Origin of the sequence: Thermococcus sp. 21S7, assembly GCF_012027615.1 — an archaeon.
GTDB lineage: Archaea > Methanobacteriota_B > Thermococci > Thermococcales > Thermococcaceae > Thermococcus.
In genome coordinates, this window is record NZ_SNUT01000003.1 from 1 (window position 1) to 109,975 (window position 109,975).

General features: G+C 55.5%; 115 protein-coding genes, 3 tRNA genes and 2 pseudogenes (1 of these 120 cut by a window edge). 53 read left to right on the plus strand and 67 right to left on the minus strand.

Translation table 11 applies throughout. From position 1 onward, the window contains the following. Positions 1–186 (plus strand): zinc ribbon domain-containing protein (locus E3E51_RS05675; protein ID WP_167912190.1); only part of this gene is annotated, 186 nt, incomplete at its 5' end. A 29-nt stretch (positions 187–215) separates the two neighbouring features. After that, on the plus strand, positions 216–596 hold the full coding sequence (locus tag E3E51_RS05680; RefSeq protein ID WP_346765952.1) for a PIN domain-containing protein: 381 nt from the start codon (positions 216–218) through the stop codon (positions 594–596). Here E3E51_RS05680 and E3E51_RS05685 read toward each other — a convergent pair whose 3' ends face one another. Then, entirely contained in the window at positions 597–1,601 is a 1,005-nt protein-coding gene (locus E3E51_RS05685) for a phosphorylating glyceraldehyde-3-phosphate dehydrogenase (protein ID WP_167912191.1), read from the minus strand. 157 nt (positions 1,602–1,758) lie between these two features. Here E3E51_RS05685 and E3E51_RS05690 point away from each other — a divergent pair, with 157 nt between their 5' ends. Then, positions 1,759–2,517 (plus strand): molybdopterin-binding protein, encoded by a 759-nt coding sequence (locus tag E3E51_RS05690; RefSeq protein ID WP_167912403.1) that lies wholly within the window; start codon positions 1,759–1,761, stop codon positions 2,515–2,517. Between the two features lie 65 nt (positions 2,518–2,582). Next, entirely contained in the window at positions 2,583–3,410 is an 828-nt protein-coding gene (locus E3E51_RS05695) for a translation initiation factor IF-2B subunit alpha (RefSeq protein WP_167912192.1), read from the plus strand. A gap of 39 nt (positions 3,411–3,449) precedes the next feature. On the opposite strand, the gene E3E51_RS05700 is transcribed toward E3E51_RS05695, so the two are convergent. Continuing rightward, positions 3,450–7,436, minus strand: coding sequence for a DNRLRE domain-containing protein (locus E3E51_RS05700; protein ID WP_240924274.1), 3,987 nt, complete (start codon positions 7,434–7,436; stop codon positions 3,450–3,452). A gap of 138 nt (positions 7,437–7,574) precedes the next feature. Here E3E51_RS05700 and E3E51_RS05705 point away from each other — a divergent pair, with 138 nt between their 5' ends. Beyond that, positions 7,575–8,090, plus strand: coding sequence for a cob(I)yrinic acid a,c-diamide adenosyltransferase (locus E3E51_RS05705; protein ID WP_167912404.1), 516 nt, complete (start codon positions 7,575–7,577; stop codon positions 8,088–8,090). Here E3E51_RS05705 and E3E51_RS05710 read toward each other — a convergent pair. From E3E51_RS05710 to E3E51_RS05740, 7 genes are all read right to left on the minus strand, one after another. After that, a complete protein-coding gene (locus E3E51_RS05710; protein ID WP_167912194.1) occupies positions 8,083–9,312 on the minus strand; it encodes an MFS transporter in 1,230 nt (409 codons plus the stop codon). The genes E3E51_RS05705 and E3E51_RS05710 overlap by 8 nt on opposite strands. Continuing rightward, complete coding sequence (locus E3E51_RS05715; RefSeq protein WP_167912195.1) at positions 9,309–10,556, minus strand: MFS transporter; 1,248 nt, start codon at positions 10,554–10,556, stop codon at positions 9,309–9,311. The genes E3E51_RS05710 and E3E51_RS05715 overlap by 4 nt, the downstream gene beginning before the upstream one ends. 63 nt (positions 10,557–10,619) lie before the next feature. Then, entirely contained in the window at positions 10,620–11,273 is a 654-nt protein-coding gene (locus E3E51_RS05720; protein WP_167912196.1) for a DUF4097 family beta strand repeat-containing protein, read from the minus strand. Beyond that, the gene (locus tag E3E51_RS05725) at positions 11,270–11,407 is read right to left on the minus strand and encodes a hypothetical protein (protein WP_167912197.1); all 138 of its coding nucleotides are present in this window, start codon (positions 11,405–11,407) and stop codon (positions 11,270–11,272) included. Before E3E51_RS05725 ends, E3E51_RS05720 begins: the two co-directional genes overlap by 4 nt. Positions 11,408–11,412: 5 nt before the next feature. Beyond that, a complete protein-coding gene (locus E3E51_RS05730) occupies positions 11,413–12,714 on the minus strand; it encodes a hypothetical protein (protein WP_167912198.1) in 1,302 nt (433 codons plus the stop codon). Next, positions 12,711–13,121 (minus strand): metalloregulator ArsR/SmtB family transcription factor, encoded by a 411-nt coding sequence (locus tag E3E51_RS05735; RefSeq protein ID WP_167912199.1) that lies wholly within the window; start codon positions 13,119–13,121, stop codon positions 12,711–12,713. The genes E3E51_RS05730 and E3E51_RS05735 overlap by 4 nt, the downstream gene beginning before the upstream one ends. Positions 13,122–13,267: 146 nt before the next feature. Continuing rightward, on the minus strand, positions 13,268–13,756 hold the full coding sequence (locus tag E3E51_RS05740) for a PadR family transcriptional regulator (RefSeq protein WP_167912405.1): 489 nt from the start codon (positions 13,754–13,756) through the stop codon (positions 13,268–13,270). A 116-nt stretch (positions 13,757–13,872) separates the two neighbouring features. On the opposite strand from E3E51_RS05740, the gene E3E51_RS05745 reads away from it, so the two are divergent. The 4 genes from E3E51_RS05745 (at position 13,873) to E3E51_RS05760 (ending at position 20,410) form a co-directional block, all read left to right on the plus strand. After that, positions 13,873–17,937 carry an MMPL family transporter gene (locus E3E51_RS05745; RefSeq protein ID WP_167912200.1) on the plus strand — a complete coding sequence of 1,355 codons (4,065 nt, stop codon included), beginning with the start codon at positions 13,873–13,875 and terminating at the stop codon, positions 17,935–17,937. Between the two features lie 85 nt (positions 17,938–18,022). Next, complete coding sequence (locus E3E51_RS05750) at positions 18,023–18,901, plus strand: AEC family transporter (protein ID WP_167912201.1); 879 nt, start codon at positions 18,023–18,025, stop codon at positions 18,899–18,901. A 61-nt stretch (positions 18,902–18,962) separates the two neighbouring features. Beyond that, a complete protein-coding gene (locus tag E3E51_RS05755; RefSeq protein ID WP_167912202.1) occupies positions 18,963–19,343 on the plus strand; it encodes a hypothetical protein in 381 nt (126 codons plus the stop codon). Between the two features lie 47 nt (positions 19,344–19,390). Then, positions 19,391–20,410, plus strand: coding sequence for a M42 family metallopeptidase (locus E3E51_RS05760; RefSeq protein ID WP_167912203.1), 1,020 nt, complete (start codon positions 19,391–19,393; stop codon positions 20,408–20,410). Between the two features lie 47 nt (positions 20,411–20,457). Here the strand turns inward: E3E51_RS05760 and E3E51_RS05765 are convergent, their stop codons facing one another. The 8 genes from E3E51_RS05765 to serK all read right to left on the minus strand — a co-directional run bounded on the left by E3E51_RS05765 (position 20,458) and on the right by serK (position 28,472). After that, positions 20,458–22,830, minus strand: a complete 2,373-nt coding sequence (locus tag E3E51_RS05765; RefSeq protein ID WP_167912204.1) for an ABC transporter substrate-binding protein — start codon at positions 22,828–22,830, stop codon at positions 20,458–20,460. A 101-nt stretch (positions 22,831–22,931) separates the two neighbouring features. After that, entirely contained in the window at positions 22,932–23,936 is a 1,005-nt protein-coding gene (locus E3E51_RS05770; protein WP_167912205.1) for an SPFH domain-containing protein, read from the minus strand. A gap of 1 nt (position 23,937) precedes the next feature. Next, complete coding sequence (locus E3E51_RS05775; protein ID WP_088180334.1) at positions 23,938–24,432, minus strand: hypothetical protein; 495 nt, start codon at positions 24,430–24,432, stop codon at positions 23,938–23,940. A 10-nt stretch (positions 24,433–24,442) separates the two neighbouring features. Beyond that, positions 24,443–25,336: a hypothetical protein gene (locus E3E51_RS05780; RefSeq protein ID WP_167912206.1), complete on the minus strand. Its 894-nt coding sequence runs from the start codon at positions 25,334–25,336 to the stop codon at positions 24,443–24,445. Between the two features lie 5 nt (positions 25,337–25,341). Next, a complete protein-coding gene (locus tag E3E51_RS05785) occupies positions 25,342–26,358 on the minus strand; it encodes a hypothetical protein (RefSeq protein WP_167912207.1) in 1,017 nt (338 codons plus the stop codon). 81 nt (positions 26,359–26,439) lie between these two features. After that, positions 26,440–27,093 (minus strand): HAD family hydrolase, encoded by a 654-nt coding sequence (locus tag E3E51_RS05790; protein WP_167912406.1) that lies wholly within the window; start codon positions 27,091–27,093, stop codon positions 26,440–26,442. 44 nt (positions 27,094–27,137) lie between these two features. Further along, positions 27,138–27,590, minus strand: a complete 453-nt coding sequence (locus E3E51_RS05795) for a DUF835 domain-containing protein (RefSeq protein WP_346765948.1) — start codon at positions 27,588–27,590, stop codon at positions 27,138–27,140. Positions 27,591–27,743: 153 nt separating this feature from the next. Continuing rightward, the gene (gene serK / locus E3E51_RS05800; RefSeq protein ID WP_167912208.1) at positions 27,744–28,472 is read right to left on the minus strand and encodes an L-serine kinase SerK; all 729 of its coding nucleotides are present in this window, start codon (positions 28,470–28,472) and stop codon (positions 27,744–27,746) included. Between the two features lie 95 nt (positions 28,473–28,567). Here serK and E3E51_RS05805 point away from each other — a divergent pair, with 95 nt between their 5' ends. The 4 genes from E3E51_RS05805 (at position 28,568) to trm10 (ending at position 31,617) form a co-directional block, all read left to right on the plus strand. After that, entirely contained in the window at positions 28,568–29,713 is a 1,146-nt protein-coding gene (locus tag E3E51_RS05805) for a DUF763 domain-containing protein (RefSeq protein ID WP_167912209.1), read from the plus strand. A gap of 36 nt (positions 29,714–29,749) precedes the next feature. Beyond that, positions 29,750–29,953 carry a hypothetical protein gene (locus tag E3E51_RS05810; protein ID WP_206204505.1) on the plus strand — a complete coding sequence of 68 codons (204 nt, stop codon included), beginning with the start codon at positions 29,750–29,752 and terminating at the stop codon, positions 29,951–29,953. Positions 29,954–30,072: 119 nt separating this feature from the next. Further along, a tRNA-Glu gene (locus E3E51_RS05815) sits at positions 30,073–30,150 on the plus strand. 354 nt (positions 30,151–30,504) lie between these two features. Continuing rightward, positions 30,505–31,617: a tRNA (guanine(9)-/adenine(9)-N1)-methyltransferase gene (trm10, locus tag E3E51_RS05820; RefSeq protein WP_167912408.1), complete on the plus strand. Its 1,113-nt coding sequence runs from the start codon at positions 30,505–30,507 to the stop codon at positions 31,615–31,617. 2 nt (positions 31,618–31,619) lie between these two features. Here the strand turns inward: trm10 and E3E51_RS05825 are convergent, their stop codons facing one another. The 14 genes from E3E51_RS05825 to E3E51_RS05890 form a co-directional block, all read right to left on the minus strand. Further along, the gene (locus E3E51_RS05825; protein WP_167912210.1) at positions 31,620–32,186 is read right to left on the minus strand and encodes a hypothetical protein; all 567 of its coding nucleotides are present in this window, start codon (positions 32,184–32,186) and stop codon (positions 31,620–31,622) included. 86 nt (positions 32,187–32,272) lie between these two features. Next, a complete protein-coding gene (locus E3E51_RS05830; RefSeq protein WP_167912409.1) occupies positions 32,273–34,945 on the minus strand; it encodes a valine--tRNA ligase in 2,673 nt (890 codons plus the stop codon). 220 nt (positions 34,946–35,165) lie between these two features. After that, positions 35,166–36,284: an MFS transporter gene (locus E3E51_RS05835; RefSeq protein WP_346765949.1), complete on the minus strand. Its 1,119-nt coding sequence runs from the start codon at positions 36,282–36,284 to the stop codon at positions 35,166–35,168. Positions 36,285–36,377: 93 nt separating this feature from the next. Beyond that, entirely contained in the window at positions 36,378–37,124 is a 747-nt protein-coding gene (locus tag E3E51_RS05840; RefSeq protein WP_167912211.1) for a class I SAM-dependent methyltransferase, read from the minus strand. Positions 37,125–37,173: 49 nt separating this feature from the next. Beyond that, the gene (locus E3E51_RS05845) at positions 37,174–38,130 is read right to left on the minus strand and encodes a hypothetical protein (RefSeq protein WP_167912212.1); all 957 of its coding nucleotides are present in this window, start codon (positions 38,128–38,130) and stop codon (positions 37,174–37,176) included. After that, positions 38,127–39,389 carry a DUF58 domain-containing protein gene (locus tag E3E51_RS05850; RefSeq protein ID WP_167912213.1) on the minus strand — a complete coding sequence of 421 codons (1,263 nt, stop codon included), beginning with the start codon at positions 39,387–39,389 and terminating at the stop codon, positions 38,127–38,129. Before E3E51_RS05850 ends, E3E51_RS05845 begins: the two co-directional genes overlap by 4 nt. Further along, positions 39,389–40,363 (minus strand): MoxR family ATPase, encoded by a 975-nt coding sequence (locus E3E51_RS05855; RefSeq protein WP_167912214.1) that lies wholly within the window; start codon positions 40,361–40,363, stop codon positions 39,389–39,391. The genes E3E51_RS05850 and E3E51_RS05855 overlap by 1 nt, the downstream gene beginning before the upstream one ends. Next, positions 40,360–41,397, minus strand: a complete 1,038-nt coding sequence (locus E3E51_RS05860; RefSeq protein ID WP_167912215.1) for a hypothetical protein — start codon at positions 41,395–41,397, stop codon at positions 40,360–40,362. Before E3E51_RS05860 ends, E3E51_RS05855 begins: the two co-directional genes overlap by 4 nt. Beyond that, on the minus strand, positions 41,384–44,905 hold the full coding sequence (locus E3E51_RS05865) for a transglutaminase domain-containing protein (RefSeq protein WP_167912216.1): 3,522 nt from the start codon (positions 44,903–44,905) through the stop codon (positions 41,384–41,386). The genes E3E51_RS05860 and E3E51_RS05865 overlap by 14 nt, the downstream gene beginning before the upstream one ends. Positions 44,906–44,988: 83 nt before the next feature. Continuing rightward, positions 44,989–45,957 (minus strand): aminotransferase class I/II-fold pyridoxal phosphate-dependent enzyme, encoded by a 969-nt coding sequence (locus E3E51_RS05870; protein WP_167912217.1) that lies wholly within the window; start codon positions 45,955–45,957, stop codon positions 44,989–44,991. A gap of 137 nt (positions 45,958–46,094) precedes the next feature. After that, positions 46,095–46,670, minus strand: coding sequence for a hypothetical protein (locus tag E3E51_RS05875; protein ID WP_167912218.1), 576 nt, complete (start codon positions 46,668–46,670; stop codon positions 46,095–46,097). A 316-nt stretch (positions 46,671–46,986) separates the two neighbouring features. Then, positions 46,987–47,739 carry a hypothetical protein gene (locus E3E51_RS05880; protein WP_167912219.1) on the minus strand — a complete coding sequence of 251 codons (753 nt, stop codon included), beginning with the start codon at positions 47,737–47,739 and terminating at the stop codon, positions 46,987–46,989. 10 nt (positions 47,740–47,749) lie between these two features. Continuing rightward, complete coding sequence (gene cbiB / locus E3E51_RS05885) at positions 47,750–48,631, minus strand: adenosylcobinamide-phosphate synthase CbiB (RefSeq protein WP_167912220.1); 882 nt, start codon at positions 48,629–48,631, stop codon at positions 47,750–47,752. Next, entirely contained in the window at positions 48,619–49,365 is a 747-nt protein-coding gene (locus E3E51_RS05890) for a uracil-DNA glycosylase family protein (RefSeq protein ID WP_167912221.1), read from the minus strand. Before E3E51_RS05890 ends, cbiB begins: the two co-directional genes overlap by 13 nt. Before the next feature lie 43 nt (positions 49,366–49,408). Here E3E51_RS05890 and E3E51_RS05895 point away from each other — a divergent pair, with 43 nt between their 5' ends. From E3E51_RS05895 to E3E51_RS05930, 8 genes are read left to right on the plus strand one after another with little or no spacing between them, the layout of a single operon-like run. Continuing rightward, entirely contained in the window at positions 49,409–49,660 is a 252-nt protein-coding gene (locus tag E3E51_RS05895) for a hypothetical protein (protein WP_167912411.1), read from the plus strand. 59 nt (positions 49,661–49,719) lie between these two features. After that, positions 49,720–50,133, plus strand: coding sequence for an alpha-ribazole phosphatase CobZ (gene cobZ / locus E3E51_RS05900; protein WP_167912222.1), 414 nt, complete (start codon positions 49,720–49,722; stop codon positions 50,131–50,133). Beyond that, positions 50,133–50,390, plus strand: coding sequence for a hypothetical protein (locus tag E3E51_RS05905; protein WP_167912223.1), 258 nt, complete (start codon positions 50,133–50,135; stop codon positions 50,388–50,390). The genes cobZ and E3E51_RS05905 overlap by 1 nt, the downstream gene beginning before the upstream one ends. Then, entirely contained in the window at positions 50,387–51,082 is a 696-nt protein-coding gene (gene cobS / locus E3E51_RS05910; protein WP_167912224.1) for an adenosylcobinamide-GDP ribazoletransferase, read from the plus strand. Before E3E51_RS05905 ends, cobS begins: the two co-directional genes overlap by 4 nt. Before the next feature lie 33 nt (positions 51,083–51,115). Next, complete coding sequence (locus E3E51_RS05915) at positions 51,116–51,325, plus strand: DUF2281 domain-containing protein (RefSeq protein WP_167912225.1); 210 nt, start codon at positions 51,116–51,118, stop codon at positions 51,323–51,325. Further along, complete coding sequence (locus E3E51_RS05920) at positions 51,312–51,692, plus strand: PIN domain-containing protein (protein ID WP_167912226.1); 381 nt, start codon at positions 51,312–51,314, stop codon at positions 51,690–51,692. The genes E3E51_RS05915 and E3E51_RS05920 overlap by 14 nt, the downstream gene beginning before the upstream one ends. A gap of 15 nt (positions 51,693–51,707) precedes the next feature. Beyond that, entirely contained in the window at positions 51,708–52,247 is a 540-nt protein-coding gene (locus E3E51_RS05925; RefSeq protein WP_167912227.1) for an NTP transferase domain-containing protein, read from the plus strand. Continuing rightward, entirely contained in the window at positions 52,244–52,456 is a 213-nt protein-coding gene (locus E3E51_RS05930; RefSeq protein WP_167912228.1) for a hypothetical protein, read from the plus strand. Before E3E51_RS05925 ends, E3E51_RS05930 begins: the two co-directional genes overlap by 4 nt. A 1-nt stretch (position 52,457) precedes the next feature. Here the strand turns inward: E3E51_RS05930 and E3E51_RS05935 are convergent, their stop codons facing one another. The 3 genes from E3E51_RS05935 to E3E51_RS05945 are packed head-to-tail and all read right to left on the minus strand — an operon-like array spanning position 52,458 to position 55,944. Next, positions 52,458–53,525, minus strand: coding sequence for a hypothetical protein (locus E3E51_RS05935; protein WP_167912229.1), 1,068 nt, complete (start codon positions 53,523–53,525; stop codon positions 52,458–52,460). Next, the gene (locus E3E51_RS05940; RefSeq protein WP_346765950.1) at positions 53,522–54,445 is read right to left on the minus strand and encodes a DUF4855 domain-containing protein; all 924 of its coding nucleotides are present in this window, start codon (positions 54,443–54,445) and stop codon (positions 53,522–53,524) included. Before E3E51_RS05940 ends, E3E51_RS05935 begins: the two co-directional genes overlap by 4 nt. 5 nt (positions 54,446–54,450) lie before the next feature. Next, positions 54,451–55,944 (minus strand): cobyric acid synthase, encoded by a 1,494-nt coding sequence (locus tag E3E51_RS05945; protein ID WP_167912230.1) that lies wholly within the window; start codon positions 55,942–55,944, stop codon positions 54,451–54,453. A 68-nt stretch (positions 55,945–56,012) separates the two neighbouring features. Between E3E51_RS05945 and cobT the strand changes: the two genes are divergently transcribed. Further along, on the plus strand, positions 56,013–57,023 hold the full coding sequence (cobT, locus tag E3E51_RS05950; RefSeq protein ID WP_167912413.1) for a nicotinate mononucleotide-dependent phosphoribosyltransferase CobT: 1,011 nt from the start codon (positions 56,013–56,015) through the stop codon (positions 57,021–57,023). On the opposite strand, the gene E3E51_RS05955 is transcribed toward cobT, so the two are convergent. From E3E51_RS05955 to E3E51_RS05965, 3 genes are read right to left on the minus strand one after another with little or no spacing between them, the layout of a single operon-like run. Next, the gene (locus tag E3E51_RS05955) at positions 56,998–57,462 is read right to left on the minus strand and encodes a type II toxin-antitoxin system VapC family toxin (protein ID WP_167912231.1); all 465 of its coding nucleotides are present in this window, start codon (positions 57,460–57,462) and stop codon (positions 56,998–57,000) included. The two genes, cobT and E3E51_RS05955, sit on opposite strands and share 26 nt — an antisense overlap. Continuing rightward, the gene (locus E3E51_RS05960) at positions 57,452–57,658 is read right to left on the minus strand and encodes a hypothetical protein (protein WP_167912232.1); all 207 of its coding nucleotides are present in this window, start codon (positions 57,656–57,658) and stop codon (positions 57,452–57,454) included. Before E3E51_RS05960 ends, E3E51_RS05955 begins: the two co-directional genes overlap by 11 nt. A gap of 29 nt (positions 57,659–57,687) precedes the next feature. Then, entirely contained in the window at positions 57,688–58,281 is a 594-nt protein-coding gene (locus tag E3E51_RS05965; protein ID WP_167912233.1) for an adenosylcobinamide amidohydrolase, read from the minus strand. Between the two features lie 101 nt (positions 58,282–58,382). Here E3E51_RS05965 and E3E51_RS05970 point away from each other — a divergent pair, with 101 nt between their 5' ends. The 4 genes from E3E51_RS05970 to glp are packed head-to-tail and all read left to right on the plus strand — an operon-like array spanning position 58,383 to position 60,731. Continuing rightward, the gene (locus E3E51_RS05970; protein ID WP_167912234.1) at positions 58,383–58,898 is read left to right on the plus strand and encodes a MogA/MoaB family molybdenum cofactor biosynthesis protein; all 516 of its coding nucleotides are present in this window, start codon (positions 58,383–58,385) and stop codon (positions 58,896–58,898) included. Between the two features lie 32 nt (positions 58,899–58,930). Next, positions 58,931–59,083: a hypothetical protein gene (locus tag E3E51_RS05975; protein ID WP_167912235.1), complete on the plus strand. Its 153-nt coding sequence runs from the start codon at positions 58,931–58,933 to the stop codon at positions 59,081–59,083. Next, entirely contained in the window at positions 59,080–59,538 is a 459-nt protein-coding gene (locus tag E3E51_RS05980) for a PIN domain-containing protein (protein WP_167912236.1), read from the plus strand. Before E3E51_RS05975 ends, E3E51_RS05980 begins: the two co-directional genes overlap by 4 nt. A gap of 2 nt (positions 59,539–59,540) precedes the next feature. After that, positions 59,541–60,731: a gephyrin-like molybdotransferase Glp gene (gene glp, locus E3E51_RS05985; RefSeq protein ID WP_167912237.1), complete on the plus strand. Its 1,191-nt coding sequence runs from the start codon at positions 59,541–59,543 to the stop codon at positions 60,729–60,731. An 8-nt stretch (positions 60,732–60,739) separates the two neighbouring features. Here glp and E3E51_RS05990 read toward each other — a convergent pair whose 3' ends face one another. The 3 genes from E3E51_RS05990 to E3E51_RS06000 all read right to left on the minus strand — a co-directional run bounded on the left by E3E51_RS05990 (position 60,740) and on the right by E3E51_RS06000 (position 63,508). Further along, positions 60,740–60,967: a hypothetical protein gene (locus E3E51_RS05990; RefSeq protein ID WP_167912238.1), complete on the minus strand. Its 228-nt coding sequence runs from the start codon at positions 60,965–60,967 to the stop codon at positions 60,740–60,742. A gap of 381 nt (positions 60,968–61,348) precedes the next feature. Further along, the gene (locus E3E51_RS05995; RefSeq protein ID WP_240924267.1) at positions 61,349–62,443 is read right to left on the minus strand and encodes a DUF835 domain-containing protein; all 1,095 of its coding nucleotides are present in this window, start codon (positions 62,441–62,443) and stop codon (positions 61,349–61,351) included. 6 nt (positions 62,444–62,449) lie between these two features. Beyond that, positions 62,450–63,508, minus strand: coding sequence for a hypothetical protein (locus E3E51_RS06000; RefSeq protein ID WP_167912239.1), 1,059 nt, complete (start codon positions 63,506–63,508; stop codon positions 62,450–62,452). Positions 63,509–63,625: 117 nt separating this feature from the next. On the opposite strand from E3E51_RS06000, the gene E3E51_RS06005 reads away from it, so the two are divergent. Together E3E51_RS06005 and E3E51_RS06010 are read left to right on the plus strand one after the other, a co-directional pair. After that, positions 63,626–64,909 (plus strand): class I adenylate-forming enzyme family protein, encoded by a 1,284-nt coding sequence (locus E3E51_RS06005; RefSeq protein WP_167912240.1) that lies wholly within the window; start codon positions 63,626–63,628, stop codon positions 64,907–64,909. 83 nt (positions 64,910–64,992) lie between these two features. Beyond that, a complete protein-coding gene (locus E3E51_RS06010) occupies positions 64,993–66,243 on the plus strand; it encodes an HD domain-containing protein (RefSeq protein ID WP_167912415.1) in 1,251 nt (416 codons plus the stop codon). Here E3E51_RS06010 and E3E51_RS06015 read toward each other — a convergent pair. Continuing rightward, a complete protein-coding gene (locus E3E51_RS06015) occupies positions 66,236–67,192 on the minus strand; it encodes a transcriptional regulator (RefSeq protein WP_167912241.1) in 957 nt (318 codons plus the stop codon). The two genes, E3E51_RS06010 and E3E51_RS06015, sit on opposite strands and share 8 nt — an antisense overlap. Positions 67,193–67,236: 44 nt before the next feature. On the opposite strand from E3E51_RS06015, the gene E3E51_RS06020 reads away from it, so the two are divergent. The 3 genes and pseudogenes from E3E51_RS06020 to E3E51_RS06030 form a co-directional block, all read left to right on the plus strand. Then, the gene (locus tag E3E51_RS06020) at positions 67,237–67,767 is read left to right on the plus strand and encodes a GNAT family protein (RefSeq protein ID WP_167912242.1); all 531 of its coding nucleotides are present in this window, start codon (positions 67,237–67,239) and stop codon (positions 67,765–67,767) included. Positions 67,768–67,799: 32 nt separating this feature from the next. Continuing rightward, complete coding sequence (tiaS, locus tag E3E51_RS06025) at positions 67,800–69,089, plus strand: tRNA(Ile2) 2-agmatinylcytidine synthetase TiaS (protein ID WP_167912243.1); 1,290 nt, start codon at positions 67,800–67,802, stop codon at positions 69,087–69,089. A 157-nt stretch (positions 69,090–69,246) separates the two neighbouring features. Further along, positions 69,247–69,747 (plus strand): annotated as a pseudogene (locus tag E3E51_RS06030) (AAA family ATPase); the annotation flags it as partial. Between the two features lie 346 nt (positions 69,748–70,093). On the opposite strand, the gene E3E51_RS06035 reads toward E3E51_RS06030, so the two are convergent. The 3 genes from E3E51_RS06035 to E3E51_RS06045 are packed head-to-tail and all read right to left on the minus strand — an operon-like array spanning position 70,094 to position 71,814. Beyond that, on the minus strand, positions 70,094–70,546 hold the full coding sequence (locus tag E3E51_RS06035; protein WP_167912244.1) for a PIN domain-containing protein: 453 nt from the start codon (positions 70,544–70,546) through the stop codon (positions 70,094–70,096). Beyond that, the gene (locus tag E3E51_RS06040; RefSeq protein ID WP_167912245.1) at positions 70,530–70,763 is read right to left on the minus strand and encodes a hypothetical protein; all 234 of its coding nucleotides are present in this window, start codon (positions 70,761–70,763) and stop codon (positions 70,530–70,532) included. The genes E3E51_RS06035 and E3E51_RS06040 overlap by 17 nt, the downstream gene beginning before the upstream one ends. 40 nt (positions 70,764–70,803) lie before the next feature. Next, the gene (locus tag E3E51_RS06045; RefSeq protein WP_167912246.1) at positions 70,804–71,814 is read right to left on the minus strand and encodes a deoxyhypusine synthase; all 1,011 of its coding nucleotides are present in this window, start codon (positions 71,812–71,814) and stop codon (positions 70,804–70,806) included. 71 nt (positions 71,815–71,885) lie between these two features. Here E3E51_RS06045 and E3E51_RS06050 point away from each other — a divergent pair, with 71 nt between their 5' ends. Genes E3E51_RS06050 through E3E51_RS06075 form a run of 6 tightly spaced genes read left to right on the plus strand, consistent with a single transcriptional unit; the run spans position 71,886 to position 75,910 of the window. After that, positions 71,886–72,692 (plus strand): SDR family oxidoreductase, encoded by an 807-nt coding sequence (locus E3E51_RS06050; RefSeq protein WP_167912247.1) that lies wholly within the window; start codon positions 71,886–71,888, stop codon positions 72,690–72,692. A 23-nt stretch (positions 72,693–72,715) separates the two neighbouring features. Beyond that, positions 72,716–73,342, plus strand: a complete 627-nt coding sequence (locus tag E3E51_RS06055; RefSeq protein ID WP_167912248.1) for an isochorismatase family protein — start codon at positions 72,716–72,718, stop codon at positions 73,340–73,342. Further along, positions 73,330–74,154 (plus strand): NAD(P)/FAD-dependent oxidoreductase, encoded by an 825-nt coding sequence (locus E3E51_RS06060; protein WP_167912249.1) that lies wholly within the window; start codon positions 73,330–73,332, stop codon positions 74,152–74,154. Before E3E51_RS06055 ends, E3E51_RS06060 begins: the two co-directional genes overlap by 13 nt. Next, positions 74,138–75,085, plus strand: coding sequence for a radical SAM protein (locus E3E51_RS06065; protein ID WP_167912250.1), 948 nt, complete (start codon positions 74,138–74,140; stop codon positions 75,083–75,085). Before E3E51_RS06060 ends, E3E51_RS06065 begins: the two co-directional genes overlap by 17 nt. Before the next feature lie 44 nt (positions 75,086–75,129). Next, positions 75,130–75,543: a nucleotidyltransferase domain-containing protein gene (locus E3E51_RS06070; RefSeq protein WP_167912251.1), complete on the plus strand. Its 414-nt coding sequence runs from the start codon at positions 75,130–75,132 to the stop codon at positions 75,541–75,543. Further along, positions 75,512–75,910 (plus strand): DUF86 domain-containing protein, encoded by a 399-nt coding sequence (locus tag E3E51_RS06075; RefSeq protein WP_167912252.1) that lies wholly within the window; start codon positions 75,512–75,514, stop codon positions 75,908–75,910. The genes E3E51_RS06070 and E3E51_RS06075 overlap by 32 nt, the downstream gene beginning before the upstream one ends. A 2-nt stretch (positions 75,911–75,912) precedes the next feature. Here the strand turns inward: E3E51_RS06075 and E3E51_RS06080 are convergent, their stop codons facing one another. The 4 genes from E3E51_RS06080 to thsB all read right to left on the minus strand — a co-directional run bounded on the left by E3E51_RS06080 (position 75,913) and on the right by thsB (position 81,089). Continuing rightward, the gene (locus E3E51_RS06080) at positions 75,913–77,055 is read right to left on the minus strand and encodes an amidohydrolase (protein WP_167912416.1); all 1,143 of its coding nucleotides are present in this window, start codon (positions 77,053–77,055) and stop codon (positions 75,913–75,915) included. Positions 77,056–77,385: 330 nt separating this feature from the next. Further along, positions 77,386–78,321 carry a zinc metalloprotease HtpX gene (locus tag E3E51_RS06085; RefSeq protein WP_167912253.1) on the minus strand — a complete coding sequence of 312 codons (936 nt, stop codon included), beginning with the start codon at positions 78,319–78,321 and terminating at the stop codon, positions 77,386–77,388. A gap of 131 nt (positions 78,322–78,452) precedes the next feature. Next, complete coding sequence (locus tag E3E51_RS06090; RefSeq protein ID WP_167912254.1) at positions 78,453–79,331, minus strand: zinc metalloprotease HtpX; 879 nt, start codon at positions 79,329–79,331, stop codon at positions 78,453–78,455. 102 nt (positions 79,332–79,433) lie between these two features. After that, entirely contained in the window at positions 79,434–81,089 is a 1,656-nt protein-coding gene (gene thsB, locus E3E51_RS06095; RefSeq protein ID WP_167912255.1) for a thermosome subunit beta, read from the minus strand. A gap of 177 nt (positions 81,090–81,266) precedes the next feature. Between thsB and E3E51_RS06100 the strand changes: the two genes are divergently transcribed. After that, complete coding sequence (locus tag E3E51_RS06100) at positions 81,267–81,935, plus strand: Kae1-associated kinase Bud32 (protein WP_167912256.1); 669 nt, start codon at positions 81,267–81,269, stop codon at positions 81,933–81,935. A gap of 127 nt (positions 81,936–82,062) precedes the next feature. Here the strand turns inward: E3E51_RS06100 and E3E51_RS06105 are convergent, their stop codons facing one another. From E3E51_RS06105 to E3E51_RS06115, 3 genes are all read right to left on the minus strand, one after another. Further along, on the minus strand, positions 82,063–83,325 hold the full coding sequence (locus tag E3E51_RS06105) for a methyl-accepting chemotaxis protein (protein ID WP_346765953.1): 1,263 nt from the start codon (positions 83,323–83,325) through the stop codon (positions 82,063–82,065). Between the two features lie 103 nt (positions 83,326–83,428). Further along, entirely contained in the window at positions 83,429–85,162 is a 1,734-nt protein-coding gene (locus E3E51_RS06110; protein ID WP_167912257.1) for an endonuclease MutS2, read from the minus strand. Between the two features lie 34 nt (positions 85,163–85,196). Further along, positions 85,197–85,580 (minus strand): DUF2095 family protein, encoded by a 384-nt coding sequence (locus E3E51_RS06115; RefSeq protein ID WP_167912418.1) that lies wholly within the window; start codon positions 85,578–85,580, stop codon positions 85,197–85,199. Between the two features lie 60 nt (positions 85,581–85,640). Between E3E51_RS06115 and E3E51_RS06120 the strand changes: the two genes are divergently transcribed. The 3 genes from E3E51_RS06120 (at position 85,641) to E3E51_RS06130 (ending at position 88,061) form a co-directional block, all read left to right on the plus strand. Next, positions 85,641–86,105, plus strand: a complete 465-nt coding sequence (locus E3E51_RS06120) for a DUF123 domain-containing protein (protein ID WP_167912258.1) — start codon at positions 85,641–85,643, stop codon at positions 86,103–86,105. Continuing rightward, positions 86,080–86,841 carry a geranylgeranylglyceryl/heptaprenylglyceryl phosphate synthase gene (locus E3E51_RS06125; protein ID WP_167912419.1) on the plus strand — a complete coding sequence of 254 codons (762 nt, stop codon included), beginning with the start codon at positions 86,080–86,082 and terminating at the stop codon, positions 86,839–86,841. The genes E3E51_RS06120 and E3E51_RS06125 overlap by 26 nt, the downstream gene beginning before the upstream one ends. A gap of 110 nt (positions 86,842–86,951) precedes the next feature. Then, positions 86,952–88,061, plus strand: coding sequence for a hypothetical protein (locus tag E3E51_RS06130; RefSeq protein WP_167912259.1), 1,110 nt, complete (start codon positions 86,952–86,954; stop codon positions 88,059–88,061). Positions 88,062–88,091: 30 nt separating this feature from the next. Here E3E51_RS06130 and E3E51_RS06135 read toward each other — a convergent pair whose 3' ends face one another. Then, positions 88,092–88,337 (minus strand): hypothetical protein, encoded by a 246-nt coding sequence (locus E3E51_RS06135; protein WP_167912420.1) that lies wholly within the window; start codon positions 88,335–88,337, stop codon positions 88,092–88,094. 151 nt (positions 88,338–88,488) lie between these two features. On the opposite strand from E3E51_RS06135, the gene E3E51_RS06140 reads away from it, so the two are divergent. Continuing rightward, entirely contained in the window at positions 88,489–89,331 is an 843-nt protein-coding gene (locus tag E3E51_RS06140; RefSeq protein WP_167912421.1) for a M55 family metallopeptidase, read from the plus strand. Positions 89,332–89,465: 134 nt separating this feature from the next. After that, positions 89,466–90,620 (plus strand): transglutaminase-like domain-containing protein, encoded by a 1,155-nt coding sequence (locus E3E51_RS06145; protein WP_167912260.1) that lies wholly within the window; start codon positions 89,466–89,468, stop codon positions 90,618–90,620. A 14-nt stretch (positions 90,621–90,634) separates the two neighbouring features. Here E3E51_RS06145 and E3E51_RS06150 read toward each other — a convergent pair whose 3' ends face one another. From E3E51_RS06150 to E3E51_RS06165, 4 genes are all read right to left on the minus strand, one after another. Then, complete coding sequence (locus tag E3E51_RS06150) at positions 90,635–91,816, minus strand: RNA-guided endonuclease TnpB family protein (protein ID WP_167912422.1); 1,182 nt, start codon at positions 91,814–91,816, stop codon at positions 90,635–90,637. Further along, positions 91,806–91,982, minus strand: a complete 177-nt coding sequence (locus E3E51_RS06155) for a hypothetical protein (RefSeq protein ID WP_167912187.1) — start codon at positions 91,980–91,982, stop codon at positions 91,806–91,808. Before E3E51_RS06155 ends, E3E51_RS06150 begins: the two co-directional genes overlap by 11 nt. A gap of 82 nt (positions 91,983–92,064) precedes the next feature. Further along, on the minus strand, positions 92,065–93,285 hold the full coding sequence (locus tag E3E51_RS06160) for a DEAD/DEAH box helicase (protein ID WP_167912261.1): 1,221 nt from the start codon (positions 93,283–93,285) through the stop codon (positions 92,065–92,067). Between the two features lie 69 nt (positions 93,286–93,354). Further along, positions 93,355–93,432, minus strand: a tRNA-Lys gene (locus tag E3E51_RS06165). 127 nt (positions 93,433–93,559) lie between these two features. Between E3E51_RS06165 and E3E51_RS06170 the strand changes: the two genes are divergently transcribed. The 5 genes and pseudogenes from E3E51_RS06170 (at position 93,560) to E3E51_RS06190 (ending at position 97,538) form a co-directional block, all read left to right on the plus strand. Next, positions 93,560–94,306 carry a DUF835 domain-containing protein gene (locus E3E51_RS06170; RefSeq protein ID WP_167912262.1) on the plus strand — a complete coding sequence of 249 codons (747 nt, stop codon included), beginning with the start codon at positions 93,560–93,562 and terminating at the stop codon, positions 94,304–94,306. Positions 94,307–94,354: 48 nt separating this feature from the next. After that, positions 94,355–94,442 (plus strand) — tRNA-Leu (locus tag E3E51_RS06175). Between the two features lie 351 nt (positions 94,443–94,793). Then, a pseudogene (locus tag E3E51_RS06180) lies at positions 94,794–95,183 on the plus strand (helix-turn-helix domain-containing protein); the annotation flags it as partial. 260 nt (positions 95,184–95,443) lie between these two features. After that, complete coding sequence (locus E3E51_RS06185) at positions 95,444–97,345, plus strand: aldehyde ferredoxin oxidoreductase family protein (protein WP_167912263.1); 1,902 nt, start codon at positions 95,444–95,446, stop codon at positions 97,343–97,345. 40 nt (positions 97,346–97,385) lie between these two features. After that, positions 97,386–97,538 carry a hypothetical protein gene (locus E3E51_RS06190; RefSeq protein WP_167912264.1) on the plus strand — a complete coding sequence of 51 codons (153 nt, stop codon included), beginning with the start codon at positions 97,386–97,388 and terminating at the stop codon, positions 97,536–97,538. Here the strand turns inward: E3E51_RS06190 and E3E51_RS06195 are convergent. Both E3E51_RS06195 and E3E51_RS06200 read right to left on the minus strand, forming a co-directional pair. Further along, positions 97,521–98,765, minus strand: coding sequence for an ATP-binding protein (locus E3E51_RS06195; protein WP_240924268.1), 1,245 nt, complete (start codon positions 98,763–98,765; stop codon positions 97,521–97,523). The two genes, E3E51_RS06190 and E3E51_RS06195, sit on opposite strands and share 18 nt — an antisense overlap. Positions 98,766–98,793: 28 nt before the next feature. Continuing rightward, complete coding sequence (locus E3E51_RS06200; RefSeq protein WP_167912265.1) at positions 98,794–99,633, minus strand: class I SAM-dependent methyltransferase family protein; 840 nt, start codon at positions 99,631–99,633, stop codon at positions 98,794–98,796. 127 nt (positions 99,634–99,760) lie between these two features. Here E3E51_RS06200 and E3E51_RS06205 point away from each other — a divergent pair, with 127 nt between their 5' ends. Together E3E51_RS06205 and cas4 are read left to right on the plus strand one after the other, a co-directional pair. Further along, positions 99,761–100,096 (plus strand): hypothetical protein, encoded by a 336-nt coding sequence (locus tag E3E51_RS06205; protein WP_167912424.1) that lies wholly within the window; start codon positions 99,761–99,763, stop codon positions 100,094–100,096. Between the two features lie 177 nt (positions 100,097–100,273). Beyond that, entirely contained in the window at positions 100,274–100,912 is a 639-nt protein-coding gene (gene cas4, locus E3E51_RS06210; RefSeq protein WP_167912266.1) for a CRISPR-associated protein Cas4, read from the plus strand. 62 nt (positions 100,913–100,974) lie between these two features. Here cas4 and E3E51_RS06215 read toward each other — a convergent pair whose 3' ends face one another. Continuing rightward, positions 100,975–101,880, minus strand: a complete 906-nt coding sequence (locus E3E51_RS06215; protein ID WP_167912267.1) for an MBL fold metallo-hydrolase — start codon at positions 101,878–101,880, stop codon at positions 100,975–100,977. Positions 101,881–101,995: 115 nt separating this feature from the next. Continuing rightward, positions 101,996–102,175 carry a hypothetical protein gene (locus tag E3E51_RS06220; protein WP_167912268.1) on the minus strand — a complete coding sequence of 60 codons (180 nt, stop codon included), beginning with the start codon at positions 102,173–102,175 and terminating at the stop codon, positions 101,996–101,998. A 186-nt stretch (positions 102,176–102,361) separates the two neighbouring features. Here E3E51_RS06220 and E3E51_RS06225 point away from each other — a divergent pair, with 186 nt between their 5' ends. Both E3E51_RS06225 and E3E51_RS06230 read left to right on the plus strand, forming a co-directional pair. After that, a complete protein-coding gene (locus tag E3E51_RS06225; protein ID WP_167912269.1) occupies positions 102,362–103,669 on the plus strand; it encodes a 2,3-diphosphoglycerate synthetase in 1,308 nt (435 codons plus the stop codon). Next, positions 103,666–104,553, plus strand: a complete 888-nt coding sequence (locus tag E3E51_RS06230) for a 2-phosphoglycerate kinase (protein ID WP_167912270.1) — start codon at positions 103,666–103,668, stop codon at positions 104,551–104,553. Before E3E51_RS06225 ends, E3E51_RS06230 begins: the two co-directional genes overlap by 4 nt. On the opposite strand, the gene E3E51_RS06235 is transcribed toward E3E51_RS06230, so the two are convergent. The 3 genes from E3E51_RS06235 to E3E51_RS06245 are packed head-to-tail and all read right to left on the minus strand — an operon-like array spanning position 104,519 to position 107,304. After that, positions 104,519–106,054 carry a metallophosphoesterase gene (locus E3E51_RS06235; RefSeq protein ID WP_206204515.1) on the minus strand — a complete coding sequence of 512 codons (1,536 nt, stop codon included), beginning with the start codon at positions 106,052–106,054 and terminating at the stop codon, positions 104,519–104,521. The genes E3E51_RS06230 and E3E51_RS06235 overlap by 35 nt on opposite strands. 5 nt (positions 106,055–106,059) lie before the next feature. Beyond that, positions 106,060–106,467 carry a CBS domain-containing protein gene (locus E3E51_RS06240; RefSeq protein ID WP_167912271.1) on the minus strand — a complete coding sequence of 136 codons (408 nt, stop codon included), beginning with the start codon at positions 106,465–106,467 and terminating at the stop codon, positions 106,060–106,062. A 45-nt stretch (positions 106,468–106,512) separates the two neighbouring features. Continuing rightward, complete coding sequence (locus tag E3E51_RS06245; RefSeq protein ID WP_167912426.1) at positions 106,513–107,304, minus strand: class II glutamine amidotransferase; 792 nt, start codon at positions 107,302–107,304, stop codon at positions 106,513–106,515. An 84-nt stretch (positions 107,305–107,388) separates the two neighbouring features. Between E3E51_RS06245 and E3E51_RS06250 the strand changes: the two genes are divergently transcribed. Continuing rightward, positions 107,389–108,261 (plus strand): type I restriction endonuclease, encoded by an 873-nt coding sequence (locus tag E3E51_RS06250; protein WP_167912272.1) that lies wholly within the window; start codon positions 107,389–107,391, stop codon positions 108,259–108,261. Here the strand turns inward: E3E51_RS06250 and E3E51_RS06255 are convergent. The 4 genes from E3E51_RS06255 to E3E51_RS06270 form a co-directional block, all read right to left on the minus strand. Next, positions 108,258–109,250: an AIR synthase family protein gene (locus E3E51_RS06255; RefSeq protein ID WP_167912273.1), complete on the minus strand. Its 993-nt coding sequence runs from the start codon at positions 109,248–109,250 to the stop codon at positions 108,258–108,260. The two genes, E3E51_RS06250 and E3E51_RS06255, sit on opposite strands and share 4 nt — an antisense overlap. Before the next feature lies 1 nt (position 109,251). Next, the gene (locus E3E51_RS06260) at positions 109,252–109,449 is read right to left on the minus strand and encodes a hypothetical protein (RefSeq protein WP_167912274.1); all 198 of its coding nucleotides are present in this window, start codon (positions 109,447–109,449) and stop codon (positions 109,252–109,254) included. 2 nt (positions 109,450–109,451) lie between these two features. Beyond that, positions 109,452–109,748, minus strand: coding sequence for a winged helix-turn-helix domain-containing protein (locus E3E51_RS06265; RefSeq protein ID WP_167912275.1), 297 nt, complete (start codon positions 109,746–109,748; stop codon positions 109,452–109,454). A 76-nt stretch (positions 109,749–109,824) separates the two neighbouring features. Continuing rightward, positions 109,825–109,975: the 3' portion of a hypothetical protein gene (locus E3E51_RS06270; protein ID WP_167912188.1), read on the minus strand. Its footprint extends 32 nt past the window's final position; 151 of the gene's 183 nt are visible here — the last part of the coding sequence; its start codon lies off the right edge, out of view; its stop codon occupies positions 109,825–109,827.

Genomic DNA, 109,975 nt, shown 5'->3' on the forward strand with positions numbered 1-109,975 from the left:
AGGGTTGTGAAGTGTTCGAATTGTGGGTTTGAGGCTGATAGAGATGTGGTTGGCTCTTGGAATGTTCGTTTGAGAGCCTTGAAGATGTGGGGAGTCACCGTTCCCCCCGAAAGCCCCACGATGAAGACGGGAGTGGGGAAGGTTGTCCGCTACGATTGGTTCACAAGTTCCAAAAGTAGCGGATAACCAGAACGGTCATAGACACGAACGTCCTCATCTGTGATACCTTTGAAGACACGGAGTTCCACAAAAAGGCTGAGGAAATACTTGAATCCCTTGACAGATGGTACGTTCCCGCGATAGTCGTGCAGGAGTACGTATGGTTCTTCAAAAACAGCGGCTTCTCGGCGGGGGAGGCGCTCAAAGCCCTGAAGGGGTACACGGAAGACCCAAGGTTTAAGGGCCTGAGTGAAGACCCGGGGATAATCAAAAGCGCCCTGAACTTCGTGGTGACTGAAAAGCTTTCGCTATCGCGTTTCAACGATGCGGTAATTCTCCTCCACGCGCTGGAGAAGGGAACGCTCGTTACCTTCGACGCCAAGCTGAGAAAGCTGGCAAAAAGAAGGGGGATAAATGTTCTCCCGGAGGAGCTCTAATCACTTCAAAATCCCCAAACTCCTGTTCGTCTTCTTTATGCTCTCCCACTTCTCGGCCATCTCGAACATCGCCCTTATCGCGTCGATGTTCTCCGGAACGACGTCGCTCTCCTGGTGAACCGCCTGGATGTAGAAGAGCCTGTTTCCGCGAACGCTGATGCTCTCCTTCCAGACCGCTATCTCGTAGAGGTTGTTCCACTCGCGGTGCAGGTCGCGGGCGAACTCTATGAGCTGGGCCGTGCTGTCGAAGCCCTTCTCCTTCTCGAAGAGGAGAACGCGCGTGGTGTTCTCGAATATATCAACGACGTCCTTGGCCCCGACCGGCTTCTTCAGCTCGACCATGATGCTGTGGACGTGCATGAGCGTCGTCGGGACGACAAAGGCGCTCGTCTCGATGTTGATGGGAATGACGGTCTGGACGTCCGGCCCGTGGTGTGAAGGAACCGTAACGCTCGGGGTTATGGCGTTGACCGGGCCGCGCTTGGCGTCGTTCGGGTCAGCCGCGCGGCGAATCATGACGGCGTAAACGTAGTCGATGTACTCCCCAATCGCGCTGAGCGTCCTTGTTAGGCCCGTCGTGTTGCAGGAGACGACGCGGACGTAGTCCTTTCCGAGGGCATTCTCGTAGTTGGCCTGGGCCACGAAGGAGACCTCCGCGACGTTCACCTTCTCGCCGCCCTGGAAAATCGCCTTAACGCCGGCCTTCTCGTAAAGCTCCTTGTTCTTCGCTCCCATCCCTCCAGGAGTTGCATCAACAATGACGTCAACCTCGTTGAGGAGGTCGTTCAGCGTTCCGGCAACCTCGAAGCCGGCCTTCTCGAACCTCGGCAGAAACTCCTCGCTGGCGGCGTAGACCGGGATTCCCAGTTCCTTCGCGCGGTACGCTTCAAAGTCCGGCTTCGTCTTGGTGACGCCTGTGAGCTTCATATCGTCCTGCCTCATGACCGCGTAGGCGACGCGCTTTCCTATCGTTCCGTAACCGTTAATCCCAACCTTCACCTTCATGCTACCACCGGAGAATTTTACCGTGATAAAATACTTAAACGTTGTTTTCACTCCTGGTGAAAACTGCCGTCGCAGGGGTCTGATTTTTACATTTTTGTGCAAAGGACTTCCGCTGGGGTTATAAGTCAGTCTGCCGGAAAGTCTACCGGTGGTTGTGATGTTCGCCGAGATACTGACGATTGGCGATGAACTGCTCACTGGCAACACCGTGGACAGCAACTCGTCCTTTATCGCCCAGAGGCTCACCGAGAAGGGCTACTGGGTGAGGAGAAAGACAACCGTTGGCGACGACGTTGAGGAAATCAAGACTGCCGTTCGGGAAATCATCGCGAGAAAACCGGAGATTCTGGTCATCTCCGGCGGCCTCGGCCCGACCCACGACGACGTTACGATGCTCGCCGTTGCAGAGGCCCTGGAGAAAAATTTTGTCCTCTGTGAACCCTGCCTGGAGAGGATTAAAGCCTTCTACCGCGAGCTCTACGAGAGGGGCCTGATAGACGACCCCGAGCTCAACGAGGGGAGGAAGAAGATGGCATATCTTCCTGAAGGGGCCACCCCTCTGGAAAACACCGAGGGGGCGGCGCCAGGAGCGTACATCGAGCACGAGGGGGTCAGGATATTCGTCCTTCCGGGGATGCCGCGCGAGATGAAGGCAATGCTTGAGCGGGAAGTCCTCCCCCGCCTCGGCGAGAGGAAGTTCATCCAGAGGAAGCTGCTGGCTGAGATAACCGACGAGAGCAAGCTGGCGCCGATTCTCATCGAGGCCCTCAAAAGGTTCCGCGTGAGGATACACTCATCGCCGAAGGGCTTCGGCAGGTACATCGGCATCATAATCTTCGGCGAGAGCGAGGATGAGATAGAGAGGGCCAAGGCTTTCATGGAGGAGCGGGGGGTTCGCTTCGAGGAGGGCTGGTAGCGAAACGCTGATAAGGGAAAAGGCGAATTAACCGCGTTCCGGGCCAATAACGCAAGGTGTTGCCCATGCTTCCTGCAGAGGTTCGTTCAATCATTGAGGAGATGAGGGCTGAGAGAATCAGGGGCGCCAGCTGGCTCGCCAGGAGGGGCGCCGAGGCGTACATCCTCCTCTCCGAACTGCTTGAGGGGGAAGAGCTTGAGAGCGCCCTGAGGGAGATGAAGAGGGAAATCCCTGCCGTCAACGGTACGATGGCTTCTCTCTACAACCTCGCGAGGTTCATCCCGATAACCGGAGACCCCAACGTGGTGAGAACGAAGGCCGAGGAGTTCATCAGGCTCGGGGAGGAAGCGAAGCGCGAGATAGGCAACATCGGGAGCGAGCTGATAGACGAAAACGAAGTTGTAATCACGCACTCGTTCTCCTCGGCCGTTCTTGAGGTATTCAAAGCCGCACGAAGGAAGGGCAAGCACTTCAGGGTCATCCTGACGGAGAGCGTGCCCGACTATGAGGGAATAGCCCTCGCGAGGGAGCTTGACTCCATCGGGATTCCCTTCGAGGTGATAACGGACGCACAGCTGGGTCTTTTCGCTAAGAAGGCTACCCTCGCGCTGGTCGGGGCAGACAACGTTACGCGCGATGGAGCGGTGGTCAACAAGTCCGGGACTTATCTCCTCGCCCTCTCCTGTCACGACAGCGGCGTTCCCTTCTACGTCGCCGCCGAGAGCTTCAAGCTCCATCCGAGCCTGAGTTCCGGTGAGGTTGAAATCGTTGAGAGGCCCTACGTAAGGCAGGGCTACCGGGTGAGGAACTTCCTCTTCGACGTTACGCCCTGGCGGTACATCAGAGGAATCATAACTGAGTTTGGAATTCTGGTGCCCCCGAAGGAAATCTGAAGGCCGACGCGAAAAATCAGAAAGGGAAGAAAAGAAGGTTCACTCCTGGTGAGCCAGCCAGAGAAGGACGCCTTTGATAAACGGCCAGTTGCTCGCAATGTACTTGAAGTGGTAGCTGTCGCTTAACCCCCTGCTCGAACCGTAGGCAACTATTCTGCCGGTTCCCAGGTCAACTGCGGCCGCGACGATCGGGTTGCTTCCTTTCTCAAGGATAACGTTTCCACCGGCGTCAACGGAGTATGCTGTACCGTAGGCTTTTATGAGCCAGACTGCGTTTCCGCTCAGGGCCAGGGTCTCACCGTTGTAGTAAATCGTCCAGTCCTCCGGGACAAACTTCATGGCGGGATGGTCCTTGTTGTAGATTCCAATAAACGGATAGTAGGGTCTTCCGCTGTTTCTGTCGTTGTCCATAAGTTCGTCTGGATTGAAGGTTATTCCATAATCACCGACTATCTCGTTGAAGTTATTAACGTTGGCGTACTTGTACCATTCGCCCGCTATCAGCAGACCACCGCCGTTCTCGACGTACTTTTTAATCGCGGCAATCTCCTGGGCAGTGTAGTCAGTCTTGGGATCAAGCAGCACAACGACCGTGTATCCCCTGAGCAGGTCGTAGGTAATCGGGGAGTCATAGTTAAAGGCAACCTGCCAGCCAAGCTCGTTCTGTATTTTGTTGACGAGATAGCTGATCTCGTTTTTCTCAACGTAGTACTGTCCATGGGAGGCATCTATGAGCACGGATACCTCATTTGAAGGCGTTGGAACGACTATTTGAACGCTTCCGTTGGATTCCTCTGCCGCCCTCAGGGCATCCTGAAGCACGGGGTTCCAGCCTTCAAGTCTTTCTGTGAGCTCTTTATAGAGAACGAAGGCCTCTCTAGCATGCCTGAATATTGGGTAGACCTTGAACCTGTACCGCGCGAAGTTGAAAATATCCTCCGGAACTTGGGAAAGGTGCTCGCGGTATTCCTCCATCCCTTCCCTTATCTCATCGATAGGGACATTGCCGAGGCTGACGTTGTAGCGTTTCAGTTCCGTGGTCAGGTTGGTAAAGTTGGCGTAGAGTCCTTCCAGGTAGGGGGTTCTCTTATGGAGATAGAGGGAGTAGTACAGGGAGATGCTGTAGAACGTTGAGATCGCCGTTGGGCTTTCCACAGTTTCAGTGCTTTCAAAGGTCACTACCACCTGTGTGGGGTCTTTCTTGAGCACGACTACCAGATGGCCGTCTGTGATGTAATAGTAGCCGATTTCGTCGTCAGTGGCATTTTCGTGGAGTGTTACGTTTTCCCCGTCCTTGACCACTCCGACACCGGTCACTCTGTCCCCCTGGAGGGGAATGACAAAGACTGCGGTGCCATCAGCCTCCATAGCGATGTCGATGGTTAACCTGGTTGTGGTTGTTCTGACCACCTGTCTCGCGTTTATGCGGTAGGTGGATTCTCCAACGAGTTCGGATGCATAGCCTATCATGGTCGTCTTCCAGTATGCCAGCAGTGAGGGCTTCCCTGGATTGAAGCCGGTGGCATCGATGAAAACGTTCTTGCCGGGTGTTGAAAACGCGTAGGATTCCCCATCTAGCTCCACAATGAGGGTTCCGTTCTCCGAGGAAACGTTGGCGTTTCCAATGACCGCAACGGTAACGTTCTCAAAGTTTTTAATCTTCAGTGGAATCGAGTATGTAACGTTGAGGTACGGTCTGTTGCTTGGATTCTCCCTGGATGCGATCCAGGCTATGTTGTCCATACTCTCGTTGGTCATCCTGAGGGCGACGCTGACGGTTCTGTCCCCCGATGCCTCATCCCTTACATAGTCAGTGACGTTCCAGCAGTACCATTCGCCGCTCCTCTCCATGACAGTCACGTTGATTGAATCACCGAGCTTGGGCGGCTCACTGGGTTTCTGCTCCTCGCTCCATGAATCATCCACAGCGTATACTCCAACTTCCATCGGAGATTTGACGTAGAACGCATAGACGCAGAGTTTTGCGGAAGTGACGTTGGCGATTTCGGGTATGGAGTTCAGGTCAAACTTCATGTACGCCCGTTCCATTGAGAACAGGGAACTGTTGCCGACCGCAAGCTCGTAGCGGGTGTTTTGGTAGATGTAATAGTTCCTCCAGCTGAAGTCAGTGCCTTTGTAGTAGTAGCTGTACGCATCCGCCGTGGGTTCGATGGTGCTCTTCCCGGTCGGGGAGATTCCGTACTGGGCATACACCCTCTGACCCACTTCACCAACGATGACGCCGCCATACCGTAGGGTTGCGTTTACCGTGTAGTTGCCGTAGCGCGGTGCCTTCCAGGGGATGGTGAGTCTGAGCTCCTCACCGCTCTCTAGGACGATGCTGTCGTTTGAGTAGAGCGGTTCGCCGTTGACGAGAACCGTGAAGTTCACGGTCTTTGCCGCCGAGTAGTTGTTGAACAGCGTGAAGTTGAACTCCACGGGCTCGTCCACCAGCACAACTTTCGGAATTCCATGGGACTTAAGGCCAACGCCGTAGTGGACTTCAACGTCCCTAGATTCCGTGTCAAAGAGTTCTCCATCTCTGTTCATTAAGGTGACGTTTATCGTGTAATCTCCCGGCTCAGAGGGGCTCCATTCGACGGGGATGCTCCTAATCTCGTTTCCGCCGAGAGTCAGGTTCTCCAAGCAGAGCACATCGCCGTTGACTGCAATCCTAAGTGTCACGTTCGTCGAGACTTCATAGTTGTTTCTGACGGTTACGTTGATAAGTCCCTCCCCCACGTAGTGGCGCGGCACTTCGAGGCTGACTATCTCTGGAATCTTCAAGGAAAGATCCTCCTCGCCCCTAGGCTCTATCTTAAACTCGCCGTAGGAATAGTAAACGACACCGACTATGTAGTTGAAGACCTCTCCGTTCTGGGCACTGTAGTGGTACATTAGATCATCTACCCTCACAGGACCGCTTCCATCGTCAACCTGCCATTCTCCGTAGCCGAGGTCAGGGTTCGTGACAGTGGCATTCTCAACCATGACGAGCACGCTCTCCCACTGCTCCTGGGCAACTTCACCGGTGTGGAGAACAACCGGTTCTGGAGTTTCAAGGGGGACACCCTCCGCTCTGATTATTGATGACACATGGTCAATCTCGGTCAAACCATAACTCTCAGCGACTTCTCCGGTAACTTTTACTTTATCCCCCACTGAGACTGGAGTTCCGTCATCGTATTTTGGCTCACGGGTGTAGGTGAAAACGAATATTCCCCTCCACGGCCCGGTGCCGTTTTGGATAAAGAACCCATATAAATCCCGGCCTCTGGATGTCCAGTGAGCTATCCCAGTCACAATCCCCGCGGTTGTAACTTCCCGTCCAACGTAGGCAGACTTGTCCCCATCCGTCGTGTTGCTCTGAATCTCCCGTATCGGGGTCACGGGAGGCACGTAGTAGTCAATCTCCAGGCAGGGGTAATTGTCGTACCTGCTTTCTCTTGAGTTGAAGTAGATATAATCCCTGGTGTCAACGTGGCTGAGGTTGGAGTGGAGATAAAAGCTTACAACGCCGTCCGACTCGAACTGTTCCCTGACGAAGTTCGTGACATCCCATGTGAAGTTGGCATCCGCATCCCCATCTGGCAGCGAGATGATCGTCCAGTTTAGAGGGCCGGTGGTTTCAGTGGGTTGGTTGTCCCACCTCAAAGTGGCGTCACTCCAGCTGTCGTTAAGAACACCGTAGACTGAAACGTTGTGGGAGAGGTCCCCATAGTGGCTGTAAGCATGAAGTTTTAAAACCGCCCTGACTATCACCGCATCTTCCGGGAGCTCCGAGAGATTGAACTTGAGATATGGACGCTCCTCTTTTCCGTTGTATGTCCCAACCCTGAGACGGTAGTTCCGACTGTCAACGTACCCTCCTTCGTCTATCCATGTGTCCTCCGAAGCGTAGATTCTGATACCCTGCACCGATGTCCCTTCGGGATTCGGAGATGCAGAAACTGCCGGCTTTATTGCCCACGCGGGTATCAAGCTTAGGAGCAAAATCAGGGTCACTATTAACGCCCGCCTTTTCATAGAGACCACCTAAAAAAGAAGGGTATTCGTGTATAAATAAGTTTTCCACGAAGCGTTTGTTTCAGTTATCGCCCGGAGTGTTCACAAGCGGCCATAAAGGCTAAAAAGCGCGCGGATACAATTAAAAAGGTGGTCAAAATGTCCATCACTACAAAAACAGGGGATAAGGGCATAACCGGTCTCTTCACCGGCGACCGTGTGGCAAAGTTCTCGCCGATCATGGAGGCAAACGGAAACATAGACGAGCTCGACAGTCTCCTGGGGGAGGCCAAGCATTACGTGCCTGATGAAATGGCGGAGATTCTCGAAAGGGTACAGGTTCAACTCTACGACCTGATGGCGGAGATAGCGAGCAAAGGAAAGTACGCGAAGGTCGGGGAGGAAGAGGTCAAATGGCTTGAAGGACTTGTCCATAAATATGAAGGGGAAGTTCAGCTCAAAACCTTTGTACTGCCGGGTTCGACCATCGCGAGCGCCAAGCTCGATGTCTGCCGCGCGGTAGCCAGGAGAACTGAGAGGAGCATCGCAAGGCTCGTTCTCGACTACGGGTTTGGCCAAAATGCACTCGTATATCTAAACCGGTTAAGCGACTTGCTCTTCATAATGGCGAGGGCGATAGAGAAGAGGGCGGGGAAGCTGAAGGAGGTCAAGTAGCCGCTTCAACGTCGGCCAGGAGAACGTCACGGTATCTCAGCCAGTAGTAGGCAACGACGACGGCCATGCCTGCCCAGATGCCAAGGGCGACCAGCCACGCGGGGTACATGTTCAGGAGGGGGCCAACGAGGACTAGTCCGGCCGGTGTCGCAATCCTCGTGAGGATTCCAAGGGCCGAGAAGACTCTGCCGCGAACCTCGCTCGGAACGGCTCTCTGGAGTTTGGACTCAATGGGAATGTCTATGAAAGCCTCGGTTATGCCCCAAGTCATTGCAACGGCCGTGAGCATGATGAAGGCCTTGTTCCTTTCAAGCCCGGCAATGGGGGATATCAACCATATGAATGCAATCATCACGAGACCGTTGATGAGCATTGCCTTGAAGAGGAGCTTCCCAGCCTTTTTACCGAACCGAACGGCTATGAGAATGTTCCCAATCAGCGCTCCGCCCATGAAGAAGGTCTCCATGAGGCCGAACTGAAAGCTCGTGAACTTGAGCACCTCTCTCATCGCGTAGGGGAGAAGCACAGCACCGAAAGGTGCACCGAAGATCCCCATGAATATCGCGAAGGTCATCAAGGTCCTGAGGAAGCCGTGGGCGAAGATGAAGCGGACGCCCTCCTTTATGTCGCTGAAGACCTGACCGAGTCCCTCTATCGGCCTCGCCTTCCACTCGTATCTTATCAGCATTTCAAACAGTCCCGAGCCGAAGAAGCTGACCGCGTTTATCAAGATGGCGAGCTTTATCCCACCGATGCCGTAAATCAGCCCGCCGAGGGCCGGACCGACGAGACGCGCCGCGATAGTGAACGACGCGACTGTGGAGTTTGCCTTTTCGAGGAGTTCCTGCTCCACTAAATCCGGAAACATCGCGCCAGTTCCGGCAGAGAAGAAGGAGCCCAGAATCGCCATTACGATTTGAACTGCTAGGAGCTGGTATATCCCGAGAAAATTGAATGCAATGACCGCGAAGAGCAGAATCCCCCTGATTAGATCGAAGCCGACCATGAGCCACTTGCGGTTGTACCTGTCCCCAACAACCCCGGCGAAGGGCATGACAATGATTGAGGGGATTATCTCGGCGAGGATAAACAGGGTCATCATCGAGCCGCTGTGGGTCTGGTCAAGGACGTAGAGGGGCAGTGCAACGTCCTGCACTGCCCATCCAAGCTGGGAAACGAACCTTCCCACAGCAAAGAGCCAGAAGTTTCTGCCGAGACTCACGGCACCACCTCCGCAGTTTCTGAACCGATGTTTATAACGGTTTCCCTAAAGCGGAGGTAATAGTACAGGGTTATCAGCACGCTCGGAACGGTGAGGGCCAGGATTATCACAGTGGTTCCAGCGGCGTCGAGGAGGGGTCCAACGAGGGCCATACCCAGCGGCGTCGTTGCCATCATCACCGTCTCAAAAGCCGTGAAAAATCTGGAGCGAACCTCATCTGGAACCGCCTTCTGGAGCTTTGTGAAGAGCGGGATGTTAACCAGGGTGTTGAAGAACCCTATCAGGCCGATTATTCCCAGCAGGGAAGGATAGGCGAATCCACCGAGTGCAGGGTGCGTCACGAAAGCCAGACACATGATGCTGAAGAGCTGCACAAAGATTGCATGGAACAGAAAGTCCTCCGACCTCTCCCCGAGCTTGAGCGCTATGAGGAGGTTTCCGGCCAGCGCCCCCAGGGTTGCCGTCGTCTCGACGCTGCCGAACTTGACCGCGGAGAGGCCCAGCTCGATCCTGGCGAGGTAGGGAATGACCACCGCGAACACCGGGTTGAGGAGGGTGTTGAGCAGTATCCCAAAGCTCACGAACACCATGAGGTTTTTTGAGTTCCTCATGAAGCGGAAGCCTTCGAGCATGTCGTCCCAGACCTCGCGGATGTTTGAGAGCTCCCGCGTTTCCCTGCGGTACTCGATCAGGATTTCGAAGAGGCCGGAGCCGAAGAAGCTGACCGCGTTTATCAGGATAGCCAGCTTAATGCCCCCGAAGGCGTAGATTAGCCCGCCGAGGATGGGGCCGAGTATCCTGAGTACCTGTCCCCCGCTCTGCAGTATCGAGTTCGCCCTCGCAAGCTGTTCCCTCCCCACCAGGTCGGGAAACATTCCGACTATGCCGGCCGAGAAGAACGCCCCCATAACGCTCATCGCCATCTGGACTGCCAGGAGCTGGTATATTCCCAGCAGGTTGAACCCTATGACCGCGAAGAGGAGGACTCCCCTCGCTATATCGAGGCCGTACATGAGCTTCTTCCTGTCGTAGCGGTCGCCTATCACTCCGGCTATGGGGTTCACCAGCAGTCTCGGAACCAGCTCGGCCATTATGAATAGGCTCATCATCGCCCCGCTGCCCGTCTTGTCGAGCACGTAGAGCGGAACGGCCACATCCTGCACGACCCATCCGGCCTGTGAGATCCACCTGCCCACGGTGTAGAGCCAGAAGTTCCGGCCCATCCCCCGGAAATCCTCGAACATCTCCACTAACCCCCGTATATTTCTCACTTAATTACCGAATTAAGTAATTGAAGAATTAAAGAATTAAATCAGCTCGACCCTCACGTCGCCGTTCACGGTGCTGGCCCTGACCTCGAACTCGCCCGTTCCTATAACGGGGTCGTCTGGGTCTATGCCGACCAGCCTAACATCTCCGTTGACCCTCTTGCTGACTATCCTGGCATCGCAGAACTCGGTCAGGCGAAGCACGATATCGCCGTTGACGCAGCTTACCTCGACGTCCCCCTCCAGCTCCTCGATGGTAAGCTCGATTTCCCCGTTCACGGTGGAGGCCTTCAGAGGGCCGGCGACCGTTAGGTGGGCCCGTATCTCGCCGTTCACGGTGCTGAGCTTCTCAGCCTCGCAGTCCTTCAGGTCTATCTCGCCGTTTACCGTCGTGACGTCCTCAAAGCGCACGCCCCTGGCCTTAAGCTCGCCGTTCACGTTCTTCGCGCTTATCAGAACGTTCCGAGGAACCTTCACCTCTATCTCCGCCCAGCCGCTCTTCCTGCGCAGGTTCAGGAACCCTTTCTTCGGGTCTTCTATGATGACGAGGCTACTTCCCTTCTGCTCAACGGTGACCTCCACCTCGCCGTGGACGGTGTAGTTCACCTCGGCGTAGTCGTTCTCCCAACCTTCAATCTCGATCTGACCGTTGGTGGCCTTTATATCGACTTCCCGGACGTTTTCAAATATCATATCAAACCCTCCAGCGGATGAAGTTCAAAATCAAAGAGGGGCCTCTCGTGCCCCGTCCTCTTTTCGCAGTCTTCCTTCCCTCCCCCCGGGGCGGCAAGGGCGCCCTGCACCTCAGGGATTACTGCAGTCTCCATCCCACTCACCCCAGGTAGGCGGTCAGCTCGTCGAGGAGCTCCTTCACGCGCCTGTTGAGCAGGGTTCTGTCTATGCCGAGGCCCTCTATCAGCTCGGCGCTCTGCTCCTCCACTATCTCCTTCGCCTTCCTGACCACCAGCTTGTAGGCGTCGCCGTTCTCTATGGTGTACGTTTTGCCACCGGTCCTTATGCGAACCGTGCCGTCTCTGGCGGAGATTACGACGTCCTCGATGCGTATCTTGGCCCTCCCCCTGCCGACGCTGACCGAGACGTCGCCCGAGCGCAGGGATACCGTCTCACCAAGGCTGAGGCTCTCGCTTCCGCTCCTGTACACGACCCTCTCACCGTCGACTTCGATGGAGTACTCGTCGGTCTGAACCTTCAGCCTCTCGCCGACCTTGGTGAGCTGGAAGCCGTTGCGGAGCTCCTTGATAGTCAGCATGTCCTCAGGGGGCATCTCAGGGTTGCCCTCGCGGAACCTCATCGGGCCTATCTTGACCTCCTCACCACCCGGTGTCTCTATGACCTCGATGAAGGGCAGCTTCACGTACTCGAAGCCCTCACCCTCGTAGACCTTGATGAAGCCCAGGTCAACCACGCTGTCCCTCTTGCCCCTCTGGTAGAGCCTCTCTGGGTTCACGAGGTCGTTCACCCTTGAGACGAAGCCGGGGTCCGCGGAGGTCTTCCGCCCGGCTATCTTCTCCTCTGTCCACACGATGACCGGGCTGAGGAGCCTCTTCGTCACCCTACCGAGCGGCGTATCGGCCTCGACCGTGACCTCCCCGTCCACAACCCAGCCGACCCTCTTCCTTCCGAACTTCACGGGATAGGCCTTGCCGGTTCCCTTGAGCTTCACTTCGCCGAAATCGGCGCCTTCGAACTCGTAGGCCTTGCCTTCAACTTTGATGTCGAGCTTTCTCTCGTCAAACTTTGCCAGCAGGATTCCCGCTATGAGAAGGACGACAGCGTAAGCGAAGGCCGTTCCCGCGTAGTCGTGGAGGGCTTTGCTCATTCCCAGCCACTGTCCGAAGAACAGGAATATGCTCGTCCAGAAGAAGCCCTTGGCCAAGGCAAAGACTATCCCACTTATCGTCACCCCGAACCACTTGCCCACCGCGAGCAGCTCGAAGGCGAACAGGAGCGCCACTATGGCGTAGACCAGCTGGTCGTTGTAGGCCTCAAGCCTCAGCGGCCCCTTGAACAGCCATGCGATGAGCAGTATCGCCGTGAGGGCTTTGAGGTACTCCGCTATCTTAAACCTTGGCCCTTCGTGCGGGACGGCCCGATACTTCCAACTAAAACTCATTCTTCCACCTCCTCAAGGGCAGTTATTATCTCAAGCAAGCGCAAAAAGAGACGTCCGTCGGGCGATATTTCGTACCTTTCTCCCTTCCTTACCATCCGGGTTTTCACCAGGAGCTTCAGGTGGTGGGAGACCGTGGGGCTTTCCACCCCAAGGGCATCCTTTATCTCCTTGAAGCCCATCGGCCCCTCGGAAAGCATCTTCAGGATCCTTATCCTGTCCGGGTTGGCGAGGGCCTTGAGGGTCTTGGCAGCCCTTTCCTCGTCTATCTCGGGCAGGCTCCCACCTTCAAGCTTTCTCCTGAGGCGGGCCTTTATTGAGAGCATGACCTCATCAACGGGGTCAATGCTTTCCTCCAGCACCTCCAGCCTTTTCTTCAGCTCTTCGAGCTGAACTTTGAGATCCTCCATGGTACCACCAGGTACAGATTTTTGTAGTACAATTTTCTGTACTTAACTAGTGCGCTAGGTATATAAAAGTTTATCGGTTGACGGCTGCACTGGGTAAGAGGTGCATTGAAATACCTGGAAGATGAGGGAAGAGAAAAGCAGTTGAATCAGTTCCCTGCGGAAAGTTCGGCCTCTATAGTCCTTATTTCCTCATCCAGTATATCGCGTATCTTCTTGAGGAGTTCCAGGTACTCAATCACGGTCTCCCTGTCCATGACCTTTCTCTCCCCCATCCTCTCAAGCTTTTTCTTCAGGGCTTCGTGATAGTTGATTGACGTGTACAGAACCCGAAGGGCCAGTTCGTTGGAAGTTTTCAGGTAATCGAGGCCCCTCTCGGTTAGACTGTATTTTACGCGCCTCACCCTGCCCCGGTACTCCTCGCGGGGCTCCAGAAGGCCCTCCTCGACCATCTTGTTGAGTATCGTGTACAGATTGCTGTGGCTGGGCTTCCAGAGGCCGATGGCCAATTTCTCAAGCTCTTTCAGTATCTCGTAGCCATGTGCTTCTCCCTTCAGGCCAACTATGACCAAGATTATGTCCTTCAGCGGGACCGTGAAGAGGCCCTTGATTATCCTGCGCTCGACATTCTCCCCCATTGTCACCACCATGGTCGAAAGTTGAACCACAATCCTTATAAATGCTTCTCTCAACGACATGTCGAACTTTGACATGTTTGAATTCATCATGGTAATGAACGATAATGGTGGTGGAGATGGCTTGGAACGAGTGGATAGTGAAGCACGCAAAGGCCATCGTGGCCCTCTGGATTATCGTGGTCATAGCCGCGATGCCCCTTGCGGCAAAGCTGAACGACCTCACCAACTACAGCACGGACCAGTTCCTGCCCAAGGACGTGGAATCCGTCAAGGTGCAGGATATCCTCACAAAAGAGTTCCCAGATTTCGCGGCCAGCGACAACCGGACGTACATGATAGTGAGCGGAGTGAACGTGAACGACCCCGCGACGCGGGATGCATATGAGCGCTTCAAGGCCGAGGCGAAGCCCTACGGCTCGAACTTCACCTCCTACTACGATGCCGTTGACATGCTCCACAACAAGTCCTACGAGATAGCGCTCAACCTCACCAAAACGACCGCCAACCTGACCGGAATCTTCTACGGCTCGGCAATCAACGCCAGCAGCACTTACGGAACACTCCTTTCTCAGATTGAGAACCTCAGCGTTCAGGTAGGGGAACTCAACGAAACCGTCCCCCAGCTTGCAGGGGCATACCTCGCGCTTGAGGCCAACCTGAGCGTTCTCTACAACCAGAGTCTAGCCCTCAGGGAAGCACTCAATCAGACGGATTTAGCCTACGTTGAACTCCACAGAAACCTCATCAGCGCAAGCGAGCAGTTGAGAACGCTGAACTCAACGATAGCAGGCCTTAACGCGGGCCTCTACAGCCTGCGCGAGAGCTACGCAGAAACCTACCTGGGAACGATAGGCACCTATGACGCCCTCGTTCAGGCAGGAGCCTATGAGAGCGGCCTGGATGGGGCAACGGCGAAGGCGATAGCCACCCATCTCGGCGTTCCCGCCGAGTTCGTCTACGCGGTTTACAACGCCACCTACCCGGCCTACTCCGCCTACGGGGCCGGTGCAATAACCGACGGCTTCTTGGCCAACGTTACCAAGGCGATGGTTCTCGGCCAGATCAGCGACCCGATGCAGAGAACCCTCGCGGAGGCCTACTCGTTTGCATTCTACCGGGGTGTCCTGACGTTTGATGGACAGGCAGGGAGCAGCTACACCCTCATTCAGCTCGGCGAGAACGCGGTTAGGCCCGTTGATGAGATAGCGAACAACGCCCTCAAAAACCTCCCGCTCGTCATCGAAGGGGCTGGGGGGAGCTACGAGGTTCCGGGCTTCGGAGAGATTCCCGCCAGCACGCTGGCCCGCATCGTCAACGTCTCGATAAGCCTTGGGGAGAATCCGGGCGATTCAGTGGTCGAGAACGCAGCGGTTAGGGTCGCCAAGGCCCTCATGGAAGGAAATCCGCTCCTCCAGCTGCCGAACGCAGAGGAGATACTGAGAACACTCCTGATCAATGGCCCGACGAGGAGGCTTGAGGTTAATCTCCTCGCAGGTGCTCTAAAGGAAAGGCTCCCTGACGAGCAGAAAGTTCTCGCCGAGCCTATAGCAAGGACAGTCGTCAGCTTCGACGCCAACGCCACAGGTGTTTTAGCTAAGAACCCGGGAGTACTCAGGAAGGCGACCGTTGCCCTGCTGGCTGAGCTTATGAAGGAACAGGGCGTTGAGCTCCCTGAGAGCGTTATTAACAAGGTCTACGACTCCAACGGGAACGTCGCCCCGATTGCGAGGGAGATTCTGATTCAAAAGACCTCCGAGGAGGTCGGGAGCGAGGAGGTTGCCGAAACCATCGTCGATGCGGTTCTTAAGAACCCCGAGGAACTGGAGAAAGGCAAGGGCGTTAAAGAGACCGTCAAGGAGATAATCACGAGCCTGGCCGGAGACGTCCCGATAGACCTCGGCAGGGCTGTGGACGATGTTTACGCAGGAAAGAATCCGGAGGAGATAGCCTACAGCCTGTTCGAGCAGGGTGTCGATGAGAAGCTCGCCGACGTCAGCGCGCCGGAGGACGTCAAGGAAACGCTGAGGGAGTTAATGCTCACCGTCGCCAGGGACTATCCGATGAGAGACTCCGACATAGAGCCCCTTGTGAAGGCGAAAACGGTGAAGCTCGTCGAAAAGTTCGTGGGGGAGATTGACCTCGGGGTTCCGCTCCACATAAACGCGACCGAGCTTGTGAAGGTCGCCTTCGAATTCAGGGACGACCCCGATGCCATCACCAAAGAGGACGTCGGGCCCATTGAGGAGCAAGTCTACCCGTCCATTTACAGCCTCGCAAAGAGCTACATCGGCATGCTCAAGGGCAAAGACAACACCACGATGCTCATCCTGTTTAATCCAAAGGGACTTGAGGGCGTCAGCGACATTGAAAAGCAGAGCAGGGTTCAGTACGAGAACTCAATCAAAGCAAAGGAGGTAGCCGTGAGGGAGTTCAGAACGGTCTCGCAGAAAGTCGAGGTATACGTAACCGGAACGCCCATTCAGACCTACGAGGCCATCAAATACGGCAAGGAGGACAACGACAAGACCACGAAGTTCAGCATCGTTGGGGCGCTCCTCGTACTCCTTATCCTGATGGGGGTGGCGCTGCTAGCGACGCTCCTGCCCTTCACCGGCGTCGCGACGGCAACGCTCACCGCGCTGGGAATCCTCTACCTGCTCGCAAAGGGCGACTATCTGGACGTCGGGAGCTGGGCCCAGATGCTCACCGTCACGACGGCGCTTGGCCTCGGAATAGACTACTCGACCTACTACCTCCACCGCTTCAAGGAGTACCTGGCGGAAGGCTACGACCACAACAGGGCGGCGAGTGAGGCGCTAAAGAGGGCAAAGGACGCGGTTCTGGCCAGCGCATCAACCGACATCATAGCCTTCGCGAGCTTCATCCTGGCCTGGGAGTTCCCGATATTCAAGACCATCGGCATGATAGCACCCCTGGCGGTCATCGTAGTCCTCCTCGCCAGCCTGACGTTCATTCCGGCTATAACGGTTCTCATAGGCGACAAACCGGCCTTCTGGTGGCCGAGGCACATCGAGCACCACATCGAGAGGGTGGACATCCACGAGAGGAGCAGAATCGCGGAGTGGGCCGTCAAGCACGCCAAAGTGGTCGTCATCATAGCGCTCCTCGTGGCGGTTCCGGCGGCCTACAACTTCGTCAACTTCAACGGAACCCACGACATAAAGCTGTTCATCCCCAAGGACAGCGAGACCTACAACTTCCTCCAGCTCAGCGAGAGCACGGTCGGTGCGGGTGTTACATCCCCGACCTACGTCGTGATTGACCTCGGCCACCCCCTCAGCGACGGCGACCTCAAGATCATCAACGAGCTCGCGGACAGGGTATCCTCGGTTGACGGCGTCGAGTACGTCTATACCCTCACCCAGCCCTATGGAAGGCAGGTGAACGTCAGCGTGGACGAGCTGAAGAGCCTTGGCGGAAACCGCTACATCTCGGAAGACGGCACCAAAGTGCTGATACAGGTTACCGGGAAGTACGAGGCCACCGACGACCGCTCCAAGGACATGGTGAGGGAGATAAGGGATATAGTGAAGGACGAGGAGAAGTCGGGAGCAATAAAGTCCGGAATGGTTGGCGGAAGCACTGCACTGGCGCTCGACCTCAGCGACCTCATCAACGACGTCTTCTGGCACAGAATCTTCCCGGTGGCGCTCCTGCTGATGTTCCTCTCGCTGATACCAACGCTCAAGGGACTGCCCGCGGTCATAACCACAATAGGCACCATAGCGGTCGGCGTGCTCCTCAGCATAACCGTCTCCAGCTGGCTCTTCGAGAGGGTCTTCGGCCAGCAGGTCATGTGGTTCCTGCCCATGATGGTCTTCATAGTGCTCATGGGAGTCGGCATAGACTACAACAGCTTCTACCTGGTCAAAGCCAGGGACGAGTTCGAGCGCAGGAGTGCGAGAGACGCGCTGGTGGTCGCCGCCGGAACGATGGACACGCTGGTCGTCGGTCTCGCCGCCGTGCTGGCGGTGACCTACGGCTCGCTGATGACCGGGGCGACGTGGGGAATAAGGGAGATAGGCTTCGCACTGGCCATCGGAGTGCTCTTGACTGCCACAGCGGCGGTCTACTTCATCGGCCCGGCCACGATGGCCCTCTTCGGTGAAAAAGCCTGGTGGCCACTGCACAGGACAAAAAAGGAGCCTAAGAAGGAATGACCAACCCATTTATTTCTTCTTCCCCCACCCCCTTTCATTTTTTCGTACTCGACAGACTTTTAAACGCTGAACCACAGGTTCAAGCATGAACATCGCCGAGATGCTCGCCCTCATAGCGGTCGGCTACGTCCTCAAGAGGCTGGTCAAATCGGAGAAGCCCTTCGACTACCTTCGAATTCTGGTGAACGACTTTCTCCTCGCCCTGTTCATCTTCGGGAACGTGGCGAGCAAGGACCTGAACTACCTCCTGAGCATAAAGACGGTCTTCCTCTACGTCTTCCTGATAATCGCGATAAGCCTCGGGTTTTCGTACGTCTACGGCCGCGTCGTCCTTAAAAACGACCCCTGGGCCGGTGCGCTGATGGTTCTCTCGGTCTACCCCAACACGGCCGCCCTCGGCTTCCCGATAGCGAGCCTCTTCCTCGACGACATAACGCCGGCCATACTCTACTCCACGACCAACTCGATGATAGTCATCCCGATCGTCACTTTCATAGCGGCCCACTACTCCAGCGGAGGCGCGAACGTTAAGGACAGCTTCCTGAAGGCGCTGAAGTTTCCGCCGACGGTGGCGAACCTCTTCGCCCTTGCACTCGTCATAGGCGGCGTTCATCTTCCTGCCCAAATCCTTGAGCCTATAAGAACCGTCGGTTGGCTCAGCATTCCATTGCTCATTATCTACTTCGGCTCGCGGATAACACTGAGGAGCTTCGACTGGCGCAAGCTCGCTGAGGTCGGGGCCTTCAGGATAGCGATTCCCTTCGCCTTCGTTTTCCTCACCCTCCGCTGGGCGGCCCCGGACGTCTTCTACTCGGTCCTCGTCGAGGCCTCGATGCCCCCAGCCATAGCGGCCAACGCGATTCTGGCCCAGTACCGCCTGAAGGCCGAGGAGGCGATAAGCGTCACCTTCGTGCTGACCCTGCTCGTCATAGGACTCTTCATGGTTCTCAAGACCTTCGTGTAAGGGTCACGAAAAGGTAATAAAGACGGCGTGCAACTGTTCTAAAACGCATGGATGTGGTCACATGCTGGGGAATGTTCTGAAAAACATCGTAAGTTCCGACCCCGAGGGAATAAAGGAGAATGGAATCAAAGTTTCGGCCGGGGAGGTCCTCTCAAAGTGGTCCGAACTCGCTGCGGAGTACGTCACGAATGGCCGCTCCGCCCTTAAGATGTATATCGACATCGAGTGGAAGGAAGGCGGCGTCTTTGGAATGGGCGGTACAAAGCACCGTTACAAGGGCACGTACCGTCTGGAGAGCGCGATGAAGAGCGGGAAGTACGTTCTCCTCAACGTCTATCCCCACGACCCCGACGAGGCATTCACCATCAAGCTCCTTCCGGAACATGAGGTGTACCTCTCATCGGGCAATATGAAGCACCTCCGCGGGATTTTCGGACTCTGACCGATGCCCTTTTTAACCCTTCGACCTTTCTTTTAACGGTGGTCACGATGGAAAGAATGATTGAGATTCTCAGGGAAATTTTAGAGATACCGTCCCCGACGGGCTACACAAGGGAGGTTATGGCCTACATAGCCGGACTCCTCAACGAAAACGGCGTGAAAACCTACTTCACCAACAAGGGTGCCCTGATAGCGGGCAACCATCCGGAGCCGGAGCTGGTTGTGGCGGCCCACGTTGACACCCTCGGCGCGATGGTTAAAGGAATCCTGCCAAACGGACACCTGAGTTTCACGAGGGTAGGCGGCCTGCACCTTCCGGCCTTCGAGGGCGAGTACTGCACGATAATCACCCGCTCGGGGAAGAAGTACCGCGGAACGCTCCTCCTCAAGAACCCCAGCGTCCACGTGAACAGGGAAGCTGGAAAGAAGGAGCGCAAGGAGGAGAACATGTACATCCGCCTGGATGAGCTCGTCGAGAAGAAGGAGGATACGGAGAAGCTCGGCATAAGGCCGGGTGACTTCATAGCCTTCGACCCGAAGTTCGAGTACGTCAACGGCTTCGTTAAAGCTCACTTCCTCGACGACAAGGCGAGCGCCGCGGTGATGATAGACCTGATGCTCGATCTGGGGGCTGAGGCCCTCGAAAAGCTCCCGGTGGCGTTCTTCTTCTCGCCCTACGAGGAGGTCGGACACGGCGGTTCGGCGGGCTATCCAATGAGCATGAGGGAACTCCTCGTCGTCGACATGGGCGTCGTCGGCGATGGCGTCGCGGGCAAGGAAACCGCGGTATCGATAGCGGCCAAGGACTCAAGCGGCCCGTACGACTACGAGATGACGACGAAACTCATCGAGCTGGCCGAGAGGCATGAGATTCCCCACGTCGTCGACGTATTCCCCTACTACGGCTCCGACGGCTCGGCGGCGCTCAGCGCAGGCTGGGATGTCCGCGTGGCTTTGATAGGCCAAGGCGTCCACGCGAGCCACGGCATGGAGAGGACGCACGTCAAGGGCATGATCGCGACGAAGGACCTCATCAGGGTCTACATTGAGGAGAAGTGGGGGGTCTAATACTTTCTCCATATTTTTGAACCCGAGAAAATGGGAAGCCAACGGCTTCATCTTTTCCATCTCATCAGGATCACCAGTACCAGTATCAAAAGGCCCGCCAGGCCAATTGCATGTACGAGCGAGGTGTTGGTGGCCGTTTGGTGGTCATCTGACCCATTAGTTGGTTCCGGATACCCGCTTTGAGGTGATGGAGTCGAGACCGGGGACGTCGTGGGGGTCGTTGCTGGGGAGGGAATCGAAGATACTCCTCCAAATGCTCTCAGCTCCAGGTACAGGTTCCTCGGCTCACACTTCTCGATGTAAAACGGCCCGTTGCTTATGAATGCGTGACCCCTTTCCTCAATCCACTCCACCGCCCGCTCGTAGCCCTCCGTCGGGTCGTCCACGTCCCCTGCTATCGCACCGGGAACTTCCTTCCTCTCCTCCAGAAGCTTAAGTACCTTCCTCAGGTCCATCGCATGCTCCCTCTCCAGGAGGTTGAGGCACAGGGGGCCTCTGCTGAACGAGTAATCTCTGACTATCCCGTACTCGCCCGGCCTAGCAACAAGCTCGCCCATGGCGTGGTACAGCTCCCAGGGGAACGTTGGGTAGTGGAGGTAGTGCCTAGCCGTTACGTCATCGGCAAAGGGGTGGGCGTAGGTACCGTAAACCACGTAGCCGTCGTCGGTGAACTCGAAGCCCAGGACATCTGAGAGCGATTCGGCCGTGTCGTCCAGGTTCTCGTCGTAGTAGGGGTCGCCCGGGCCGTCCCTGTAGGCCCAGGTGTAGAGGAACGCTAGGTAGTACTTGAAATCCACCCCCCTAAGCTCCACACCGTCGTGCCACGTCGCCGGGCGGCAGTTGAATGTCACCCTCACCCCCGCAGTCTCACCGGCGTGAAGGGCCGTCCAGCCCAGGCTCTGGTTGTAAACGACTGCATCTTCCGGGACCGTGAAGTTGCCCCTCTCGACCGTCCAGTTGCACTCGTAGGGTTCATAGAGTCCGCCACTTCCAACGCGGCCGCCGGGAGCGTGGACGAAGCCCCAGAGGCTGACCGGGACGACGGCGCTGTCAAAACCATCAACCGGGTTGAACGCACCGCAGAGTCCGCAGGTGGGGACGAAGTACGCCACCCTGAGCACCCCGTCGGGCGTACTCGCCCCCAGCAGGCTCCAGCGGTTGAGGATTCCGGTGGTCGAATCGGGGGTTACGCCCTTAACCCTCTCCCTGTTCACGGGTGAGAGTTCCCACTCCTCGACGAGGAAAATCCTGGCGCTCTCCATTATTCCGATGCCAACTGCCATCCTCTGCAGGTCCCAGTACTGGTCGGCGCTGGTTATCGCGTAGCTCTTGCCGTTCATCCCGGCCCTGAGGTTATGGAGAAGCCTCGTCAGCTCCTCCTCCGTCCAGTTGAGCATCTCCCCCAGCTCCGAGGCCCTGCCGTAGTACTCGGCACCGATTGCCTTCAGCCCCCTGTCAGGGTTGCCGTTGCCGACTTCTATGAGGAAATCCAAGACCGTGACGGTGTTCCTGTGCTCCGGCCCAACCCTTCCCGGAAGGTAGCCGTACCATGCCGAGTAGAACCAGGCGGCGTAGTCGTCCATCCAGAGGCGAGAGCTTTTATCGGCGAACCAGCGGCCGGTGTAGACGTTCCACTCGTAGTCGCTCGGAGGCTCGTTGAATATGACCTTGCTGGCCTTTTGCCTGTCGAGGTAAACCATCTCCACGGCGAAACCGGCTTTTCTGAGCTGTTCGGCGATGTATACGCCCAGTTTTGCCCTCTCGTCCTCGGTGCGGACGGCGAGCTTGACCGTCACCGGCCTGCCATCGAAGTGCCAGGTTCCGTTTACCCTTTCCAGCCTGTGGCCGTACCTGGCGACCTCCCCCGCGGCCTCTTCCATCGCCATCTCTATCACCTGGAGGGCGAGTTCCTCGTTCCCCTCGGCCGTGAGGTTCAGGGCGGCATAGACTGGCTCGATGTACCCGCTGGCCGGGTGGCTGGGCCTTACACAGCTTAACATCGGTGCAGCATTGCCCCCGTAAATCTCCCGGACCACGTGCTCCCTGCTCACGAGGTAGTTCATCGCGAACCTAACCTCCCTGATGGCAAAGGGGTTGAGGTAGGTCTCGTCCCCCCGGGTGACGATTGGGGCCTCCTTATCCGGGTCGTGGTAGGTGTTGAAGGTCAGGTCCACGTACGAGACGACGGTCTTGTAAAGCTCAAGGTTTTCGAGGAGATCCTTACTCAGACCGCGGTAATCCCCGGCAGGGAGGGAGAAGAGTCCGACGTCGTATTCACCGCTGGCCACCCGTTGAAGGGCAGTCTCGCGGGTCTGAATCCCCTGGAATTTGATTACCTCCACGGGGACCCACTCCCCGGCCTCCGCTAACGGTGCCAGGAGAACGAGCAGGAGGAGATAAAGGACGATTATCGGCCTCATACACCATCACCAGGATGGTACTCGGTTAGGTAAATCCGGCAGAATAACATATCCTCTGGAACTATATAAACTTTACCACTGCAAGGAAAAAAGAAGGAGACTCACTCAATCTTCGCACCGCAGACGGGGCAGAACTTCGCCCCTTCCGGAACTATGTGGCCGTTGGGACAGCGGTGTATCTGGTGTCCGCAGTATGGGCAGAAGCGCGCCCCTGGCGGGATGGGCTTGCCGCAGTAGGGGCAGATTTCCTGCCCTGCTGCTTGAGCCGGTGCTCCCGGCTGGGCCGGTTGCTGGTATCCCGCCGGCGGAACGCCTCCACCGGCGTAGGGCTGCGCCGGCTGAGCAGGTTGGGCGGGTTGCTGGAGGAGCTGGGGCATTATAACCATGCCTGTGCCCATAGCGGCCCCTTCACTTTTTCCAAGCTCAGCGGCAACCTGCTTTGCCGTGTCCATCTGCATGACGGCCTGAGCGTTGCCTGTCTGCATTATCCAGAAGAGCCTCTGGCGCCACTCGTCTGTGGTGTTGACGCCCTCAATCTTGACATCGACCAGCTCAAGGCCGAGCCTGCGGAAATCCTCGATGAGCTTGACCTTGACCTGTGTGCTGACCATGTCGAGGTTCTGGAAGAGGTCAACTATCGAGTAAGCGCTGAGGTGCTTCATCATGCCCTCGTTGAAGTATGCCCTGATGAACTTGGTGACGTCGCTCGCCTCGTAGAGGCTCTGGCCGCCAACGACCTCGGTGATGAAGAGAACCGGGTCTGCCACCTTAAACCAGTAGACGCCGTAGTACTTGACCGGCGCCAATTCTCTCGTCTGCGTCTCCCCACCGTAGCGCCCCTGGAACTGCTTCATGCTGACGAAAATTACGGTTGCCTTGAAGGGGCTGTTTGAACCGCCAACGAGCTTGTAGAGGAGAGGTAAATTCTGAGTCGTCAGCGTGTGCCTTCCCGGGCCAAGAACGTCGTAGATTTTGCCATCGCGCATAAACACAGCGACTTCGTACTCATGGACTATCAGCTGGGCACCCCACTTTATGACCTCGTTGGGGTAGCGCCAGATTATCTCGTCTTCTCCGGGGTTCACCCATTCTATGACCTGAACCATCTCACTCACCCGCCGCGAAGCTCATTCTCTTGCCGAGGACTTCCTCGAAGTTTATCAGCTTGTCATCGAGGTTCAGAACCGCCATGCCCAGGGCCTGAGGGTTCGCTATCTGGCCGTTCAGGGCCTTGACCTCGTTGAGTATCTCCTCCGCCAGCTCTATCATCTTGGCGTCGTATTCCAGGAGCCTGTTGAGCTCCTCCTCCTTGAACTTCACCCTGTCGAAGTAGCCGCGGTAGCCGGCTTCCGCGTGCCTCACCCTGCTCTCAAGGGCCATGAGCTTCTTCCTCAGGTTGTCTATGGCAACCATCTGAGCGCAGCCCACCATGGCGCACCTCTGAAGGGCGCGCTCCATCTCCCTTCTGGCGAGGGCGAGCGTATCCGCCACCTTGCCCCGGACGAGCCTGTCGTCTTCCCTTATGAGCTCCTTCTTCTTGTAGCCGTGGAAGCCGGGAATTACGAGCTCAAGCTTCTCAACTATCGAAGTTTCCTTCCCCATAAGCAACACCTCACATAGGCTTGAAATACAGGTTGCCCTTGTTGAGCCTCATAACTTCACTGACCTTTCTCTTCTTGACGGCGCCTTTCCGGAATATGCCGAAGGCCCCGGCACCTCCGGGGATGAGCCCGCCGATGAGCCCCCAGGCGCTTCCGTATGCGCCGGCCGCGATTATGCCGATTATCAGACCGGCCGCCAGAACGCCGGCACCCAAGAGGCTGGCTTTCTTTCTGGCGCCGCTCATGAGCGGGTACTCCGCCTGGACAACCCTTCCGTCGGTTCCATCAACGTATCCCACGAAGTTTTGACCCCCGTATTCGTAGTAAACCTCCCAGAGGGGGTAGTGCACGAGCCCCTGGTACTTCACCTCAATCTCAACGCCGCCGAGGGATTTGTCCTCCTGGCTCGCTTCGCTTCCGAGGGCGCTCTCCATGATGCTCCTCGCCATCGCTTCGGCCTCCTCCCTGGACATCTTGGGCTCGTAGTACTTGCCCTTTCCGACAACTGCCTCATCGAAGAAGCGCTTGCCCCTTATCGGGAACGGGTAATCCTTTAGCAATTTCTGGAAGGGTGAGCCTGCGGGGATTCCGACGAAGCGAACCTCTTCTATCGTTGACCAGCGCGTGCTCCTACCGTGGAGATAGAAGAAGTAAACCGGCACCCAGTGGAGCTCCTTTTTCGTTATCTTCGCCCCGGTTATGTCAGCCGGAGCGCCGTACTGCCTGGAGATGAACTTGAGCAGAACTCCTCCCGCGTCCTTCCTTATCGGCGGGAAGAAGAAGTGTTCGCCGAGTTCTTCCTTCGTTTCGAGCTGGAAGGTCGTTCCGCAGTAGGGACACGTTGCGACGCTCACGGTGTCAGGAACCTTAAACTTGGCCGAGCAGGTTGGGCACTGAACCTCCATGGCTATCACCTCTTAAACGCCCCCGTGAAGTGCCCCATGATGCCGGTGCTCCTCTCGGTTCTCTGCCCCTCCAGAACCAGCGACCCGAAGTAGCCGCTGGCGCCAGCCCCAAGTATCAGCGAGAGCACCGAAACCAGAGCCGAGCCGTTTGCACCGCCGTAGGCAGCTCCAGCAGCGCCTATGATGACTCCGAGGACGACGCCGGCCATGTACTGGGCGCGCCTCCAGATGGGCATGGGCTCGGTGGCGGCAACGTCCCTTCCGTCCCAGCCGGCGAAGACGGCATGGTATATAGAGTTTTCATATTTGTAATAGACGGTCCACATCGGCAGGAGAATCAGAGAAACGTTCTGGGGCTCATCGGCGGTTATATCAAAGCGCTCTATCCTGTCTGCCTTGGCTGAATAGCGGTCCCTTATGACGTCTACCGCATCCTCGCGCATTATCATCTTCGCCTGGGTCTCGTCTATTTCAGTGTTGAGTATCTCCAGCTTTATCTTTCCCCACTGATCCTCGTCCAGCTCAAGGAGCTTTTTCCCCTTGGGCTTTGCCCTCGAGTAGTGGACGATGATGTCATCAACGCCGAAGCTCTTGACCTGCCTCCTTGCGGAGCCGATGAGGCTCAAAACCTCGTCAACGTAGTCGTGGTAGTGCCTCTCGACGGTGTGGCAGTGGGTTTCGCCCTCCGAGTCAGTGTGGCACTCCTCCTCGCGCACCATGTACTCGACGTCACCCTCAACGTGAACGCTGCCCACCCAGTACGGGGCGTAGTGGCCTTCGATGTCAACTACCTCGATCCCCTCCTTCATGCGCTTGAGGTCGAAATCCCTGTTGACGCGGTCCCAGAAGGCCTTGGCTATGGCGTTTTTATCGACGGTCGGGACGATGTAGATGTTCTCCGTTTTCAGGTTTCCACTCACGTGGTTCGGAAAACCGCAGTATGGACAGATTGCAACTATGGTTTCCGGAGATACTTCGAGGGGCGCACCGCACCTCTCACATTTAAATCCAACGGCCTCCATGAATCACCACAGTGCACATAACTACTTTGGAGTATTTAAGGGTGCCGGGGATTTTTATGAACCGTGGTAATACTGGAGGGTCTACGGCATTTTTCTTACCAGTTCCACAAGCTCCCGGAGGTTCTCCACGTAATAGTCGGCGCCCTCGATTTCGCCAAAGCGCGTAACGTTAACCACCTTCATGCCGGCGCGCTTTCCTGCGAGCACGTCGTGGTGGCTGTCGCCTATCATCAGCGCTTCCTCCGGCTCCAGGCCGAGTGCGTTCAGGGCCTTTTCAACGAGGTAGGGGCTTGGCTTGACGCCGTCCAAGTTCGAATAGTCTTTCCCGTAAACAACCTCAAAGTACTTCCTCAAATCGAAGAGGTTCAGAACGAACTCCGTGCACTCCTGGGAGGCGTTGCTCACGGCCGCGAGCTTCAGGCCCATCGCTTTCAGCTCTTCGAGGGCACCAACGTCCGAGAAGGGCCGTATCTTTCCCCGTTCGGCCATCCACCTGCGGTACTGGAGGTTCACGCCATCGACGATTTTCCAGAACTCCACGTGGTCTACCCCAAAGCGCTCGACGTAGCTCCTCGGAAGCTCGCCGGTTACGGTCTTTCTGTAGGTCTCGTAGTCCAGCTCGATGCCGTGCTCCCGAAGGGCCGGCATAACCCACCTCTCGTACCATTCCCTGTGGTCGTAGCCCTCGTAGTAAACCAGGGTCTCGTCAACGTCGAAGATTAAACCCCGGAGCATCCTCATCATAGAGGAGGCAACGGTGGAGCTTTAAAATTTGTCGCTCAGAGTTCAAGTTTCTTGAGGAGGGCCCACTGCCGCGGTTCCCATGCCAACGGATCCGTGACGACGTAAACCCTTGCGTTGGCGAATATAACGTAGTCGCGGATCGTGTTGAGAAACCTCAGAAACGCTTCAAAGCCATTGTGAAGCGCCAGATATTCCGGGCACGCTATGACCACCGCCCTGTTGGGGTGTCCCTTGAGGCTCGTTATTATGCCGTCGAGGATTCTGTGAAGCTCCCTCGGACCGAAGTAGCCCTTAACCGAACTCACGGTGATGAGCTTCCAGCCCTGATGGATTCTCATACCTGCCCTGCCGATAACGACAGCGTTTTCCTCCGGAACATCGGAGAATGAACTCACCAGTTTAAACGAGGGTACTTCAACCTTTTTCGTATCCCTCCCTTTCCATGGTCTCGCCAGCACGGGAATCAAAATCTCAAACACCTCCCCCACCACTTGAAAATAAAAGTCATAGTAGGTATTTAAAGCCTTTTTGTAGATGCCTGTGTAGGTGCAGGGCCTCGGCCTCCTGGACTGGTCATCACCATTCAGCCGGTTGATCCCTCGTCATCGGCAGAGAAAGTAGAAAAAAGTGGTTAAAAACCTTCAGAACAGCTCCTCAAGCTTGACGTCAATCTTGTCCGGGTTGAAGGGCAGGACGTGCCTGGTGGTCTTCGGGGAGTAGACCTCGCCGCGCTTGACGAGCTCCATGACCTCCTCCTTGCTCGGGGCCTTCCTGATGAAGACGTAGTCGATCTCGCCCTTGCCCATGTCCTCCCTAGCATCTTCCTTGAGGCCGTAGTAGATGAGCTCGATTTTACCCTCAACGCTCATCTCGTCGAGGACCTTGCTGACCTTCTTCTGCTCATCGAGACCGCCCGGAACGGCGAAGACCTTCTCACCGACGATGGCGAAGGCAATCTCGCCCCGCTCGGCCTTTTCCTCGGCCTCCGGATCCTCAACGACCTCAAGACCTTCTGCCTTAAGCCTATCGATGACCTCATCGAGGTTACCCTTGAAAGCAGGATACCAGGTGTAGACCTTGACGTCGTCGCTGAAGTAGTCGAGTATGACGGACGGAGCCTTCTTGGCGCCGAGCTTCTGGAGGCCGGCCCAGCGGTGGTGGCCGTCAACGATGAGGTACATGTCCTCACCGGGAACCTTGGCGAGGAGCATGGGCTTCCAGAAGATTCCACTACCGGTAACGCTCTCGATGAAGGCCTCAAGCTCTTTCTGAACGAGCTGCTCGTGGGGCTTCATCTTGTCGAGCTCGATAAAAACGTAGTCAACCTTCTTGGTCGGAATGTCGTACTTCGGGACCTTTTCAACTCCCATGAGCATACCTCCCGTGGGTTTACGATGGGGAAAACGCGCCGGGAGATAAAAAGCTTGTGGCAAAGGTTAAATCGTTTTGAGACCAACAGCCAACGATGAGAAACGTAGCGGATTTGCCCCTTCACGGAGGTCACGTTCCGGCGTGGCTGGCCCGGAGGATGAGAAAGCTCACCCGGTTAGTGCTCGTTCTGGCGGTCGAGGAGTATGGAACAAAGGGTCTCCTTGAGAGGCTCTCCGACCCGGTCTGGTTCCAGGCCTTCAACAACGTCATCGGGATGGACTGGGACTCATCCGGTTCAACCACCGTGACGGCGGGCATGATAAAGGACGCCCTCTGGAGGGAGGAGCTGGGGGTTAAAGCTGCCGGGGGCAAGGGGAAGAAGAGCAGGGCAACGCCAGAGGAGCTGAAGACCATAGCCGAACTCTACGAACTCGATCCCGAGCCCTACGTGAGGACATCACGGCTGGTCGCGAAGGTGGACACCGTCGCCCTCCAGACCGGCTACGGGCTCTACCACCACGTCTTCTTCCTCGATGAGGAGGGCAACTGGGCGGTGGTACAGCAGGGCATGAACGAGGCCGAGAGGATGGCGAGGCGCTTCCACTGGTTCGATGCCGAGACCTTCACCCTCGACCCGCACAATGCCATCTCGGGGCTCAGGAGGGAGTTCGCCCTCAACACGGTCTCGAAGGAGTCGAGGGAGTACCAGAAGACGCTCCTCGACGTGGTGCAGGAAAAGCCGGGGAAGATAGAGCGCGAGCTGGAGAGCCTGAAAGCCATAGCCAAGGGCTACCGGCCACTGGTTTACTACAAGCCCCGCGACGTCGATGAGGTTTCCATCCTGAGGCGCTACGAGAGCCTCGGAAGGTTCGAGCTGAACAAGAGGGCTCTGGAGTTCGCCCGGGAGCTGAGCGTGGATAACTACGAGGAGTTCCTTCTCCTGAAGGGCCTCGGGCCGAGCACGCTTAGGGCCCTCTCGCTCGTCCTTGAGCTGGTCTACGACGTCCATCCGAGCTGGAAGGACCCGGTAACTCACCCGCCCGACCCCTTCAAGTTCACATACGCCGTCGGAGGCAAGGATCGCGTTCCCTTCCCGATAGACAAGCCCGCCTACGATGAACTCATCTCCTTCCTTGAGGAGCTCGTCTCAAGACACCCGGAGGAGAAGGCCCTCGTGAGGAACGTGACGCGGATAACGAGGAACTGGAAGTTCTCGGAGGAAGAGAAGAGACCAACTTAAACCTTTTTAACTATCGCGGTGGTAGTTTGTACTTTGATGAAGATAGCTTTGGAGCTTGACCGTTTCCTTGAGAAAAGGCCCCTTGCAAGAAAGCGATGTCTGACCATTCTTCATTCGATAGCCCGCGGAAGAAATACTTGGAGCGAATTGAAAACGGAACTTGAAAAAACGGAAAAGCGCGAGATAACAGATGCAACCATTGCAAGACTCCTCAACGCCCTCCTGAAGCCTCTTTTATAGAGAAAAGATGGACGGCAGGAACATTCCCTACAGGATTAGCCGATCCCGTGTTGGAGTTTGCACTTCTCAAACGCTAGAAGTCGAAAGATTTTTAAACGCTCGCCCTTCCCTAATATCGAGCCCCGGTGGTGTAGCCCGGTCAAACATGCGGGCCTTTCGAGCCCGCGCCCCGGGTTCAAATCCCGGCCGGGGCACCAGAATTCTGCCTCCAAGCTTATCCACACCTTCTCCAGTTGAGAGCTGCGCTAAAACAGCATCCTCAATAAAACGAGACCTATTATAAGTAGTTCTACCCAAAAGTTCGACGACCCCGTTTAGTCCACTTGACTATACTGTCAGTGGATATTAGTTTTTATTTGAATCTGTGATCGTTAATGCGGGGACATAGGGGCTGTTCCGGCCATCCGAGCTGTCCACGAAGATTAACCGGCTCATTCCACCATCAGCCGGCTCGACGAGCTCTCCCGAAGGGAGCTTCCCTTTACGGCATATGTCACAGAAGATACTCAGGCAAACTTTTTAAATCTCCGCCCGACCCTCAACCGATGGCCATGAAGACGCTCGCCGACCTTTTCAGGGAAGCGCTGATGGAGAAGGGGATAGAGAGCTTTGGGGTGCTCTCAAAGCGCTTCAGAAAGTCAAAGAACAAGCTTCAGGACGTGGCAGTGGAGATAATCAACGGAAAGGGGGCAGTATTCCGCGTTCTGGAGAAGACGGCCGTTGCGTGGGACTTGAACGGCAACCACGTTGAGGGCTCTCATTACGCCTACGCCCCGCTGTGCATGATGGAGAAGTTCGAGCCTGTTCTGACGCCCGAAGAGCTCCGCTCAAAGCTCCCGGAGTGGCCCTACTTCATAATCGACCTATACCACTGGGACAGGCACACCCAGAAGGAGAAGGGTAAGGTCTGCCTGCAGGTGAGCCAGAGCTACGGCCTGCTGAGGGACTACTTCACCGGAAGGGAGCTCGCCGTAACGTGGGCGAACGATGAGTTTAAATCCATGTTCCACGGCCCCATCGAGAGAATAACGACCTACGCCGGACCGACGGCAGATTTTCTGAAGGAAAAGGGCATCGATGAGGTCGTTCTCCTCGACCCCTGGGCGGATGATGTCCTGAGCGGGGAGGATTTTGGCGTTGGGGCATTTATAATCGGCGGCATCGTCGACACCGGCGGGAACAAGAAGAAGACCACCCCTAAAATAGGCCAGGAGCTTGAGAAGGCTGGGATAAAGGTACGCAGGAGGAAGATCGTCCTCAAAGGCGATGTTGTGGGCGTCCCCGACAGGATAAACCGCATCCTCGGCATAATCCTCAAGATGATGGTGGACGGGAAGTCCATGGATGAAGCGGTTTACGAGTTCCAGGAGCCGCTACACGCCCGCTGGCGCCTGAGGAAGGAGCTCCCCAAGCGAGCTATCAGGTACAAGGTGAACGGCAAGACTTACCGGGTGGTCGAGAAAGAGTTGTTCGATGAGTACTCCAGGTGGCTCAAAATCCGCCCGGAAGACTTCGTTAAAGTTCTCAGGGAGCTTGACCTGATAGCCCTTGAGAGGAAGAGGATACACCACCTCAACAAGATTTCCAATGCGAGGATAATCAACGGCAAGGCTTACAGGGTAATTCTCCTCAAGAAGGCCGCGATGCTGTGCTACAACTGCTGAAATCATTTGAAGTACCCCCTCCTAATTCCGGCAAGGATGAGCAGTGCAAGAAAGGCAACACGAAGGGCAAACCTCTGGGCCGCGGATATCTCTGGGAGTGGAATGTTGAGGTAAACGATCAGGGCCACCACCGCCAGCGCTATAACGATGGCCTTCAGCTTTCTTTTCCACCAGGGGTCTGGAACCTCAATCCTGTCCCCCAAAAGATCTTTGGCAAGATTTTCAAAGCCCTTTTCGTTTGTTATTAAAATCTCCGTGTCCCTTGCTTTTAATCTCTTCACAACCGTGTTCTTTACTGTGGTAAACTCCACATCATCGGGTTCTTCGCCCTCAGACTCCTCCGATATCGTCAAAATCCTGGCGTTCGGAATCGCGTAGAAATCTCCGAACAGTCTCACAACAATCACACTTCCGTTCTCCTTGCAGAGCCGGCTCAGGGTATCCGATGCCTGTTCCGAGGTGTAGAGCGGAACAGGGGCGAGTTCCATCGACTTAAGCTCCCTTGAGAGGGAAACCCACTCCTCCGGCGCGCTGGCTTTGTCAACGTAGTACACCGTCCACCTGGCCATCACACCACCGGCAGGATTAAAAATCCAGACTTTAAAAGAATTACGATGTACAATTGTCCAACGAAGAACGGAAAAAGAGTAAAACTTCAGAAGAACACCACGACGGCGTCCCCAACTACCGCAGTTTCAACCTCTTCGCCCTCGCTGAACACAGCCTTCCTGAGCACGATGTCCTCCTTGCCGAGCTCGACCTTTTCTCCGTCAACCTCAAACTCGACCTTCCCGGCCTCCTTGAGGGCCCTTGCAACCTCTTCCGCGTTCTCCTTGAGGTAGGCGGTAATCTTCGGCACGAGTTTACCGTAGCGCGGCCCGACCGTCCTGAAGTTGGGCTTTATCTCGGTGATGCGCTCTTCGAGTTCAGGCTCGCCCCGGATTATCTCCAGCCTCTCGATGTTCATGGTTCCCGCGATGTCCTTCTCGATGGCCTTCAGGGCCTCATAGGAGTCGGTAGCGTAGATGGCCACGTGCTTGAGCTTGGCGTTCAAAGCTAAGCCGCGGCTGTTCTTGTAGCGCCTCATGGCACCGACTATCTCGCGGGCGAGCTCTCCGAGCTTCTCAGCCTCCTCGCTTATCCTGCCCTCGTCGTACTTCGGCCACTCAAGGAGGTGCACGCTCTTGGCACCAACGTGGGCCTTGAACATCTCCTGGTAGAGCTCCTCAGTTATGTGCGGGGCCAGCGGGGCGAGGAGGAGCATTATGTTGTAGAGCAGCTCGTAGAGCGCCGCTTTAGCCTTGAGCTTGCTCTCCTCGTCGTCACCGTAGAGGCGGTACTTGATCATCTCGATGTAGTCATCAGCGACCTCGTGCCAGACGAAGGTCATCAGCTCCCTGGTGAGCAGGTTGAAGCGGTAGCGCTCCATCTCCTCGGTGGCGAACTTGATGACGCGGTGCAGCCTTGAGAGTATCCACCTGTCAATCGGCTCAAGCTCCTCCGGAGCGCTGCTCGGGTCGAAATCGCTCAGGTGCCTCTCGGCGAAGCGGTAGATGTTCCAGACCTTCTGGAGGAAGCGGTAGTTGTAGTCGACGGTCTCCCACTTGAACGGGTGATCCTCTCCGGGCGGTGCCAGAGCCGTCCAGAGGCGGAGCGCATCGGCGCCGTACTTCGGAATAACCTCGTCCGGGGCAACGACGTTGCCGTAGCTCTTGCTCATCTTCCTGCCGTCCGGCCCGGCCACCATTCCGTTGATGAGGACGTCGTCCCAGGGCTTCTCACCTGTGAGAACCCAGGTTCTGAATATCGTGTAGAATGCCCACGTCCTTATGATGTCCGTTCCCTGCGGCCTGAGCGCGGTCGGGAAGTTGTGCTTGAACCAGCGCTTGGCCTCTTCGTAGCCCTTGATGGCCTCGTGCCACCGGGTTATGATAAGCGGGGTTATGCTGGAGTCTATCCAGCAGTCGAGGACGTCCGTTACGGGTTCGAGCTCGGCACCGCAGACCGGGCACTTATCCATGGGCGGCTTGTCGAAGCGCGGGTCGACAGGCAGGTCTTCCTCCTTGGCAGGAACCACGTGGCCGTTCTTGCAGACCCAGAACGGGAGCGTCGTTCCAAAGACCCTCTGCCTGCTTATAACCCAGTCCCAGTCCATTGAGTCCGCCCAGTCCTTCAGGCGGAGGAACATGTCGCTCGGGTACCAGTTGATCTCCTTAGCGACCTTCACTATCTCGTCCGTGAAGTCCCTCACCTTGATGAACCACTGGGTCTTGGGGAGCAGCTCGATGGGGGCCATACATGAGCTCCTCTCGGTGTGCCTCAGCACGCGGTGGTGGACCTTCTTCCTGTCGTAGAGCAGGCCCATCTTTTCGAGGTCTTCGGCTATTCTCTCGCGCACCTCTTCCGCCTTAAGGCCGGCGTAGGGGCCGGCGTTTTCGTTCATCGTGCCGTCCTCGTTGATTGCTATGATAACCGGCAGGTTGTAGCGCTTCTGCCAGACGACGTCCTGCTCGTCACCGTAGGTACAGTTGTAGACCGCACCGGTTCCGAATTCGGGGTCAACGTCCTCATCGGCTATAACAGGCACTTCCCTCTCGAATATCGGGAGCTTTACCTTCTTGCCCACAACGTCCTTGTAGCGCTCGTCATCGGGGTGGACGAAGACGGCAACACAGGCCGGCATCAGCTCGGGTCTCGTGGTGGCTATGGGGACGTAGCCGCTTCCATCCGCCAGCGGGAGCTTGATGTAGTAGAGGTAACCATCCTCCTCAACGTAGCCGACTTCAGCCTTGGCCAGACTCGTCCTGCAGCGCGGGCACCAGTAGACCGGGTGCTTGTCGCGGTAGAGCATACCCTTCTCGTAGAACTCAAGGAGGGACTTCTGCACGGCAGCCCTGTACCAGTCGTCCATCGTGTGGTACTCCAGGTCCCAGTCTGCGGAGTAACCTATCCTGATAAACTGGTTGCGCATCGCCTCGATGGCCTGCCAGGTCCACTCAACACACTTCTTGAGGAAGAGCTCGGGCTGGTCTTTGCTGATTCCGAACTCCTTCTCCACCTTAAGCTCGGTCGGCAAGCCGTGGTTATCGAAGCCCTGCGGGAAGAGCACATTGTAGCCGGTCATTCTCTTATAGCGCGCTATGATGTCGATCCAGGTGTGGCTGAGCACGTGACCGAGGTGGAGCGTTCCGCTCGTGAACGGGGGTGGAGTGTCTATCGCGTAGCTCGGCCTCTTCTCGTCGAGCTCGTACTTGTAGATTTTCTCATCCAGCCAGAACTTCTGCCACTTCGGTTCAATCTCGTTCGGGTCGTAGGTCTTAGGAAGCATGGGCATCACCTTTTCGGTTTTTTGAAGATGGGTTACCCTCAGAAGGGCGGCTTAAAAATCTTAGCAACGCCGGTGGTGCCGGAGTAAGGGTTAACCAAGAAGCGCGGAACGCATGGGATTCAAAGGTTGAGATCAGCGTTACGGTGGACGATAGGCACCACCAGGGTATAGAAATGAGCCCGAGGTTTAAAAAGTTTGGGGTTAAAAAATGAAAGAAGCCTCATCCTTGGTTGAATTTCGAGAGCAACAGCAGTGGAAGGGCGGAGGCGAGGGCGAGGATTCCTGCCGTTTCGTACGCCACTTCCAGGCCGAAGAAAGAGACCAGCGCCCCGACGAAGATGTTCGCAGCCGCCATGAAGCCGCTTGAGATGGTGCTCATTGCCGAATTGACCGTTGACCTGGTTTCAGACGGAATGAAGCCGTTCTTCACGACCGCCATCACTGGAAACCTAGCCCCCAGTGTGACCTCAATGGCAAAGAGCAGGAAAACGCTGAGTGCAAGGTTCTCCATGATGCCGAGGAGGAATATTCCGAGTCCCCACAGTGCTGTTAATGCCGCGAGTGCCCTCGGTGTGGGACTGATTTTCTTTGAAATCAATGCTCCACCGGAGGTTGACAGCACCATCAGGGCAAAGAGCAGACCCATGTACGTCTCCGGAAGTCCCCTGCTGGAGAGCAGTATCATCCAGAAAGTGAAAAACGCTCTGGCGGAGAAGCTGAGGAGGAATGAGGCCGCCAAAAGTAAGTGAATCGCCCTGTTGCTCCTGAGCTCGCGAAGGCCTTCCCTTAGCACCTCGACGTAGCTCTTTTTCCGGGTCCCATAGTTGTCCGGCAGCATGAGATAAGCGGTGAGAGCCGATGCTATCGAGAGCACTCCCGCGGCCAGCACGGGCAGGTTCGGTGCAAGTGATGCCAGATAGCCCGCGGAAAGGCCACCGGCAAACCGAACCGGCCCCGAGAGGGCCCTGACCCTGCCGAGAACGTCCTTGACCCTGCTCCCGTCTCCAAGGGAATCGTACAGCCAGGGTATCATTGTCCCGCTGACCAGCGCCGCCCCGAGTCCCGTCATCGCTGAACCCAGGAGAATCATCGGAAGGTTCCCTGATAGTGCTATTACCAAGATACCGGTGCCGAAGAGTGCACTCCCCGCTGCGTACGTTTTCACCCTGCCGTACCGGTCCGCAAAACCGCCCGTTGGAAAATCCGTTAGGAGCTGAACAATCTCAGAAACGCCCTGAACCAGGCCAATCTCCAAAAAACTGAGGCCGGCAGTTTTAAGCCACAGGCTCAGGTAGGGACCCAGTACCGCCGAGCCCAGAGAGCTCAGCAGCGCCGTCACCGTGTAGCGCCATTCCAGACCGCGCTTTCCTCCTCCCGTGAACGATAGGCATCACCCCTGTACAAAAGGAGGCAGAAATTTAAAAATTTTAGGCTACTTCGCCGCCACCAGCCAGTACCGCCGGTCGTTGGGCCTCAGCTCGTGGAGGTCTCCGTAGATTTTGACCCGCCTGAAGTGCTTCTCGGCCAAAAGCCTCATCTCCCGTGGGGTGTAGATGTTGAGCTCGTCGTCCACCATGAAGGCCCTAACGCTCCCATCGGGCTTCACTATCTGCACGAGCCTCTTGAAGCGGAGCTTCTGAAAAGCCGGCTCTACCTCGCGCCAGTCAGTTATGACGAGTCTTTCTTTGCCCTTCCGTTCGTCCCATACTATTGGACCGTCCCTTCCGCCGTAGTACCAGCACGGGAAGTCGGCGATGAAAATTCCGCCAGGTTTCAGGGCTCGTTTTACAGAATTAAATAATTGCTGAATTGCAGAATCATCGAAATACATAATGGACGAGAAGAACATCGTCACGGCGTCAAATTCCTCCTCGAAGTCAAGCTCAAGCGCGTTTCCCTGAATGAACTCGACGCTAAGCCCTTCCCCTTTGGCCTTCTTCTTAGCGACGGCGAGCATCTCCTCGTGGAGGTCGAGGCCCGTAACCCTGTAACCGCGCCTCGCGAGTTCGAGCGTTGGAATCCCGGTTCCGCAGGCAAGGTCTAGGATTCGCCGTACTTCCCTTTCCGCATCCTCTCTAAAGAGTCCCTCCACGAAGTCTATCTCCTGAGAAACCCGCTCGACCCTCCGTCTGTAAATCGCGTCGTAGTACTCGGCAAGGGCCGTGTAGAGTTCGTGCATGGTACCACCAGAAATATGGACATATTTTCAAACAAAAGATTTTCGGCGCTCAGAACTCAACGGGCCACATGTTGGTGTACAGCAGGAACCGCGTATCCCCGTCGGTGCTCTCCTTAACCTTCCTAAGCGAAACCCTTTTGGTGGAATCCTCCCCCTCTCCCGTCCCCAAGACCTTAACGTAAAGGATCACCCTCTTCGGCGGTTCTTTGACCTCCGTTTCTATCCTCACCTCTCGTTCCCGCATTTCGCCACCTCTGGTCAGCACGGTCACGACGAGGTTCTCTTCTCCCTCGATTTCCCATGAATAGCCCCTGCCCAGAGGTATTCTGGCTTTGATTACCAGCACGTTGCGCCTGGCCTTCCCACGCCCGAAGATGCCCATGCTGAACGACACCCCAAGCGCGAGCAGGAGAAGCGGAGGGGCCAGGTAGTACAGCTCCCCAAAATCCACCCCTCTCCCGGTGAGGTAATCAATCGCCCACAGGAACACCAGGGCGGACGTTACCGTTGCCACGGCCATCACAAGGAGAGAGGGGTAAACGACGCCCGCAACGTCCTCATCGGGAATTTCCCACTCACTCATAATCCTCTCCTTCTCAATCAGCTCCCCGAGGTAGTCATCAACTATCGAGACAACAACAAGCACGGGGATGTAGAAGAACGCCCGTGAAGTTGGGAGCAGCACGTTTTTCTCCAATGCATCCATCAGGGGCGGGTACAGTGTCGGGAACGCTGTTTCGACCAGAGGGGAGGCCCGCGTTATTAGGTACAGAATGTTTGCAAAGTACGCGAGGGATATCAGCCATCCGGGAGACTCCCCGTTGAGAACTATAAACCCCACCAACGCGGCCACGCCGAGGCGGATCAGCGTTTCTGGAGCTACGATTCCGAGTCCACCAAGAAACGCCGTCAGGGGAGCTATCGAGGCCAGCATGTCCGAAACTATGAGTATCATTGGCACCAAAACTGCCAGCCTCAGTGCGGTCAGGACGTGATCAGTTCTCATCTTATCAGCCTCACTGTTTTTGTAACGACGGAGGTCACGTCTTCCCTGGTCGGGTCCCAGAGGATTGAGTACACCCCAGCCCTTAGAAGGTCGTGCCGGAGGGCCCGCTTCTCCAGCAGTATCAGCGAGCTGACGTCCCTCCCTAAAAGCGAGTACGTGGACACATCGAACACGAGCATTGGAAGCCGTTTATCCCTGTATATCGGACGAAGCCTTCTTATGCCCTCCCTGATCTCAGCCAGTCTTTCGGGGAGCAGGTTTGAGACGTAAATCACAAGGGGTGTGTAGCGGATAAGCACGTGCTTGAGACCCTCCACGGCGCGAACAAAGTCCTCCTTTTCAACCTCAACCTCTTCAAGCTCCAGGAGCGTTTTAACCAGGATATACAGCTGCTTTGACCCGGTGGCGGGAAGGATGAGCTTTCCGTGGCCCACTACGTAGAGACCAACGTTGTAGTTCCTCTTTGTGAAGTAGTACGCCAGGGAAGATACGAGCTGGATGCTGTATTCCAGGGGGTTTTCCACGGAGGAGCCAACTTTGGAGCTCGTTGCGTCTATGATGAAAAGCACCGTCTTTTTGCCTTCCTTCTCGAACTCGTTTACCAGAACCTCACCCTTCCTGGCGGACGCCTTCCAGTTTATGAAGCGGACGGGGTCGCCCGCGCGGTACTCCCTTATCTCCCTGAAGTCCGTGGAGGCCACGCCCCTGATGGAGACGCTCGTCACGGGGATGGGAATCTGGGACTTTGTAACGGGCGTTCTGGTCCTCTTCGGAAGGCTTACGCGCGGCAGCACCGATAGGTAGGTTTCTTCACCAAAAACACCCCACCTGCTCGGTTTGAGCCCAAAGACGTGGTATCCCAGCACCTCACTGCGGCCGATGCGGTACCTGCCCCTCTTCGCGGGTTTGATGACGTACTCGTACTCCACCACCAGTTCCCGGGGCCCCTTGAAAAACGCTCGGACGTTGCTCCCATCCACCAGCGCGAACTCCTCCGGGAGGGTGTCCCTTATCACCACGAAGCCGAGGCCGCGCCTGACCTTGAGGCGCACGCTGACCCTCAGTTCTTCCCCCACCCGAAGGTTCGTTTTGACGAGCTTCCTCTCAACCGATATTCCCTCAGGGGGATCCACCAAAAGCCCCGCCGCCAGCACCGTCATGGGAATTACCGCCAGGTACGCCAGTCCCGGCATGGAGAAGATTATCCCTGCTGCGATGAACCAGAGGGCGGTGGAGATGAATGAGCGGGCCGCGGTCATCACTCCTCACGCTCGAACTCTTTGGGAACCGGAACCCTCTTAACCGCCGCCTCGACGACCTCCCGACCGCTCACTCCCTCAAAGGCGTACTCAGCCCCGAGAACGATTCTGTGAGCCAGTGCATCTATGACGTATCTCTTGACATCATCTGGAACAACGAAATCCCTGCCGTTCATCATGGCGTTCGCCTTGGAAACCTTCAGCAGCGCCAGAGCACCTCTGGGGCTCGGGCCCGCCTCGACCCTTTCGTCCTTCCTGATCTCCCTGACGATTCCCGCGATGTATTTGAGAACCTCGTCGTGTATGAACACCTCGTGCTCAACGAACGCCTGCATCTCCAGGAACGTGTCCCTGTCCATGACCGGCTCCATGTCAGCGGTTGGGTCGTCCTTGCCCCACGATATCCTTGCCTTAAGGATTCCAACTTCGTCATCCAGGCTCTTCGGATATCCCACACTCATTCTGAGGAGGAACCTGTCGAGCTGGGCCTCGGGGAGAGGGTAGGTTCCCTCGTACTCGATGGGGTTCTGGGTGGCTATCACGAAGAAGGGCCTCTCAAGCTTCAGGGTGTCGCCCTCTATCGTAACCTGGCGCTCCTCCATCGCCTCAAGCAGCGCGGACTGGGTCTTGGGGGGAGCGCGGTTGATCTCGTCCGCCAGAAGAACGTTCGTGAAAACCGGCCCCTTCAGAAGCTCAAACGTTCCAAGGTTCTGCCTCCAGACTTTGGTGCCTATGATATCGCTCGGCAGCAGGTCTGGCGTGAACTGAACCCTGCGGTACTCCAAGCCGAGGGCGCGGCCGAAGGCCTTAGCGAGCAGGGTTTTCCCCAGACCAGGGTGGTCCTCAAAGAGGACGTTTCCATTTACGAGAGCCGCCGCCAGCGTTTTCCTCACAACCTCCTCGTTACCGATGTAAACCTTCGAAACCGCCGAGACGACTTCATCACAGAGGGCTGCATAGGACTCCGCTTTCATCTTTTACCCCCCATATACTCTTCAATCTTTTCGATGGCAGATTTAACAAGCTGAAGGCGCCTTTGGAGGCGCTCCCTCTCCCTCTTTCTGACCAGCCAGCTCGGAGTGAACACCGAATAGCACTCCTCCTCGTACTCCACGATGGGCTCGGTTAGCTCTCTAACTGCTTCAATGTTTCCCAGGGCTTTTATGCCGTAGTATGTCAAGAATGTCACGAGCGGGCCCTTCTTTTTACGGAGAACGAAGTCCTCCACCGCTTCCTTCACACGCTCGAACTCCTCGTCCCCGGTTACAGATATCTCCATACTGTGCTTTTTCCACTCTCCCACCAGATAGTTCTCAAGGTTCGCCGCAGAGAGGTGGTTCTGCACGGCCATCGCCGCCAGCAGGGTTGCGAAGCCTATCGTCCCCCACTCTAGGTAAAACACGTACCCCGGATAGTTCTCAAGCATGTAGGGCCTGAGCCCGGCGTACAGCCCCAGGAGTACAAAGAGCAGTATGATTCCAGCGGCGTTTCTCTCCACGAAACGGCTTCCTATCAGACCGGAGCGTTCAACGGCAACGAGCGCGTACACGACCACCGATGCTGCCGCGGCGTAGAGGAACGCGGGGGCTATAATGTATCCCCTGACCAGCTGCCCGCTGAAGATGTAGAGGGCGTAGAAGGCGATGGCCACCCCCAGGCCCCGGGTTAGAAGCCCCGGAACCTCCGGGAGCTCCGGCGCGACGCTGGCCGCGGTAATTCCTGCGGCGAGAAGGGCCAGGGGGAGCTGAAATTCCCAGCGGGTGTACGGTTCGGAGGGGAGGAGATAGAACGCGAGTGCAAAGCCCGCCCCCTTAAAGAGTTTGGAAGCAACTTCCCCGTAATCGGGGAGCAGAAGCGAGAGCCGGGAGAGGAGGAAAAACAGCAGGAGCACCTCGATGCTTGCCACGAAGTCCCCCAGGTATCCGCTCAGGAGGGGATATCCCGAAAGGGCATAGACGAGCACCATGAGGATAGGATAGAGAATCAGAGAGGTATCAATCTTCCCCATAGCAGTCACCTCCAACCAGTCGGGACAGGGACCGGTAGAACTCCATGAACTCCCTCCTTCCAACGGGGTAGAGGCTGTACCTGGCGACCTCGAAAAGGTACGTAACGGTCTTCAGGTCGTTCCAGTCGTATTCGCCCCGCAGTCTGTGGGCGAGTTCCTCCGGGGCGAGGTCCTTGCCCCCCAGTCCCTTTCTCCTGGCGAGTTCGAGGAAGCATCTGTCGTAGAGCCTCATTATTTCCTCCCTGTAGTCCACAACCCACACTTTGAGCCATCCCTTAACTTTCTCCCCCTTTGCGAGAAGTTCGTGAACCCCCCTGGGCAGCACCAGTTCGAATTTATTCCCAGTTCCAGCGGGCTTGCCGTCGACGAAAAGCTCAACGGGAACGTCGCTCGTGACGGTGATTTTCTCGCCCTCGCCGTAAACCGGCGGCCTTCTGTCGGGATGAAGGATTGGCGAGTAGCGCCTTTTCTCCAGCCCTCTGAGTGCGGAGGCAATTCCAAGCTTAAGCGCTACGATATCCTCCATCCTCCTGTAGACGAGCACTCCCGCGGGCAGTATGATGAGTCCCGCGAGAATGAGGGTGTAGGGCGGCCGCCCGGCCACGGGAACCTCGAACTCAGCGGTGGATGGGAGGTAAAACTCGTCCCCTTCAAAGACCGCCCTGGCCCTATGTCTCCCGCTTTCACCCGGCCGAACCGTGAAGCGGGCAGTGCCGTTCATGTCCGTCCTGGCGCTGTGGTTGCCGAAGAGGCTGAGGGTGACAATCCTTCCAGGGACAGGATTGCTGAACGCATCCACGAGCCTGACCGCGATCGTGGCGTTCTCCCCCTCCCGCATCTCGCCGAATTCCACGGTTATGTTGGTGGGGGAGGCAATTGTCACGGGGATGCTCTCCAGAAGAACGTCTTCGTAGGTAAAGAAAACGTTGTAAATTCCCGGAGAAACGTTTACGGGAATGGTGAAGTTAAAGCGTCCCCCCTCCAGGACGCTGGTGAAGCGGCCCATGGGGGTCGAAAGGGACACGCTGCCGGAGTCGACGCCCAGAATCGAGCCGTTGATCGTGATGTTCCTGCCTATTATCCACCTATCAGGAACGGTTGCATTGAGCTCAACCGCGGTGATGTTTACCGCTGCCTCAGCATCCAGATAGTACCTGCCTCCCCCGTACGATATCAGAACACGGTGTTCCCCTGGCGTTTCCAGAAGCAGGTGAGCCGTGAAGACGCCGGCGGAATCGGTGGTAATGTTGATGTGAAAGGTTCCGTCCAGGCTGACCTCAATCGTGGCGTTGGGAACGCCGTTTCCTGCGGAATCAACGAGCTTTCCCCCGAGTTCAAACTTCCCGGTCTTCGTCACCATCTGCCCCTCAACCTGAATAGCCGTCCTGTCCCTGACGATTACCTCCGGGTCGCTGTTGGACGGGAGGTAGTAATCGTTTCCTCCGAAGTGGGCCACTATCTGATAGTTTCCGGGGGGAAGGTCAGGAGGAGCGGAGCACTCAATGCTGAAACGCCCGTTTATCGAGACTCCTCTGCCGACCACCACACCGGGGGAGTCCTTGCTCTCGTTGAGGGTCACGTACACCGGGCCGTCAACGGGCCCTCCGTTCTCGTCGGTTACGGTTCCGTTCACCCAGAAGGGCTGGTCCTTCAGTATCTCAGCCGGATAGCCGGTTATCCTTGTCCGGGTGCGCCCGAGAACGTGTAGGGGAACCTGGAGGACAACCGCTGTGTCGCCGGAGGTTCCGGTTATTTTAACGGTGTAGTCCCCGGGCCTTGAGGGCGCCATTAAGAGGAGGTCGGATTCGAAGTCGGGGATTCCCGACTCCTTCAGGAGCCTGTACCTGCCTGGATACTCCACACTCAGGTCAACCCTCCGGGAGTATCCCTCCCCCGTGACGTAGATCCTTACCCCTCCAAGCCCCCCCGTTGCGAGGGTGAGGTTTTCAGGTTCTGCCGTCAGAGAGAACTTCCCGCCCCGAACTATGACGGTGAACGTTTTCGATTTCGTTCCGCCCATGGTACCGCAGTATGAAAGGGTGACTTTGACCGTTGGATGATACGTGCCCGGCTCAGGAATTCCGCTCATGCGGAATGGTTTCGTGATGTTCGGCGCAATCGTGGAGCTGACCGAATACAGCCCGTCCATGCTTATTTTAACGCCGAGTTCCGGTTCGCAGCCGTTTACTTTTCCAAGGCCGTGAGGAATCACGGTGACGTAGACCTGAAAAGCCCTGCTGACCTCGGTGACAACGGGGTCCGGCTTGATCAGGATGTCGAAATCCGGGCCGGGAAGGCTCTGGTTCTCCGGTTTCTGCGATTCGCCCACCCCCGCGGGTGCAGTGGCATCAAACGTAACCCATCCAATGCCCTCAAAGGGCACCTCCGCCCACGCGTGGGCCTGTATCGGGTGCACGGCCTGCTCGGCAGGGGTTTCTTTTATCAGATATCCCGTAACCAGCCTCGCGGGGATTCCGTTCAGTCTGGCCAGAACCACAAAGGCCGTGTTGAAGTCGATGCAGACCCCTCTCTTCGAATGAAACAGAAACCATTCGAGGGGGTCGATACCTTCGGGGGCGGGGGGCGCGTTCATGTCAAATTCGTAGTGCGTGCGAAGATAGCTCTCTATCGCCCTCGCCTTCAGGTAGTCCCCTTCGATTCCCGCGGTTATGTTGCGGGCGAGCTCCAGAACCCTCTCACTCACGTTCGGAGTCTGGAGGTACCGGGTAGAGGCGGTGGTTTTCGCTCCCTTCAGGAGGGCATCCGGGAATATATAATGCACGGTCTTGAAGGAATAGTTCCAGACGACCCCGGAGGTTCCGAACAGGTGGCTTTCAGGGTAGTATTTCAGGCCACCCGGTGCGCTCACCTCTTCGGTGTACAGGGCCGTCAGAAGGTTGTCCTCGACTATCGGGGACGCCAGAACCACCGTGATGTTGTCAGACACATTTGCATGTTCCACTGTGGGAAGCGGCAGGACACCGCGGTTCCCAGTTATGGGGGTCTCGTTCAGGCGGTGCCAAGTCCCGTTTAGGTATGTGACGTAGACGCCGCCCCTAAGGTACGCGGTGTGGGCTGCACCTCTCACGGTCATGATGATTCTCTCGGTGTCCTCCCTGCGGAAGCCGTTTCTACGGAGGTCTATGAACTCGGGCTCCGTGAGGATACCCGTGCTATTGGAACTCATTCCGGGGAGCCGGAACTGGGGGGTCATGTTGGTGTATTCCCGGCTGAGATTTGAGGGGGAGCCGTTTGGTCCGCGCGAACTGCCGTTCAGCCAGGGGTAAAACCTGGAGAGGTCGGGGATACCGTTTTTCATAACAGACTTTCCAGCGGACTGCTCGGGAGTGCTCACACCTAAAAGGTTCTCGACACTGGCAATCCCAGAGCCATTGCCCGCGGGGGCCCTTTCAGGGGTACCGTAGAGCTTTGTAGGTATCTGGTTTATCGAGGCTATCAGGAGCAGGGTAATCAACATGGCCAGCAATGCGGAAACATACCCCCTCAAGGGAAACACCGCTCGATCTTTACTAAACGCTGTTGGTATCCCGGTTATTTAACTATTGCTGTCGGTTTCCACAACACGTATTGTTAAGCGCCGTTTAAGACACTCCTGAACCCCGCAATTAGAATATCATTTTCTTCCGGTCTCCTAACCGAAAAGCGGACATATTCAGGCAGACCAAAGCTCGTGCAGTTCCTGATAAGGACCCCGTGTTCTTTAAGTCTCTCCACGACTTTCCCTGCATCACCAACGCGCTTGACGAAGAAGTTGGCGTCGCTCCTAACGTCTAATGCTCTTTCAAGCCTCTCCTTCTCGCGCCAGATGAGGGGCATCGTCTTCCTCAGGTGCTCAAAGCCGTCTTTGAGGAGAAACTCAAGGAAAGCAACCCCAGTCGAGCCTATGCTCCAGGGCATTCTAACGCTCCTGAAAGCCCTTTCAAAGCCGAGGACGTAGCCGACCCTTATCCCAGGCAAACCGTAGCTCTTGGTGAAGGTCCTGAGCTTCACGATGTTTTCTCCCTCTGGACTTTCCGGCGTTTTCACGAAGTCTATGAAGGCCTCGTCAAGGATAAGGAGCGCCCCCGTATCCTCCACCGCATCGAGAAGGGGCTTAAGTTCCCCCACGCGGTAGAACCTTCCATCGGGGTTGTTGGGGTTGCAGAAAAATACAACGGAGTTCCTCTCGATGAGTTCAGCCAGCCTTTCTGGCTCGTTCGGGCCTTTGATGGCTTCCGCCCCGAAAATCCGTGCAACCCTCTCGTACTCGCCGTAGGTGTGGCGGGGGATTACGACCCTCCTCCCGCGGAGCGCGAGGATTCCGAGGAGGTAGAGCGCCTCGGTGATGCCTGCTGTCAGGGTTAGAGGCTCGCCGACAAGCCCTTCCAGCTCCTCCTCAAGCCCCTCGTAGTAGGGGTAGCGGCCGCTTATCTCTTTGGAGCGCTCAAACATCTCATCGAGCCACTCAGGAGGATAGGGGTTGAGAGATGCCGAGAAGTCGAGCAGACCTTCCTCCCTTGCACCGCCGTGATATGTTTCGAATTCACGTAACCTGAGCATGGCACGGATACATGCCTGTTAACATTTTTAATATTATCCTTTTCTCCGTGATAAGGCCACGGCTGAGAAGCTGTCTCATTCTTCCGTAGCGATTCAGGGCATCTTACGAAGACTTAACGAATGAATGCAGTAGGTTGTCATTCCAACACAAGCCACAGATTTTTGGTACCATTGCGTATAAATACGAAAATCAACGTATTATTGTCTGTGAGAGTCACCAACTTGGATGCTATCGCGAGGCAGTAAGAGTCCATCTGAACTGGGACATACCAGTATGTAAGCGAACCAACAGGAGTGCCGTCTTTGTAAACCTTAAAATCAACCCTCTGCCCGCCGGTCGTTGTGATGTTCCTCGGCCGTCCCCAGATAATTGTATATTCTCCTATCCGGACCTTTCCGGAGAAGCTAACATTCCCAATCCCCACAACAACGTATCGGTATTCCTTTCCTCCCACCTCGGCCGTCGTGCTGTTTAATACACTCATGTTCAGGTACTTCAGGCCCTCTCCCGGCGCTAAAATCCCTTTTGAGCCTGTACCGCATTTCTCAAGACGTTCCTTGGCACTGGTGAGGAATGCCGTGATGTCCTTGGGGGAAGAAGACTGCGTGTGGCTGAACCCCTGAGCTGAACTTTTTGATGGAGAACCGTTTATGCACAGCGAAGAAAAGAGCATCAGGGAGATCAAAAGGATCAGCAGGGGGACTCGCTTCATTTTTGCCACCATAACCGATGATTATCTGGTGGATAATGTTAGACGCAAATGTGACAGCCAACGTGCGTATTCTCCAACTGCCCGGGATGTTCGGTGCAGGACATGCGACCGCCCTGAAAAGTATATGGTCATCTACTTAAAAATTTTTCTATTAAAATAACTTAACATCAGAGACTTAATCCATTATTAAGACATACTGTTACAGTTGGAAGCTTGACGATAGCTTCTAATTTCCCCTTAATTCCCCTAAGTTCCAATTGGAAGGCGTAGCGGCAATGGATTTTCAGAGCATTATGGGTCCCAGCATGGACACACCTCACAGGGCCATCATCCTCTCAAACAGGGCCCGAAGGTCGTGGTAAAGGTGGGGTTCAGCCTTGCAGAGCCACTCAATGAGTCTCGCACCGCCCTCGTAGAACGTAACCCTTGAGAACGGCCTTTCCCCTCCGGCGTGGTTCCCGGGGAGCCCGAAGAGCGCCCGCAGACGGTTCTCAATGAGCCTCGCAAACCCCTCCTTCCATTCCTCCCAGACCATGTACTCGAAGTCCTTCTCCGAAAGAACCTCCCGGAGGCCCGCCCTTATCTCCGGGATTCTTTCCAGTTCCCCGCCGAGCAGGACGGAGTAGAGCTCCACAAACCGCCCGTCTTCGTAGGGGAAGGGATGCTCAAGCTCCCATGAGTAGTCACCCCGCTCCCAGTACTCCCTCGCAATTCTGAGTCCCCTCTTGAGCTCTATCTCGCAGCACTCCGCCTGGTAGCAGTGCACGAACTCGTGGAGGATGAAGACGAGCCCCTCCTCCGATGAGAGGGCGCGGCGTGACACGACCGCGGCGGTTTTCCACCCGGTCTCCTTCAGGGGAAACGCGGCGAATATCTCCTCGGGGAGCTCCGCCGGAAAACTGCCGGAGTAGCGGTAGGAACTCCCCTCCGGCTCAAAGACAAGGAGCTCTCCTCCGCTGAACACCGCCAGCGGGTAAACTCCCCTGAACAGTGGGTGCACCTCCACGGCCTTCTTTTTCATTTCAAGGAGCTTTGAAATCCCACTTTCAACGTCTTTAAGAAGTAACATTGCTATCACCTCACATGATATTCAGCGGACGAAACTTAAAGGTTGCGGCGATGGTTATAGCTACCCATTCGGCAACGACGAACCAGTAGATTCTCAACGCTCGCCTTATATCGTCATTCTCCGGAGCCCTGCCGGGAAACTGATAAACGCCCGGTTTTTCAAGCCAGACTCCGAGAACCGCACTCATAGCAGCTATCGGCTTGTCGGAATTTATCTTGAACCTCGCGAGGCGGTAGTGTTTGAGAACTTTCCTTCCACCGAACGGGAGGTAGAGGAGAACCGTTAAGCGAGCCGGTATGAAGTTGAGGACGTCGTCCAGCCTGGCGGAAAACTTGCCGAAGAACTCGTAGCGCTCGTTCCTGTAGCCGAGCATGGCATCCAGGGTGTTCACCGCGCGGTAGAGCAACGCGCCCGGAAGGCCGAAGAGGAGGAAGTAGAAGAGCGGAGCGACCACCGAGTCGTTGAGGTTTTCAGCCAGGCTCTCTATCGCGGCCGAGTTGAGGTGGGTCCCGTCAAGGCTTCTAACGTCCCTGCTCACTATCATCGAGACGGCCTTCCGCTTCTCCTCGATGTCCCCGGTTAGGGTTTTCGCGACGTGCTCGTGGAGGCTTCTTATCGCGAAGGAACTCTTGAGGAGGTAGACCGCGAGGACATAGTCCAGCGGGAAGGGGAGATAAGAGGGAAGTAGCGAAAGTGTAAGGGCGAAGCCAATGACGGCGAGGGCCGTTAGAGTCCCCGCGAGGAAATCTGGAAGGGGGCCCCTCCGCTTCCATCTCCCGTCGAGAAAGCCCGCTATCCTTCCGAACCAGACCACCGGGTGGAGCTTAACCGGCGGCTCGCCGAGGAGGATGTCCCAGAGCAGTGCAAGGAAGAAAACCGTCAGAACCTCCATTCTCCGAAGGCCTCCCTTATCGCCGAGTACTCCTCCAGCATCTCCCCGTTCGGTTCCCTCAGCCCCCTCCGCACGTACCATGCCGGGTGTCTGAGGTAGGTGAACTCAAAGCCGAGCCGTTTCAGGGCCTTTTCGGCGGTTCTGCCGATGGCGAAGATGGCCCTCGGCTTTACAACTTCAAGCTCCCTCCTGAGAAGCTCAAGCTCGCCCTCGCCGAAGCCCCTCAGCCTGTTATCGGGCGGGTTGCACTTCACAACGTTGGTTATGTAGACGAAGTCCGGATTGACACCCAGGGTGAAGAGCGTCTTTCTCAGCAAGGTACCCGAGGCGTCGCGGTAGAAGCATATCCCAGTCTTTCCGCAGCCCTTTCTTCCCGGCGCCTCCCCGACGAGGACAACCTCCGAACCGACCCAGCCGTTGGCGAAGGGCAGTCCCTCAAACTTGGCCACCCGGAGCTGATAGCGGTGGTATTCCTCGCGGCAGAACCGCAGGGGGTCTTCGAGAAGCTCACGGTAGAGATTTTCAAGCTCCAGGGCGATTCTCTCGTCTCCCTCGTTCACGACGAGAAAGCGCTCACCGGGGTTGTATATCGTTCTCGCGTAGATTCCGTAGGTCTTCTCGTCCAGGCTCAGAAAGTCCCTCCAGTCGCGGAGGACCAACGGAATGACCTTGAGGTTGGCAGGGTTTATGTAAAGCTCGCCCACCCTTTTGAGGTTCTCCAGCCTTAAGAGCATAATGGATAAAAAGTCCAGGGGGTTTATAGGTTTGGTGGTTCACATGGTTGAGACGAGGAAGTGTCCCCTCTGTGGGGGCACGATGGTGCCGAGCAAAGTTGAGCGCTACGGATACTCAACGTATTTCTGGATTCCCCCGTGGAAGAGCAAGGTGACTGGAATGTTCAACAAGGCCGTGTACGGCAGAGCGTGGCTCTGTCTCGACTGCGGGGCACTGATACCGTACGTGGACGGGGATACAGTCGCAAAACTTAGGGAAGAGTTCGAAACCCTGAAGGCAGAAGGAAAAGCATGAGACGGCCGCGTCTTCCGGGCGAGAGGAGAGATGCTGCCTGGAAATGGGCTGGTGGGATAATGAGGTCCGAGAAACTCTCCAGCATGCTCGAATCCAAAGGTGTAACCCTCGAAAAGATGCTCGACACCGCGTTAGAGCTCTACATCGGCGACGAGCGCGAGAAAGTCAGGGAAAGGCTGAGGGGGCTGATGTTGAGGTATCTGGGCGACATCAACGTTCAAGCTCTGCTCCTTTCGGCTCTCCTGCTCGAAGAGAACTTCAAAGTTGAGGGCGACCCCGTGAACCTTGTGGCCGACGAGTTAATTGGAATAAACATCGCCGAGCTTATAGGCGGGAAGATGGCGCTCTTCAACTTCTTCTACTACGACATCAGAAAGCCCGGAATCCTTGCGGAGCTTCCGCCTTTCCTTGACGACGCAGTCGGAGGGTTTATAGCAGGATGCATGACTAAGCTCTTTGAAGGTGATGGGTAATGAAAAAGATTGAGACCCGGAAGTGTCCCCTGTGCGGGGGGACGATGGTGAAGAGCAAGACCAAAAGGGGCGGCTACGCCCGCTTCTTCTGGGCTCCCCCATGGAAGAGCAGGACTACTGGAATGCTGAAGCCGATTATCGAGGCCACGCCATGGCTCTGCCTTGACTGTGGAGCGGTTATGGCGTTCGTCGATGACGAAACGAGGGAGACACTAAGGGAGGAGTACGAAAAAGAGCGCGCGACGGGGATTGTATGAGGAACCTCCTGCCATTCTTCACGCGGATTCCGGTCAAAGGCGACTTCGAGAGGGTTAGAAATGAGCTCTGGGCGCTTCCCCTGCTCGCGCCCCTAACTTCCGCCTTGGCGACGCTCGTCCTTTACCTGGGACTTCCTCTGAGCAACGTCCTCGCTGTCCTCGCGCTCTACCTCACGATAGGCCTCCTCCACCTCGACGGCTTAGCCGACTGGGCCGACGGGATGATGGTCAAAGGCAACCGCGAGAGGAAGGTAAAGGCGATGAAGGACGTCAACACCGGCATAGCCGGAGTTTTTGCCGTTGTGATGGTTCTCTTCCTGCAGGTTTACTCCCTTCCCTTCCTCCCGTTCTACGCTCTCTATCTGGCGGAGCTGAACTCGAAGTTCGCCATGCTTCTCGCGCTTGCCACGAAGAAGCCCCTCGGCCAAGGACTCGGGGCGTACTTTATGGGGGGGATGAACAGGGGCCAGCTGGCCCTTGGAACGGTTCTCTACCTCCTCCTGCTCCTTCCAGTTATTTACCTCGAACCGCGCTCGCTAGCTTCCCTCCTCGGTCTTGTGGCTGGAGCCTACGCTATTAGAATCTCGCTGAGGAACTTCGGCGGGCTCAACGGTGACTGCATTGGAGCTGTGGCGGAGATAACGCGGGCGGGGACACTGGTGGTTGTGGCCTTTGCGTGGCAATGGATTTAAAGGATAAGGAACAAAGAAAAGTGCGGTGATGAAATGGAAGAAGTGGAGAGAATATTCGCTAAGCTTCCACCTGAGGCCAAAAGAGAGCTTTTAGACTACGCGGAATTCCTGCTTCAGAAATACGGGAAGAGGGAAGTTAGAGGATTTAAGTTTACATGGGAAGGAAAGCTGAAGGACGTTAAGATGACCTCCGTGGAGCTTCAGCACAGGGCCTTGGAGTGGCGGGACGATGTATCTGATTGACACCAATATTTTCCTCGAAATTCTGCTGGGTCAGGAAAAATCTGATATCGCAAAGCAATTTCTAAGTTCACACATTGGAGAACTTGCAATGAGTGATTTCACGCTTCATTCTATTGGAGTGGTTCTTTTCAGACTCAAGAGACCAGAGCTATTTTTAGAGTTTATCAACGACACAATACCCAATATCGAAGTTGTAACGCTTCCAAAGCCAGAGTACTCCCGTGTTATCGAATTCCACGAAAAGTATGGACTCGACTTCGACGATGCTTACCAGTGCGCAGTCGCAACGTCTTATGACCTAACAATCGTGACCATGGACGAGGACTTCAGAAGGGTCCCCTACTCTGTTAAGGTCGTTTTTCTCTGATTCAGGGGGTTGCCGATGATAGTCATCATGGCCGGCGGGCGGTCGAGCAGGATGGGAAAGGAAAAGCCCGTTCTGAAGGTCGGCGGGATACCGATGCTCCTCCGCGTCTACCGCGAGGCCGAAAAGGTTGATGAGACCATCACCGCCCTCTCGCGGAACACTCCAAAGACGAGGGAGCTGTGCCTCCGCGAGGGGATTCCCTTCGTTGAGACGCCTGGAAGGGGCTACGTTGAGGACGTGACCCATCTCCTCCGTGAGTTCGGGCCTTTTATCAGCGTCTCCTCGGATTTGCCCTTCATCAGGGCGGGCGACTTTTGGGCCATAAAGAAGGCTTTCAACGGGAAGACGAGCCTGACCGGTGTTCTCCCTCTAAAGCTGGTTCCAAAGGATTTGAAGCCTGCAACCTACCTGGGCTACGCGATAGTTGGTTTAAACGCCGTCGGAGCGGAAGGTGAGGACTTCTTCGAGCTGAACAACCCTCTGCTGGCTTTGAACGTGAACACGCCGCAAGAGTTAAAGCTCGCCAACAGGATAGCAGGGATGGTGGGACGATGAGGGGTGACGAGATTAAAGGGGCGGCCGCCTTTGTCCTCTTCCTGGTCCTCACAGTCCTGTCCCTCTTCGGTTTCCTGCTCTTCGCCGTGCTCCTGATAGCGGCGGGCATTCTCATTTTCCTCGGGTTCTACGTCTACATCCGCCTTAAGCTCTGGTGGGCAAAGAGACATCCGCCGAAGGTGCTGGAGGGCCCGGAGGACTACGTTTAAGTCATTTAGCCCCTCTCCTGCATACAATAAGAGCCATGGCAGACAACCCCAGTACTGCGAGTAACAAGAGAACATTGGAGTTGTTCTTCCTGTTATCCTGATTGGAACTTCTCTGGGCAGTTGTATGGTTGAGTGACTGTGGTTTTAGAGTGGTGGAAGGAGTGAAAACAACGGAACTGTTTGCAGTGGTGGATGAGGTTATAGATCCGTTTGTAGAGTATGGGGAAGCAAGGTTTTCAAAGCTGTACTTTGGGGATAGTGCCAGGCTTACCTGTCTCAGGGAAATCTGAACCCGTATAAGGGGTATGGGCCTAACTGAGCTCCCGTTAAAATAAAAGACGTAGAGAGGTTTTTGGAACATCTCTGTGAGTTCATCCCACGTTACCACACCCTCCTCCTTCCCGGGGCTCCCCCACACAAACCTGCCGTTCATGCTTCCGTTCAGGTACAGTGGGTACCTGTAGGAAATCCTGTATGTGAAGTTGAAATCGACCAGCGTTGTGCCGACCTTCATTCCTCGTTTTCTAGCAATCGTGAAGTTGTCCTCAACGATGTCTATGATACCTGTCGGGACAATGACGAGTCCGTTTCCTTCCGGGAACGCTACCAGGGCATTCACCATGTCTTTGCTCCACAGATACGGCAGTACTTCTCCAACGGGGACGGTGTAGTTTACACCCTCAACACGAAAGATAATATTTCCATCCTCCACGCGCCCAAAAACCGGAAAGACGTGCTTTTTGACCCTCTCCAACCTCTCCGTCAGGGTGTTATTTCCGGACCCATACTCATGGTACTGGCCAATGTGGTAGGTGCCGGAGGAGTTAACAATGTAGAAGTGGTCTAACTGGGTCGTCGGGTCGTAGTCTGGGATGCACTCCCCTGCACTCATGGGTTCGGCTGAATAAAGTCCCGTGCTGACGTAGATAACCCCCCAGTCGGTGGGGGCAATTCCAATCTCAAATCCCGATGAACAAAATCTCACAGTAATCGTCGGGTCTGCATAGGTTGAAGACTGAAGAATGAAGAAGATCAAAAAGAAAGATAGAAACATGCAGGGTCTTCTCATACAACTCCCATCCTCGTAAGGTAGTAGTCAAATACCTTATCCACAACATCAAGCGTTGCCCCAAAATAATATACTACCGGATTGTCAAGCCTTCCTAATACTTTCTGCTGTACAAAATAATAATCACTTGCAAGAGTTAGACAGCATTTTTGATTGCCACAGCATCTACAGTTTCCATGACCCCCAAGCACACATTCATCTGCTTCTAACACAATGTGGGTTTTTCCTGAGCCTATACGCTTAAGAGCTGATAACCAGTCACAGAACTGGGAGAAAGTAACAGGGTACCTTTCTGCAGAGTTCATGTAATAATTTGATTGCACAAATATGTAATCAAAGGACCTCATAGCAGTAGGGGATGGAATGTCTGTGTTTTGTAGGGCATAAGTATGCGCAGAGGGAATCCAGATGAATTTAAGTCCCTTCTCATGTATATATGCTGCTATTTTTGAAAGCACTTCTGGCTTTATAGTTGATTCTTTTTTACCTTTTTGATAGTCTTTAAACATCCAAGCATATTCTAAATCCCAGTAGAATCCTATAAGACTATTGCTATCCACAGAGAGTACCCCATCAATCCAATCAAACCAATAATCTCCTGTGTTAATATTTCCCCGTCCATTCTTGTCTTCATGGGTAGGGTCATATGGGTAATATGGGAGTGAAATATAATATTCAATCTTTGTACCAAGTTCAGATTTCACAAAAATCGCTAAGTCTCTCCCATCGGCGTATCCATTATGCGTGTATTTGGCATCAAACCCTTCAAGTGTTGTAACAATTGCAATATCGAAACGACTTTTGAAGTCTTCAACTGTCGCAGGAGACTTGTTCAGCGTCTTTAGTCTTGAATAATATGCGTTCGAACTTTTATCCCATCTTACGTACCACAATCCGAGTTTATCCATACGGCATATCACCCACTTTATAATATCTGACAATACTTATAAAATTTACTGTTTAAGTTGGATAAATTAAAAAAATTAATTAGCGTTGTAATATTGAGGTTCTTTTCCACGACCCTTGCGAACCTCTCTATCTCTTCCTCGATGCTCCAGCCCTCAATGGATATTGGTTCGAGTCCCTTTTCTCCCCTCAGGAAGTTGAGAAACGCCTCCGTGAAAGCGAAGTTGTGGAAGATGCCGTGTAGGTAGGTTCCGAAGGTCCTCTCGCCCATCGCTCCCTCAGGCTCGAAGGTTTTGGCGCCGTTTATTGCATTTATCACCGAGAACGGCCTTTTGGAGACGCTTCTGCCGAATCGTATCTCGTAGCCCTCAACGGCCATCCCCTCAGCTGGCTCCCAGAGAACCCCCGCACTCAGGTGGTTCGTCCTCTTGGTTTTCTCGAAGACGGTCTTGGCCGGCAGAAGGCCGATTCCCCTAACGGTTCCGCGCTTTGATTCGACGATGTCGACAATCTTCTCCCCGAGCATCTGGAAGCCGCCGCAGATTCCAACTACAAAGGAACCCTCGCGGTGGGCATCGATTATCGCGTCCTCAAAGCCCTCCCTCCTCAGCCAGAGCAGGTCTTCAACCGTGTTCTTGCTCCCTGGGAGTATTATCACGTCTCCCCTGAGCTCCTCCGGTCTCGTCACGTAGTCAACGCCGTTCGCCCAGTGGAGCGGTTCAAAATCGGTAAAGTTGCTTATGTGGGGGAGCCTGATTATCTGGACCTGAAGCTCGCCCTTCACCCTGGGGAACTCAGTCAGGGAGTCCTCTTCCGGAAGGCGGTGCTCGACGTAGGGGATAACGCCGAGGGTCGGCTTTCCGTAGCGCCTCTCAAGGTACTCAAAGCCCGGCCAGAGGAGGGAAGCGTCCCCGCGGAACCTGTTGAAGACGAAGCCGATTATCGCTTCCCTCTCCTCCGGCTTCAAAAGCTCCATCGTGCCCACTATGCTCGCGAAGCTTCCGCCCCGGTCTATGTCCGTCACGAGGATTCCCTTTGCCTTCGCGTGGAGCATGACTCGCGTGTTGGCTATGTCGTAGTCCTTGAGGTTAATCTCGACAGGACTGCCGGCGCCTTCGATTATAACGAGGTCGTGCTTCTCCTTCAGCTCATCCAGGACTGCCATAGCCTTCCTGAAAAGCTCCTCCTTCCGTGAGAGCATGTAGTCCCTTGCCGAAACGCTGCCGATCGGCTTTCCCATGAAGACTACCTGACTTCTCATTCCCCCCTCTGGCTTGAGCAGAATCGGGTTGAACTTCACGCTCGGTTTTTTCCTGCACGCTATCGCCTGCAGATACTGCGCCCTGCTTATCTCACCGCCCTCGATGCTCGGCGCTGAGTTCAGGCTCATGTTCTGGCTCTTGAAGGGAACCACATCGTAGCCAAGATTCGAGAAAATCCTGCCCAGTGCAGTAGCGAGGAGCGATTTACCAGCGCCGGAGGAAGTTCCAAGGACCATTAATGCGTTTCCCATTCTCCCACCGGCTGATGTTGGCCGAAGGGCATATAAACCCTTGGATAAAAAGTCCAGCGGTGGTTGGAATGGAGAGCCTCTTCCTTCTCGTCCTGGGCAACACCGAGATAAGCACCGTTCCGGGGATAAGCGTTGCCGGAGCGACGCCCGAACTGACGAAGCTCACACCGGTAGCTGATGCGGAGTACCTCTTCCACGAAAAGCCCCTGACGATTGACGTTATTCCCGTGACTCCCGAGGGCCATCCGACGCCGGCCATAATCACGAAGGCCGCGAAAGAGCTGGCAGGCTTTCCGGTTCTCGCCGTCAGGGGAGGGACTTACCTCGCCCCTCTCGTCCCGCACGTCCACATCAGCGACGCCGTGGGGAGGGACTTCAGGAAGGGCCCGGCTCTGCCGGAGTTCGGGGAGATAATCAAGCGCGCCAAGCTCTTCGGCGAGGAGCTGAACAAAACGCCGGTTGAAGAACTTGTAATCGGTGAGTCAACGCCAGGTGGGACTACAACGGCCCAGGCCGTCCTTTGGGCGCTCGGCTACGACGCCAGAACGAGCTCGGCCTCACCGGACAACCCCCAGAGCCTGAAGGAAAAGGTCCTCGCGGAGGCCTTTGAGAGGGCCGGAGTCGGGAAGGGCGGGCTGAGGAACAATCCTCTGGAGGCCCTCAGGCAGTTCGGCGACCCGATGATGGCGACGGTAATAGGTCTATCGCTTGGCTTCAGAAGGAAGATTGTTTTAGCCGGCGGGACTCAGATGCTGGCAGTCTCAGCCCTCATCAAGGCCCTTGGAGAAAGCCTAGATAGGTTCATGATCGCAACGACCAGGTGGGTTGTAAACGACAGGAGTGCGACGTTCCTCGAAACGGCGAAAGAAATCGGGATAGTGACGTACGCAGCGGATCTGGACTTCTCGAAGAGCGAGTTCAAGGGATTGCGGGACTACGAGAATGGTTACGTCAAGGAGGGCGTTGGAGCGGGAGGTGCAACGTGGCTCGCCGTCAAGGCCGGCTTTTCTCCGGAGGACGTGAGCGAAAATGTCGAGGAGCTTTACGGAAGGCTCATGGAGATGAAGTCATCTCCCTGAGGAGTTCCGCCTTTATTCCCGCCTTTACAGCTTTCTCGTACATCTTTTTGTCGTCTGTGATGAGCTTTGAGCGGCTCATCGCGGCACATGCCAGAAACAGAACGTCAAAACCGCTTGCCTTTGTAGTAATCCCAAGGTCAATAGCTGTTTCAAGAAGATAAACGTCCGAGTACAGCAGAGAATGTTCGGTAATAAAACTAACCGCAAGCCTGGAGAGGGCAGGATTGCTGGAGAGGCGTGAGACAACAGAAGCTGTTTCCACAAGCATAACAACTGGTTCGTGCAACAGTATTCTACCCATGGCCACTTCATCGAGAATGGACTTTGCTTTTCTGTGAAGTGCAAGCCGGGAGTAGTAAACTTCGTCCCTTTTCTTGCGCTTTGGCGGGACAAAGCCCTTCACGAATACACTCGTGTCGAGAACGAGGTCAGTAGTCATAGTCCCTCTCCCTCATCTCCCGTATCATCTCGGTTATGTCCTCCACTTCTTCCGTGTACTCCGTCTCCTCTTCCGCAAGTCGAATTAGTTCCTCAAGGGTAACCCTGCCCTTCCGAATCTCCTTAAGCCGTATTTTCAGCAGGAGGTTCTGTGCATCAAGGAACAGCCTCTCAACCTGGGCCTCAACGTCCTCCATTCTCTCACCGGTATCAATAGGAATCGAAGCTATTTAACACTTCTCGTCCTCTCCCACTTCCTCAAACTCTCCTCAAGCGCCTCCCTCACAGCTTTTCCAATGCATATTCCAAGCTCCGTTGCCGTTCCGGCCCACTCGGTCTTTCCATCAAAGGCAAAAACCCCGATGCCGTCGCTCGTCGTTCCGGTCGCGTTGTAGCCGAGGCTCAGAAGGGTGTAGGTTTTCGCCTCCGTGGCGGTCATTATCGCGTTGGCCATCGCCCCAACCTTTAGGCCCTCCTCGATGACGAGGGCGATGTTTATCGTCCCCGGTTCCCACGGGGGTGGCTCATCACCCGCTATTGCTGGATTTGTGATACCAGCCGTCACGTAGGCCGTAACGTTCCCTCTCCTTGAAACCGAGAGCACCTTGCCGATGTCTGCGGCCGTCATGAAGCCCACGAAGTTTTTGAGTCCATATGCCCTCTCAAAGCTTGCGCAGTCCCTCCTGTAGTCGCCGGAGTAGTTCTTGGGAACCATCATGAAGAAGAAGCCGTTTGCCTCCGTCAAGCCTCCCCGGTGGGGCGCGTTGCTCAGAGCCAACATCGGCTCGTCGAAGTGTCGTATAAAGTGCTCAAACTCCATGTATGCACATCCACCGGCGGGGATATAACGCTTGCGCCGTTAAACGCTTCCGTTTGCTGAAAGGTTATTAAGTTCAGGGACGAGCTTAATCGGGTGATGGTATGGGAGCGGAAGAACACAAGAAGAAGGCCCCCAAGAGGTTCAAGTTCGCGGTCATAACGGTGAGCGACACGGCCAGCCGGGGAGAGAAAGAGGACAAGAGCGGAAAGTTTCTCATCGAAGAGCTGGAGAAAGCCGGACATGAGAGGGTTTACTACTCCGTTGTTCCCGACGAGAAGATGGAGATAATCGGGGCAATAGTTGAGGCCTTCAAAGCGGGTGCCGACGTTCTCGTAACCTCCGGCGGGACCGGGATGGCGCCCAGGGACGTCACGGTGGAGAGCGTCAGGCCGCTTTTGGACAAGGAGCTGACGGGCTTCGGAGAAATCTTCAGGCTTCTGAGCTACGAGGAGATTGGAACCGCCGCGGTCATGACGAGGGCAACGGCAGGAATAATCAGGAGTTCCGACAGGGTCATGGCGGTCTTCTGCCTGCCGGGAAGCCTCGGCGCGGCAAAGACCGGGGTTAAGATAATTCTGAACGAGGCTGGCCACGTGCTGAAGCACGCGGGGGAGTAAGGTTAATATTCAGTCGAGGGAAGAAACTAGTGGTGGTAAGAATGGAGAACCTCAATGAGCCGAGGAAACAATCAGTGCACACGGAGGACAAAAAACTTGAGAGGCTGAGGCGCTTTAGGGGCGCACTCGGAACGTTTGACGAGAAGACAATCAAGTGGGTCATTGAGGAGGCTGAAGAGCTTTGAAAGACGTCATCTTCATTGACACTTCTGTTATCGTCGAGTACATCCTCAATGGAGAGAGTGCTGACGCGGCCGAGATGGTTCTTTTGGGTGGGGATACCAAGGTCACGTCAATGCTCGTGTACAGGGAATCCCTCGGAGCCCTCGCAATGGCATTCGGGCGTGAGAAGTTTGGGATAAAGGGCAAGCACAGCCTGCGGAAGTTCATTAGAAAAAACGGGTGGAAGCCGTTCAAACCCGTTCTGGACGTTCTCGATGGCCTTCTTGACGAGGCAGGCGTTGTTATACTCCAGGATGTCCAGCAGACACGGGAGCTTAGGCTTATTATGGAAAAATACAATCTTTTGCCTTCCGACGCCCAGATAGCCCTGACCTGTAAAAGCTACGGCATCGAGAGGATAGTCACATTTGATTCAGACTTCAAACGTGTTGAGTTCCTAAAAACTGTGGGGGTATGAGAATGAAGGAGTTCAAACGACTCACTCCCTACGGGGAGGCCTTAAAGCTACTACTCAACGATTTAGCCGAGGTCCCCGATGCGGAGGAACTTCCCCTGAATGAGGCCCTCGGCAGGGTCCTGGCGGAGGACGTGACTTCCCCTATAGACAGCCCGCCCTTTGACAGGTCTGCCGTTGACGGCTACGCCCTCCGGGCTGAGGACACGTTTCCGGCGAGGGAGTACAGCCCGGTCGAGCTCAGGGTGATAGACGAGATCACCGCGGGAGAGGAGAGCGGAGTCAAGGTTGAGCCCGGAACCGCTGTAAAGCTCATGACGGGGGCAAAGATGCCGGAGGGAGCGAATGCCGTCATCATGCAGGAGATGGTAGAGCGCGAGGGGGACCTCATAAGGGTTCTCCGGCCGGTTGCCCCGGGCGGGAACGTGGCCTTCGCGGGAGAGGACGTGAAGAAGGGCGAGGTTGTTCTGAGAAAGGGCCAGATTTTAAGGCCTCAGGACCTTGCACTCCTCAAGAGCCTCGGCTTTAAGACGGTAAAGGTCAAGAAGAAGCCCCGCGTTGGGATAATAATAACCGGCGACGAGCTGATTGAGGAGTTCGATGAGGACGCACTGAGGTCTGGAAAAATCATGGAGAGCAACTCCGCCATGCTGACCGGCCTGGTCAGAGAGTACTTTGGAGAGCCGGTTTTCTACGGCGTCGTCCCCGATGAGGAAGATGCCATCGGGTCTGCAATAGGGAGGGCAAAGGCCGAGAACGACCTCGTCCTCGTCACGGGAGGTTCCGCCTTCGGCGACAAGGATTTTGCCCACCGCTTTGTCAAACCCCTCTTCCACGGGACGACGATAAAACCGGGAAGGCCAATAGGCTACGGAGAGAGGGTCTTCATAATGAGCGGCTACCCTGCGGCCGTTTTCGCCCAGTTCCACCTCTACGTCAAACACGCCCTGGCGAAGCTGGTGGGAGCCAGGGACTACGAGGTGAAGGTTTACGCCCGGCTCACCGAGCGCGTTTCGAGCCAGCTCGGGAGACACGAGTTCGTGAAGGTGTGGTACGAGAACGGTAAGGTGAGGCCGATCAGGAAGAAGGGCAGCGGGATAATAAGCTCGCTGGTGGAGAGCAACGGCTACATAGTCATTCCAGAGGACAGCGAGGGGCACCTTGAAGGGGAGACCGTCGAGGTTGTGCTGTATTAGCTGGCATCTCAGGCCTCCTGAAGAAAAGATTCCAGCCTGATGAACTTCAGGATGGCACGGACTTCCTCGGGGATGTCCCCCAGCCTCCGGGGGTCTCCCAGCATCTCAAATACCTCGATAACTTCCGTCGTTTTCCGCTCTCCCCTCTTCTTTGGAGGGTACCCCTGCCAAGGGGGATAGTACCTCACGAACAGCTCCCACTTCCTCCTCCCGGATATCCTCATCACTATCTCCATAGGGGAATTGGCGGTTATCCTAAATAAAGCTTTTCTGACCGGATTTTGATGACCACTATAAATGGTTACCAAAAATTCTGACCTCCTCCCCACCCTAAAGGGCGGGGCTTTCAAAAGAAAAATGTAAAACTTGAATATCGCCCGCCCGTAACACCCGCCCCCATCGGTGCCCAGCGGCGAGCTCGGGCGGGCTAACCCAGGCGGGCGGTTTGTGCCCGGTCTGGGTTTCCCGCGGTCATCGCGCTCCGTAACGCGGAAGGCCCTCCCGCGGGGACCTCGCTGAGACCGGGCTGTGGCCCCCGCATCGCCCCCCGGTTCATTCTCCCCGGGGTCCTCGCGCGGGGGCGTTTTAAAGTTGGGCAGGGGGTATATAAAGGTGCCTCACTCCATGAGTTTCCTGAGCTGGGCGTACTGTCTTGGCTCAAAGCTTGTCTTCTCAGCGACGAGGATAAGGGTTCCGTTGTTAACGACCACAAAGTCCCGGAGCTTGGAGAGGAATTTCAGCAGGCTCTCCCAGGGATTATAAACCGCCAGATACTCAAGGCAGTCTATTATGACTACCCCGCGGTCTCCCACCCTAGCCAGTCCATCGAGATACTTGTAAGAAAGCTCGGTCATCCTAGTTAGGTTTGTGGGATCTATCGTATCCTTGAAGGTTCCTTGGAACGGTATAGTGGTCACGAAGTAGTACTGCCACCCGTCCGGAACTTGGGTAACGTCCCGGACGAATGCCAGAACCGGCCTATCCTTGAGCTTCTCCTTAATCGCCTGATACTCCTTCCCGTTAACGATCATAACGCCAGGCTTCAGATCAACTGGAGCGGTGACCTTTCCTTTCTGTGGTGTAAATGACTCGGAGGATGTAAGCTTTACCATGGCCACTACCATGCTAACTATCAGTATCGTAGAGATGGTAAAGCCCACCGCCTTGTACCACTCGGTGATGCCAAAGAGCGCAGCGGGGACCAGGTGAAGGCCAAAGAGTATGACACTTATGTACAGATACCTCACGGCGCTCTTGTAAATCTCCTCCGTCTCCTTCAGCAGAAGTCCTCCCGCTATAACAAACACACCAGTTATACCCAGAGTGGCGGCACTTGTTATGGTCCACACGGCGTCTTCAGTATACAGATACACGCCAACTATGTACGCCATAAACGCCACAGGCATTATCGCCAGAATGGCCAGGGTTCTGTGTCTAACGGTGATTGATTCTTCCTCAAGAAACTTCACCGCGCCGTAGAATATAAAGGCGGAGAACGCAGGCAGTAGCACGATGCCAATCATCTGCACGATGGGGTTTGTAATGGTGGTAGAGAGAATGGCCAGAAAATCAAAGATCCACGCTATGGAGAAGGCCAAGGCGGATTTTCTTCTGTTGCGGAGGTATATACGGAATATCCATCCAGCGGCCATGAGGTCCGCGATCAGGACCATTACTGCCTCAGCAAACACGAGTGCCTGGATGCCATCCAATACATCTCACCCCACTTTTCTTTCGGGGTTCCCGAACCCATCCCATCTAAACGGTCCGTGCGGTGGAGTTCTGAGTGCGGTTTCGTCCTCAATTTTGACAACCAGGACCTCGGGCCTGGCTATCAGCATGGCCACCCTTCCGCGTTCGTGGCGCTTCACTATCCGGTATCCATCGTCCTCTTTTTCCATCGGGAAGATTATCGTAAACGGATAGTTGGGATAGTACCAGAACTCCTTGCCCCTGCGTATGCCCATAAGGTCTCCAATGAGATAATAGCCGTAGAGAGGTATAAGCTTTGTGCCTTCAAATTTCGCGCTAAGTGCCTCGAAGAATTCGTGGTTAACACCGACGCCGCTGATGATCGCCGTCTCAATGTCTTCGCTGTGCGATTCAAAAAGAGCCATCAAAGGCGGTGCCGAGCGTACCGTGTTTATGGAGTCCCTCTCCAGAATCCGGTTTGTGTATCTAACCAACGGATCAAGGATCCTCAAAACCGCCTCCAGCCCCTGAGTCTCATAGACCTTTTTCAGCCCATCCGTCTCCATGCCGATGAAGTAAAGCAGACCTCCGTAGCCCCACACCAGCTCACTGATTTCCTCCTGAAACCATCCGTATGGGCCGTGAGCGATCGCTCTCATCCGGTGAGTCTCATCGTAAGTTTTATCGAGGGCATAGATTTCGTCGAGAGCCGCTTTTAGGTATCTGTGAACCGCAAACAGGTACTCTCTGTCCCAGTGACCTATGGCCCTTTCCCTGGTGGTTCCCGAAGATTGATAGAACCTAATTCTCCCGGGATATCTATCGGGGACGAATTCCACCCAGTTGTGTCTGAGGTATCCTTCCTCAACGGCAAGTCCGGAATTAAAAATATTCTCAAAAACAGTCTCCAGCTTTCCCTGGAAGATCTCATCCAGGTTAACCTCTGTGCCACTACGAATTCCCCTCCAATATGGGGTTTCGCAAAAATGAAACTCGAAAACCCTCCTGAGGTATTCTACCGAATCGTCCCTACCCACCTTCAGAGGCTTTTGATACACGGTCTCCAAAATTTCTCTGTAGTTCATAACGGCAGTTTAACAACGACAGTATAAAAACCTTTTCTATTGTGGTTCATCCAAAGAGTCTTGGGCAAACCCCAACAATTATATACTTTAAGTCAGTTAGTACTCTGGTGAGTACTCTTGGTCCTGATCGTTGGGAGAACAGATAAAAAAAGGATTGGCGACCTCAGGTACACCCTTGAAAAAGCCCTAGAGACGACGAAGTTCTGGCAGGAAAAATTATCGGACGTTGACCCTGATGGAGTATCCTTCGAAGACATCGCCAGCCACGTCGATACTGTAAGAATAACCCCCCATGATCTCTATGACGTTGATAAAGTATGGCCGGATTACATCCAGCGGGCCCAAATCTTCTACACTGTGATGAGGACAAGTGGGACGACCGGAAAGCCAAAGAGGGTGGCATACACGCGGGACGACCGCTTCAGAACGGCCCGACAGGTAGAGCCTTGGATTAGAGGATACATGGACAAAGGAGACAGAATAGCCTCGTTCTTCCCCCCGCTGCCGTCTTCATCTGGCATGTTCGCCTTCGGGAGCTTTGAAGCTCTCAACGCGAAGTCCGCATACTACCAGATACCGATCCAGTATCTGCTCGATAAAGAGATGCTCCTGAAGGAGTTCAACCACATCAAGCCCACGGCGCTCTTCTGCCTGACCGCCACCGCTTACAACCTCGGCCTCATTCTCCCGGAGTCCATAAAGAAGGACATTCAAACCATCGTGGTCGGAGGCGAAACCCTGACTCCAGAACTCGCGAGGGCGACCCTTGAGCTGTTCGAGAACGCGGTGATAATAGACAACTTTGGCTCAACTGAGGACGCCATAACAGGCTACCGTGTCATCACGAGAGAGAAGGCCACGAAGTTCAACTTCGAGGAGTCCATAGTCGTCCTCAAGGACAACGGCGACGGCTACGACGACTACAAGCGCATCTACATAACCAAGGTCATGAGGGAAGGCGAGCTTACCGGTCTGCCACTCTTCAACTACGACATCGGTGACCTCGCAAGGATCGAAGACGGCGAGGTCAAGAATATAATCCGTATCAAGGACGTCGTAACGCTCGCGGGAGCCAAGCTTCACATCGACCAGGTGATGGAGATAGTCTACGACCATCCTGACCTCCTCGACTTCGTGATAATCTACCACCCGCTCTCGCCCGAAAATCCCAGGCCGAAGGCAATACTGCGCGTCGCCTACAGCGGCAAAAAGCCGGCTGGAATAGAAGACGAGGTCAGAGAACTCATCTACGAGGCGAACAACCCCGTCCGCTACGAGGTGGAGGAGTCCAAACAGGCCGAGCTGGCCATCGAGGCGGTTCCGCTTGAGAAGCTCAGGGCCGACCTCCCGAAGAGGCTCGGAAAGACCAAAAGGATATACATCGCCGGCAGGGACCTCTGATTCTGCCGTTCTTTTCCCTCCGATTTTGTCACAATGCCGAAAATTTATATAAGGCTTCTCTCAAACTTCCAGCGGTGGTGTCGATGGATGGGAAGATTATTCACGATGGGATTCATGGAAGCATGAAGCTCACCGGCATTATCCTCGACCTCGTCAAGACCCCGGAGTTCCAGAGGCTCAGGAACATAAGACAGCTCGGTTTGGCCTACCTCGTCTATCCCGGTGCCAACCACAGCAGGTTCGAGCACTCCCTCGGCGCGTGGCACCTCGCCAAGAGGCTCTCGCAGGAGGTCGGCCTGGATGAGAACGAGAGCATGCTCCTGCAGGTGGGAGCGCTCCTCCACGACATCGGCCACGGGCCCTTCAGCCACACCTTCGAGAGCATATACAAGCACTACGTCAAGGAGCACGACCACATGCACCTCGGCCGGGATATGGTGCTTGGAAAGGTGGACATAACCGAGAGCGAGAACGGAGGAAGGATTCCAGAGATAATCGAGGGCTACGATTACGACTTCACGCCCAAGGACGTCGCCGACCTCATACGCGGGAAGCACGAAAAGCATTACCTCGGCCACATGCTGCACGGCGACGTTGACGTTGACCAGCTCGACTACCTCGTGAGGGACGCCCACTACACCGGCGTTGCCCACGGTATAATAGACCTTGAGAGGCTGCTTAAGGTTCTTAAGATTCACGATGGGGAACTCGTCGTTGACGAGAAGGGCATAGAGGCCGTCGAGGGCATGATGGTGGCGAGATCGCTGATGTACTCGCGCGTCTACTTCCACCACACGGTCAAGATAGCCGAGGGCATGCTGACCAGGGCTTTGGAGTTCGCCCTGGAGGAGGGCTACCTCTGGGATTTCTGGCGCATGACCGACTGTAGGGTTCTGGTCGAGCTGGAGGACCTTGAGGGCTTCCCGGCAGAGATGGTGAGGCGCATAAAGTACCGCGAGCTTTACAAGGCCGCCGTTCTCGCAAGCGCGGACGAGCTGACGGGTGAGGAGAAGAGGGAACTGCTGACGGCATACCGTAACGTGAAGCGGAGGCAGGAGATAGAGAGAACCCTCGCGGACATGGTCGGCGCGAGGGAGGGGGAGGTCATCCTTGAGTTCAGCATAGCAGACCTCATGCTCAGCGAGCCGAGGCTCAAGGCAACGGAGATAAACGTCCTCCTGGGCAACGGGGAGCTTCAACCGCTGACGAAGGTAACTCCGCTCGCCAACGCCCTCAAGAGACGCCAGACGCCGCGCTGGGCGGTCCTCATAGCGGCACCGAAGGAATACGTCCCGAAGGTAAGGGAGGTCTGGAGAAAAGTCATCTTCAGCTGAAGAGCCCCTTTTTTATCTCCTTCTTGAGCTCCTCTATCATCTCTATGAGTTCGTCGGCGTCCCTGACTTCTTCGAGGCTCTCCTTGGGTATCAGCGGAACCTCGCCGACAACCTCGGTTCTGGTCTTCTCCAGGATGAAAACGCCGTCGCTGTTGATTATCTTGCTGACCTCCGTCACCATCTCTGCCCGCTTCACCGTTGAACGGGTTTTCGTCTCGTCTATCCCGGTTAGGATGCTGAACTCGTCCTCCTTGGACACCGCGTTGAAGGGCGCCTTTTTGACCTTCACCACTCCAAGACCCAGCCCCTTGAGGCGCTCAAAAATTTCCCTTTCGAGAGGACTCTCAGGGGTCACATCGAGGTTGGCCTCGACCGTTGAATGGAGTATGTCAATCGGCTCGGCGAGGGGTTCGTCGAACAGTTCCTCAAGCCTTATCGCAACCTCAAGCGACACCGCCTGCTCCCCGCGCTCGTAGTTTATCAGGCTCTTGCGTGAGACTCCCAAAAGTTGAGCCAGCTCGTTCAGGGAGTAGCCGTACTTCTCCCTCAGCCGCTTCAGAAGTCCGCCGTTTATCCTCACGTAGAAGCCACCGCGCTCGGCGAATATCGCCGGCAGCTCGTTCTCAACGAGAACGTCGTAGAGGGTCTCCGGCCGGAGTGCGTAGATTCCAAACCTCTCGTAAACAACGCCCTCCTCAAGCTCGGCGTTCTTCGTCTTCAGCCCAACTATCAGGGGTGATGCCTTGAAGAACTTGGAGAGCCGCTTGAGGTCCTCGGCCTGCTCCTCTGTGACGGTATCTATGTTGGTGGCCACCTTGACGAAGAGCAGAAGGAGTAACCTGCTCGCCACTATGTCGAAGCACGAGCCCTTGAAGTCCATCCGTGCCGTCTTGTACCCGGTGCCCCTGAGTATCGCCTCGACGGTTCTTATGAGCCTATCCCTGTCCATCATTTTTAAATACGCATAGGGCTTAATAAAGTTAAGGTGTTCGCATGAGACCGATAATCGTTAAGGGCAATCTGGTTTCCCTGGGCGTGCTCCTTCGGGAGGACATGAAGCACGCCTGGGTCTGGTACAACGACCGCGACGTCAGGCGCTACCTTTCATTCTCGGAGGAGATATTCTTCTACGAGGATGAGCTGGAGTGGTACGAGGCCCTGAGGCGGGAGAAGAAGCAGGAAAAGGTCTTCGCAATACTGGAGAACTCGTCGCACTCCCTCGTTGGCCTTACTGGGCTTCACAGGATAGACTACCACAACGGACGCGCCGAGCTGGGTTATTTTCTGGCCAAGGAGTACTGGGGCCGTGGCTACGCGAGCGAGGCCGTAAGGCTCGCCCTTGAATACGCCTTCGACTGGCTCAACCTGCGGAAGGTCTACGCCCACGTCTTCGAGACCAACATCGCCTCCATCCGGGTGCTGGAGAAAAACGGCTTCAAACTCGCCGGTCGCTGGAGGAAGCACCAGTACGTGCCTGGAGAGGGCTTCGTTGACGTGCTGATGTATGAGAGGTTCAGAGCTTAGCTTTTTAAACCCCCTCCCTTTTCTCTTCAACGATGAGGCTTCACATCGGAATCGACGACACCGACTCCCCCAACGGCATGTGCACCACGTACCTCGGTGCCCTCCTGTACCGCGAACTTTCCCGCCTAGCGGAGCCTCTCGACCTCCCGAGGCTTATTAGACTCAACCCGAACATTCCCTACAAGACGCGCGGGAACGGAGCGGTCGCGATGACCTTCGAGGTCGATGAGGAGGCCATCCCCGAAATCAAAGATACAGTCCTTTTCTACGTGAACGGACTCGCCGACTTCACCCACGAGAACACCAACCCCGGTGTTGTCTTCTTCGAGGGCGAAATCCCAGAGGATCTCCGCGAGTTCTCGCTTAAAGCTCTGAGGGAGCACGTTACAATCGAAGATGCTGAAAGGGTCGCGGAAGATGTCGGGGCGGAGATCTTTAAGTTCAAGCTCGGCAGGGGCATAATTGGAGCTCTCGCCTCAATCGGCTATCCCCTTGAGCGCTTCACCTACGAGCTGTTAGCTTACAGGGAGCCGGACAAGTGGGGAACGCCGAGAAAGGTCGATGCGAAGAGTGTTTTCGCCGCCGACCACTGGAGCTATCCCTTCACCTACGACAACGTTGACCCCTACAAGAGGAGCGTCCTCATAACGCCCCACGGTAAGGACCCCGTTCTGGTTGGCATCAGGGGGATTGACAGAGGAAAGGTTCTCCAGACCTTCGAGCGGGTCGAGTTTGGCGAGCCCGTTGCCTTCTACCAGCTCTACAAGACGAACCAGAACACCGACGACCACCTTGCTCCAAAGAAAATCGGCGAGCTGAAGCTCTACGACAGTGCGGTAGTCAGGGGAAGGGTTGCAGGCCCGTACTGGGAGCGCGGAAGGCACGTTTTCTTCGAGCTGGAGGACGAGACAGGGAAGGTACGCGTCGCGGCCTTCGAGCCGACGAAGAAGTTCCGGAACTGGGTCAGGAAGCTCCTGCCGGGAGACGAGATAATCGCCGCCGGTGGAGTGAAAGAGCACGAGGGCGCTCTGACGCTTAACCTCGAAAAGTTCTATCCGGTGAAGCTCGTTCCCAAAATCGAGTACCGGAAGCCCACGTGCCCGAAGTGTGGAGGAACTATGAAGAGCAAGGGCGACTACCTCAAGTGCAAGCGCTGCGGCTACAAGATGCCGAAGAAGCTAATTCCGGTTGAAGTTCCGCGCGAGCTGGAGAGGAAAATCTACGAAGTGCCGCCAGACGCGAGGAAACACCTATCGAAGCCGCTGGTTCTGCCTGGTGGGGAGGAGAAAATACTAGAGGCACTGAAGAGATTAGAGCGGTAGTCTGGAGCATTTTGTTTAATGGCTCTTGCTTGATGCTGACCTAGGCTAGGTATCCTACTCAAGTAATTATCTTTAGGGGTTCTCACAAATCATATTGTATCATATTGATACAAAAAACATATAAAGAGCTTTCATCATATACAATATTAGATGATTTATGAAGCAAATTAAAGGAGTTAATGGGGAGATTAAGCTCAAGGTCGCCTCTGCTTACCAGAGGGACGTTGGGAGGGGAATAGTTAGGATAGACCGCAAGTCAATACGCGATATTGGAGTCCAGAGCGGCGACATCATCGAGATTATTGGAACCAAAAACACTGCCGCCGTTGTCTGGCCGGCTTATCCAGATGACGAAGGGCTGGGCATCATTAGAATGGACGGAACCATAAGGAAGAACGCCGGCGTCGGCCTCGGTGATGATGTTACCGTGAGAAGGGCCGAGGTCAAGGAAGCGAAGAAGGTCATTGTCGCTCCAACCGAGCCGATTCGCTTCGGCCACGACTTTGTCGAATGGTTCCACAGTAGGCTCGTCAGCAGACCCGTCGTTAGAGGAGACTACATCAAGATTAGAATCCTCGGCCAGGAGCTGACCTTCGTTGTCACCGCGACGACTCCAGCCGGAATAGTCCAGATAACCGAGTCCACCGACTTCCAAGTTATTATGAAATCTTTGAAAAGTAAAAGTGCTGATGCAACTAGTGACATCGGTAAATGCAAACTTGAAATTCTCTCAATACTTAAAGCTCTTGAGCTGTTTGATTATTCCACTGAAGCCAAAAAGAAAGTTGTTGAACAGCTAAAAACAAGAATTAACGAAATCTTAGAGATGAAACCGGATTCCAATACCCTCCTAATGTTGGGTCTTTATGTTTTTGCTCTTGAGATGATTAAATCTGAGAATTTTGAGAGATTATGGGAGATTGAAGATCTCTAAACCATTATTACTGAATCTTTACACTCCCACCACAAAGAGATTTAAAAAGAGTTTGCAGTGGTGATGCAATCTATTTAACGACCTCAATCACGTCGATACCTTCGAAGTCAGAGTCAAAAGTTGCTATCCTTGGAATCCCATGCAGTATGCAGGTTGCGAGGATTGTAGCATCGCTGGGGAGGAGCCTATAGAGCGAGGCAACCTCTTTTATTATCTCCGCCCTGCTCTCATCAGGGAATACATCAATCCCTGCATCCTCTACGAGGTCCAAGACCATGAAAAAAGCGGTTTCGATTAGGTTCGAACCTTCTTTGGTCTTTAGGAACTTTTTCACGTCATAGATGTTCGAAATGCCGTGTTTGTCTCTGGCGAGCTTCCTGAAGGAGACGTAAACTGCCTCGTTGATTGAAATCGGGGAGATACTCAGCTCATCTTCCGAAGTCAGTATCTCCCTCGCCCTTGCGGTCAAAGGCGTCGTGAAGAGAAAGTTGTAAATGACGTTTGCGTCAATGTACGTCCTCAAAGCCCTCAGCCTCCAAAGAGTAGGCGTCGAGCTCCTCAGGGGAGGCCTCGCCGAATACTCCCATGTACTCCTCAATTGAACGCTTTTCCCGTTTTTTCTTTGACTTCAGTTCAAGGTATATCCTCAACGCCTCAAGCTCAAGTTCCCTCTCAATAGCCCGTCGTGTATCCTCGTTAATGCCCTTGGGCAACCTGACCCTAAGGATAACCTCTTCCATGCTTTCACCATTCTTTAGTCTGCATTTATTGGATATAACCCTATCCCCTCATCACCTTCCACACCAGCAACGGGAAGACTAGCGTAGCATCGGCCCATATCTCTACGTAATCCGCCTTAGCTCTTATCTTGCCCCAGCTTACGCCCTCGCTCGGCGGCGCGCCGCTCAGAGAGCCGTCCCATGGAATTGCCGTCGTCACGTAAATCGCGTAGTCGGTTCCGCCGCGGAAGAGGTTGGCGTTGATTATCGCGTGCTTCGGCAGTGAGCCACCGAGGATTATCGAGGCCGTCTCTTTGGCGGTAACGGCTAAGTTGTTGAGCTTCACGATGTCGTTGGCGATGTCTACGACGAGCTCCCTGTCACCGCGCTCCTCCTTGAAGAAGTAGAGCATGTCGCCTATCGAGCCGTCGGTTATGGCGGGGCAGAAAATCGGGACGTTCCGCTTGTAGGCCCAGTAGATAACCGAGCGCTCCTTCTCCTTTCCGAGCTTCTCGTCCATGTAGCGGCCCACCTCGTGGATGAACTCGCTCGCCGTCAGCGGCTTTCCGCGCTCCTTCTCCATCTCAAGGATCCGCTCGAAAAAGGGAATCATGTACTTCTCGAATTCAATATACCTGTCGTTGGGCACGAAGATGTTGCCAATTCTGTTGATGCCCTTCTCGCGCATCAGGGCATCGTTCACCTGCCAGTCGCCGAGGAGGAAGGGCTTGAGAGCTTTTATGAAGTCCTCCTCGATTCCGCCGGCGGTCGTGACGATGACGTCAATCTTGCCCTCTTTGACTAGCCACGCGATTATCTCGCGCAGGCCGGAGGAGATTATGTTGGATGTGTAGCCGAGGAAAACTCTAACCTCCTCCCCCTTGGAGCGCTTCTCCTCGACCTTTCGCCAGATTTCTATCGCCCTTCCGAGGTGCGTCGCCTGAAAGCCTATGCGCTCGTAGTAGTTGAGAACCTCTTCAATGCTCGAAACCTCGTCGGGCCAGGGGCCCTCGATTGGAAGGCCCTCGACCTCCTGGCTCTCCTTAAGCACTATATTCTTCGGCTCGGTCATGGTTGGCACTTCGAAGGTGGGCGTATAAAGTTTTGGGAAAGCGTTTTATTCCCCTCCCCCAACTTTTCTCCATGCCGGTGGAGATAGACCTGAACGGCCTCGGCGTCATCGTCACTGCATCATCCCGCGGCATAGGGTTCAACGTTGCAAGGGAGCTTTTGAGGAGGAACGCGAGGGTTGTTATAAGCTCGCGAAGCGAGGAAAACCTGAAGAAAGCCCTGGATGAGCTCTCAAGCTACGGTGAGGCCTATTCCGTTAGAACCAACCTTTTTGACCAGCGCGACCTTGAGAACCTCGTGAAGGAAAGCTGGGAGCTCCTTGGAGGGGTTGATGCCCTCGTCTGGAACGCGGGAAACGTCCGGTGCGAGCCCTGTTTTCTCCACGAGGCAAGCTATATAGACTGGATTGAGGCTTCCGCCCTTCATACGGTCGCGCCCGGCTATCTGACAACGCTCCTAGTCCAGACGTGGCTTGAGAAAAAGATGAAGGGTGCCCTCATCTATCTTAACTCGGTCTCGATAAAGGAGCCGATGCCGCCGCTGGTTCTGGCGGACGTCACGAGGGCAGGGCTGGTCCAGCTGGCGAAGAGCGTTTCGAGGACCTATGGAAAGCACGGAATAAGGGCCTACAGTGTTCTGCTCGGCAGCTTTGATACACCCGGCGCGAGGGAGAACCTCAAGGCAGTTGCCGAGGCGAGGGGAGAACCCTTCGAGGAGACCTGGGAGCGAGAGGTACTCGGAAGAACGCCCCTCCACAGAACCGGAAGGTGGAGCGAACTCGGCTCGCTCGTGGCGTTCCTCCTGAGCGAGGAAGCGGAGTACATGCTTGGCTCGACGGTTGTCATAGACGGAGCGATGACGAGGGGGATAGACATTTAAGGCCATTCTCCCTTTTTCAGACCATGAAGGAGGACTACTTCACCGCGGAATTCATAGCCGAGATGAGGAAGGGGTATTTCAGACCGAGGAAGTGGGAGAAGGTCAGGCCGTTCCGGAAGACGGCGGTTCTGGCGGTAGACCTTCAGCGGTACTTCCTCACACCCGAGAGCAGGGCGTTCCTGCCTTCGGCGCCCCGCTTCGTTCCCAGGCTCCTGGAGTTCTACGGAGAAGTTGAAAAGCTTGGCGTCCCGATAATATTCACCCGCCACTTCCACCAAAACGACATAATGACCCGGTGGTGGGGCGGCAATATGCCAAAGAACGACCCGTTGAACGGGCTTCTCGACGAGTTCCTGCCCTTCGCGAGAACGGTGGTCGAGAAGAGGACATACAATGCCTTCTACGGAACCGAACTTGAAGGGGTTCTGAGAAAGCTCGGCGTTGAGACGATAATCATCACCGGCGTCATGACGCACCTCTGCTGTGAGACCACCGCCCGGGAGGCCTTCGTGAGGGGCTTCAACGTGGTCTTCCCCGTTGATGGGACGCTGACCCAGAACAGGCACTTCCACGAGGCGACGCTCAGAAACCTCTCCCACGGCTTCGCGGTTACGCCGCTCCTCTCGGAGGTGTTGGAATGGCTCTCGTAGGGATAATCGGGGCGGGAATCGGGGGGATAGCGGCGGCGGTTCAGCTGGCGCGCTACGGGATAGAGAGCGTGATTTTCGAGCGCGACCGGATAGGTGGACTCATAAGGAACGCCTACTCCGTCGAGAACACGATGTTCTTCCCCGACGGAATCAAGGGAGAGAGAGTCGTCGCAATCCTTGAGGAGTACGTGAGGAGGTATAACCTGAAAATCGTCTACGAGGAAGTCAGGGCTATCAGAAAGGCCGATAGGCGGTTTGAACTCGAAACCACGAGTGGAATTCATCGCTTCAAGTACCTTGTGGTGGCAACGGGGACGAGGCCGAGGAAGCTCCCATTCGACGGGATAATCTACCATGTTGCCGAGGTTCCGAGGAGGCACTACGGAAGGGTTCTCATCATCGGAGGCGGCGACGTGGCCTTCGACTACGCGCTGACCATGAGCGAGGTTAGCGATGAAGTGATAATCCTCATGAGGAGCGAGCCGAAAGCTTTGCCGTACCTCCAGGAACTCGTGAAGAGGCGTTCAAACATCAGGACGCTGATGGGACAGGTTCGGGAAATAAAGCCTATAAACGGAAAGGGAAAGCTTTTAGCCGAAACCAGCGCTGGCGACTTTGAGGTCGACCTGGTGCTCGGTGCCATCGGCAGGGTGCCGAACATCGAACTGGTGGAGGGCATCGAGGACGATAACCTTTTCCTGGTCGGGGACGTTAAGAACGGGATTTACCGGCAAACGGCCCTGGCGATAGCTGACGGAATCAAAACGGCGATGACGATATGGAGGAGGGAGAGGTATGGAGATACTGAGTGAGGTTGGCGACCCGAACGTTGCCGTCGTTTACATTGGGAAGACCTCGAAGGGGAACATCGTGGAGTTCGTCGAATCAATCCCGACCTACAATCCGGCCGAGAAGTGGGTGCTCATCGTCTCATCGCTCAACGGCTGTCCGGTCGGCTGCAAGATGTGCGACGCCGGCTTCTTCTACAAGGGACGGCTGAGCGTGGACGAGCTGATGGAGCAGATAGAGTACCCGATAGCCAGGCGCTGGAACGGGAAGCCGAAGACCCGGAAGTTCAAGGTGCAGTTCGCGAGAATGGGCGAGCCGAGCTTCAACATGGCCGTCATCGAGGCGATGCGCATTTTGGGCGAGCGCTACGACAACTTCCACCCATCGCTCTCGACGATAGCCCCGATAGGGACGGACAAGTTCTTCGAGGCACTGCTGGAGCTGAAGAAGGAGATGTTCCCGACCAACTTCCAGCTCCAGTTCTCGATACACTCCACGAACCCGGAGCAGAGGGACGAGATAATCCCGGTCAGGAAGTGGGACTTCGAGAGGATAGCCGAGTACGGTAAAGCTTTCTACGACGAGGGCGGCAAGAAGATTACGCTCAACTTTGCCCTGGCGAGGGAGAACGAGGCAGATGCAAGCGTCATAGCCGAGTACTTCCCGAAGGAATACTTCCTCATCAAGATAACGCCGCTCAACCCGACGGTTAGCGTGCTAAAGAACAGGCTCACCAACGACGTGGACCTTGAGACCGGCCTTCCGATGAAGCACAGGAAGTTCGTGGACGACCTGAGGAGGCTCGGCTACGACGTCATTATCTCCGTCGGCGACACGAGGGAGAACCTAATCGGCTCGAACTGCGGCCAGTACATCCTCAGGTTCCTGAAGGAGAGGCCGGAGCTTAGGGAAGCCTACACCTTCGCGAGGGGGTTCGAGTTTAGGGTGAGCTGACGAAAACCTTATCTTATTCTTTTCCTATCCTTTACGGTGGTTCAATGAACCTAATGGAGCAACTCCGCAGGGACTTCCGGGAGTTCAAGGACTCCTGCATGGGGATTCTACTCTACGGCTCTCACGCGAGGGGAGAGGCCACGAAGATAAGCGACGTTGATGTGTGTCTCGTCAGACCAAAGCCCGGGGTTTACGAGAGAGTTCTCCAAAGGCTCGGTGGAAAGTACGACGTTAAGGTCTTCGAGGAGCTTCCGCTATACGTCCAGATTGATGTCATCAGGAATCATAGGATTGTGTACGGCGACGAGCTTGAGCTTTCAGAGTACTTCTACCGGTTCCGGAAGCTCTGGAAGGATATGGAACACAGGATCAGGGAGAACCAGTTTGAGAGCGTGAGGGAGAAAGTAAAACTGAGGAGGCGCGCCCGTGAGAAGGCAAAGGTACTTAGAGAAGCTTGAGAGGTTTGAAGAGGAGTATGAGTTCATAAAGAGCCATGAGATGCGGGACGAGGTTACCCAGAGGGCACTGCTCTACTCCCTCCAGCTCTGCGTGGATATAGCGATGGACATCGTTGCGATGCTTGTTAAGGACCTCGGCATGACGGTCGAGGACGATTACACGAACATCGAACGGCTTAGGAAGGAGGGAATTATCTCCGAAGCAGATGCAAACCTGCTTAGAACTTATAACGGTCTGAGAAACGCTATAGTTCACAAGTATGACAGATTGAACCTCGACATAGTGAACGAAGGCCTCCGGAGGATTGACGAGCTGTACGAGGTCGTTTTAAAGCTTATAGAAAAGTATGAAAAACTGGAAGGTTGAAGTCACCAGTCCGCCTCGTGAATAAGCTCGCCCTCGGCAAAGACGTGCGTCGGGTAGTTCTCCATGCCGAAGGGGTCTCCGTTCCAGACTACCAGAGAAGCCCACTTGCCATTTTCGATGCTCCCGAGCCTGTCGTCGACGCCGAGTATCTTCGCGTTGTTGTGGGTGATGACCTTTATCGCCTCCGCCTTGCTCATGCCGAGCCTTATGAAGTGTCTGAGCTGGAGGTAGAGGTTCGCCTGGAGCGTGACCGGGTGGTCACTCATGAGTCCGAAGAGGGGCTTGACCTCAAGCAGATAGCGGGCGTTCTTCCAGTCCTCGTGCTTGAGTTCCACCTTGTAAGGGTGGCTGTCGAAGGGGCCGTAAATCACCGGAACGCCCTCGGCCTTAATCTTCTCGAAGGTCTCCCTGCTGTGGACGTCGCCGGCGTGCTCGATTGTTATCTTAAGCCCGAACTTCCGCTTTATCATCAGCAGAGCCGCGATGTCGTCCTCCTTGTGGACGTGGACGCGGAGCGGGATCTCGCCCTTGAGAACCGGAATGAGGGCCTCAACGGTAGGCTCGACCTCCTCCGGCTCCTTCTTGCCTTTCTCCAGCAGGGCTATTGTCTTCTGCGTCTTAATCAGCCAGTTGAGGAGAATCCCTATCGCGCCCATCCTCGTGCTCGGCCTCGTTCCCTTCCACTCCTTCGTTGAGCGCGGGTTGTAGCCGAAGGCCGCCTTAACGCCCGCGTACTGGATGAATGCGTCCTCTATGTCGCGCCCGTAGTTCTTTATGAAGACCGCCTTTCCGCCGATGATGTTCCCGCTCCCCGGCAGGACGGAGGAGTAGAGCACTCCGAACTCGATGGAGTGCCTGAAAGCCTTGTCGTCCATGTAGATGGAGTAGAGGGCATCGACGAGCGGCAGAACCGCGTCCATCTGTTCGTTGGCCTCGCCCTCCTGGTAGGGTTCTCCATACCTGTCCATTCCTATGTGGCTGTGGCCGTCTATGAAGGCAGGAGTCACGACGCCTTCAGCTATTATCTCCGCTTCCTTCGGCCTTTCCTTCGTTACGTCCACGATGTTTCTATCAAAAACGACGTAGACATCCTTCAGAACGTTCCCCAGGCCGTCGTAGAGAAGGGTTGCCTTTACAGCTTTCACGTTCATCACCGTTAAGAAATGTGCGCTAACGTTTAAATGCTTGTCGATTCAGGAATTCGGTAATTATGTAGTTCAACAGTTATGTGACCATAGAAAGGGAGAATCGCTCAGTAGGGCTGTTCCATAAGTCGTAACTTTTGTAATTTTTGTGGGTTTTTGTTTTCCGTAATTTTTAAATATTCTTGGGTTTTATTTTGGGGTGGTGTGGCAGTCTTCGGTATGTGGGGTCTTTAAGCCCGAATGGGGACTGCTGAAAAGCCTGAAGATGTGGGGAGTTCCCGTTCCCCCCGAAAGCCCCCTAATGAAGACGGGAGGGTGGAAGGTTATCCGCTACGATTGGTTCACAAGTTCCAAAAATAGCGGATAACCAGAACGGAACTCAACCCCCATGTCCTTCGCGACCCTGCGGAGGTTCTCTATCCTCTGCTCGGTCGGCGGGTGGGTTGCAAAGAGCCTCGAAACGCGGTCGCCCTCGAAGTGGTTCACTATGAAGAGGTGTGCCAGCCCGGGGTTGCCGAGGGGCTTTTTCTTCTTCACCTCGGCCTCCTTCTGGAGCTTTTTAACCGCCTCGTCGAGTTTGAGAAGGGCACTCGCGAGGGCCCAGGGTTTTCCGCTGAGTCTCGCGCCGCCCTCATCCGCCGCGAACTCCCTGCGCCTGCTTATCGCCGAGCGGATTATTACGGCCGCTATCGGGGCGGTTATGGCGATGAGGATGGCGTAGATGAAGCGGTCGAGGCTTAGGTCGCCGAAGATGGCCTTGAAGAAGGCCAGGTACTTGGTTACGTAGGCTATGTAAACAACCGCCCCAGCGAGAGCGCCGGCTATCGTTCCGACCAGAATGTCGTGGTTCCTCACGTGCGTAAGCTCGTGGCCCAGGACACCCTCAAGCTCGTCCCTGTCCAGGAGTTCGAGAATGCCCGTCGTGACTGTAACGAGGGCGTGCTTTGCGTTCCTGCCTGTGGCGAATGCGTTCGGCGTTGGGTCGTCGATTATCGCTATCTTCGGCATCGGGAGGTTGGCCTTTTTGCCGAGCTTTTCCACTATATCGTAGAGCTCAGGTGCCTCCTCCCGGCTCACTATTCTCGCCTTCATCATCTTGACAACGAGCCGGTCGCTGTACCAGAAGGAGAGGAAGCTCATTCCAACGGCGAACCAGAACATGTAGGTCATCCATCTGGCGCCGCCGAGGAGGTAGCCCATGGCCATCAGGAGGCCGGTTAGAAGGGCTATCATAAGGGTGGTTCTCAGGAACAACCAAATTTTCACGGATTATCACCTTCGTATGTGTTAAGTTCGAACTAATCCTTTACAAACCTTTCGTTCGCTTCAAAAGATGGGCAGAAATGGAGAGAACAACCTCCCCGCCCCAATGGCGAGGCTTAAGAGAAAAGACAATGTCAGAAGGTCGGGGCGTAGCCCATCTCCTCGGCCATCTTCCTGAGCCTCTCGATCCTCTTCTCCGTCGGCGGGTGGGTGGAGAAGAGGCTCGCCATGCTCATGCCCCTGAAGGGGTTCACTATGAACATGTGCGCCGTTGCAGGGTTCCCTTCCCTCATCGGCCGGTAGCTGACGGCGCGCTCTATCTTCATCAGCGCGCTCGCGAGCGCCCAGGGTTTGCCGCTTATCCTCGCACCGCCCTCATCGGCCAGGAATTCCCTCGACCTGCTCACGGCCGCCTGTATGAGCATCGCCGCTATCGGGGCGAGGACGGCTATGAGTATCGCGGTCAGGACGTTGCCGGCGTCGTCCTCATCCCTGCCGAAGCCGCCGAAGATGGCTATCCACCTGGCCCAGTAGGCGAGCTGGACGATGGCGCCGGCGAGTGCTGCCGCGAACGTTCCGATGAGCATGTCCCTGTTCTTTATGTGGGTAAGCTCGTGGCCTATCACTCCCTCAAGCTCATCCCTGTCGAGGATTCTGAGCAACCCCGTGGTCACGGCAACGACCGCGTGCTTTGGATCCCTTCCTGTGGCGAACGCGTTGGGCGTCTCGCTGGGGATTATGGCCACCCGCGGCATTGGTAAGCCCGCGTTCTCGGCGAGCTTTCTTACTATGGCGTAGAGCTCCGGGGCCTCGAACTCGTCAACTATCCTCGCGCGGTACCAGCTCAGGACGATTCTATCGCTGTACCAGTAGGTTATGAAGTTGAAGACCATCGAGAACAGGAACATCATGAAAGCTACGCTGGGGCCTCCAAAGGCGTAGCCGATGGCCATCAGTAATCCCGTCAGGGCGGCCATCAGCAGGCCGGTTCTGAACCACAGACCAAGCCCCATGCTCTCACCTCCTTGAGGTTCTCGCTCCCATAATAAGAGAGGTATTGCCAAATAAAACCTTTTGGTACAAGATTGAGTATAAGGAAAGAGAAGGGAGGGATATCACATGCCCATGTCCATGCCGCCCATTCCGCCCATACCGCCGGGCATTCCTCCGCCCTGGCCGCCTTCGGGCTTGCTTATCTTGGCGGCGATGACATCGTCGATTCTGAGGATCATTATTGCCGCCTCGCTGGCGCTCTTGATGGCCTGCTTCTTAACCCTCAACGGCTCGATGATGCCCTTGGCGAGCATGTCTGCCGGCTCTCCCTCAAAGACGTCGATGCCTATGGCCCTGCCCTTGTTCTTGTGCTCGCTGATGACCTTGACGAGCATCTCAACGGTGTCGAGACCGGCGTTCTCGGCGAGGGTCTTCGGGATTATCTTGAGCGCGTCGGCGAAGTTCTCGATGGCAAGCGCCTCCTTGCCGCCGACCTGCTTGGCGTACTCGTCAAGCTTGATGCTGAGCTCTATCTCGCCGGCACCACCGGCCGGAAGGACGTAGCCGTCCTCCATGACGTCCTTGACGACCTTGATGGCGTCCTCAAGGGCGCGCTCAACCTCGTCGATGACGTGCTCGGTGCCGCCGCGGATGAGTATGGTAACGGCCTTCGGGTTCTTGCAGCCCTCAACGAAGATCATGCTCTCGCCGGCAATCTTGCGCTCCTCGACGAGGTCGGCGTGGCCGAGGTCGTCCTGGGTTAGGTCCTTAACGTTGGTAACAACCTTCGCGCCGGTGGCTTTCGCGAGCTTCTCCATGTCGCTCTTCTTAACCCTCCTGACGGCGAGGATGCCGTACTTGGCGAGGTAGTGCTGGGCAAGGTCGTCGATGCCCTTCTGGACGAAGAGAACGTTCGCACCGGTGGCGGCAATCTGGTCAACCATCTCCTTGAGCATCTTCTCCTCCTGCTCAAGGAAGCTCATGAGCTGGTCCGGGCTGGTGATGTTTATCTTGGCATCCGTTTCGGTCTTCTTGACCTCAAGGGCCTCGTTGATGAGCGCAATCTTAGCTCCCTCGATCCTCTTCGGCATCCTGGGGTGGACGCGCTCCTTGTCGATGACGACGCCGCGGACGAGCTCGCTCTCCTCAACGCTCTCTCCGGCCTTCTTCTCGATCTTGATGTTGTCGATGTCCACGACGTACTTTCCGTCCTTCTTCTCGGCGACCTGCCTGACGGCGTCAACGGCGAGCTTCGCAAAGAGCTCCTTGTGGCTCTCGGCGTTCTTGCCGGTGATTGAAGTCATGGCTATCTTCATGAGGGTCTCCTCGTCGTCAGGGGTGACCTCTATGGCGATCTCCTGGAGTATTTCCTGGGCCTTCTCGGCGGCCATCGTGTAACCCTTGACGATGATGCTCGGGTGGATGTTCTGGTCGAGGAGCTCCTCAGCCTTCCTGAGAAGCTCGCCAGCGATGACGACGGCAGTAGTGGTTCCATCGCCCGCCTCCTTGTCCTGAGTCTTAGCAACCTCAACCATCATCTTCGCAGCCGGGTGCTGGAGGTCTATCCTGTCGAGAATCGTGGCTCCATCGTTGGTGACAACGACGTCACCGAGGCTGTCGACGAGCATTTTATCCATACCCTTCGGGCCGAGGGTGGTTCTAACGGTTTCAGCAATAATCCTCGCGGCAAGAATGTTCAGCCTCTGCGCATCCCTACCAACGTACCTCTGAGTCCCCTCAGGCAGAATAACAACCGGCTGTCCGCTAAGCTGTGCCATTTGACATTCCTCCTATCGAATTGCTTTTTGCAGAAACGCTTCGTCAGCGTTGCATATAAATTTTTGGGTCAAAAATTTCAATTAACGCGGAAGATTTTGAAAAAATGACAAAGATGTGGCCGGGAACCGGAGGAAAGGGCTAAAACCTCAACGCACAACTGAGGACGGGTGGATGAGGTGAGGATGATAAAGCAGGGCGCGGAGGCGAGGATATATCTGGGGGAGTTTGGAGAGTACTTCGGGGCAGAACTCCTCCCGGGAGAGAGGATAATCATCAAACACAGAATTCCAAAGCGCTACCGCATAAGGGAGATAGACGAACGGTTGAGAAAGGAGAGAACGGTTAGGGAAGCCAGGGTCCTCCACAGGGCGAAGGAGTTCGGTGTGAACTGCCCCTACGTCTATGAGGTTGATACAAGGGACATGAAGATAGCCATGGAGTTCATAGACGGCGAGCGCCTGAAGGAGCTTTTAGAGAGGCTGCCGATGGAGGAGCGCTTAAAACTCTGCCGCGAGATTGGGAGGCAGGTTGGAAGGCTCCACGAGGCGGGGGTAGTGCACGGCGACCTGACCACCAGCAACATGATACTCAGGGAGGGGAGGGTCTACCTGATAGATTTTGGCTTGGCCGACTTTGACCCCACCCTGGAGGCGAGGGGCGTTGACCTGCATCTGCTCAGGCGCGCCATGGAGAGCACGCACTACACCTGGTTCGAGAGGGGCTTTGAGGCGGTTCTGGAGGGCTACTCCGAGGTCAGGGGCGAGGAGAAGGCGGAGGAGATCAGGGCGAAGATAGAAGAAATCGAGAGCAGGGGAAGGTACAGGGAGCGGAGCTGGGTGGGCTGACTTCGGCCACCAGCGGTGGCCCTACAGTACTCCGGGCATTCCAGTCATCCCGAAGAACGTGCCTGAGCATCCCAGGAACAAGAAGCGAATTCCGGAGAAAAATGTAGGCGGACAAAAGATAGAAAAATCAGACCTTGAATTTGTTGACGACGTCCACAAGCTCCTGGATGACCCGTTCGAAGTCCGTGATGGCCGCCCTGACCTCTTCGAGCGCCGATGTCTGCTCCTCTGCGGCGGCGCTGACCTCTTCAGCCGCCGCGGTGGTCTCCTCTGCACTGGCGGCAAGGTTCTCCAGGAAGCGCAGGCCCTCGTCTATCTTCTCGCCCTCTTCGAGCACTTTGCTCTTGAGCTCGTTGGCCTTGACCTCCATCTCAGCCATGAGCTCGGCTATGTGGGTGAGGTACGAGACGCTCTCCTTGAGGACCTCGGTTGAGTTGGAGACAGTTTCCACGCTCTTGCCAGTGACCTCAACGCTCTCCTGTATCTTCTCCATAATCTGGCTCACGATGTTGCGTATGTCGTCGGCGGCGTTCTTGCTCTCCTCCGCAAGGTTCCTAATCTCCTCGGCGACAACCGCGAAGCCTTTTCCTGCCTCCCCGGCGCGGGCGGCTTCAATCGCCGCGTTTAACGCCAGGAGGTTTGTCTGCTCGGCAATGCCCGTGATAACGTTGGTGATGTTGGCGATGTTCTTACCCATCTCAGCGACGCCCTTGACGGTCTCCTCGATCATGAGCATCATGTTCCTTATCTCCTCGATCTGGCCGACGGCCTCCTCGCCCTTCTGGCCGCCTTCCCTGGCCAGTGCAACGACATCACTCATCGACTTCTCAAAATCCTCCATTGTCGTTATGGTTTCCTTTCCAATCTCATCGATGTAGCGCATGGTTTCGGTCATGTGGTTGATGTTCTCCTGCTCGCGCTGGGCTTCTATGCTAACCTGGTTGATGGCCTCCGCAACCTGCTGAATGGCCTCGCTGATCTGGTCGACGTTTTCCCGTATCAGCTTGCTCCGCTCCTGAACGACGTCAGTAGCATCGTGGATTTCAATCACAATGTTCCTGAGGTTCTTACGCATCTTCTCTATGGCATCTCTAATCCTCTTCAAGTGACCGTCAAGGGCCTTGTCCTCAACCGAGAGGTCACCCTCCGCAAGCCTATCGATGATTTCACTTATGATGTCGATCTGATGCTCAATTTCTCTCCGGTACCTCTCGATATCCTTGGGAATCTTTTCCTCTTTGATGGATCCTTTGGCCACCATGATGCCCACAACAACTCCCAGAACTCCCCCAACGGCACCCGCCAGCGGTCCGATGGTAACCGCGGGGAGTAATGTTAGGATGAACGCTATCACAGGGGACGCTACGATGCCCGTTTTTCCATCCATCATGACCACCCATCATTAAAACCGCTTTCTCCTTACTTAAGCTTTTCTAATTAATTGAAGTAAGAACTTAACGCCAAAAAGATGTAGTAACTACCTACACAGGGACCTACACATCCGCCCTGAAGGCTCGCAGAACCCTCTCGAAGATCTCCTTCTCCCTTCCGCGTTTCTTTCTTGCGAGGCTTTCAACGATGAGCTCCGGTGTGCTTCTGCCCAGTTTTCCAAATACTGGCTGTCTGTCAACGATAAGGTTGAGCTTCTCGTCCAGTCCCTTCGCCTCGATTCCATCGACCCTCGCGAAGGGGAGATTCTTCCTGAGGTCCCCTCCGAGGTGCGACACTATGACAACGTAGAAGCCCTTCTCATGGGCAATCTTCAAAAGTTCGCCGATTATCTTGAGGGCCGCGCCCGGCTCGGTTATGGCCTCGAACTCATCTATGAGGATGAGCTTTCTACCGGAGCCTTTGAGTGCCCTCACGAATGACCTTAACGCCGTCTCGAAGGCACCGGCGCCGTAGGCGCTCCTCTTTCGCCTGAAGAAGAACAGCTCATTGAGGGGCTCAATCCATGCCTTTTCCGCCGGAACCGGGAATCCCATGTGGGCGAGAACCGCTATCTGGGTCATCAGCTCCAGAAGACTTGTCTTTCCACCGCTGTTGGCGCCGGTGAGGATGACGATTCCCTCGCCGTGAATCTCCCCGGCACCGGGCACCGAGAATCCGTCGGGTGTTTTCCCTACGGCGTAGCTGACAGGCTGGGGGTTTTCTATGAAGAGGTGCCGTCCGCTGACGAACGCCATTCCACCGCTCCAGAGCTCCGGAAAAGAAAATCCTTCCGTAAAATCCCTCACCGCCAGCAGGAAATCCAGCTCGTGAACCCACCCCAGTTCCTCCCTGAGCTTTGGAAGCAGGGGCATGACTTTTTCAAGCACCTCCCTGCTTCTGAGGTACAGCTCAATCTTAAGCTCCCTTTCGAGTTCTTCCCGAAGCATCCCCACTCTCTCCGGCGGAACCGTCACCGGGTACAACTCCTCCCGGGAGAAAAGTTCAACCGCAACGCCCAGCTTTTCGCTCAGCTCGTTCTCGGCCTCGTTTATTAAATCGAGAATCTCACCCTCTACCTCACCGAAGTGCCTGAATATCGCCTCGTAGTTCCCGGCCTTGAGTTCTCCGAGGAAGTCGAGCAGCTCCTTCCCGCTCAGCGTCAGGCTGAACTTCTCAAGCTTCTCGGATATGTTCTCGTTAAGCTCGCGCTCCTTCTCGGCTATCAGCTCCTCCAGCCCATCGAGGAGCTTCCGCTTTGCCATGACCTCCCCAAGTTCGTTCAGCTCCCCGAGAATCTCCGAAGCGACGCCCCGTTCCCCCCTCAGCTCGCCGATTCTGGCCAGGGCCCTAAGCGTCTCCCTGTTCTCCCATAGGGGCATTATGTAAAGCTCCGGAGCTATCTGCGACGGTGTGAGTTCAACGTCGATGCCGTAGCCGACGGTGCTGAGGACAACGGGGTATCCCTCGGCATCCTCAATGCTCGTAGAAACCTCACAGAGCCCCAAACTCTCGGCCCTCTCGACCTCGCTTTCGTCAACTATGAGAATCCTGTCGTGGAGGTAATCGCGGCGGAATCTTACCGGCTTGACTCTGGAGATATGCTCCCTCATCTCAGGGCGGATTTTTGGAAAGTTTTCCCGGAAGTAATCCTGCCTGCGGAGAATCTCCTCCACATCTGCGGTAGGTTCAAACCTCTCAAGGATGGAGGCGCTCCCAGGAAGAACTAACCGTTTCTGTATTTCTCCACGGATTGCCCTGTAAATCGCTTTGGCCTCGGGGTTCAGCTTAAGCGTCATCGATGAAAATGAGGGGGATGCACTAAAAAGCTTTTCATCTCGCGCGGTGCCTCTCGTACCATCCCCACTCCTTCTTGGAGCCGAAAGCCCTGACTCCCTTTTTTACGAGCGTTATCCTCAGCTCCTTGGCCATTTCGTGGGTTATTTCCCCTCGATCCTCCATCCAGTTTATTATCTCAAGCGCCTCGTCGTCGGTCTCGCATCTCCTCAGAAAGTCTATGACGGTGGGGTTGTATCCGGAGAAATCCCGCGCTTCCTCATCGATGGCCTTCTTCTCGTCGGTTCTGTAAGCGTCTATCGGGACCCCATCCTCCTCCAGCTCCCTCGCCAGGGCAGGGAAACGCTCCTCAAACTCCCCCCTGTCGTATTCCTGCCAGGCAAATTCATCAACGGGGCGCTTCTTTTTCTTTTCCTCCATTCTCCACACCTATGGGGGTTAGGCTTGAGGGTTTATAAACTCTGAGTGGGAGTGATTCCCATGAGGGGCGCGTACTTCCTTGTCATCCATCTGCCCGATGGGAGGAAAATAGCCACAAAGGGACGCCTGTTCTTCCTGCAGGGAGGATACTACGTCTACGTTGGCTCGGCGATGAACTCCCTTGAGAAAAGGGTCGCCAGGCACTTCAGGAGAGACAAAAAGCTCCACTGGCACATAGATTTCCTTCTGAAGGACGCAAAACTCCTGAGGGCGTACATGATTCCAAGCGAGGAAAGGCTTGAGGAGAAGCTCTCGGTTGAGGTATCCAGGCACGGTGAGCCGGTGGAAGGCTTCGGTGCGGGCGACGTTAGGGTAAAGGCAAACCTCTACAGATTCGATGAGGAACCGGACGCCCTCCTCACCGGAATCCTCAAAGGACTGGGCCTGAAATGGAAAAGGGTTAAAAGCGAGAGGGAAGCTATAGAATTCGGTGAGGAAAATGAAGCTCAAACTGGGGAGAATTGAGTCATACATTCATGAAAATCTCAAAAGAGAAAAGCTCCACTTCGTTCTCATCGATCCCGACGACGTTACCCCCGATACCGCAGGAGAGATAGCGAGGATGAGCGAGGAAGTCGGCGTTGATGCGGTGATGATAGGCGGCTCCACCGGGGCCGAGGGTGACGTTCTGGATGGTGTCGTAAGGGCAATAAAGGAAAACTCGAACCTTCCAACGATACTCTTTCCCGGTTCCCACGGCGGGATAAGCAGGTACGCCGACGCGATATTCTTCATGAGCCTGCTCAACTCCACCAATCCCTTCTTCATAACCGGCTCGCAGGCTTTGGGGGCCTTTACCGTCAAGCGCTATGGAATAGAACCGATTCCGATGGCATACTTAATCATCGAACCCGGCGAAACGGTCGGCTGGATTGGCGACGCGAAGCCCATTCCAAGGCACAAGCCGAAGATTGCGGCCGCCTACGCCCTGGCCGGTCAGTACTTGGGGATGCGTCTCGTATACCTGGAGGCGGGGAGCGGGGCGAGGGAGCCCGTTCCGCCGGAGATGATTTCCCTCGTTAGAAAGGTCATAGACGTCCCGCTCATCGTCGGCGGCGGCATCAGAACCGGGAAGCAGGCGAAAATGGCCGTCGAGGCAGGGGCGGATATAATCGTCACAGGGACGGCGATTGAGAAGGCGGGTTCGCTTGAAAAGGCCAGAGAAAAGCTGGAGGAGCTCAATAGGGAGATAAAGGGTTAGCACTTTGCAGGTTTTGTATACTACTTTATATAGTGTACAAAATTTGAAGAGAAAAGGTTATATTGAAACGGATGTCAGGGTACTTGAATATCTCAACAGGGTGTGCAACTATGTTTAAAGCCAGGCTCCTCAGTACCTTCATCCTCATGTTCATCTTTTCAATTCTCCCGCTGGCATCCGCACAGAATCTTAGCTCCAATCCCTGGGGAATCTCACTCCAGCCCTTCGTCATCTATGCGGATTCAAAAGGTGTTCTCGTTGGCGTCGATTATGACTACTACGAGGAAGCCGGCCATTTTTCAGGGGGAATCCTTAAACCAGTATCGCCCTGGAGTTACTTCGTCTTCTACGTTAACCAGAGTGGAGTCTATTACGTTAATTTTACTGGGTTTACCGGGCATGAACGTTTTCCGTTAGTCTTTTACGGAGGATGGCTCTACCTCCTTATTCCCACCAGTGCCCACGTCGAGTCCCCTGTAAAAGAACCCCCTGTTGCCGACACCCTCCTCATACTCCGCTACCGCGAGGGGACGATCCAGAAGCTCGGGGAGGTGCCATGGCTTGATGGCATAAATATTTCAATGCCGTACATCCTGCTCTTCGAGGAACCAAATGGAACACGGGTCCTTTATAAAATAGACGGCTCGGTTAAACTTATCACCTCCGGAGACGACGTAACCTTGGAGAACCGGGTCAACATAACTGACCTTCCCTTCCATCCCGGAACCCTGCTAAACAAAGCATGTCTTCGCCCGGTGATCACCGGGGAGTACGTACTCTTTTCCCCGTCCCGCTATAAAATCGCCCTGGGAGAACTGGAGACAAAGTTTGAACCGGTCAATCTCTCCTGCGCTATACCCCTTGACGATGGCCTTTTGATAGTTCCCCCAAGTATTGGAGTTGGTTTTGCCAATGACAGCATGTGGATACAACCCAACACCAACTATCATTCAGGGGTACCAGTAATCGTTCTACATCCCGATAAGGAACGCCCTCAAAAACCACTAAATGTTTCTCTATACCTTTACAAGAAGGGACGCATTGAGGAACTGCCCCTTTTCCAGGTTTCAAATGACGGAGTGAGAGTGTTGACTCCACCCATCAAGTATAGCAAGATAGCCCACAAAGAATGGTACCGGACTCAAGAGGCAATATCCTTTACAATCGTTCTAGTGGTCCTGGTGTTTGTGCTCGTAGCCGCCGCATGCAGGAAACGCTAGGCAGTGCCCAAATGGTAAAATTTGGAAGAATCAAACCTCACTTAGGACCTGGACTTTAAACAAAACCTTTCCGTCCCCCGCGATATTCCTGAGATCCCTAACGAGCTTTTTACCGTTCTCCGCTTCAATCTCCATCCTTATCTCACTAATACCATCCAGAGTCGGCGGGAAGAAGTGTATGTCCCGAATCTTGCCCCTAACCTTTTCATACAGACGGCTCAAAATCTTTCCCCTTCCTTCGTAGGGCAATTTAATGTCGAGTTCGACAATTTGCATACCTATCACCACTTTATTCTATCAAAGAAGGCATATATAACCCTTTTCATGAGCGGGAATCATTGAATCTCACGCCGCATATTCCCCAAGGTTATAAAGCCCACCACAAGATTTATCTTTTATCGCTTCGATTTTTGTCGTGGTGATGTCGATGCGTGCCTTCATATCCCTCGATCTTGAGGGCTTGCCGCACATAGTCAGCAGGGAGCACCTCTTCGTGAAGGGTGCGCTCTACGGGGAGGCGAGGAAGATAGCGACCGAGGTGGTCAGGGTCGTCGCCGAGACCCTGCACGAGAACGGGGTGGACAGGATTGTCATAGCCGACAGCCACGGGCCGATGGTAAACATCCTCGTGGACGAAACGCCGAGCTACGTCAAGCTCGCACGGGGTTTTCCCCGGCCCATGAGCATGGTGGCCGGCGCCAAAGGCTCGGATTTTGCCGTCTTCCTCGGCTACCACGCCAAGGCCGGAACCGGCCACGCTACGTTCGACCACACCTACAGCGGTGCGACGGTGGACAGGCTTGAGATAAACGGCGTTGAAGTCAGCGAGACGCTCCTCAACGCCTACCTGCTCGGCGAGTGGAACGTTCCTGTCGCGATGGTCGCTGGAGATAAGGCCCTGATAGAGACCGACGTGAAGGAGCACCTCCCCTGGGCAGCTGGTGTTCCCCTGAAGGAGAGCTTCGGCAGGTACTCTGCAATCAGCCCAGGGATGGACGGCATAAGGGATCTCCTCCGTGAAGGGGCCCTCGAAGCGCTCAGGCGCGTTGAGAAGAACGAGGTTAGGCCCCTCAAGACTGAAACACCGGTCGAGGTTAAACTGCGCTTCCTCAACAGTGCCCACGCCGAGACGGCCGCGCTCCTGCCCTTCGTGGAGAGACTCGACGGGAAGACCATCCGCTTCGAGGCCAAGAGCGTGGAGGAAGCTTACAGAGTCTTTGAGGTTCTCGTCCTCGCGTCGGCGGGCGTTAGCTCGATAGTGAACCGCTAACGATTTAAGGCCTGAGGGAGAACCCACAACGCCCCCGGGAAACCGCGGGGGATGAGCGCTCGGCGAGCCGTGAGTCCCCTTCGCTCCCCGGGGGTACAGCCCAACTTTATAAATCCCGCACCCTATTTTTGAGTATGCGGATACACATCCTATCGGCCCTCCTGGTGTTAATGCTTCTCTCATCCGGCTGCATTGCCCCGTTGAACGGTGCAGGTGAAAGGGGAATCTCCAGCCCGGGACAGACTCCGGAGGTCTCCTCTCATCCCACCACACCCCCGACGACCTGGACGAATCCCTTCGTGAAGTGGGAAAACTCAACGGTCTCCCTGCCGGGTCAGGACGCCGAGCTCAGCTGTCCGGGAATCCTCTGGCGCTACATTCTCAGGGACGCACTCCCCTGCATGCTGGGCAGGGAAGAGCTTGAGGTCATATCCCCCCTCGCGGAGGAGCTCAAGGGTGAAGACCTCACCCAAAGCGCCTGGAACGTCCTGGCCTGGGAGGAGGAGTGGCTGAGCTACGACTGGGAGAAGGCCAAACAGCCCTTCGCCAAGGTCGTGATATACCCCGACGGAAGGCAAGAGGTCGTTGATGGGCAGAACAACACGATTCAGACACCCTACGAGACGATAATGAGGAGAACCGGGATATGCACAGACTACACCGTCCTCACGGACGCCCTTCTTCTGGCCATGAACTACTCACCGGTCTACGCAATGGCCATAAACCTCACGGATTTAGGGCATGCAACGGCCCTGGTAAAAATAAACGGCTGGTACTTCGCTCTCGACCAGCACCTTCCGCCCATGGATTTGGGTGCCTACTACCGCTACTGGGAGCGGCAGGGGAGCAGGATAATCAACGCCACGCTCTACGAGATAACACAGGGAGGGGAGAAAGCCAGCGTAAAGGTTCTCGGCGTCGTTACCGGCGAGGAGTTCCTCAACCAGGATTACATCATGGGCGATGCCGACGCGAGGAATTTAGCCGTCTCGATGATGAACCTTCTCTACAGCCGCTTTGGCCTGGAGGCAGACGAATCACTAAAAAGCCTCTCCGACGGAAAGCTCCCGAAGGGATACAAGGCCGGCTGGACGTGGGGGGTTACCTACTACAACCTGGCCGACTACTACCACCCGTTCTTCCATGAAGAGTACGCCGAATGGCTGCTCTCCCAGATGCTTTCAGACCAGGAGTTCGCAGGCTACGTTCAGAAGAGCGACGCGGTCTGGATAGAGGTCAAGATAGAGGGCGAGGACTTGATCCTCACCATCTACCTCGGGAGTTCTTAGAATAGCCGTTCTGGTTAGCCGTAACTTGCGTGAAGTTCGTAAACGTCGTTACGGCTAACCTTCCCCACTCCCTTCTTCATCGTGGGGCTTTCGGGGGGAACGGAAACTCCCCACATCTTCAAGGCTCTAAGCGAAATATTCCAAGAGCCAACCACATCTCTATCAGCCTCAAACCCACAATTCAAACACTTCAAAACCCTGTGCCCATTCGGGCTTAACTTACCCCCACATACCGGGCACAGGGAGGAAGTATGAGCAGGATTCACAAAAACAACCCTAACACCCTTCAGTTTAGCCTTGTATTCGATGATTGACTGGAGTTTACGAAAACTCCAGCGATGAAGCCTGCCGTTCATCTCGGCGGAATATCTAATTGAGTCCCTGATTTCCGTCAAATCCTCAAGAGCAAGACCACCGTATTTCTCTGCCAGCTCAACGATTTTGTTCGCCAATTTGTGGTAAAGGTCGTTAAGCCTGTTCCTCTCCCTCTGTCCGTATTTTTCGAGGAGTTCTCTCCTCCTCTTTCCAGCCCTGATTTTCCGCTGTATTTTCCGTCTCTTCACGAAGTATCCAGTCCTAATCTCCCGCTCGTGGGTGGTGATTTGAACGAATTCACCGTTTGGCAAGGCAAGGGTTACGTTGTTCTCGTTCAAATCAACTCCAACAAAAGCATCAGGCTCTTTAACCTCAACTTCCTTCGAGAAGACGACGTTTAGGAAGACTCCCTTCGGCGTTCTAACCAACCACGCTTGGCCAATCTTCCAATCCTTGAACTTCTCGTGATACTTGGCGGGATAAAACTCCAAACTAAACCTGCCTTGGGAAGTGGAGAGTTTTACAGTTCTGTTCTCTAAATCAAGTTTGAATAGATGGTCGTCAAGCATAATGACTTCCTTCTTAAAAACTGGTCTCCCCTTGGCCTTATCCTTCTTCTTCCGCTTCCTAAAGCTTTTGAAGATTGATATGGCCATCTGACAGGCCGTGTAAATGTAATGGCTCGGAAGTTCTGAATACTCCCTGCGTAAGCCCTTGTAGGTCTCCTTCTTCAGCCGGTAAAAGCTGGTAACATTGTTCTCAAAAGCGTGTGTGATGAGAAAGTTCACGATTTCACGATAAGTAGAGAAAAGGTCGTCTAATCCTTCGGGTGTTTCTTTCAGCTTGAATTTGGCGGTGAGTTTGATGGTTTCACTCGGCATTTTCCAGCTCCTTTTTTGTTTTTTTAATCCAATCCTTGATTGCTTCTTCAATTGCAACGCTTAAAACTCCTCTTTTGTCTCCATAACGTTTCTTGGCGAGTTTTTTGAACTCTTCGAGGGTTTCCTCGCTGATGACGAAAGTTGCTTTAGACATACTAACCACCACTTAGAGAATACTAAGTGGGAATATTTAAACCTTATGCTAACAGAAACTAATAAAAATCAACAGAAGTTACGAAAGTTACCAACTAAGAAACAGCCCGAGAGTCCCTGGGGTAGCGAGAGTTTCTTCTTCCGTTTCTTCTGTAGCCATCTGAAGGGCCGCGCTCGTACCTCTCCCGGTACTCCTTCGGAATCTCCTCGCTGAGCTCGGATTTCCTTATCTCCACTCCCGCAACCTGGGCAATGTAGCGCAGCCTCTTGAACTCGCCGGGCATTATGAAGGTTATCGCCCTTCCTTTCTTGCCCATCCTGCCGGTTCTCCCTATCCTGTGGACGTAGTCCTCGGCCGTCATGGGCAGGGAGTAGTTGACGATGTGGTTTATATCCTGGACGTCCAAACCGCGCGCGGCGACATCGGTTGCCACGAGAATCCTCGTTCGCTTGGTCTTAAAGCGCCAGAAGGTTCTCTCACGGGCGGCCTGGCTCATGTCGCCGTTGAGTGCCTCGGCGCTGTAGCCGGCCCTCCTGAGCCTCTCGCTCAGCTCCCTGGTTTCCCGCTTGGTGGCGCAGAAGACTATCCCGTAGAAGTCCCCGGCGCCGTCGAGTATCTTCTTCAGCACCGTGAACTTCCTAGCTGGAACGACCTCTATGTACTCCTGATCAACCATCTCGGGCACAAGCTCGTCGCTGCTGACGCTTACCACCTCGTAGTCACCCATGTAGCGCCTCGCGAGCCTCTTTATCTCCGGCGGCATCGTGGCGGAGAACATCAGCACACGCTTCTTTCTCGGCGTCTCCCTGAAAATCGCCTCTATGTCGTCTATGAACCCCATATCGAGCATCCTGTCGGCCTCATCGAGGATGAAGAACTTTACGGAGCTCAGGTCGAGGGTCCCGCGCCTTATGTGGTCGAGAACTCTGCCAGGGGTTCCGACTACGACGTGGGTCCCCCGCTCAAGCGCCCTTATCTGCGGCCCTATCGGCTGGCCGCCGTAGACGGCGTAAACGTAAACCCTCTTCCTCCCGCGGAGGCTCTTGATTTCATCCGACACCTGAAGGGCAAGCTCCCTCGTGGGTGTGAGGATTATCGCCTGAACGGCTTTTATCTTCGGGTCAATCGCCTCGATTATCGGGAGCGCAAAGGCAGCCGTCTTTCCCGTCCCGGTCTGAGACTGGCCGATTATATCGACGTCGCCCGATAGAAGGCGCGGGATTACCTCCCTCTGAATGTCTGTAGGCTGTGAGAAGCCCTTCTGCCTGACGGCCACTAACGTGGCCTCCGATAAGCCTAAGCTTTCAAAACTCATTTTCCTAACTCCTTACGTTGCTCAAACGCATCCCTTCTCAAACGGAACGCGTCGAGAAGAAACGCGGTCTGGCGGGCCGGGGGGGATTCGAACCCCCGACCACGGGATTAAGAGTCCCGCGCTCTAACCATGCTGAGCTACCGGCCCTCAACCCGAAACCATAGACGGGAGGTGGCTTTATAAATTTTTTGGTGCCCCCGCGGGACAGGAACAACCCAGCATCTAACAGACTTTCATCGAAAAGCCTTTAAACGTATATCATGATGTGGTGTTGATGATTGGATACGAGCACATAAAGTTAGGCGCCGAGATAGTGTCCTTCCTGTCCCTATCAGGACTCATCTACCTAGCTTTCTCACTCCGGAAATCCCTGGGAGGAATCTTCGACGATAAAATCATCAAGAGGTTTTTTATGGGTGCCTTCGTGTTCTGGAGTGGCTATTTTGTGAACGTTATGAACGATGTTGTTCCCCTGAAAGTCCTGAAGATCCTCGATGATGCCCTGGGTGCACTGGGGATACTCATAATAGCCATTGTATTCCGAAGCTTGAAGGAGGAAATAGAGCTCAAGGTAAAGCCCACGGTTGTACTCAACGGCCAGTCAAGCCTTCCTCCCGGAGCGTACCTCATGAAGCCGATTCCCGCTAAGAAGATTCTCAAAACTCTTGCCGGGAAGAAAGTCATTGCACTCACGAGGTTTCCTCAAAAGTGGAAGCAAGCGGGGGTCCCGTATATCTGGCTCTCCAACGTTGAAGACTCCAAATCCATATCACCAACCCGGCTCGCGGCCATCCTCCACATAATAACCCAGGAGGTCGAATCCGATACATTTGTAATCGTCGAGGGTGTGGAATATCTAATCCTCCAAAACGGTCCCACAGGAGTCCTGAGGTTTCTGCTCTCGCTGAAGGACCATGTACTGAAAAACGGTGGAGGAATAGTCCTGATAGTCGATCCGGAGTCCGTGGACCACTGGGTCTACAAAATTCTGGAGAAGGAATTCAAAGTCCTCCAAGTTTAAGAAACCACAAAATTTATAAAGGGCGATTGGCGGTTATACTTTGGCGGCGCGGGGGTTGCCGAGCCTGGTCAAAGGCGCGGGATTGAGGGTCCCGTCCCGTAGGGGTTCCGGGGTTCAAATCCCCGCCCCCGCACCACAGCAAGCCTTTCTGATTGGCGTATTAGCAGGAGCAAAGTTCTCCGTTTAAATTGCAAGTTTTGCAGTAATCCATCTGAATGCATAAGCTTTAATCAAGCTTTTCCGAGAGTCTGCGGAGTTTCGTAAAGCTGACATTTTCTTTTTCAAGCTTCACCCTTCCGGGAGGGATGAAGTCAGCCGGATGTTTAGAGAGGACGAAGGGTTCCCTGGGTGATGTATCCGCCAAACATATCGATGACATTTCTCTTCACCAAGCCTCGCCCTTCAGGGGATACTGTGTTTGATAAATTAGCCTTCAAACAGGAAAGCAATCTTTTTTTAAAGCCCAAAAGCCATGCCATACTTTGAAATGAAGCGGGCAGTAACGGTAAAACTCCAACCCTCAAAGGAGCAGGAGAAAATCCTTTTTGAGTTAGCCCACGCTACGGCAGTAATCTGGAACAGGCTCAACTACGAGAGGCTTAAACAGTTCAAGGAATTCGGTAAAATAGACTTCTCAACAACTGAAAAAGAGGCATATCACGAGTTCAAAAACTGGATTGGTAGTTCAACAGTCCAGCAGTTGGCCAGAAAGAATGCTGAAAGCTGGAGGAGTTTCTTCTCCCTCAACAAAAAGAAAAAGGGGGGAGAACTCCCCGCATGGTTCAAACCCAAACCACCTAAATTCATCAGGGAAAAGAACGGCAGAAAACTCTTCGTAATCCCCCTCAGGAACGACCAGTATCGGATTAAGGGCTCTGGTGAGAACCCCCCAAACTTCTCCGCCATTGGGTTAGGGGGTTCCTCGTTGGAACCCTCACCCTTCAGGGCGGGAAGGAGGTCAGCCAAAGGCATAATCTTAGTTTAAGATGGAATCAAATTTACGTCCCGGCACACACTAGGACATTCAAGAACACATTAAGTTAACAGATGAACTTAACTTAGGATGAGTAGTGAAACGCTTCCTTTTGCGAAGGCCTTATATCCTCCAACCCGAAAATCTTTCGAGGTGATTCTGATATGGAGGCGAAAGGTGGTTACTGGGGCAAGATTCTGAGGGTCAACCTGACGACCCGCGAGGTCAAGGTGGAGCCCCTGCCGGAGGAGTTTCCAAGGAAGTACCTCGGCGGTGTTGGTTTCGGTACCAGACTTCTCTACGACGAGGTTCCAGCCGGAGCGGACCCCCTCGGACCTGAGAACAAGATGATAATCACTCCCGGCCTGTTCGTTGCCACGGGAATTGGAACCGGTTCAAAGACGGCGTTCAATTTCAAGAGCCCGCTCACCGGCGGTTACGGCCGCTCGATGGCCGGCGCCAAGATGGGTGAGGAGCTCAAGAAGGCCGGCTACGATGTTCTGATAATCGAAGGCCAGAGCGAAGAGCCCGTTATGGTTGTAATCGAGAACGACGAGGTTAAGATAGTCCCAGCCGAGGGATACTGGGGCCTCACCACCGGCGAGGCCAGGAAGAAGGCTAAGGAGGAGTACCCCGGATTCGCTACGGCTTTCATCGGCCCAGCCGGTGAGAACCTCAGCAGGATAGCGACGATAGAGACCGACGATAGGCAGGCCGGCAGGGGCGGCCCCGGAGCCGTCCTCGGAAGCAAGAAGCTCAAGGGAATCCTCGTCAAGGGAACCAAGAAGATACCAATCGCCGAGCCGGAGAAGCTCCGCGAACTGATTAAGGAGTGGGCAAGGGTCTTTAAGGACCACCCGGCCACCAAGGCGGACATGGACTACGGAAGCGGCGAGTTCCTCGACTGGATGAACCGCGAGCGCGGTACCTTCCCAGTCAGGAACTGGCAGATGGGCTTCTTCAAGAAGGCCTACGAGAAGGCCAAGGAGGAGGGCAGGGAGCACATCGGAATCGACCCGTACTTCTGGGCGCCGAAGTACCGTGCGGGAAGGAAGCCGTGCCCGATGTGCAACAAGCCGTGCAGCCAGTACATAAAAATCGAGAGCGAACGCTGGGGCACCTTCATGACCGACGGTCCTGAGTACGAGACCCTCTACTCATTCGGCGGCGTGCTTGAGCTCGACGACTTTGAAACCGTTGCGTACCTCAACTACCTCGCCGATGAGCTCGGCCTCGACACCATCTCCGCCGGTGTTACCATCGCTTGGGCGATGGAGGCTTACGAGAGGGGCCTTCTCACCAAGGAGGAGGCGGACGGCCTTGAGCTGACCTTCGGCAATGGAGAAGCAGCGGTCGAGGCCCTCAAGAAGATGGCCCACCGCGAGGGCAACCTCGGAAAGCTCCTCGCCGACGGTGTCAAGAGGGCCAGCGAGAGGCTTGGAAAGGACAGCTGGAAGTTCGCCATGCACGTTAAGGGGATGGAGCCGCCGGCCTACGACGTCCGCGGCATAAAGGGAATGGCGCTCGCCTTCGCCGTGAACGTCCGCGGTGCCGACCACCTCACCAGCGGCGCCTACGGAACCGAGCTGGTCGGCAGGTGGTGGAAGTTCGACGGCGTCGACAGGACTAGGGGCGAGAATAAGGGATTCGAGATAGCCTTCCACGAGAACCTCATGGCGGTCTACGACGCCACCGGCGTCTGTAAGTTCTCAAGGCACATGTACTTCCTCGAAGGCTTCCCGCCGCTCGTCGAAGCCGTCACAGGCATGAATGTAGGCGAGGCCGAGCTGATGGTCATCGGCGAGAGGATAATGAACATCGCCAGGGCCTTCAACGCCCGCGAGGGCTTCAGCAGAAAGGACGACACCCTGCCGTACAGGGTCATGTGGGAGCCGATTCCGGAGGGCGTCAGCAAGGGCCTCCACGTCCCGCCGTGGGAGCTCGACAGAATGCTCGACGAGTACTACCAGGCCCGCGGCTGGAGCAGGGACGGAATCCCGACCAAGGCCAAGCTCATGGCCCTCGACCTCCCGGACATCGCGGAGGACATCGGGGCTGGAGTTTGAAGGTTTTCTCTCCCTCTTCTTATTCCCTCCGGTGGGCAACATGGACGAGAAGCTCAAGGCCTGCAAGAACTGCCGCTGGTTCGGGCCGATTGACTCCTACTTTCTGACCTACGGGATGTGCAGGAAGCAGGTGAAGACCGTCCACATGAACTTCATCTGCGACGATTGGGAGCCACTATGGGGTGAGCGCTAAGGCGTCCATCCAGTCAAAGACCCTCGCGTTCTCGGGCTCCCTCGGGAGGACGCTCTTGTCCGGGACGATGAGGAGGTTAACCTCAGCCCCCGCGCTCTCAAACTTGTTTTCGGCCTTTCTAATGTCCCACTCCCTGAGCTTCTCCTTCCACTTGACCTCGGCGACCAGATAGAACCTCCTGTTCTTCACGAGGGCAACGTCAAGCTCAAGCTCCGGCTTCTCAATCCTGACAGGCTGAAGGCCGTAGTGCTGGGCGAGGAGCCGTTCAAAGAACACCTCAACGTAGCGGGGCAGTGTTTCCTCCAGCAATCTGCGGACGGTTTTCTGTGGAAGACCCGTCTCGAAGAAACCGTATTTTGCGTTCAGGTAGTACGCGAAGTCCACGAGGGGTGATACGTGGCGGTAGCGGTAGACCTTCCGCCTCTTTCCGGAAACCGGGAGTCTCTCAAGCAACCCCATTCCCACGAGGGTTTCAAGGTATGGCGCAACGGCCCCGGGGAAAGCGTTCTCCATCAAACCCCTGGAGGATAGCTCACCCGCGATTTCCCCGGTGCTTACCTTCCCATCAGCAACGGCCTCAAGAATCGCCCAGTACCTCTTGGTAAGCTCGCGCTCCTCCTCGGTAAATATCTCACCCACGAGGCCGGGGACGTAGTCCTTGAGAACAGTGCCGATGACATCAAAGGTTTCAACGCCGTAGGATTCCACCGTCGGCGCAAGCCACGGTTCCTGAACGAGAACGGCGAGTTCGACAAGGGATTTGCCTTCAAAACCAAGGGAGCGAACGAAGCTCAGGGCGTCCGAGGGCCTGACAAGACCAACCTCATGGGCGTGGAAGAGGCCCAGCAGCGGACTGCTCTCCCCGAGGAACCTCTTGAAGTAGTGTCTCGTCGAGGTTATGAGGGTGAGCTCACCCTTTCCCGACAGGCCCTGAAGAAGCGAGAAGAACGGCTCCCCAAGGCGGTGAAACTCGTCGATGACTATCCGGCCGGTTTGGAGAAGGAGCGGGAGAAACTTCATGAATTCGTTAAGGGTCATTCTCTCCCCGTTCCCCACGTCAATGAGCTCCGAGCCCCTCGTAACGATGAAATACCTCGCGTACTTACTCTTCTCGCGGACGTAGAACGTCTTTCCAGTCTTCCTGCGCCCGTAGAGGAGCAACCACTTCGCTTTGAGGGCAACGTCTAGTTCGGGCCTTTCTATAATGGCCATTAGTATAACCACCATTATACTAATTCTGATTATTCTTAAAAGCCTAACGCTTGAACACCCTCACGTCAACGACGACGTGCCAGACCCCGGGGGCGTAGCGCTTGATGACCAGCTCGTTGAGCTTCTCGGCCTCGTAGCCGTGCTCCCTTGCGATTCTCTGAAACGTTTTGAAGGGTTCTTCCGGCATCAGCCTCTCGGGCACGGTGTTGTGGTAGTGGATTACCGCCTCATCCTTCGCTATGCTCAGCGCCTTTGGTATGAACTCGTGGGTCGTTACGACGTAGCCCATCAGAACGCGGTCGGCTATGTTCTCCCCGGGGAAATCCCGGTTGTCGATGTTGTAAGCCGTCATCCTGTCCTGAACCCTGTTCAGCTCGATGTTTTCGACGAGGAACTGGAATGTGTACGGGCTCTTTTCTATCGCAATGACCCTAGCCTTTCCGTGGACGGCCATGGGGAGGCTGAGGTGCCCGATTCCAGCGAACATGTCCACGACCAGCTCGCCTGGTTTGGCGACCTTCGCCATTCTAACGCGCTCCTTAACGTTCGCAGGGGAGAACATTACCTTTGCCGCGTCCAGCTTGTACCTTATCCCGTTCTCAACGTGAACCGTCACCGTGTCGCCTCCGTAGAGAACCTCGTAGTTCGTCTCGCGGAACTCGCCGCCTATGCGGCCCTTTCTCAGGACCGTCTTGACGCCTAGAACTTCCGCGTAGACCTCGGCTATTCTGCCCTTGTAGGGTTCAAGTTCGGGCCTGAGCGGCAGAATCAGGACGTCGCCTATCCGAACCCAGTGCTTTGGGAGAATTCCAACTAGCTCCCCCGGAAGATCCTTCGAGAGTATCTCCCTGATGCGCGGCTTTATCAGTTGCGTCCTCCCCATCGGCCTTACTCGACCCGGAAACTTTAAAAAGCCTTCTCCCGTCATTTCGGCAAAAAGCGATGAGAAAGCCTTAAAAACCTGGAGAACGAATTTAAAGCGAGAAATCCTCCGGAGGTCGATGAGGAGTATGGATGATGAGCCCTCAAGTAGTTGGTTTTCCCGTCTGTTTAAGCCACGTGAAAAACCCGCCCTTCTTGAGCAGAAACTGAGTCGGGAGGCGTACGAGGACTACAGGCAGCTTTTGATGAAAGCCCGCCCAGAGGTGAACGGCTCGAAGCTCACCCTCAGGCTCTCGAACGGAACCGTCGAGCTTGAGGACGGAGTCCTGCGCGTCAGGGCGAAGAACAGGAAAGCCGCGGAGAAAATACTCCGCAATCTGCATCACTACGAGCAACCGCCGAGCCTCTGGCCCGCGTACGGCCTCAGCTACTCGCTCAAGAGGAAGAAGGGCACCATACTCTGATTTTATTTCCTCCATTCCGGTCTTCTTTCCCAAAGATTTAAATGGTGGGTCAGGCTTAACTCTCCAAGCGGATGACGACCCTTGCCCAGTCTGATGGGTGATGACGTCGGTATTAGCTGACGCAGGGGCGGCGAGGTTCGCGGGCCGATGACCCGCCCCGTCTCTGGAGGGAAAACAATGAGCAACAACGGTCACGGCGAGGATGGGGAACTCATAGAGTTTTACGCTAGCGAGGCCCTAACCTGTCCCAGGAGGATATACTTCCGGCTCAAGGGCTATCCCGAGAGATGGCCCGAGTTCGTTAAGGTGAGGCTCAACCAGGGGATAAACACCCACAACGTCCTCGGCGAGATTCTGCAGAAACGCTTCGGCTTTGAGCTTGAGAAGCGCATGATTCTGCGCTCCCCCCGCCTGGGCTTCGAGATACACGGGAGGGTGGATGCCATACGGGACTTCCCCATCGAAATCAAGGGGAAGACGAGCCTCCCGCGGAACCCCTACGACTACCACCTGGCACAGCTCAACGTGTACCTCCGCTGGGCAGAGGCGGAGTACGGCTATCTCTACTACATCAAGCTCCACGAGGAGCCGATGAGGGTCATCAGCAAAATAGACTTCTCCCGCTTCCCCATAGTTAAGGGGCCGAACTTCAAGGCTTTTGAGGTTCCCTACGACGGCAAGCTCTTCCGAGAGACGCTGAGGCACTTCTACTCCGTTAAGCGTGCGTACGAGAAAGGAAAGCCGCCGAAAGGCTGGAACGACTTCACCTGCAGGTTCTGCCCCTACCGCTACCTGTGTTATCCCGACGAGGAGTGAAGTGTTTGGTGTTGTTAACCACAAACTCTTGGGAAAAGTTTGTGGTTGCTAATCACAAAGTTTTAATCTTTGCTGTTGGCAACCACAAAGCTGCCACCCCTCACGACCCACTTAAGTCCGTTATCGACCACGGGCTCAATGAGTTCACGGTTGTACAGCGTCGCTATGAACGCCCTGACTGGCACGAGGTTGAGGGCGAGTTTTTGAGGTGTCACCTCGACCCCGCAATGCCCCATGATTTTGAAGGCCAGCTCGTCGATGCTCATTGGGTTTTTGAGGAGTTCTAGGATGAGGTTTTCTGTCTCCTCCACCCGTCTGAGATTGAAGTCGAGCAGTTCGAGTGCCTCTTCGCCCTTCACGGCCTTCCCGTGGGAGGGTATGAGCAGGAAGTCTTTCTCTGCATAATTCTGCAATTCTTTAATTGAAGCTTTAAATAGGTCTGGGTCGACCAGGTACGGCAGTCCCACCGCCTCTATTACCCTCTCGCCGAAGAACGCATCCCCTGCGTAGATGAGGCCGTTCTCCTCGTCCAGAAAGCCCGTCATTCCCGGTGAATGGCCGTTCAGCTTAACGGCCCTCAGGCCGAAGGGTTCGTCGCCCCACTCGAAGACGGCGTGGACTTTGACCTCCTCCTGAAACTGGAAGACGAGGAACCCCTCCGGTGCCTTCGAGCCGAAGGTGAGGAGTTCCCTGCTGAGCGGGCCCTCGGCAACTGAGAACTCGAACCGGTGCATGAAGAGGGGTGCGTCTATCCTGGGTGCCACCGCGATGTGGTCCGCGTGACCGTGCGTTGCAAGCTGGGCGTTTATTTCAAGCCCGAGCTTTCTGGCTTCCCTCCTGAGGTCCTTGTGCCTCCCGCTCCCGTGGCCGGGGTCAACGATGACCGCGCCCCCTTCGACCGCTCTGATGAGGGTCGAGGGGCTTCCAGGGTAGAGGTATGCAGAATCGCCGAGTTTTCTTAACGCCATGATACCACCGTAGGGATTAGGTGGAGGAAGATAAAAGGGCATCGGCCACAATCCATCGCCGTGAGCGGCTGGGTTCTCAAAAGAAAAATGTCGGCACAAGGAAAAGAAGGGGAAATCAGACGTGCCTCGGGTAGAGGGTCTTCTTGCCCTCGTCCTTGGCCCTCTTGACGGCTTTCTCGATGAGAGCCTTGAGCTCGGCCTCAAGGGCCTCGTAGAACTCCGGGTTAACCCTCATCTCGGGGTCCACGGCCTTGACGGCCTCCTTAACCTTGGACTTAACTATCATCTCAGCCATTTTCCACACACCTCCATCTCAGGCACCGCCCCAGGCGGTTGCCATTTATTTTACCCCTCCCGGGTTTATAACCCTTCCTGCGGCCCCTTCGGCGGTGTACGTCCCTGCGCCTAATTCAGGGGTGCCCATTCCGAAGTCCCGGCAAAAGGTTAAATCCTCCAAGTGTTAGATGTTAACGGTGGTGTTATGGGAAAGGGAAGGCTCGTTCTGATTGACGGCGAGCATTACCCCGACGTTACCGCCTGGGCGGTGAGAAAGCTGGGTGATGTCTGCTGTGCGGTTTTTCTCGGCGGGAGCGAGAAGATTGGCGACGTTGGCGAGCTGGAGCGGAAGCTCGGCGTTGCCGTGTACCTCGACGGCGATTACCTCTCATCCCTTAGAAGGGCCCTCGCTGAGAACGAGATAACCGAGGTCGTTGATTTAAGCGATGAGCCGGTGCTCGATTACGAGGACAGATTCAGGATCGCCTCGCTGTGCATGCTCCACGGCGTTCCCTACAGGGGGGCGGATTTCCGCTTCACACCGCGCCGGCTCAAGAGAACGAGGAAGCCCAGTCTGGCGGTCATAGGCACGGGGAAGAGGGTCGGAAAAACGGCCGTGAGCGGATTCATAGCGCGAACCCTCAAGGAGATAGCGAGGCCGGTGATAGTGACGATGGGACGCGGGGGTCCGGCAGAGCCGGAGCTGATAGACGGAGAGAAGTTTGAGATAACGCCCGAGTTCCTTCTCAGGCTCGCCGAAAGCGGGAAGCACGCCGCATCTGATCACTTCGAGGATGCACTCACCTCGCGCGTGACAACCATAGGCTGCCGCCGCTGCGGGGGAGGCATGGCGGGCTTTTCTTTCTTCGACGTGATAGACGAGGGGATACGGCTCGCCGAGAGCCTTCCCAACGACCTCATCATCCTTGAGGGCAGTGGGGCGACCTTTCCAGCATACCGCGCCGATGGATACATCTTGATAACCAGCGCGAAGGGAAAGCTGGACTTTATACGGGGCTACTTCGGCCCCTTCAGGGTGAGCCTCGCGGACATAGTCGTCGTTACAATGGCCGACTCCGCGAGCGAGGGACATCTAAGGGCGCTGGAGAAGGCGGTGAGGTCAATCAATCCCGACGCGGACGTCCATTTCACCACCCTGAGGTCAAGGCCCCTCGGGGACGTTTCGGGAAAGAGGCTCGGCCTCGTCATGACCTCCGGCGATGCCCTTCCGAGGGCCGGCGAATGGCTCGAAAAGCTCGGTGCGGAGGTGGTGTGCGCCTCGGCCAACCTCTCCAAGAGGGGCCCTCTCATGCGTGATCTGGAAGCCTTCAGCGGGATAGACGCGGTTGCGGTTGAACTCAAGGCTGCCGCCGTTGACGTCGTCACCAGATGGGCGCTGGAGAGGGGGATAGAGGTCATCTATCTGGACAACGAGCCGGTCAACGTGGACGGCAAAGACCTGAGGGAGGCGGTTCTGGCGCTGGGACGTTCGATTCTGGGGGGAGGGCGATGATAATCGTCACCGACCCCGAGAGAAAGATACGCCTGCCATTTTCGCGGGGCATTCTGACGCGCTCCATAACCCTCGCAGGCGTTGAGGTTGGTGTGGCATACATCATCGCGACGGAGGTTCAGAAGGAGCTCAGCGAGGAGAGACGCAAGCTGGTAACCACGGAGGAGATAAGGGCGCTGACGTACAGAAAGCTCATCGATCACGGGCTGAGTAAGGCCGCGAAGCGCTACCTCTTCTGGCGCCAGCTTCGGAGGCTCAAGATACCCATAACCATGCTCCTGGGGGGTGCAACCGGCGTCGGCAAGTCCACGATAGCGACCGAGCTGGCCTTCCGCCTCGGCATAAGGAGCGTTATTGGAACGGATACGATAAGGGAGGTTATGAGGAAGATAATCGCGCCGGAACTCCTTCCGGACATACACACCTCCTCCTTCCTGGCATGGAAGGCGGTGCCGCAGGGCAGGGGAGAGTCCCCCCTCATAAAGGGCTTCAAAAATCAGGTCGAGCACGTCTCGGTTGGCGTTGCGGCCGTTCTCGACAGGGCCTACAAGGAGGGCTTCAACGCAATAATCGAGGGCATTCACCTCGTCCCCGGCTACGTGGAGCTCAAGGAGAACAGCTTCATGTACGTGATAACCGTGGGCGGGAGGAAAGACCTGGAGGCCAGGTTCTACGAGAGGGCGCGGTACAGCAAGAGGCCGGCCGACTACTACCTGGAGCACCTCGACGCGATAATCGAGATACAGGAGTTCATCGTTGAGAGGGCCAGGGAACATGGAATCCCGGTCATAAACAACGTCGAGCTTGAGAAAACGGTCAACGCAATAATGGAGGACATAATGGAGAGGCTCATGGAGAGGGTTGAGGAGAGGATGAGGGGCTGAACGGGGCCTTTATTTTCCATATCCCGACGAGCCTTCCGCTCCCCCACGTCGCCTGAACCTCGAAGACGACCACCATGTCCCGGTAGACGTCTATCACGTTGAAGCTGTTCCCGTAGGGGTTTCTGTGGAGCTCCCAGCTTATGGAGCCCGCGTTAACGATGGGCGTTTTCTCAACCTTGATTCCAAACGAGTTGCCCCCGTGACCGGTCAGGACGAGGTTTGCCTCCCGTCCGGTGATGACGCGGAGAACGTCGCCCGCGTCCTCCAGGAAACCGACCTCCCTGCTCCTGGGTATGGGAACCACGTTGTGGTGCATGACGACGACCGTGAAGTTCTCGCGGTACTCCCCGAGGTGCTCCGCAAGGTTTCTCTGGCCTATCCTTCCCACGACGCCTATCGGCGTCTCGTACTGGGCGCTTATGACCGGGATGAACGTGAAGCGTCCCAGCTCCTTTATCTCGGGCTCACCGAAGTATTCCATGAAGAGGTCGTAGCCGAGGTAGGTTATGTCGTTGTGGCCCGGAACGACGAGCTTTTCGGCCTTTATTCTCTCATAGAACTCGTAGGCCTTCTCGTAGTAGCGCTCTATGCCCATGTCGACGACGTCGCCGCAGTGAACCACTATGTCCGGCCTGAGCTTCTCGTTTATCGTCCTGATGGCGTTCTCCAGAACCTTCCTCCTGAAGTACATCCTGTCCGAGACGTTGCTCTCGCTCACCTGAACTATTCTGAGGAGCCTCCTGCCGCGGGGAACGAAAAGCTTTGGCCTCACGGGCCTATGCTCCTTGATTATCTGCTCCCCCGTAACGCGCTTTATCCTCACCTCTATTCTCCCATCATCGCGGAGAGTTATAACGTTGTAGCTGTTGACGTCGCCCTTGCGCGTTTTCCTGCACGAGGTACAGCCGGCGTTGTCCACCACCATATCCTCGATGCGGTAGACGTTGGGCACGTGCTTGTGGCCGCAGGTGTAGAGGCTGACCCCGTGCCTGAGAAGCAGGTCGAGAACGTCGCCGGCGTTGAAGAGCACGTTCCTTTCCCTCCCGGTGTCCGGGAGCGGCACGAGGTGGTGGTGGGCGGCGACTATCTTAAACTTCCTGTCCGAGTACTCCTCCAGTTTTTTCTTGAGCCATCTGAACTTGTGACCGCCAACGCGACCGTCGCTCAGGTCAGGAATCGTGGAGTCCACCCATACCACGACGCCGTCCTTGAACTCAAAGACGCCGTTCAGCGATCCGATGAACCTCTCAAAGAGCGTGTATCCAACGTTCCTGACGTCGTGGTTGCCGGGAATAACAACCAGCGGCTTCTGAATTTTTCTGAGTTCGTAGGCGGCCCTCTCGTACTCCTCGCGGAGACCGTTGTTCGTCACGTCGCCGGTGTGGATGACGAAGTCGAAATCTCCCCGGTTTATTTCGTTGACTATGAGGTCGTAGGCGTACCCCTTGTAGGCGCTCTCACCCGTTATGTGGGTGTCGCTTATGTGGGCTATCCTTATCATGGCCATCACTCTGCCGCTATGGCCGTTTCAAGCCTCCTCCTGCTTGCCGTTAGGAGGTCGCTCAGGCTGAATATCCCGACTATCTCGCCGTCCTCCTCGATGAGCATGTGTTTGATGCCCTTCTTTGCCATCAGGTCCAGGACTTCCCTGAGGGGGGTATTTGAGTCGACCGTTATCAGCGCCCCGCTCATTATCTTCCTCACGGGAGTCGTGTTCGGAAGTCCGGGAATGACGACGCGCCTTATTATGTCGCTCTTTGTGAAGAAGCCGACGACCCTGCCCTTCTCAACGACGACAAGAGATCCGATGTCAAACTCCACCATGACCTCACAGGCCCGCTGTATGGTATCGTCCGGCTCAACGCCGATGAGCTTTCTGGTCATGTAAACCTTAATCGGGGCGTTCGTGTCCATCCCACCACCCAAAATAAAAATATGAAGGCATCATATATTAACGTTTCACAGGTGAACCGTCTCGACTTCAAAGGCATCCCCACGGATGCGCACACAGAACGCGGTTTCGTTCGGTGCCACCTCGTATTCCTCCGGATGGTAGAGCTCCAGGGTTGATGAAACAACCGCGAAGAGTTTTTCCTTCTTCAAAACCAGGAGCTTGCCGTAGTCGTAGTTCAGGGGATTCTCCATGTATTCGTCGCTCATCCTCGCTGTGATGAAGGCCATGAAATCTCCCGCAGACCTGTGGAAGAGGGTCACCGTGTTGAAGAGGGACTTCGTGGTCTCTTCGATGGTTCTGTAGTGGACGAGCAGGTTGCTGAGGCTCGGGTTCTGAAGCTTTCTGCACAGGTAGGTTGCGAAGGCGTAGGTGTCGGATGCGTTTTCCAGCTCCTTCCCGTCCAGGTCCGCCAGTCCTATGATTCTGGACTTGTCGAGGTCGCCGTTGTGCATGATCCAGAAGGTAAAGCCGTGCCTTGAGGAGAAGGCGAAGGGCTGGACATTGAACAGGCTCTTGATGCCCTGGGATGCCGCCCTGGCGTGCACCATGAGCGTTACGAAGCCCTCCAGCTCATTCCTGAGCGACTCCACCGCCTCGGTGTCCCCAAAGACTGGCTTCATTGACCTGTAGTGTCTCACGCTTCCGTCCTTGAGCAGCACGTAGCCCCAGCCGTCGCGATGTTGCCTGCCCTTCCCGCGCTTTTCCTTGTAAGGATCGTTTTCGGACGCCTTGACCAACGCATCCAAGAGGGGGGCGACGTCCTTGCCCTCCCCGGTTGCAAAGAGTATCCGGCACATGTTCTCCACCGGGCGATACTACTCGACCAACCCCAAAAGCTTTTAGGTTGCCTGGGGCAGAACCTACGTGCTGGGGGTATGGGCATGGACGAACTCAGGGAAGCGGTGGTCAACGTTCTCAGGAAGGTGCGCGCTCACAGGGACCTCTACACCAAGAACGAGGAGGCGGTGAAGCAGCATCTCATCGGTGAGATATTTCAAGCCCTCGGCTGGGACTGGAACAACCCGGAAGAGGTTCGACCGGAGGCCAGAACCGAGGACGGCAGGGCGGACTACGCCCTCATGCTGAATGGGAAGGTCTTCGCCTACGTCGAGGCAAAGAACATGGGCGTGAACATCCTGAAAAGGGACGAGCCGCTTCGCCAGCTGGCCCGGTACTGCTTCAACTCCGGCGTGAGATACGGAATTCTCACGAACGGCACCGTTTGGATAGCGGTCAAGGCCTTTGAGGAAGGCTCCCGCCTCTGGGACAGGGTTTTAATGACCGCCAACATCGAGGAGGATTCCCTTGAGCGGGTCGTTATTAAGCTCTCCCTGCTCGCCAAGTCGAGGATAAATGACATTGAGAGGCTCGCCTCCCTGCTTAAGGCGCTGGAGCTGAGCTTTGAGAGGCTGAAGAGGGAGGGCTATTCGGAAAAAACTCTCATCGAGTATCTGACTTCCCGCGAGGGTTCCACGACGCTCCCCGTTGCCGAACTCCGCGGAGACGAAACACCCCGGGCAGTCTACGTCTACGAGGACGGGTGGAAGCTCCTGCCCCTGCCGGAGAAGAGCATCAAGGGCGTTCTCCTCGCGGTTCTGCTGTACATGGAGAAGGCATCGTCCGGCTATCAGAGGGATGAGATAAGAAAAGCCTACGAGCACCTCAGAACCGTTCGGCTCGATCCTAAGACGGCCCTTGAGATACTCCGGAAGCTTGAGGAAGAGGAAAGGCTGAGAATAGCCGTGGAGCTTTAGACAACCTTCCAGAGCTCGTCGCTCGCTGGCCGCTCCAGCGGCATCTCCTTTCCATCCTCGACGATTACCTTCACGCCCAGGTCTTCCACGAACTCGCCTATGACCGAGGCGTTTATGCCCTTCCTTCTCAGGGCTTCAACGATCCCCCCAACCCGCTCCCTGGGGGCGGCTATCATCAGCGTCCCGGAGCTTATCAGCGCCAGCGGATCCAGGCCGTAGAACCGGCATATCTTAAGCGTCTCTTCCCTCACCGGGATTCTCTCCCTGTAAACGCGGAAGCCCAAACCTGCCGCGTCCGCCATCTCGTGGAGGCCGTTGGCTATGCCCCCCTCCGTTGGGTCGTGCATGGCGTGGACGCCGACCTCGTTGGCGGTGAGGGCATCCTCCACGACGCTTATCATCTCGATGAATGACCTGGCTTTTTCCACGAACTCCCTTCCGAAGGCCTTCTCCAGCTCCCCGCTCCTCTCGCCCGCTATTATTGACGTCCCCTCAAGGCCGGCCCACTTGGTGACGATAACCGCATCCCCCGGCCTGGCCCCGTTGGAGGTTACGAGCTTCTCCCGCTCAACCTCACCGAGCATCGTCCCGACGACTATGGGCTTCTCCAGTCCGGGGGTCACCTCGGTGTGGCCGCCGACTATGGCAACCCCAAGCTTTGATGCGCTCTCGTGGAGCTCGCGCATTATCCCCGTGAGAAGGCTTTCATCGGCTCTCTCCGGGAGGAGTATGCTCACCAGAAACCACTTCGGCCTTGCGCCAAAGGTTGCAACGTCGTTGGCGTTGACATGAACCGCGTAGAAGCCTATCCCCTTTTCGGCCCCGGTTATCGGGTCAGTCGATGCCACGAGAACGGAAGAACCAAAATCGATTGCCGCGGCGTCTATGCCGAGGTCCGCACCGATTATAACCCGCTCTCCCCTAGCCCCGAGGTGGTTAAAGACCAGCTCTCTGAGCTTTTCCGGAGGGATTTTGCCTGGAGGCAGCATTTCAGACTTCCTCAAGCTTTTTCTTGACTTCCTCGGTGTGTCTCTTGGTCTCCTCCAGTGTGTTCCTCAGCTGGGCGAGCTCAAGCTTGAGCTCCCCAAGGGTTTTGTTCATCTGGTAAAAGGCGAAGACCATTATTGCTATCAGGATGAGCCCGAGGGTTATGCTTATCCACCCGCTTGGGGCCGATGCGTAGGGCATCATCACACCTCCTTAAGGTTCTTTATAGTCTCATTATCAACGACGAACTTAAAGGGCTTTGCCCGGTAGTACTTCTTCGCCCTGGGGTCGTTGGGCTCCAGGCGGAGCTCGCTCTCGACGAGGTTGGCCTTTTCGAGCTTTTTGAGGTGGAGGTAGAGCAGCTGGCGGGAAATGCCAAGGGCCTTGGCCAGCTCGTAGACGTACCATTCCTTTTCGCAGAGCATTTTGAGTATCCTTACTCTCACGGGGGAACTCAGGGCCTCTGCAATCACTGTTATCTCCTGTATGCTCTCGACCATCTCACATCACGCTTGACCTTCCATAGGGCAGCAGACTCTTGCATAAGTTGGTGGGGAGAAATAAAAAGCTTTCGAATCAGCGCTTCAGGAGGGCGTGAATCACTGCACCAAGGAGCAGGAAGGGCAACAGCAGGAAGGCGATGCGGGCGAAGAGCAGGAGGAGGGCGAACATTCCAAAGCCCCACCACATCCACCCGAAGCCCCTTCTTCCAAAGGCAGGCCCCATC

Excerpts from the sequence above, each read along its gene's own strand:
- E3E51_RS05685 (WP_167912191.1), bottom strand. The coding sequence starts at position 1,601 with ATGAAGGTGAAGGTTGGGATTAACGGTTACGGAACGATAGGAAAGCGC.
- E3E51_RS05690 (WP_167912403.1), top strand. The coding sequence starts at position 1,759 with ATGTTCGCCGAGATACTGACGATTGGCGATGAACTGCTCACTGGCAAC.
- E3E51_RS05695 (WP_167912192.1), top strand. The coding sequence starts at position 2,583 with ATGCTTCCTGCAGAGGTTCGTTCAATCATTGAGGAGATGAGGGCTGAG.
- E3E51_RS05700 (WP_240924274.1), bottom strand. The coding sequence starts at position 7,436 with ATGAAAAGGCGGGCGTTAATAGTGACCCTGATTTTGCTCCTAAGCTTG.
- E3E51_RS05705 (WP_167912404.1), top strand. The coding sequence starts at position 7,575 with ATGTCCATCACTACAAAAACAGGGGATAAGGGCATAACCGGTCTCTTC.
- E3E51_RS05715 (WP_167912195.1), bottom strand. The coding sequence starts at position 10,556 with ATGTTCGAGGATTTCCGGGGGATGGGCCGGAACTTCTGGCTCTACACC.
- E3E51_RS05720 (WP_167912196.1), bottom strand. The coding sequence starts at position 11,273 with ATGATATTTGAAAACGTCCGGGAAGTCGATATAAAGGCCACCAACGGT.
- E3E51_RS05725 (WP_167912197.1), bottom strand. The coding sequence starts at position 11,407 with ATGGAGACTGCAGTAATCCCTGAGGTGCAGGGCGCCCTTGCCGCCCCG.
- E3E51_RS05730 (WP_167912198.1), bottom strand. The coding sequence starts at position 12,714 with ATGAGTTTTAGTTGGAAGTATCGGGCCGTCCCGCACGAAGGGCCAAGG.
- E3E51_RS05735 (WP_167912199.1), bottom strand. The coding sequence starts at position 13,121 with ATGGAGGATCTCAAAGTTCAGCTCGAAGAGCTGAAGAAAAGGCTGGAG.
- E3E51_RS05740 (WP_167912405.1), bottom strand. The coding sequence starts at position 13,756 with ATGGGGGAGAATGTCGAGCGCAGGATAATCAAGGGCCTCTTCACGGTC.
- E3E51_RS05745 (WP_167912200.1), top strand. The coding sequence starts at position 13,873 with ATGGCTTGGAACGAGTGGATAGTGAAGCACGCAAAGGCCATCGTGGCC.
- E3E51_RS05750 (WP_167912201.1), top strand. The coding sequence starts at position 18,023 with ATGAACATCGCCGAGATGCTCGCCCTCATAGCGGTCGGCTACGTCCTC.
- E3E51_RS05755 (WP_167912202.1), top strand. The coding sequence starts at position 18,963 with ATGCTGGGGAATGTTCTGAAAAACATCGTAAGTTCCGACCCCGAGGGA.
- E3E51_RS05760 (WP_167912203.1), top strand. The coding sequence starts at position 19,391 with ATGGAAAGAATGATTGAGATTCTCAGGGAAATTTTAGAGATACCGTCC.
- E3E51_RS05765 (WP_167912204.1), bottom strand. The coding sequence starts at position 22,830 with ATGAGGCCGATAATCGTCCTTTATCTCCTCCTGCTCGTTCTCCTGGCA.
- E3E51_RS05770 (WP_167912205.1), bottom strand. The coding sequence starts at position 23,936 with ATGGTTCAGGTCATAGAATGGGTGAACCCCGGAGAAGACGAGATAATC.
- E3E51_RS05775 (WP_088180334.1), bottom strand. The coding sequence starts at position 24,432 with ATGGGGAAGGAAACTTCGATAGTTGAGAAGCTTGAGCTCGTAATTCCC.
- E3E51_RS05780 (WP_167912206.1), bottom strand. The coding sequence starts at position 25,336 with ATGGAGGTTCAGTGCCCAACCTGCTCGGCCAAGTTTAAGGTTCCTGAC.
- E3E51_RS05785 (WP_167912207.1), bottom strand. The coding sequence starts at position 26,358 with ATGGAGGCCGTTGGATTTAAATGTGAGAGGTGCGGTGCGCCCCTCGAA.
- E3E51_RS05790 (WP_167912406.1), bottom strand. The coding sequence starts at position 27,093 with ATGCTCCGGGGTTTAATCTTCGACGTTGACGAGACCCTGGTTTACTAC.
- serK (WP_167912208.1), bottom strand. The coding sequence starts at position 28,472 with ATGGGAGTTGAAAAGGTCCCGAAGTACGACATTCCGACCAAGAAGGTT.
- E3E51_RS05805 (WP_167912209.1), top strand. The coding sequence starts at position 28,568 with ATGAGAAACGTAGCGGATTTGCCCCTTCACGGAGGTCACGTTCCGGCG.
- E3E51_RS05810 (WP_206204505.1), top strand. The coding sequence starts at position 29,750 with ATGAAGATAGCTTTGGAGCTTGACCGTTTCCTTGAGAAAAGGCCCCTT.
- trm10 (WP_167912408.1), top strand. The coding sequence starts at position 30,505 with ATGAAGACGCTCGCCGACCTTTTCAGGGAAGCGCTGATGGAGAAGGGG.
- E3E51_RS05825 (WP_167912210.1), bottom strand. The coding sequence starts at position 32,186 with ATGGCCAGGTGGACGGTGTACTACGTTGACAAAGCCAGCGCGCCGGAG.
- E3E51_RS05830 (WP_167912409.1), bottom strand. The coding sequence starts at position 34,945 with ATGCTTCCTAAGACCTACGACCCGAACGAGATTGAACCGAAGTGGCAG.
- E3E51_RS05840 (WP_167912211.1), bottom strand. The coding sequence starts at position 37,124 with ATGCACGAACTCTACACGGCCCTTGCCGAGTACTACGACGCGATTTAC.
- E3E51_RS05845 (WP_167912212.1), bottom strand. The coding sequence starts at position 38,130 with ATGAGAACTGATCACGTCCTGACCGCACTGAGGCTGGCAGTTTTGGTG.
- E3E51_RS05850 (WP_167912213.1), bottom strand. The coding sequence starts at position 39,389 with ATGACCGCGGCCCGCTCATTCATCTCCACCGCCCTCTGGTTCATCGCA.
- E3E51_RS05855 (WP_167912214.1), bottom strand. The coding sequence starts at position 40,363 with ATGAAAGCGGAGTCCTATGCAGCCCTCTGTGATGAAGTCGTCTCGGCG.
- E3E51_RS05860 (WP_167912215.1), bottom strand. The coding sequence starts at position 41,397 with ATGGGGAAGATTGATACCTCTCTGATTCTCTATCCTATCCTCATGGTG.
- E3E51_RS05870 (WP_167912217.1), bottom strand. The coding sequence starts at position 45,957 with ATGCTCAGGTTACGTGAATTCGAAACATATCACGGCGGTGCAAGGGAG.
- E3E51_RS05875 (WP_167912218.1), bottom strand. The coding sequence starts at position 46,670 with ATGAAGCGAGTCCCCCTGCTGATCCTTTTGATCTCCCTGATGCTCTTT.
- E3E51_RS05880 (WP_167912219.1), bottom strand. The coding sequence starts at position 47,739 with ATGTTACTTCTTAAAGACGTTGAAAGTGGGATTTCAAAGCTCCTTGAA.
- cbiB (WP_167912220.1), bottom strand. The coding sequence starts at position 48,631 with ATGGAGGTTCTGACGGTTTTCTTCCTTGCACTGCTCTGGGACATCCTC.
- E3E51_RS05890 (WP_167912221.1), bottom strand. The coding sequence starts at position 49,365 with ATGCTCTTAAGGCTGGAGAACCTCAAAAGGGTGGGCGAGCTTTACATA.
- E3E51_RS05895 (WP_167912411.1), top strand. The coding sequence starts at position 49,409 with ATGGTTGAGACGAGGAAGTGTCCCCTCTGTGGGGGCACGATGGTGCCG.
- cobZ (WP_167912222.1), top strand. The coding sequence starts at position 49,720 with ATGAGGTCCGAGAAACTCTCCAGCATGCTCGAATCCAAAGGTGTAACC.
- E3E51_RS05905 (WP_167912223.1), top strand. The coding sequence starts at position 50,133 with ATGAAAAAGATTGAGACCCGGAAGTGTCCCCTGTGCGGGGGGACGATG.
- cobS (WP_167912224.1), top strand. The coding sequence starts at position 50,387 with ATGAGGAACCTCCTGCCATTCTTCACGCGGATTCCGGTCAAAGGCGAC.
- E3E51_RS05915 (WP_167912225.1), top strand. The coding sequence starts at position 51,116 with ATGGAAGAAGTGGAGAGAATATTCGCTAAGCTTCCACCTGAGGCCAAA.
- E3E51_RS05920 (WP_167912226.1), top strand. The coding sequence starts at position 51,312 with ATGTATCTGATTGACACCAATATTTTCCTCGAAATTCTGCTGGGTCAG.
- E3E51_RS05925 (WP_167912227.1), top strand. The coding sequence starts at position 51,708 with ATGATAGTCATCATGGCCGGCGGGCGGTCGAGCAGGATGGGAAAGGAA.
- E3E51_RS05930 (WP_167912228.1), top strand. The coding sequence starts at position 52,244 with ATGAGGGGTGACGAGATTAAAGGGGCGGCCGCCTTTGTCCTCTTCCTG.
- E3E51_RS05935 (WP_167912229.1), bottom strand. The coding sequence starts at position 53,525 with ATGAGAAGACCCTGCATGTTTCTATCTTTCTTTTTGATCTTCTTCATT.
- E3E51_RS05945 (WP_167912230.1), bottom strand. The coding sequence starts at position 55,944 with ATGGGAAACGCATTAATGGTCCTTGGAACTTCCTCCGGCGCTGGTAAA.
- cobT (WP_167912413.1), top strand. The coding sequence starts at position 56,013 with ATGGAGAGCCTCTTCCTTCTCGTCCTGGGCAACACCGAGATAAGCACC.
- E3E51_RS05955 (WP_167912231.1), bottom strand. The coding sequence starts at position 57,462 with ATGACTACTGACCTCGTTCTCGACACGAGTGTATTCGTGAAGGGCTTT.
- E3E51_RS05960 (WP_167912232.1), bottom strand. The coding sequence starts at position 57,658 with ATGGAGGACGTTGAGGCCCAGGTTGAGAGGCTGTTCCTTGATGCACAG.
- E3E51_RS05965 (WP_167912233.1), bottom strand. The coding sequence starts at position 58,281 with ATGGAGTTTGAGCACTTTATACGACACTTCGACGAGCCGATGTTGGCT.
- E3E51_RS05970 (WP_167912234.1), top strand. The coding sequence starts at position 58,383 with ATGGGAGCGGAAGAACACAAGAAGAAGGCCCCCAAGAGGTTCAAGTTC.
- glp (WP_167912237.1), top strand. The coding sequence starts at position 59,541 with ATGAAGGAGTTCAAACGACTCACTCCCTACGGGGAGGCCTTAAAGCTA.
- E3E51_RS05990 (WP_167912238.1), bottom strand. The coding sequence starts at position 60,967 with ATGGAGATAGTGATGAGGATATCCGGGAGGAGGAAGTGGGAGCTGTTC.
- E3E51_RS06000 (WP_167912239.1), bottom strand. The coding sequence starts at position 63,508 with ATGAACTACAGAGAAATTTTGGAGACCGTGTATCAAAAGCCTCTGAAG.
- E3E51_RS06010 (WP_167912415.1), top strand. The coding sequence starts at position 64,993 with ATGGATGGGAAGATTATTCACGATGGGATTCATGGAAGCATGAAGCTC.
- E3E51_RS06015 (WP_167912241.1), bottom strand. The coding sequence starts at position 67,192 with ATGGACAGGGATAGGCTCATAAGAACCGTCGAGGCGATACTCAGGGGC.
- E3E51_RS06020 (WP_167912242.1), top strand. The coding sequence starts at position 67,237 with ATGAGACCGATAATCGTTAAGGGCAATCTGGTTTCCCTGGGCGTGCTC.
- tiaS (WP_167912243.1), top strand. The coding sequence starts at position 67,800 with ATGAGGCTTCACATCGGAATCGACGACACCGACTCCCCCAACGGCATG.
- E3E51_RS06040 (WP_167912245.1), bottom strand. The coding sequence starts at position 70,763 with ATGGAAGAGGTTATCCTTAGGGTCAGGTTGCCCAAGGGCATTAACGAG.
- E3E51_RS06045 (WP_167912246.1), bottom strand. The coding sequence starts at position 71,814 with ATGACCGAGCCGAAGAATATAGTGCTTAAGGAGAGCCAGGAGGTCGAG.
- E3E51_RS06050 (WP_167912247.1), top strand. The coding sequence starts at position 71,886 with ATGCCGGTGGAGATAGACCTGAACGGCCTCGGCGTCATCGTCACTGCA.
- E3E51_RS06055 (WP_167912248.1), top strand. The coding sequence starts at position 72,716 with ATGAAGGAGGACTACTTCACCGCGGAATTCATAGCCGAGATGAGGAAG.
- E3E51_RS06060 (WP_167912249.1), top strand. The coding sequence starts at position 73,330 with ATGGCTCTCGTAGGGATAATCGGGGCGGGAATCGGGGGGATAGCGGCG.
- E3E51_RS06065 (WP_167912250.1), top strand. The coding sequence starts at position 74,138 with ATGGAGATACTGAGTGAGGTTGGCGACCCGAACGTTGCCGTCGTTTAC.
- E3E51_RS06070 (WP_167912251.1), top strand. The coding sequence starts at position 75,130 with ATGAACCTAATGGAGCAACTCCGCAGGGACTTCCGGGAGTTCAAGGAC.
- E3E51_RS06090 (WP_167912254.1), bottom strand. The coding sequence starts at position 79,331 with ATGGGGCTTGGTCTGTGGTTCAGAACCGGCCTGCTGATGGCCGCCCTG.
- thsB (WP_167912255.1), bottom strand. The coding sequence starts at position 81,089 with ATGGCACAGCTTAGCGGACAGCCGGTTGTTATTCTGCCTGAGGGGACT.
- E3E51_RS06105 (WP_346765953.1), bottom strand. The coding sequence starts at position 83,325 with ATGATGGATGGAAAAACGGGCATCGTAGCGTCCCCTGTGATAGCGTTC.
- E3E51_RS06110 (WP_167912257.1), bottom strand. The coding sequence starts at position 85,162 with ATGACGCTTAAGCTGAACCCCGAGGCCAAAGCGATTTACAGGGCAATC.
- E3E51_RS06115 (WP_167912418.1), bottom strand. The coding sequence starts at position 85,580 with ATGGAGGAAAAGAAAAAGAAGCGCCCCGTTGATGAATTTGCCTGGCAG.
- E3E51_RS06120 (WP_167912258.1), top strand. The coding sequence starts at position 85,641 with ATGAGGGGCGCGTACTTCCTTGTCATCCATCTGCCCGATGGGAGGAAA.
- E3E51_RS06125 (WP_167912419.1), top strand. The coding sequence starts at position 86,080 with ATGAAGCTCAAACTGGGGAGAATTGAGTCATACATTCATGAAAATCTC.
- E3E51_RS06130 (WP_167912259.1), top strand. The coding sequence starts at position 86,952 with ATGTTTAAAGCCAGGCTCCTCAGTACCTTCATCCTCATGTTCATCTTT.
- E3E51_RS06135 (WP_167912420.1), bottom strand. The coding sequence starts at position 88,337 with ATGCAAATTGTCGAACTCGACATTAAATTGCCCTACGAAGGAAGGGGA.
- E3E51_RS06140 (WP_167912421.1), top strand. The coding sequence starts at position 88,489 with ATGCGTGCCTTCATATCCCTCGATCTTGAGGGCTTGCCGCACATAGTC.
- E3E51_RS06145 (WP_167912260.1), top strand. The coding sequence starts at position 89,466 with ATGCGGATACACATCCTATCGGCCCTCCTGGTGTTAATGCTTCTCTCA.
- E3E51_RS06150 (WP_167912422.1), bottom strand. The coding sequence starts at position 91,816 with ATGCCGAGTGAAACCATCAAACTCACCGCCAAATTCAAGCTGAAAGAA.
- E3E51_RS06160 (WP_167912261.1), bottom strand. The coding sequence starts at position 93,285 with ATGAGTTTTGAAAGCTTAGGCTTATCGGAGGCCACGTTAGTGGCCGTC.
- E3E51_RS06170 (WP_167912262.1), top strand. The coding sequence starts at position 93,560 with ATGATTGGATACGAGCACATAAAGTTAGGCGCCGAGATAGTGTCCTTC.
- E3E51_RS06185 (WP_167912263.1), top strand. The coding sequence starts at position 95,444 with ATGGAGGCGAAAGGTGGTTACTGGGGCAAGATTCTGAGGGTCAACCTG.
- E3E51_RS06190 (WP_167912264.1), top strand. The coding sequence starts at position 97,386 with ATGGACGAGAAGCTCAAGGCCTGCAAGAACTGCCGCTGGTTCGGGCCG.
- E3E51_RS06195 (WP_240924268.1), bottom strand. The coding sequence starts at position 98,765 with ATGGTGGTTATACTAATGGCCATTATAGAAAGGCCCGAACTAGACGTT.
- E3E51_RS06200 (WP_167912265.1), bottom strand. The coding sequence starts at position 99,633 with ATGGGGAGGACGCAACTGATAAAGCCGCGCATCAGGGAGATACTCTCG.
- E3E51_RS06205 (WP_167912424.1), top strand. The coding sequence starts at position 99,761 with ATGGATGATGAGCCCTCAAGTAGTTGGTTTTCCCGTCTGTTTAAGCCA.
- cas4 (WP_167912266.1), top strand. The coding sequence starts at position 100,274 with ATGAGCAACAACGGTCACGGCGAGGATGGGGAACTCATAGAGTTTTAC.
- E3E51_RS06215 (WP_167912267.1), bottom strand. The coding sequence starts at position 101,880 with ATGGCGTTAAGAAAACTCGGCGATTCTGCATACCTCTACCCTGGAAGC.
- E3E51_RS06220 (WP_167912268.1), bottom strand. The coding sequence starts at position 102,175 with ATGGCTGAGATGATAGTTAAGTCCAAGGTTAAGGAGGCCGTCAAGGCC.
- E3E51_RS06225 (WP_167912269.1), top strand. The coding sequence starts at position 102,362 with ATGGGAAAGGGAAGGCTCGTTCTGATTGACGGCGAGCATTACCCCGAC.
- E3E51_RS06230 (WP_167912270.1), top strand. The coding sequence starts at position 103,666 with ATGATAATCGTCACCGACCCCGAGAGAAAGATACGCCTGCCATTTTCG.
- E3E51_RS06235 (WP_206204515.1), bottom strand. The coding sequence starts at position 106,054 with ATGATAAGGATAGCCCACATAAGCGACACCCACATAACGGGTGAGAGC.
- E3E51_RS06240 (WP_167912271.1), bottom strand. The coding sequence starts at position 106,467 with ATGGACACGAACGCCCCGATTAAGGTTTACATGACCAGAAAGCTCATC.
- E3E51_RS06245 (WP_167912426.1), bottom strand. The coding sequence starts at position 107,304 with ATGTGCCGGATACTCTTTGCAACCGGGGAGGGCAAGGACGTCGCCCCC.
- E3E51_RS06250 (WP_167912272.1), top strand. The coding sequence starts at position 107,389 with ATGGACGAACTCAGGGAAGCGGTGGTCAACGTTCTCAGGAAGGTGCGC.
- E3E51_RS06255 (WP_167912273.1), bottom strand. The coding sequence starts at position 109,250 with ATGCTGCCTCCAGGCAAAATCCCTCCGGAAAAGCTCAGAGAGCTGGTC.
- E3E51_RS06260 (WP_167912274.1), bottom strand. The coding sequence starts at position 109,449 with ATGCCCTACGCATCGGCCCCAAGCGGGTGGATAAGCATAACCCTCGGG.
- E3E51_RS06265 (WP_167912275.1), bottom strand. The coding sequence starts at position 109,748 with ATGGTCGAGAGCATACAGGAGATAACAGTGATTGCAGAGGCCCTGAGT.